Raw genomic sequence first — 112,554 nt, 5'->3', positions numbered from 1 at the left:
CCAGCAGCGTGACTTCGCGCACGCCGTTTTCGGCCAGGTGAATGATTTCCGCCAGCACGTCGTCAAACGGTCGGCTGATTTCTTCACCACGGGTGTAGGGCACCACGCAGAAGGTGCAGTACTTGCTGCAGCCTTCCATCACCGACACATAAGCGCTCGGCCCGTCGATGCGTGGCTCGGGCAAATGGTCGAATTTTTCGATTTCGGGGAACGACACGTCGACCTGCGGCAGCTTGGTGGCGCGCGCAGCGTCGATCATTTCCGGCAGGCGGTGCAGGGTTTGCGGGCCGAAGACCACATCGACATAGGGCGCGCGGTCGCGGATCGCGGCACCTTCCTGGCTGGCCACGCAACCGCCGACGGCGATCACCATGTCCGGGTTGGCCAGCTTCAGTTCACGCCAGCGGCCCAGCTGCGAGTACACACGGTCCTGGGCCCGCTCACGAATCGAGCAGGTATTGAGCAGGATTACGTCGGCATCTTCGGCGCGGGCGGTGACTTCCAGGGCCTGGTGTTCGCCCAGCAGGTCGACCATGCGCGAGCTGTCGTACTCGTTCATCTGGCAACCGTGGGTTTCGATGTAAAGCTTCTTGGCCATGGGAATCATCAACTGGTGGTAAAGAACCGCGCATTATAGGGGGCATGCCCATTGGTTCCTAGCGTTGTGCATCGGGTGCCATGCTATAGTTCGCGCCCTCTTTTATATCCCCGATGTTATCCGCCCACCATGACCAAACGTGAAGCTCCAATCTATAAGGTGATTTTCCTCAACCAGGGCCAGGTGTTCGAAATGTACGCCAAGCAGATCTATCAAAGTGATCTGTGGGGCTTCCTGGAAGTGGAAGAGTTCGTCTTTGGCGAGCGCACCCAGTTGGTCGTCGACCCGGGCGAAGAAAAGCTCAAGGCGCAGTTCGAAGGCGTGGTGCGCAGCTTTGTGCCGATGCATTCGATTGTGCGCATCGATGAAGTTGAGCGCCTGGGCACACCGAAGATCAGTGAAGCGCGTGGCACCAGCAATGTGATGCCGTTTCCGATGCCGATGCCTGAGAAGTAGGGCGTTAGACCCAAGTGTGCCCATCGCAGGCAAGCCAGCTCACACATTCGACCCGTTGGAATGCCGTTCAGTGTGGGAGCCGGGCTTGCCCGCGACAGCGGTAGAAGGGTTTAGCAGAATTTAAGGCAGCGGCGAGAACGGCGAACGCCCATCCGCACTCTGCAATTCCTGCAAGTAATTGCGGAAGATCTGACCCAGCACCTGGGTTGCCACTTCCAACTCATCGCGCTGCATGTGCTCGGCGACTTCGTCGGCGGTGTCCAGTGCATCTTCGGCACCGTTGACCGCGGCCATCTTCAGCACGATATACGCCTGGACGTTATTGGCCGGCACGCCTTCGCCTTTGAAGAACATGGTGCCCAGCTGGAATTGCGCCTGGGCATGGCCCTGCAACGAAGCTTTCTCGAAGTAGCTCAAGGCTTTGTTGAGGTCTTGGGCAGGGTTTTTGTCGTCGTGGTAGTACTCGCCCAACTCGTATTGCGCCTGCGCATCCCCGCCGTCGGCCTGTTTCTGGCACGCGCTCAGGGCTTCGGCCTGGCTGTCTGGCTGGGTATTGAGGGTGCAACGACCCATCGCTGGGATTAACAACGAGTTGCCGCCTGCTTGGGCATGTGCCAACAGCGGCTGAAGGAGCAACAGGCAGCCCAGAACCAGGGTGCGGCCGGTGCGTTTCATGGGAATCGACTTACCTCTGACGGGGCGCGCGGACCCTCGGGGGTCCAATAAGCGCGCATTATGAAATAAGCAGGCCCCTGCTTACAAAGTCTTTACTCGTTTTTCTGCTGCTTAGGCAAGTTATCTGCCGGATTGCAGGCGATTTCTCGAAAAATGCAGGAAATCTCTGTAAGCAAAGTAGCAAATTCTGACGCCACCAAGGGCAACGTCAGATTTTTATGTCGCTTATTTCAGGGCGGCGAAGGCGCGCTCGGCAGCATCCAGGGTCAGTTTCAACTCTGCATCGCCATGGGCGATCGAGGTGAAGCCGGCTTCGAAGGCGCTCGGCGCCAGGTAAACGCCGCCTTCCAGCATCAAGTGGAAGAAGCGTTTGAACATGTCCGCGTCGCTGCCCATCACGTCATCAAAGGTGACGATATCGTCGGCGTCACTGAAGTACAGGCCGAACATACCGCCGGCCTGGGTGGTGACAAACGGGATGCCGGCAGCATCGGCGCGCTGTTGCAGGCCATCGAGCAGGCGAGTGGTGTAGTCGGTCAGCTCGGCGTGGAAGCCCGGGCGGCTGATCAGGCGCAGGGTGGTCAGGCCGGCGGCCATGGCCAGTGGGTTACCCGACAAGGTGCCTGCCTGGTACACCGGGCCCAGTGGCGCGATGTGCTGCATGATTTCGCGCTTGCCGCCGAAGCAGCCCACTGGCATGCCGCCACCGATGATCTTGCCGAAGGTGCTCAGGTCTGGCGTGACGCCGTAGTAAGCTTGGGCGCCACCGAGGGCGACACGGAAACCGGTCATCACTTCGTCGAAAATCAACACCACACCATGCTTGTCGCACTGTTCGCGCAGGGCTTCGAGGAAGCCCGGTGCAGGCGGTACGCAGTTCATGTTGCCGGCCACCGGCTCGACGATGATGCACGCCACCTCTTGGCCGACTTCGCTGAGCATCTGCTCGACGGCGGCGCTGTCGTTGAACGGCAGGGTCAGGGTGTGCTTGGCGAAGGCCGCCGGTACGCCGGCCGAGCTTGGCACGCCCTGGGTCAGTGCGCCGGAACCGGCTTTCACCAGCAGGCTGTCGGAGTGGCCGTGGTAGCAGCCTTCGAACTTGATGATGCTGTCGCGGCCGGTAAAACCACGGGCCAAGCGAATTGCACTCATGGTCGCTTCGGTGCCGGAGCTGACCATGCGCACCATTTCCATCGACGGCACGATCGAGCACACCAAATCGGCCATCTCGGTTTCCATGGCGGTCGGTGCGCCGTAGGACAGGCCGTGTTGCAACTGCTGACGCACCGCGTCGAGCACGTCCGGGTGGCTGTGGCCGAGGATCATCGGGCCCCAGGAACCGACATAGTCAACGTAGCGCTTGTCATCCTCGTCGGTGACGTAGGCGCCTTCGGCATGCTTGAAGAACAGCGGCGTGCCGCCCACGCTCTTGAACGCACGCACGGGGGAATTCACACCGCCGGGGATGTGTTTCTGGGCATTGGCAAACAGGGTTTCGGAACGGGACATGGTCGGGCTCTCTAAACTGAAATTTTAAGAAGATCGTTGAATGCGCGGGCGCGGCGCGTGACTTCCTGGGTGCTGTCGGCACCAAACAGGCCGTGCACCACGGCGAGCAGGTCGGCACCGTGGGCCACCAGTGGTTCGGCGTTCTCCAGGGTGACGCCGCCGATCACGCAGATCGGCAAGTGCAAGCGCGCGCGGGCCTGGGCCAGCATCTCAACGGTGGCGGCAGGTGCGCCGGGCTTAGTGTTGGAATTAAAGAAGCGACCAAAGGCAACGTAGCTGGCGCCTTCTTTGGCGGCTTGTTCGGCCAGTTCGATCTGGCTGTGGCAGGTGGCGCCGATGATCGCTTTGGAACCGAGCAAAGCGCGGGCCGGGGTCAGCGGGCCGTCGGTTTGGCCCAGGTGCACGCCGACGCCCAGGCGCGCGGCCAGTTCGGCGTCGTCATTGATAATAAGCTGAGTTTTGTAGCGCGAGCACAGCTCGCGCAGTTTTTCCGCTTCACGCAGGCGGCGGGCTTCGTCGCTGCTTTTATCGCGGTACTGCAGCAAGGTCACGCCGCCGTCCAATGCCGCTTCGACATAGGCGAGGAATTTGCCGGCCAACAGTTGGCTGTCGGTAATGGCGTACAGGCCACGTAGTTTCATCGGGCAGGCCTCTTTTGCTGTTTAAGAGCAGAAATCCAGCGGCAAACGGCGCGGCACGAATTGGCCCTGGCCGAGTTGTTCGGCGTCACGCAGGGTGCGCCACGTGTAGTTGAGCGCGGATTGCACGGCGCTGACCAGGCCTTCGCCCTGGGCGATGCGCCCGGCCAGTGCACTGGCAAGTGTGCAGCCCGAGCCGTGATAGCTGCCGGGCAGGCGCTGGCAGGTAAAGGTCTGGCGCGTGCCGTCGCGGCTGTACAGGCGGTTGTGCACTTGATGCTCGTCGCCGTGGCCGCCAGTGATCAGCAGGTGTTTGATGAACGGCAGCAGCTTCTCGGCGCATTCGTCCGCAGTGCCTTCAGGCAACTCGGCGAGGATGCGCGCTTCAGGCAGGTTTGGTGTGGCGATCAACGACAACGGCAACAGCCGCTCGCGCATGGCATAGCCGACTTCGTCCTTGCCCAGGCTGCCACCGCCGCCGGCCCGCAGCACCGGGTCGCATACCACCGGCAGGTGCGGGTGCGCCTGCAGCAGTTCGACCACGGTGTCGACCATCGCGGTGGAGCCGAGCATGCCGAGCTTGACCGCCGCGACTTCGGAGTCGCTGAGCACGGCATTGGCCTGGGCCATTACCCACTCGCGGTCGAGCACGCGGAAATCGCTGACATTGACGGTGTTCTGCACAGTCAAGGCAGTGACGGCCGCGGCCGCATGACAACCTTGGGCGAGCAGGGCTTCGATATCTGCCTGCAAGCCGGCGCCACCACTGGGATCATGGCCGGAGAGACAGAGAACAACAGGGCGAGAGCTGTAGATATTCATGGTGCGCGAGCTTACCACCAAACGCTTTTGGCGTGGCCGTCTGGCGAAGGCTGAATTTCGCCGCTATTCAGGCGCGATTATGGCTGTTGGCTAGTATCGAGTATTGCTTCATAAACGTGCTGAAAGCCTTGTTCTAGAGCCTTTCAAAAAATTATTTCAATGGTGTCCAATGGCCTCCAACGGCTATGCTAGAGTGGATCCAAATAACTTACTGTATCGCCGGTATACGTCTTCTCAAAAGGAATGGGGGCATTTGACATAACCGGACAGGCCACGCTGGGGCTCTATGCGCTATTTGCTGATTTTATTATTGTGCGGGCTGCCGATGCTCGCCGGCGCCGTCGAGTTCAACCAGAGCACTCGAAGCCTGCCGCTGGGCCGGGTCATGCAAGTGCTCGAAGACCCCTCCGACGCCCTCACCATCGCCCAAGTCAGTTCCCCCGCTTACGCCGCCCAATTCAGGACCCATGACAAAGCCACCCTTAATGCCGGCTATTCGCGCTCGGTGTTCTGGCTCAAGGTCGACCTGCATTACACCGCCACTGAGGCCCGCGCCCCGCGCACCTGGTTCCTGGAACTGGCGTACCCACCGCTGAACCGGCTGGACCTGTACCAGAACGATGGCACCGGCAACTTCCGGCTGACCACCCGCACCGGCAGCGCGTTGCCGTTTGCCAGCCGTGAAGTGCGCCAGAGCAACTACCTGTTCAAGCTCAACTTTGTGCCCGACCAGCATCAAACGGTGTACCTGCGCCTGCAAAGCCAAGGCTCGATTCAGGCTCCATTGACGCTCTGGTCTGCCACGGCCTACATGGAAGAGCAGCCGCTGCGCCTGTATGTGCTGGGCGCAATCTACGGTGTGTTGCTGGGGATGCTGGTCTACAACCTGTTCATCTACCTGAGCGTGCGTGACACCAGCTACCTGTATTACATCCTCTATATCGCCTCGTTCGGCCTGTACCAACTGTCGGTCAATGGCGTGGCCGTGGAGTACTTCTGGCCCAACAACCCCTGGTGGGCGAATGCGGCGGTGCCGTTCCTGATCGGGTCGGCGGCGCTGTTTGGCAGCCTGTTTGCGCGCAGCTTCCTGCACACCGCGCAGCACAGCCGCTGGCTCGACCGGATATTGCTGGCGCTGGCGGCCGGCGGCGCGGCGGTGATGGTGTTGGCGCTGCTGACCAGCTACGCCGTGGCCCTGCGCCTGGCCACCGGTTTGGCGCTGGTGTTTACCGTGACCATCTTCGTCGCCGCCATCAAGGCCTGGTATTGCGGCCAGCGTATGGCGCGCTACTTCATCATCGCCTGGTCGGCGTTCCTGCTCGGTGGGGTGGTCAACACCCTGATGGTGTTGGGCTACTTGCCCAATATGTTCCTCACCATGTACGCCAGCCAGCTTGGCTCGGCGATTGAAGTGGCGCTGCTGTCCCTGGCCCTGGCCGACCGCATCAACGGCATGCGCGAGCAGCAGGCGCAGATCCTGTTCGACGCCAGCCAGAAGCTCGAAGTGCTCAACCAGCAATTGGCCCGCAGTAACCGTCTCAAGGACGAATTCCTCGCCACCCTGACCCACGAATTGCGCACCCCGATGAACGGCGTGATCGGCTCCTTGGAGCTGATGCAAACCGTGCCGCTGGACGATGACCTGGCGCAGTACCAGCAAACCGCCGCCGGCTCGGCGCGGGACATGATGCGCATGGTCAACGGGATTCTCACCCTGACCGAACTGCAAGCCGGGCGCCTGAGCGCCCAACCCCAAGTGTTCAGCCTGCGTGGCGCCCTCGACACCTTGCGACAGCAGTTCAGCGCCAGTGCGCAGAGCAAAGGCTTGGAGTTTTCCATCGACGTGGCGGATGAACTGCCGGACCGGGTGATCGGCGACGCCGACAAGCTGATCCAGTGCCTGGACTGCCTGCTCGACAACGCCTTCAAATTTACCCACAAAGGCGCCGTGCGCGTGCGTGTGGTGGGTGTTCCACACAGTGATGGCAGCTTGCGCCTGAGCTTTATCGTGACCGACAGCGGGATCGGCTTTGCTTTCCTTGACGAGGCCACGCTGTACCAACGCTTCTTCCAGCTCGACGGCTCGACCACCCGCGAATATGGCGGCATGGGCATCGGCCTGGCGATTTGCCGGCAGCTGATCGAACTGCTCGGTGGGCGCCTGACCCATCATTCCGAACCGCGCAAGGGCAGCCGCTTCCAGTTGGAGGTGAGCGTGAACCCGGTGCCGCCCGAGCCCAAGGCGGCGACCCACGGGCCCTTCACGCAACGTGCGCCCCACGAGTGCACGGTGCTGTTGGTGGACGACAACAGCGTGGGCCAATTGGCAGTGCGCGGCATGTTGCTCAAGTTGGGCTACCGGGTGAAAGCGGTGGATAACGGCCCGTCCGCGCTGGCGATGTTGCAGAGTGAACCCTTCGATGCGGTGTTGTTGGATGTGCCTGAAGGCGGTTTCTCGTTGTGCTGTCAGATACGAGCGTTGCCGGGCTGTGGCGAACTGCCGGTGATCGCCCTGAGTACGTCACTGAATGTGTCGGAGCGTGAGCGCTGCCATGGCATCGGCATCACTGATCGGCTGGCCAAACCCGTGCGTTTCGACGCGTTGCAAGCCGTGCTGGAGCGGCGCTTGCTGTGCCCGCTCGAGGGCGAAAGCGCCGAGCTTTAGGCGGCTATGCCACTTTTTTAACGCCGATGACGGTGCTTAACTGAAATTCAGGCCTCAACTGCACGCGGCCTTTTTTCAGGAGCCCCGTCATGAACCTGCACCCGTTCGCCGAAACCCACGACGTCACCAATCAGCCGCCGTCCTTGGACGGCACTAACCTGTACCGCATCGACTTGCCCTTGCAAGACTGGTCGCGCCGCTTCGGCGCCGGCTGGGCCGAAGCGCGTATCGAGGCTTATGGGGCGCTGGCGGGTGGGCCGCTGATGGAGGCCGGGTTCCTGGCGAACCAGAATAAACCGGTGTTCAACAGCCATGACCGTTATGGTCATCGCATCGATCGGGTGGAGTTTCACCCGGCTTACCACGACCTGATGCGCACCGCCGTTGAGCATGGTCTGCCGTCGTTGCCGTGGGCGCATCCGCAGTCCGGTGCCCACGTGGCCCGCGCCGCCATGACTTACCTGCACAGCCAGGCCGAAGCCGGCACCGGCTGCCCGCTGACCATGACTTTCGCCTGCGTACCGGCCCTGCGCCTGCAACCGGATCTGGCGCAGACTTGGCTGCCGAAAATCCTCACTACCGAATACGACCCGCGCAATGTCGGCATCGCCCACAAGGCTGGCGCCACCATCGGCATGGCCATGACCGAGAAACAGGGCGGCACCGACGTGCGCGCCAACACCACCCGTGCTTATCCCGTGGGCACGGGCGGCCCCGGGCAAGCCTATGAACTGGTGGGGCACAAGTGGTTCTGCTCGGCGCCGATGTGCGATGCGTTCCTCACGCTGGCGCAGACCGACAAAGGCCTGACCTGTTTCTTACTGCCACGGCACCGCCCGGATGACACGCGCAACGAGTTCTACATCCAGCGCCTGAAAAACAAACTCGGCAATTGCTCCAACGCCTCCAGCGAAGTGGAGTTTCGCGGCGCGCTGGCCTGGATGATCGGCGAAGAAGGCCGTGGCGTGCCGACCATTATCGAAATGGTCGCCATGACCCGCTTTGACTGCATGGTCGGCTCCAGCGCCTTGATGCGCCAGGCGCTGACCCAGGCCAGCCATCATTGTGCGCATCGCCTGGTCGGCGGGCGCATTCTCAACGAACAGCCGCTGATGCAAAACGTACTGGCCGACCTGGCTCTGGAAAGCGAGGCGTCCCTGGCCTTGAGCATGCGCATGGGCCGTGCGCTGGATCACCTCGATAACGAGCAGGAAGCCAAATTCGCCCGGCTGGTGACGGCGGTGGGCAAGTATTGGATCTGCAAACGCGCGCCGGCAATGATCAACGAAGCCGCCGAGTGCATGGGCGGTGCCGGGTATGTAGAGGACAGCATCCTGCCGCGCCTGTACCGTGAGGCGCCGGTGAATTCGACGTGGGAAGGCTCCGGCAATGTGCAGTGCCTGGACGTGCTGCGGGCGCTGTCCAAAGAGCCGGGTGTGCTGGAGGCGTTGTTTGTCGAACTGGGCGATGGGCAGGGCGACAAGCAACTGGCGCGGCATATCGAGCAGCTTAAGTCGGCGTTTATGGATACCCAGGATATTCAATACCGCGCGCGGCAACTGACCGAGGATATTGCCGTGGCGTTGCAGGCCAAGTTGTTGCTGGAGGCCGGGAACGCGGCGGTCAGTGATGGGTTTATTGCCAGCCGCTTGGGTGAGTCGTCCGGCCGGGTGTATGGCACCTTGCCGCGTGGTGTGGATGTGGAGGCGATCGTCGCCCGTTCCACGCCCCATATTTCTGAATAAACACGGTTCAAAATGTGGGAGCTGGTTTGCCTGCGATAGCGGTGTGCCAGCCCCCAGATGTATCAATGACCCACCGCCATCGCGGGCAAGCCCGGCTCCCACAGGGATTGCACGCCTCTTGAGATAAGTACTCCAATTCAAAGTTTGCGTCTGGCCGGGATACAGGCAAGATAAAGGCCTGCAAGTCAGAACACAGGATGCTTACCGTGACCGAAGCTTTTGTTGTCGTTCAAACCGCCGAAGAAGCCGTGGACCGGCTGGCGGCTCTTCATGAGCGTGCTACCGGCGCGCTCAATCAAGCCCTCAAGCAATACCTCAAGGACCGCGTCGAACCTGATGCCGCACAACGCGCACTGTTTCGCTACCCGGAGCTGCGCCTGACCTACCACTGCCACGGCGAAGTCCCACAGACCACTCGGGCGTATGCCAAGGTCCAATTGCCGGGCACCTACAGCGTCACCGTCACTCATCCGGCCGCGTTCCGTAAGTATCTGCTGGAGCAACTGGTGCCGCTGATGCACGACTTCACCGTGACGGTGGAAGTCGGCGTGAGCCAACAGAATATCCCGTACCCGTACGTGGTGGAGCAGGGCGACGAACTGGCCGGTTCCGGCGTGACCGCCGCGACCCTGGCCCGCGTGTTCCCCAGCACCGACCTGTCCGCCGCCACCGACGGCATTGCCGATGGCCTCTACGACTGGGAAAACACCGACCCGCTGCCGCTCGCGCTGTTCGATGCGGCCCGCGTGGACTTTTCCCTGCGCCGCCTGGTGCACTACACCGGCAGCGACTGGCGCCATGTGCAGCCTTGGATTTTGCTGACCAACTACCACCGCTATGTCGACCAGTTCATCTTGCATGGCCTGGAGCAGTTGCGCAGTGACCCACGGTTTATCCGCATGGTGCTGCCGGGCAACGTGATCATCGACAAAAGCATGGACCACGGCGAAGCCTCGGCGATTGCTGCCGGTGTGGTCTGGCACCGTTACCAGATGCCGGCCTACCACCTGCAGGCCACCGACGGCCACGGCGTGACACTGGTGAATATTGGCGTCGGCCCGTCCAACGCCAAGAACATCACCGACCACCTGGCCGTGCTGCGCCCGCATTGCTGGCTGATGATCGGCCACTGTGGCGGCCTGCGCCAATCCCAGACCATCGGCGACTATGTATTGGCCCACGCCTACATGCGCCGCGACGGGATTCTCGACCGCGTAGTGCCGCCGAACATCCCGATCCCGGCCCTGGCCGAAGTGCAGATGGCCTTGCAGCAAGCGGCGGCCAACGTCACCGGCGAAAAAGGCGAAGAGCTGAAAAAGCGCCTGCGCACCGGCACTGTGTTGACCTACGACGACCGTAACTGGGAACTGCGTTGGGCCCAGGAACGCCCGCTGATCAACCTGTCCCGTGCCGTGGCCGTGGACATGGAAAGCGGCACCATCGCCGCCCAGGGTTACCGCCTGCGCGTGCCGTACGGCACCTTGTTGTGCGTATCGGACAAACCGCTGCACAGCGAGATCAAGCTGCCGGGTTCGGCCAACGCGTTCTATGAGCGTGCGGTCAGCCAGCACTTGAAGATCGGCATCGAGGCGGTGGATTTGTTGCGCACCGAACTCAACTCGCTGCACTCGCGCAAACTGCGCAGCTTCGACGAGCCGCCGTTCCGCTAAGCGGTTGGGATGGTTATTTAGCGGTCAGGCCACTAGCATTGTCGGTCCTGACCGTTAGATGTTCCTTTGCCATGTCCCGTCCCACCCGTCCCGATTCGCGCCGCCCTGGCGTGAAACCTCCGCATTCTGCCGCGCGTCGCGTTGCCAAGGCGCCTCCGGCCGAGCCGAAATTGGTCCTGTTCAATAAACCCTTCGACGTGCTGACCCAGTTCAGCGACGAAGGCGGGCGCGCGACCCTCAAGGACTTTATCGACATCCCCGGCATTTACCCGGCCGGCCGCCTGGACCGTGACAGCGAAGGCTTGTTGCTGCTGACCAACGACGGCCAGCTACAGGCGCGGATTGCCGACCCCAAGCACAAACTGGCGAAAACCTACTGGGTGCAAGTCGAAGGCGAGCCGAGCGAAGAGCAACTGCAACGCCTGCGTGACGGCGTGGAGCTTAACGACGGCATGACCTTGCCCGCGCAAGCCCGGCAGTTGGATGAGCCTGAGTTGTGGCCGCGCAACCCGCCGGTGCGCTTTCGCAAAAGTGTGCCGACGCATTGGCTGGAGTTGGTGATTCGTGAGGGGCGTAACCGCCAAGTACGGCGCATGACGGCGGCGGTGGGTTTACCGACCTTGCGTCTGGTGCGCGTGCGAATTGGTGACTGGTCGATTGATGGCCTGGACCAAGGCCAATGGAAGGAAGTGCCGGCGCGGTTATAGGGCGCCGGACTCGATCAGGCCGATCACCACGCTCTTGATGATGAACGCGGCCACGCCCAGGCCCAGCACGAAGAACAGGATGAACGAGCCAAAGCGCCCGGCTTTGGATTTCTTCGCCAGGTCCCAGACGATAAAGCCCATGAAAATGATCAGGAGGGTGACCAGGCCGGTCATCATCCATTCTTCAAACAGGGCGGGGTCGATGTTGTTCATGGGTTTTTTCCGACAAAGGCAGGCGGGCAAGTATACGGCAGCGTCACAGACGCAACATTGACCTGGGTCTTGACGCGGTCAATGTGGGAGCTGGCTTGTCGGATCGCCGCACCGCTGCGATGGCATCAACTGGGGCTGGCTGACACCCCGAGTTGTCTACATCGCAGGCAAGCCAGCTCCCACAGTTGATCTTCAGTGCTCTTGAGATCAGGTCCGCAGGTGCGTCAGCGGCAGCTCGGTGCTGTTGAGCACCTGGTTGAGCACAAAGCTCGAGCGCACGCTGGTCACGCCTTCAATACGGGTCAAATGCCCCAGCAGCAGTTTCTGGTAGTGGTCCATGTCCGGCACCACCACTTTCAACTGATAGTCAGCATCCATCCCGGTCACCAAACTGCACTCCAGCACTTGCGGCAGGGTGCGGATGGCGGCCTCGAAGTTCTCGAAACGCTCGGGTGTGTGGCGGTCCATGCCGATCAGCACATAAGCCGTGAGGCTCAGGCCGAGCATCTTGCGGTCGAGCAAGGCGACCTGGCGCGCGATGTAGCCGTCGTCTTCCAACTGCTTGACCCGGCGTGAGCAGGGCGACGGCGACAGGCCGATGCGCTCGGCCAACTCCTGGTTGGAGATCCTCGCGTCGCGCTGCAATTCCGCCAAAATACTCAGATCGTATCGGTCAAGCTTGCTCATTGGGTTGGCCTTTGTCGTAACTATTGCGGTGAATTATCTATGAAGGGTTAAAAATTGCGCAAGCACTGTTTATTGACGCAATCTTCGCAATCATCTGCCGGCACGCCGAGCCTATGATTACCAACAGAATCACCGCCTGGACAACAGTCCACTTACAGCGAGCCCAATCAGGCCCGCTGCGGCCGCCGCCCCAACAGGGTTGAGCCGGCCTCCAGGCTGCACATTGTCCACAAGACGGCGTGAGGTGAGCCAACGTCAAAAGCGTTGAGCACGGACGAAATTCTCAAGGGGTGGCCGACGGGTCACCCCTTTTCTTTTGTGTGCGTTTTTTACCTACGAAAATAACGCTCGTGACTGATAACCTCTCTCAGAACCGGGCGGGGCTTTTCCAGTCTCATCTATGAGGCCGGACGTTCTAGGCCCTTATCCGCAGTGAGGAATAGCATGAAGCGCATCTGGCGTATGGCAGGTGTAGGTTTGCTGATGATGAGCGTCGGCACGCAAGTATTGGCCGACGACCCGCGCTCTGAAGGGGGCGGTCAGCATGAAAGAGGTCCCGAAGGCGGACGGCAAGGTAGCGAACAGCCGCGCCCGCAAAATAACCAATCACGGCCGCAGAACAATCAACCGCGCCCGGAAAACAACCCGCCGCGCCCGCAGAACCAGCACGTTGATCGCGCCGAGCAACAGCCGCACGGCGGCGGGCAGTGGCAAGGCCGCCCGCAAGGTGCCGAGCAGACTCGGCCAGCGCCTGCGCCTGCGAATAACCTGCCGATCCAAGGGCGCCCGGACACCGTGCGCCAGACCCAAGAACCGCGCCAGGGTTACTACCGCGACATCCCGCGACGCAACGACGGCAACCCGCATTGGGAGGCCGGCGGCCCAGGTTCGCGCCCGGGTAATAACGGTGGCGGCTTCAACAATGGCCACCCCAATGACAACCACTGGCCAGGTCGCCCGAATGGGCATGGCAATGGCTGGGGCCCTGGCCCGCAATACCGTCCGGGCTACATGGTCGACCGTTTCCCCGACCGCAATTACCGCGTGCCTTACCGTGGCCAGGATTATTTCTTTTCCGGCGGCTACTGGTATCGCCCGCAAGGCCCGCGCTATGAGGTGGTGACGCCGCCATACGGCATCCGCGTGCAATACCTGCCCGACTACGCGCGGGAAGTGTGGGTGGGCAGCGCGCTGTTCTTCCTCGCGGCCGGTTCGTATTACACCTATGAAAACGCCACTCAGCAGTACGTAGTGGTGCAACCACCAACAGAAGTGCCGACGCCCCAGCCCGCGCCGCAAGGCAACGGTTATGACGTAGTGGCCTACCCGGCCAACGGCCAATCACCGGCTCAAGTGCAGCAGGACGGCTACGATTGTTATCGCTGGGCGGTGCAACAAAGTGGTTTCGACCCACGCACCGTCACCTACGCCCCGGACCCTGCGGTGGTGCAAACCTACCGTCAGGCCCAGGGCAACTGCCTCACCAGTCGTGGGTATCAGGTGCAATAGGGCAGCGGCTGGCCTCAAGCTCTCAGCTTCATGCTTGAGGCTTATCGCTTGCCCCTTGTGGCTGATCCGCAGGATCCGCATGCACCAGCACTTCGGCGCGCGGGTAGGCCTTGTGAATGGCATCGGCGGCCTGATCGCTGATGCCGTGGGCCACTGACAGCGACAATTCCCCCGGCAATTCCAGGTGCAACTGCACAAACCAGTGGCTGCCGGAAATGCGCGTGCGCAAATCATGCGCACCCAACACGCCCGGCACACTCTGCGCCAGTTCGAGCATGTGCTGGCTCACGTCCGGCGGCAGCTCCTCATCCATCAACACCGCAAAGCTTTCCCGGGCGATCTGGATGGCGCTCCATAGGATGTAGGCGGCAATCCCCAGGCCGAACCATGGGTCCACCTGATGGAAACCAAACGCTGCCAACACCAGCGCTATCAGGATGCTGCCGTTGAGCAGCAAATCCGAGCGGTAATGCAGCGAGTCCGCGCGCACCGCGTTGGAGCCGGTTTCGCGGATCACCCGGTGTTGCAGCATCAGCAGCGCCACGGTCATCACCAGCGAAAACACAATCACACCGATGCTCAGCCACGGCGCGCCGACCGGTTCCGGATGCTGCAAACGTTGGTACGCCTGGTACGCGATCAACGCCGCACTGCCGGCGATAAACAGCGCCTGGGCCATGCCTGCCAGTGATTCAGCCTTGCCATGCCCATAGCGGTGGTCATCATCAGCCGGGCGCAGCGCGTAATGCACCGCGAGCAAATTCAGCAGCGAGGTCACGCCGTCGAGCAGCGAGTCGGTCAACCCGGCGAGCATGCTCACCGAGCCACTGAGCCACCAGGCGATGGCCTTGGTGACAATCAGCGCAGAGGCCACGCCCACGGAGGCGCGGGTGGCCAGGCGCAAGAGCCTGGCGTGTTCGGGACTGGTCATAAACGGTCCTTAAGCGGCAGGTTGCAGGCCCAGGGACGCGAGTTGTTGCACGCTGCCCTTGAACTGGATCATGCGCGGGTCGTCCAGCGGCAGGGTGCGGCCGGTTTCCTTCTGGATGATGGTTTGCAGCTTGGCGTTGTCGACTTTGCCGTCGGCGCCGATGGCTTCGCGCAGTTTCTCGGGGGCGACTTGGGCGGTCTTGCCCGGCTCGAAATAGATGGCGCCGGTGGCGAAGTCCACGCCAAACGCGATCAGGCCCGGGATCACATAGAACAGCAGGCCCACGGCGTCGAGCACGGCAATGGTCGGGTCGATCTTGCCGTCGATCTGGCCCCGGCGGTCCGGGTAGAAAATCGAACCGCAGGCGGTCAGTTGGCTCAGCAGGCTGACGGCGAGGACACCGCCGATGACACGGGAAGCGATACGCATGAAAATCTCCTGAACACGGTTGATACGGGACTATATGACAATTCTGTGGAGCGTCGCCGCTCTAATGTGGGAGCTGGCTTGCCTGCGATAGCGGTGTATCAGTGCCACATTGGCTGGCTGACCCACCGCTATCGCAGGCATGCCAGCTCCCACCGTTGACTGCATTCACAGCCCAAGCCGGTGCAGGTGTTGAGACCAACACCGGCATCCGGCAGTTCGCCGTTATACTCGCCGCTCTGCTTTGGAGCCAGTATGAATTCGTTGCCAATCGATGATGTTTTACCCGCCTTGCGTGACGCCTTGGCGATTCGCCATGAAGCCGTGCTGGAAGCGCCGCCTGGCGCCGGTAAAACCACCCGCGTGCCCTTGGCCTTATTAAACGAGCCGTGGCTGGCCGGGCAGACCATCCTGATGCTCGAACCTCGCCGCCTGGCCGCACGCGCCGCCGCCGAACGCCTGGCCAGTGAGCTGGGTGAAAAGGTCGGTGAAACCGTCGGTTATCGCATCCGCCTCGACAGCAAGGTCGGCCCCAACACGCGCATCGAAGTGGTCACCGAAGGCATCCTCACCCGCCGCTTGCAGGACGACCCGGCGTTGGACGGCGTGGGCCTGTTGATCTTCGACGAGTTCCACGAGCGCAGCCTCGACGCCGACCTGGCGCTGGCCCTGAGCCTCAACGGCCGCGACCTGTTTCGCGATGAACAACCGCTGAAAATCCTGCTGATGTCCGCCACCCTCGAAGGCGAGCGCCTGTCCGGCCTGCTGGATGACGCGCCGATTTTGCGCAGCGAAGGGCGCATGTTCCCGGTGCAGATGCGCTGGGGCCGGCCGTATCAGGCCGGTGAATTTATCGAGCCGCGCGTAGTGCAAACTATCCTCGACGCCGTGCATGACGAGACCGGCAGCATTCTGGTGTTTCTGCCCGGGCAGGCGGAGATTCGCCGCGTTAACCAGCAGTTGGTCGACGCCTTGGGTGATCGCCCCGATGTGCTGCTGTGCCCGTTGCATGGCGAGTTGGACCTCAATGCGCAACGCGCCGCCATCGACCCGGCACCGGCCGGCAAACGCAAAGTGGTGCTGGCCACCAACATCGCCGAGACCAGCCTGACCATCAATGGCGTGCGCGTGGTCATCGACGCCGGGTTAGCGCGGGTGCCGCGTTTCGACCCCGGCAGCGGCATGACCCGCCTCGACACTCAGCGTATCTCTCGCGCCAGCGCCACCCAGCGCGCCGGTCGGGCAGGGCGCCTGGAGCCCGGCGTGTGTTATCGGTTGTGGTCCGAGGACCAACATGAAGGCTTGGCGGCCTACGGCAGCGCGGAAATCCTCGCCGCCGACCTCGCTGGGTTGGCCTTGCAACTGGCGCGCTGGGGCGTCACGCCCACGCAGCTGGTGTGGCTGGACGTGCCGCCGACTGCCGCGTATGCCCAGGCCCAGGATTTGCTGGTGCGCCTCGGCGCTTTGAATGACGACAAACTCACAGCCCATGGCCAGAAGATGGCCGAGTTGCCAGCGCATCCGCGTATTGCCCACCTGTTGCTGCGCGGGCAGGACTTGGGGCTGGCGGCGACTGCCTGTGATGTCGCCGCGTTGTTGGGTGAGCGCGACATCATGCGTGGCGGCGGCGCGGATTTGCACAGCCGCTTGGCGCTGATGTCCGGCGAAGAACGCGCGCGTGGCACCCAAGGTGGCGTGCAACGAGCCAAGCAACTGGCTCGGCAATACCGTGGCTATTTAAGAGGTCACGCGACTCAGTCCGTCGCCGACCCGGACCACCCACGCTGGCTCGGCGCCTTGCTGGCGCTGGCCTACCCGGACCGCGTCGCCCAGCAACGTCGCCCCGGTGGCGCCGAATACCGCCTGGCCAACGGCCGCGCCGCGCTGTTCGCCGAGGCCGACAGCCTGATGAAACAACCCTGGTTGGTCATCGCCGACCTCGGCAGCCGCCAGGGCCAGCGCGAAGAACGCATCTACCTCGCGGCTGATTTTGATCCAGCGTTGTTCGATAACGTACTCGCCGAGCAGGTGCGCAATGTCGACCAATTGGACTGGGATGAGCGTGAAGGCGTACTGCGCGCTGAACGCCAGCGCAAAGTCGGCGAACTGGTGCTGAGCCGTGAACCATTGACTGGGCTGGACGAGTCCGCACGCAGCCAGGCGCTGGTGAACCTGGTGCGCCGCAAAGGCCTGGAGCTGCTGCCGTGGACGCCTGAACTGCGCCAATGGCAGGCCCGCGTCATGCTGCTGCGCCAGCTGGACGCCGGCAAAACCAGCGAATGGCCAGATATCAGCGACAAAGCCTTGCTCGCCAGCCTGGAGCACTGGCTGATGCCCTACTTGGGCAAAGTCTCGCGCCTGAGCCATTTCGCCAACCTGGATATCTCCAGTTTCCTGCACAACCTGCTGCCGTGGCCGCTGCCCCAGCGCCTTGATGAGCTGGCGCCGCAGCATGTGAAAGTGCCGTCTGGCTCCTCGGTGCGCCTGGACTACAGCGAGCAGCCGCCGATTCTGGCGGTGCGCTTGCAGGAATTGTTCGGGCTGGCGGACACGCCGCGTATTGCCGGTGGGCGTCAGGTGGTGAAGTTGCACCTGCTGTCCCCGGCGCGACGGCCGGTGCAGGTGACGCAGGATCTGGCAAACTTCTGGCGCAGCACGTATGCCGAGGTGAAGAAGGATTTGAAGGGGCGGTATCCGAAGCATTATTGGCCGGATGACCCGTTGGTGGCGGAGGCGACGGCGAGGATCAAACCCCGCAAATAGCCACGACAAAGAACAACTGTGGGAGCTGGCTTGCCTGCGATGCAGACGATGCGGTTTTTCAGTTACACCGCGGCGATGCTATCGCAGGCAAGCCAGCTCCCACACAAGCCAGCTCCTACATAGATTTTGTGGTGTTGGTTATTGCGCAGCCGGCAGCAGAAACCGCGCAATCACCGGCAAATGATTGGAGATACGCAACGTATCCGCCTGCCGCACCTTCGCCTCCACCCGCTTGATCCGTGGGCTGTAAAACAGGTAATCCAACGTACGATCCGGGCCTTCCAGGCTCGGGTCATTCGGGAAGTTCGTCAGCCATTTCTCACGGTCAATCCCGCTGGACTCACTGTTACTCGGGATCATCGGGTATTTATCCCACAACAAATGCAGCTCACTGTCCGGCGAATACTGCCCGCGCTTACTGGCATCCAGGCGCAGGAACTGCCCCAGTGGCAGCAAGTTGAAACTCCCGCCGATCAGCCAGGGCGTGCCACGGCCTTCGAACTTGTCCAGCAACTTCACCGTGGCCTTCGCTTGCTCCTGCACTGCTGAGCGCCCCGGCACGTCGCCATCCAGGCGGGTATTGAGCACGGCCAGTTGGCCGCCATCGCTCAGTGGCAGGTAGGTCAGCAACAAGGCAGGCTTGGGTTGGAACTGGCGGCTGATGAAGTTGGCCGGGGACGAGGGCAGTTGCAGGCGTTCGGCGTGTTCGATCTGGTAGCGGCTGAGGGTCACCAATTTGCGGCCGACGCTGCCGAAGATATGCAGGTCTGGCACAAAGTCGGCTTTCCAGTCGAAGGCCTGGGCGCTGCACGGGTAGAGGTCGACCAGGCGTTCCTGCAGCAGTGCGATTTGGTCCTGGTAATGCGACGGTTTGGCGTTTTCGTCGAGCTCCTGCAACAGCAGGATGTCGGGTTGTTCGTCGCGGATCACCCGCGCCACTTCGTCCAGGCTTGAGGCCATGTCTTCCACGGTGGGGCGGTCGTCCGGGCCGCTGCCGTTGGCGGTGTCGTACCAGAACACGTAGTTCTTGCCGGCCAGGTATTGCACGTTCCAGGTCATGACCTTGAGCGCCTGCCCGGGCAGCAAGGTCGGCGCACGGGGCGCGACGCAGCTCACGGGCAGGGTTTCTTTGTCGGCGGGGCGCCAGGTCAGGCTGTAGATCAGGGCCGTGAGCAGGGCCGCGATGATCAACAGGCTAAACAGGGTGATGCGCAATAAACGGGTCATCGGCTCGGCTTATGGCGTTTCAGGAGTGGCAGGAGCATATCACCGCGCGTCGGCATCGCCACCGATCAGCATGAATAAACGGAATAGCACCACGCTGGTAAACAGTTGCAGGAAGCTGTGGGCGCTGTCGATCAGTACGCCCAGCAGCGGCGCAGGATCAGGGTAGGCCGCTACGCTGGCGCCTTTGAGCAGCCACAGTGGCGTCATCACGCACAGCAGGCACACCAGGATTCGCCAGAAATGCCCACGGGTCAGGCGAAAGCTTTCCTTCATTGCCTCCAGCGCCGGCATGCCGCGCAGCACCAATAGGTATTCGGCAAACGCCAGCACCACCATCAGCCACAGGCCCGGCAGGAAATACAGCGACAGGCCCAACAGGATCAGCAACGTGCTGAGTGCCGTCAGCAGGGCGTAACGTGGCCACAGGGCCAAGGCCATGGCCCACACAGCTTTAGTGCTTGGCGACTCGCCACGGGTACGTGCATCGAGAAACAGGATCAGCGCGCCGGTGTACAGTGGGTACACCAACAACCCCACGATGACGCTGTAACCGGGGAAGGCATCCGGGCCCAGCGTGTGGTCGAGCACTTGCTGCAGCAGGGCTTCGAGGATCACCAACGGCAGGCACAGCTGGACGATGGCGCCCAGGTTGCGTTGGGTGAAACGGAAGGAGTCGCGCAATACGTCTAACGGATTCATCAGGTTCATCACAGGCCTAAAAGCAAGGCCCACACTTTAACCGATCATGACTAGCCGTAAGCAAACGTAAACCTTGCGTAAAGACCATTGAAACGTCTGGTAACAGCCCCATAACTAGCGCGTAGCTCGCTTGAGTACAGGCGGGCCCATGATTTTTACCGGCAATCTAACGAGGTCGCCATGAACAGCGAAGAGCAAACCCTGATCGACGGACTGTTTTCACGGTTGCAGCAAGCCGAAACGGACTCAGCCCCCCGCGACGCCCTGGCCGAAGCGCGGATCAAGGAGCACATGACTCGCCAACCGGCCGCCGGGTATTACATGACCCAGTCGATCCTGGTGCAAGAGCACGCGATCAAAAGCCTCGACGCGCAGAATAAGCAACAGGCGCAGCAGATCCAGCAGTTGCAGGACGAGTTGCAGCAGGCCAAATCACAAACTGCGCAGCCTGCACCGAGCAGCGGCGGGTTTCTGTCGAGCATCTTTGGCGGCGGCGGTTCTCGCGATTCGCAGCCCGCACAAAGCGCTCCGCCTTCATCGGGTGGCTGGCGTGAACCGGCGCGGCCTCAGTTTGGCCAGCCTGCGCCGCAGCAGCAGAACTACGGCGCCCCGCAGCAGAATTACCAGCAACCACCCGCAGCGCCCATTGGCAGCGGCTTCCTCGGTGGCGCGCTGAAAACCGCCGCTGGCGTGGCCGGTGGTGTGATGCTAGCCGAAGGCATCAGCAGCTTGTTCAACCACAACTCGCAACAGCCGCAAGTGGTGGAAGAAATCATCCGCGAAGAGCCGGCGCCCGCCAGTGACAACAGCAGCGGCGGCAACGATGACCAGCAGTTTGCCGGCAATGACAATTGGGGCAGCGACAACTCCGACAGCTTCGCCGACAACGACTATGCCGACGATTCCTCCTCTTTTGGCGACGACGATTCCTTCGTCTGACCCGCACTCAACCGGGGCGCTTCGTCGCCCCGGGCTGATTTTTCGCTGAAACTTTCCCATGGCTGGCATACTGGCGCCTTTCCGGGCGCTGGCGCCTGGCTGTCATGAGGAAGTGCGGTGAAGAAAATTGCGGTGTTCGCCGATGTACAAAACCTCTACTACACCGTGCGCCAGGCCTACGGCTGCCACTTCAACTATGCGGCCCTGTGGGCTGACATCAGTTCGCGCGGCCAGATCGTCGAGGCCTATGCCTATGCCATCGACCGTGGCGACAGCAAGCAGCAGCAATTCCAGCAGATCCTGCGCAACCTGGGCTTTACGGTAAAACTCAAACCGTACATTCAGCGCGCCGACGGCTCGGCCAAGGGCGACTGGGACGTGGGCATCACCCTCGACATCATGGACGCCGCCGACCACGTCGACGAAGTGGTGCTGGCCTCCGGCGACGGTGATTTCGACATGCTGCTCGACCGCATCATCCAAAAGCATGGCGTCGAAGCCGTGGCCTACGGCGTGCCGGGGCTAACGGCCAACTCACTGATACGCGCGGCCAGCCGCTACGTGCCGATCGAAGGCGCGCTGCTGCTCAAATAAGCGCGGTGGCTCAATAAATTGTTAGACGGAGTTGGAACAGGTTTGGAACGTATAGCGGTCATCGACTTTGAAACCACCGGCATCACCCCGAGCAACCACTGCCGGGCCACGGAAATCGCGGTGGTTATCCTCGAGCGTGGCCAAATCGTGGACCGCTACCAGAGCCTGATGAATGCAGGCGTGCGCGTGCCGGGCTTTATCGAGCAACTCACCGGCATCAGCAACGCCATGTTGCGCAGCGCGCCACCGGCCGAGCGGGTGATGAACGAAGTCAACGAATTCGTCGGCACCACGCCACTGCTGGCGCACAACGCCGCGTTCGACCAGAAGTTCTGGGACTTCGAACTGGGCCTGATCCGCCGCACCCGTCTGCAAAAATTCGCCTGCTCTCTGTTATTGGCCCGTCGCCTGATGCCGGCGGCGCCGAACCACAAGCTCGGCACCCTCAACAGCTACGCCCAACTGCCCCACACCGGCAAGGCTCACCGGGCGATGGCGGATGCGGAAATGGCGGCCAACCTCACGGCGCACCTGGCCGAGCAATTGCGCGGTACGCATGGGTTGCGCGAACTGTCCCACGACCTGCTGTGCACCTTGCAGAAAGTGCCGGCGGCGAAGATCAATGAACACCTGAAGAAGCATCGCGGGTTCTAAACCTTGCGATGATCGTTCCCACGCTCTGCGTGGGAACGCCTCCTGTGACGCTCCGCGTCACGACTTCAAGAGCGTCCAGGGCGGCATTCCCACGCAGAGCGTGGGAACGATCGTTCAGCCACCATTTTTCCCGTTCCCCTCCAACTGCCCCAACGGCACCCGTCGCTCTATCGCGCTTGAGAGGATGATCGAGGTCTTGCTGAACCCAAACTTCGCGATCCGATTAATCAAATTCTCCAATTCCGGCATCGAGCCCACCGCCGCCTGCATGATCACGCATGGGTCGCCCGTCACCCGGTGGCACTCGGTCAGCTCGGGGATTTCAGCCAGGGCGTCGTACACCTTCTGGCTGCCATGGTTGGTCAGCCTCAGTTCGATGACGCACTGGATCGGCAAGCCGATTTTGGACAGGTCCACCTTGGCCTGATACCCGGTGATCACGCCGCTGGCCTCAAGCTTGGCCACGCGTTCAGCCACGGCGGGGGCGGAGAGGTTTACGGTGCGAGCCAGTTCGGCGTAGGACGCGCGGCCATCCTTGAGCAGGGCGCTGAGGAGCATGCGGTCGTATTTGTCCATGATAAGGCTCCATTTGCGCGTGGCTTTCGAATACACGGGTTATAGCGTTCATAACCATGTTTTGAAAAGTGTATGGGCGCTTTAAACAGGTTTTGTAACTTAAGTTTATCGGGCTGCCTTTCTAGAATAAGCCTCCAATTTCCTGCCGCAGAGCTACCCAATGCCTGGCCCACGTCGCTTTCCCTTGCCGTTGATCGCCGCTTTTTTTGCGCTGTATGTGATCTGGGGTTCTACCTACCTGGTGATTCGAATCGGTGTTGAGTACTGGCCGCCGCTGATGCTGGGCGGGATTCGATTCCTGGTGGCGGGGTTGGCCATGTATGGCTTTTTGCGCTGGCGCGGCGCACCTGCGCCGACGTGGGTGCAGTGGAAGGCCGCCGCCAAGATCGGCGTTTTGCTGCTGACCTTTGGTAATGGCGCGGTGACGGTGGCCGAGCACACGGGCGTTGCCTCGGGTGTGGCCGCACTGGCGGTGGCGACGGTGCCGTTGTTCACCTTGTTGTGCGGCTATTTCTGGGGCGCGCGCAATACCCGCCTGGAGTGGGCCGGGGTGGTGCTGGGGATTATCGGCATTGCCATGCTCAACATGGGCTCAAACCTGCAATCGAGCCCAACCGGTGCGATGTTGTTGCTGTTTGCCGCGGCCTCCTGGGCCTTCGGCTCGGTGTGGAGCCGGCATTTGCCGCTGCCGCCGGGCGCCATGGCCAGCGCGGCCGAGATGATCATTGCCGGTGTCTTGTTGCTGGTGGGCAGTGCGCTGACCGGTGAGCGACTGCATTCCATCCCGCCGATTGAGGGCTGGCTCGCTTTGGCGTATCTGGCCGTGTTCGGCTCGATCATCGCCTTCAATGCTTATATGTATTTGCTCAAGCATGTGCGCCCGGCGGCAGCGACCAGTTATGCCTATGTGAACCCTGCGGTGGCGGTGTTGTTGGGGATTGTGTTCGTCGGCGAGACCATCGGCATGGAAGAAGCCTTGGCCATGCTGGTGATCATCAGCGCGGTGCTATTGATCAGCCTGCCTCAGTGGCGCAAGCCCAAGCCCAAGCCGGAAATAAGGTAAACTGCGGCGCAATTGCGACTTGCGCTGAATTTTTCCTACGGTAAACACATGACTTTCGCCACCCTTGGCCTGATCGAACCCTTGCTGCGCGCCCTTGAGACGCTTGGCTACCAGACCCCGACGCCGGTGCAGGCGCAAGCCATTCCGGCGGTGCTGGCCGGTCGCGACCTGATGGCCGCGGCCCAGACCGGCACCGGCAAGACCGCAGGTTTCGCCCTGCCGCTCCTGCAATTGCTGACGATGGAAGGGCCGAAAGTCGCCGCCAACTCGGCGCGTGCGCTGATCCTGTGCCCGACCCGCGAGCTGGCCGAGCAGGTTCACGCCAGCGTCGCCGAATACGCCCAACACCTGCCGCTGACCACTTACGCCGTGTACGGCGGCGTGAGCATCAACCCGCAGATGATGAAGCTGCGCAAGGGCGTCGACATTCTGGTCGCCACGCCTGGCCGCCTGATCGACCTGTTCCGCCAGAACGCGCTGAAACTCAACCAGCTGCAAACCCTGGTGCTGGACGAAGCCGACCGCATGCTCGACCTGGGCTTCTCGGAAGAACTGGCGAACATCTACCGCATGCTGCCGAAAAAGCGCCAGACCTTGCTGTTCTCCGCGACCTTCTCCGATGAAATCCGCCTGCTGGCCGGGCAGATGCTCAACGACCCGCTGACCGTCGAAGTCAGCCCGCGCAACGTCGCCGCCAACACCGTGAAGCAGTGGGTGGTGCCGGTGGACAAGAAGCGCAAGGCGGAGCTGTTTGTGCACCTGATGCGCAAAGGCCGCTGGAAGCAGGTGCTGGTGTTCGCCAAGACCCGTAACGGCGTGGATGCGCTGGTGGATAAGTTGCAGGGCCTGGGCATCAATGCTGACGGCATCCACGGCGACAAACCCCAAGCGACCCGCCAGCGCGCACTGGACCGTTTCAAATCCAGCGACGTGCAGATTCTGGTGGCCACCGACGTGGCGGCCCGTGGTTTGGACATTGAAGACTTGCCGATGGTGGTCAACTTTGACTTGCCGATCGTGGCTGAGGACTACATCCACCGTATCGGCCGTACTGGCCGCGCGGGCAACACCGGCGAGGCAATTTCGCTGGTGTGCGCCGATGAGGTGAACATGCTGTCGGCCATCGAGATGCTCACGCGTCAGACACTGACCCGCAAGATGGAGCCGGACTTTGAGCCTGAGCACCGCGTGCCGGACACCGATGCCAGTGGGCAAGTGGTGAAGAAGCCGAAAAAACCGAAGAAACCTAAGGCGTCCGGTGGCGGCGGTAAGCGCAATTTGGGTAAGTGGGTGGACAGTGGCGAAGTGGCGCCGTCGGAACCGTCGATTAAACCGGTGCGTAAAGTGCCTGTTTTTAATACGGGGCCACGTAAGAAGAAGTAAGTTTTCGTTAATTAACGAAGGCTTGGTGAGCTAAGTGAGCGGTGCAATGCCGCTCACTCGACCCGATAGAAAGTGTCGCGGCGATAGGTTTGTAACTGTTTAAGTTTATTGATTTGTTTCTTTGCGTGTAGAAATTTTTAGTCATGGTTCACCCTGTAAGTATTCGGAACTTTGAGCTTTCGCAGGCCACTGATGTCGTAGGCTTAAAACTAACGATGTGCTTACGGCGAGGATTTTTATATGGCTCTTATTCCTGTTGCGGCTGCGCTTACGGGGTTGTTTATATGGGGGGAAGTTGAGGCCGGTAAGAAAAATACAGCGGAAAATAAGGCAAAGGAGTGGAAGTCGTTTGAACCTCGTTTGGACCATGCCTTCAACAAGTATAAGCGGCATTTTGCGAAAGGGGAGTTTGCGCAAGCGATCAATGCGCTCAAAGAGTATATTGATTTGAATAGGCTGCGTGGGTCGGTAGCGCCTGAGGACGAGAAGATGTTAGGCAGGATGCTTGATAATCTAACTTTTAAAGCCCAGGCCAAAGGGCTGGCCCTGAGTCGTGAGTTCAAAGCCAAAGAAGAGGACTTGAAGGACGAACCTTTTGAACGCTCCAATGCCCACTACGAATACATAGAGAAATTGAAGGCTGTTCTACCTAAAGAAGATACTTTCTTACGCAAGGAAGTGGAACATTATGAACGGTTGAATCCCAAGGTCTCGCTGTACGATTGATGTCAGGTGCCTCGTGAGTGATGGCTCAATGAGCTTTGCCCAAGCGCTTCCCTGTCTGCCGCGTAAAAAGAAGTCACTGTTTATTGTCGATAAATAGGCCGTCAGTCATTAGGGTGCCTGGTATACGCCATTCATTTTTTTGTCGAAGTGCTGTGTGGCCAGTGATGGGCGCCTGGCCAGTAACGTGAGCGTCTTATTGTCGCTCGGTAATATTTTGTTGGGTTATAGATTTCAGAGAGTTAGAGCGCTTGGCGTTACTGATCACTTTGAGTGGCGCCATGAAATGGATTGTAAGTATTGAATTAAATGGAGAGGTGAGTATGGCTGTATTTCTAGTTCCTTTTTTGGCCGTTGTAATCGGTGGCGCACTGGTTGCAGGCGCCGGCGTAGGTGTTATTGAAGCGAGAAGAAGTAAAGCGGCGAATGCCGCCGAACTTGAAAGCGCAGAAAAAAAAGCCAGTGAGCTGTTCGTCGGAGTGAAAGCGCATTTGGCGTCGGGGGCTCTTTATCCCGCTTTTCGCGAATACAGGAAGTACATAGACCATGTGGAAAGTTATTTTGATATCTCGCCCGAACAGAAGCGGACTAATCAAGAAACGTATAATGACTTGAGAGGCGCTGCGTTAAGCGAGTACCGAAAACTGCACAGTGACTATCAGAAAGAAGCCGCCGTAGCCTACGACGACGGTGAAGAACCCTTCAAGGCACAGGCTGACTATATCGCTAAGTTGGAAAAGCTACTGGGGCCGGGTGCGCCCAAGCTTAAAGCGCTGGAAACCTCGTTTGGTGCGAGTTACACGGTTTATAAATACGGTCTCACACCCAATTGATCATGTGGGTGAAAGTGTTCTTTCTCCTCAGTCAGGTGGGTAGAATCCCGTAATAGTGGAAGGTGTACAGGGTGAGATTAGGTAGCGAATGTGATGATTTAGAGCGTGAAGCGTTAGAGGAAGTCTACCGGCCACCCCCTCAACGGTCTGCGGCGGGGGAAGTACAACGATTTCCTGTGGATGAGCATTTGCTCAACGCTTTGCAGGAGGTTGAGCAGAGGGTGCGCACGGTCGTTATAGATGCGCGTAGGGACGGGAACTCAGGTGTGCGGTTTTTCCGTGGTGGCCTGAAGCAACCCTTGCGATGAAATCAAGTGTGGGTGCGCTCCGGAGATTGAGCGTTATCAACAAACGGCGGAACATTTACCGGGGTTGATAACGCCTTAAAGGCGTTCTATTGCTGAGTGGGTCGAGGCCAGCCACTCTAGAACGCTTCGCCCGGCCGCCCGCCCGCTGGCAAAACACCCCGTCAGCAAATACCCGCCTGTCGGCGCTTCCCAATCCAGCATCTCCCCGGCACAAAACACGCCGGGCAATTGCTTGAGCATCAACCGCTCATCCAGTGCCTCAAATGGCACACCACCCGCCGTGCTGATTGCCTCATCCATCGGCCGTGTCTTCACCAGTGTCAGCGGCAGCGCCTTGATGTCCACCGCCAACTGCGCCGGATCATTGAAGTGCTCGGCGGGCGCCAGTTCACGCAACAGCGCCGCCTTCACCCCATCCAACCCCAACTGACTGTGCAAGTGCTTGCTCATTGAGCGTGAGCCACGCGCCTTGGCCAATGCTGCCTGGACTTTATCCAGCGGCTTGCTCGGCAGCAGGTCGATATGCACCGTGGCCGAGCCGTTGCGGTTGATCGTTTCACGAATCGGCGCCGACAGTGCGTAGATCAAACTGCCCTCGATCCCGGTGACCGTGACCACACATTCCCCCAGCCGAGGTTTGTCATCCGCCAGGCCAATGGCGACGTTTTTCAACGGCGCCCCGGCGAATTTGCTCACCATCAATTCGCTCCAGGCCGACACCTCGAAGCCGCAATTGCTCGGTTGCAGTGGGGTGTAGGGCACGCCTTTGTCTTCCAGCACTTTGAGCCAGGCGCCGTCGGAGCCCAGACGCGACCAGCTGCCGCCGCCCAACGCCAGCAACACGGCATCGCTGTGCACAGTTTTTTCGCCGTCCGGGCTGTGGATAAGTAAACCGCCGTCCGCTGTCCAGCCCAGCCAGCGATGCCGGGTGTGGATAACCACGCCTTGATCGCGCAGGCGCTTGAGCCAGGCGCGCAGCAGCGGGGCGGCTTTCATGTCGGTAGGAAAGACGCGCCCAGAGGTGCCGACAAAGGTTTGAATGCCCAAACCATGAATCCACTCGCACAACGCTTCGGCGCCGAACGCGCGCAGCAACGGCGCCATCTGCGGTGCGCGTTCGGCGTAGCGCGACAGAAAGGCCGGGTACGCTTCGGAGTGGGTAATGTTCATGCCGCCCACGCCCGCCAGCAGGAATTTGCGCCCCACTGACGGCATGCCGTCATACAGCTCCACCCGCACGCCCGCCTGGCTCAAGACTTCAGCGGCCATCAGCCCGGCGGGGCCGCCGCCGATGATAGTGACGTGATGAGCAGGGTGCTGAGGCATGGGCAAGGCTACGGTCGCTGAATAGGCCGAGCATTCTACCCGACGACGGCGGAGCTGCCTGATCAAAAAACGTACACTTTCCTACAGGCCATATGGCTACTCGCTTTCAGGCCCTTACGCTCAAGTTATCCACAGGCCGTTCCACAGGCATTGTGGGTAACGCGCACAGTTCAATGACAACCTGATGACGTCCATACCCGTTGTGCGCTGTGGTGCAGGATGCCGTGGCGGCGGGCCAGGGCAGGGCGGTCTTTGCTGTAGCCGCCGCCGATCACGCCCATCACCGGAATGTCGCGACCCAGGCAGTGGCGCATCACGCTTTCATCACGGGCGGCGACGCCTGCGTCTGTCAGCTTGAGGTAACCGAGGGCGTCATCTTTATGCACATCAACGCCGGCGTCGTACAGCACCAGGTCGGGTTGGTAGAGCGGCAGTAGGTAGTTGAGCGCATCGTCCACGACTTTAAGGTAATCGGCATCGCCCATGCCCATGGGCAGCGGGATGTCCCAGTCGCTCTGGGCTTTGCGCGCGGGGAAGTTCTTTTCGCAATGCAGCGACACGGTGATGGCATCCGGCGTGTCGTGGAGGATGCGTGCGGTGCCATCGCCCTGGTGCACGTCGCAGTCGAAGATCAACACGCGGTTGACCCGCCCGCTGGCCAGCAGGTAATGGCTGATCACCGCCAAGTCATTGAAGATGCAAAAGCCGGCGGGGTAGTCGTAGTGGGCGTGGTGGGTGCCGCCGGCCAAGTGGCAGGCTAAGCCGTGTTCCAGCGCTTGTTCGGCGGCCAGTATCGAGCCGCCGACCGCGCGCACGGTGCGCCGGGCCAGGGCCTCGTTCCAGGGTAGACCGAGGCGCCGCTGGTCTTCACGGGACAACGCGCCGCTCATGTAGCGTTCGATATACCCAGGTTCATGCGCCAGGGCCAGAATCTCTGCCGGGCACAGCTCGGGGCGCAGCAATTGGCCGTCCTCGGTCAGGCCGCTGTCCACCAAGTGGTCGCGCAACAGGCGAAACTTGTCCATCGGGAACCGGTGGTCCGCCGGGAACTCGGGGCTGTAGTCATCGTGGTAGATCAAGGGCAAGGGCATGGGATTTTCTGACGGGAACCTGCGAAGGATCTTACCAGCGCTGTACACTCACGCACATGGCAAGGGAGGGGACCCATGGAGCCGATACTGGAATTGGAAAGCGCACGCTTGCTGATGCGCCAATGGCGCGACAGCGACTTGCCGGAATTTGCACGCATGTGCGCCGACCCGCAGGTGATGCGTTATTTCCCGGCCAAGCTCAACCACCTGGAAAGCGCCGCGCTGATCGGCCGGATTCGCGGGCATTTCGCCGAATACGGCTTTGGCCTGTGGGCCTTGCAGCGCAAGGACACCGGCGAATTTATTGGCCTGACCGGGCTGCTGAATGTGAGCTTTGAAGCAGACTTTACCCCGGCGGTAGAAATTGGCTGGCGCCTGGCCCGCGAGCATTGGGGCCTGGGTTACGCCAGTGAAGCGGCCTGGACTGCGCTGCGCTGTGGTTTCGACCGGTTGCAATTGGATGAGATCCTCGCCTTTACCACCGAAACCAATCTGCCATCACAAAAAGTCATGCAGGCCATCGGTATGCATTACGATCCGCAGGCAGATTTTGAACACCCCAAGGTCGCAGCCGATGACCCGCTGCGCCATCATGTTTTGTACCGCATCACCCGCGCCCAATGGTTGGACACGCTGCACGGATAAGCAGCCCGGAATGCCCTATCGATTGTTGTAGGAGTTGCTCTATGAGCCAAGTATTGGAAGATCTGGTGGACTTGCTGACCCTGGAGCCGATCGAGGAAAACCTCTTTCGCGGCCGCAGCCAGGACCTGGGCTTTCGCCAACTGTTCGGCGGCCAGGTGCTCGGCCAGTCGCTGTCGGCCGCCAGCCAGACCGTAGAAGCAGCGCGGCATGTTCACTCCCTGCATGGCTATTTCCTACGTCCGGGCGACGCTTCGTTGCCGGTGGTGTATTCGGTGGACCGCGTGCGCGATGGCGGCAGTTTCAGCACGCGCCGCGTCACGGCGATACAGAAGGGCAACCCGATTTTTACCTGCACCACCTCGTTCCAGTACGACGAACAAGGCTTTGAGCACCAGACCACCATGCCCGTGGTGGTCGGCCCGGAAAACCTGCCGTCGGAGCTGGAGCTGACCAAGCAGCGTGCGCACCTGATCCCGGAGCACATGCGTGAAAAACTGCTGTGCCCCAAGCCGATCGAAGTGCGCCCGGTCACCGAGAAAGACCCGTACAACCCGCAGCCGTCCGACCCGGTGAAGTACGTGTGGTTTCGTGCCGACGGCGCCCTGGCCGACTCACCGGCGCTGCATAAATACCTGCTGGCCTACGCCTCGGACTTCGGCTTGTTGACCACCTCGCTGCTGCCCCATGGCAAGACCGTGTGGCAGAAAGACATGCAGGTCGCCAGCCTCGACCACGCGCTGTGGTTCCACGCCGACCTGCGCGCCGACGACTGGTTGCTGTACGCCATGGACAGCCCGTGGGCCGGTAACTCGCGCGGTTTCTCGCGCGGCAGCGTGTACAACCGCGCCGGGCAACTGGTGGCGTCGGTGACCCAGGAAGGGTTGATTCGCCATCGCAAGGATTGGGCATGAGCCTGTCGGACGTAACGCATTGGGTATTTGATATGGACGGCACCCTCACGGTGGCCGTGCATGACTTTGCAGCGATCCGCGTGGCCTTGGAGATCCCACCCGAGGACGAGATTCTCACCCATTTGGCAGCGTTGCCGGCTGAGGTGGCGGCGGCCAAGCATGCCTGGCTGCTTGAGCATGAGCGCGAGCTGGCGCTCGGTTCGGTTGCCGCTGTGGGTGCGGTGGAGTTGGTGCGCGAGCTGGCTGGGCGCGGTTATCGCCTGGGCATCCTGACCCGCAATGCGCGGGAGTTGGCGCATATCACCCTGGAAGCGATTGGCCTGGCGGATTGCTTTGCCATCGAAGACGTATTGGGCCGCGATGATGCGCCGCCCAAGCCGGATCCGGATGGATTGTTGAAATTGGCGGAAGCTTGGGATGTTTCTCCCGATGCGATGGTGATGGTCGGGGATTACCGCTTTGACCTGGATTGTGGCCGGGCGGCAGGGGCCAAGACGGTATTGGTTAACTTGCCGGAGAACCCGTGGCCCGAGTTGGCGGATTGGCATGCGGCGGATTGCGCGGTGCTGCGCCAGATGATTTAAACCAAACACCACAAAACCAATGTGGGAGCGAGCAAGCCCTCTCCCACATTTTGCTCCGGTTTCGTCAGCTATTTTTACTTCGGGAACAACGCTTTCTCGCCCTCAGACGAAGTAAACATCCCATCCCCGTCATGCCCAACCCTCGGCACTTCCACCAGCTTCTGGGTCAGTTGCGGATGGCGCGCTTTGAGGTAGTCAAAATAGTTGTGCCCACGAATCAACCGATACGCGCCCTGGGTTTCGGCTTCGCAGCTTTTATCCAGGGCCGGGTGGTTGGGGTCGGTGTCTTGCTGGCCGAGCAGGTAGGTGATGTCGCGTGACACGTAAGCCCGCTCAAGCTGCTGGGCACTCTGGCCCTTGGCGTAGTCCGGCAGGTTTTGCATGCCGTACTTCCAGTCGTTGAAGCCTGGGCAACTGGCCGCGTCGAATTTCACCGGGCGCTGTGGGCTGAAGTAGGCGTAGGACGATGGATTGGCCACCACGTAACGCAGGCTGATGCCTTCGGTTTGCAGCATCGGGTGGTCGTGGCCGGTGAGGGCGAAACGCTGCACCACTTGGCCGCCGCCGGAGTGGCCGGCGACTACGATTTGTTTCAGCGCCGGGAACAGTTTGCGGTTGCCCAGGTGCTTGATGATCTGGTCGAGCGCGCCGTAGGAACTGACCTGGCCTGGGCCGGTGGACGGCTCGCCGGCCATCCAGCCATTGCCATTCCAGCGCAGCACCTGATTGCCCAGGTGGTTGCGCTTTATGTCTGACTCATTGAGAAACTGCGGCGCGATCACCAGGGTATTGGCAGCAACCCCGGCGTGTTCGGCTGCATCTTCGCCGCTTTGCAGGTAGGTCTGTGCGTTACGCAGGCGGCCGTGCACGATGATCAGCGCGCGGGTGACGTTGGGCAGTGGCTGGTTCCAGTCTTGGCTCAAACCCAGGCTGAGGTCGCCGGCATCCAGGTGAAAACGATCGGGGCTGACCACCTTGACGCCATGCTCTTTCTCGGCGGCCCAGGTGGAGGAGGAACAGGCAATCATCAAGCCGAACAGCAATCCCAATCGTTTATTCATCTAAAGACTCTTCGCTGTAAACGTGTCGCATTGAGTGATCTGGCCCTGGGCGAAGCCGGTCTTGAACCAGCGAACCCGCTGTGCCGAGGTACCGTGGGTAAACGAATCCGGCACTACGCGGCCCTGACCCTGTTGCTGCAAACGGTCATCACCGATGGCGTTGGCAGCATTCAGTGCTTCTTCAATATCGCCGGGCTCCAGCCAGTTCAGGCGTTTTTGCGCACGGTTGGCCCACACCCCGGCGAAGCAGTCGGCTTGCAGTTCCTGGCGCACCAGCAGGCCGCCGTCGCCTTGCATCTGCCGGCCCTGTTGGCGCGCGGCTTGAATCTTGGCCGAGATGCCCAGCAGCGTTTGCACGTGGTGCCCGACTTCGTGGGCGATCACGTAGGCCTGGGCGAAATCGCCGGCGGCCTGGAAGCGTTGCGACATTTCCCGGAAGAAATCCAGGTCCAAATACACTTGTTGGTCAGCCGGGCAGTAAAACGGGCCGCTGGCCGAGGTGGCGCCACCGCAGGCGGAATTCACCCGGCCACGGAACAAAATCAGTTTCGGGTTCTTGTAGGCCAACCCGTTTTCCTTGAACACCTGGCCCCAGGTGTCCTCGGTATCGCCCAGTACCGCGCGTACAAAATCGGCCTGCTCATCGTTGGCCGGTGGGGCCTGGCGCGATTGCGTGCTTACCGAGGGCGCTTGCTCCACCTGGCCGGTCAACTGGCCGAGGATCTGCAACGGGTCCTGCCCGGTCAGCCAGCCAATCCCGACGATCAGCACGATGGCCGTGAGGCTCAGGCCCTTGCCGCCGCCAAACCGCATGCCGCCACCACCACCGCCGCCACTGTCATCGCGGGCATCTACCACGTTGTCGCTGCGTCGGCCTTTTTTCCATAGCATGGGGCAATCCTCTCGTTGATCCTGTGCTCACTTTTCTAAGAGCAGTGTTGTTGGTGCGTTTGAATGGCGCCAGCCCGGCTGTCCGACAAGAGACGAGAGTTACCTAGTATCGCTGCTGTCAGGCCGTGCAGGCAGGGGCGCCAGATGAACGTTGTGTCAGCAACGCCTAGTCAGTCGCGGCAGTAACCTTCGCCGGTGTCGACGATCAGGCAATCCTTTTTATCCGCCAGCCATTTCAGGCCGGTGGCTTCACCGTCGCCGGCGCTCAACTGCTGCGGGCCGTCCGGGCGGGTAAAGGCGATGCCGTCTTCGTTGGCTTCACCCTTGAAGGCGCCGGAGTCGTCGGCGTCGAGGCCGTATTGCATGGTTAAAAGGTAATGGCCACGGCCGATGCTGTCGTCTTTGGCGATGGTCAGGTTCAGGCCTTCGACACCGATCCACTTGCCGACCCATTTGTCGGTGGGCGGGGTGGCCGGTACCAGGGTGGCTTGCACCGAGGCCGGAGCGGGTTTGGGCGCTTCCTTGGGCTCTTGGTTACAAGCGGTGAGCAGGGCGAGGGCAGAAAGCACAAAGAGTGTTTTTTTCATAGCAGCAAGGCCTTGGTTAAAAAGTGTGCAACGCACGGGTGAACGTGCAGCGTTGGACTCAAATCCCGTGATTTAGTGCGCTGTTCGCACGGTGTTTGGTTATGCTCTTGGGGCGCACGTAGGCCCGGCTGCTAGATTACCGGGTTGAGCGCCGCCGCGTTCAGTGCTCTGGGTTCAACCCGCCATGCAAGAGAATTCAATGACTGTCAGCACACCTCTTTCCGGCGTCAACCATCCCTTCAAAGGCATTCTGCTGATTGTGGTGGCGACATTCCTTTTTTCCAGCCATGACGCCTTGTCCAAATACTTAGCCGGGTTCTACCCGATTGTGATGGTGGTGTGGGCGCGTTACCTGGTGCACACCCTGTTGATGGCCGGCATTTTCCTGCCGCAATCAGGCTTGCGCGTGCTGCGCAGCAAGCGGCCGGGCATGCAGGTGGTGCGGGCGTTGTGCCTGCTGGGCACCAGCCTGTTTTTTACCGCGGCGCTGCATTTCATCCCGTTGGCGGAAGCCACGGCGGTGAACTTCCTGGCGCCGATCCTGGTGACGGCGCTGTCGGTGCCCTTGCTCGGTGAACACGTGACGCGTGGCCAATGGCTGGCGGTGATCTGCGGGTTTGTCGGGGTGCTGATCATCATCCACCCCGGCGGTGAGCTGTTCACGCCTGCGGTGCTGCTGCCGCTGTGTTCGGCGCTGTTCTTCTGCTTCTACCAGTTACTCACGCGCATCCTCAGCCAATACGACACGCCCACCACCAGCAACTTTTTCGCCGGCCTGTGCAATACCTTGGTGATGAGTGCGATGGTGCCGTTCTTCTGGCAGTTGCCCACGGTGTGGCATGGCGTGCTGATGCTGGCGCTGGGCACGTGCGGGATGACCGCCCACTTGATGTTGACCCAGGCCTTCCGCTTCGCGGCGCCGGCTTTGCTGGCGCCGTTCGGCTACTGCCAGATCGTGTTTGCGGGGTTGTTGGGCTGGCTGGTGTTCAACCATACCCCCGACTTGACCACGGTGGTCGGCATCGGGGTGATCTGCATGAGCGGGTTGGCCGCTGCCTGGCAGCAGCGGCGGCGTTGAATCACAGGTCGACGGTAGGAATCTTGCGCGGCGCCATGAAGTACATCCAGATCAGCGCAGTGAAGTACATCGCCGGGATCAGGGTGAACAGCACGGTGTAATTGTTGTTCGTGACCGTGAGGATATGGCCGACGATCTGGGTCATGAACATGCCGCCGATGGCCGCACACATGCCGCCGAAACCGAACACCGTGCTCATCATGTGTTTGGGCGTGTAGTCCATCACCAGGCTCCAGATATTGGCGGTCCAGGCCTGGTGTGCGCCGATGGCCAGGGAGATGGCAAACACCGCGACCCACAGTTGGCTGGAACCGGCCGCCATGATCACGCCGACGATGCAGCAGGCGAACAGCAGCATCGACAACAGCCGCGCCTTGATCGGATTCATCCCACGGCCGATCAGGAACGACGACAGAATCCCCCCACCCACGCTGCCGAAGTCGGCTGTCAGGTAAATGATGATCAGTGGGATGCCCATCTGGGTCACGTTAATGCCCAGGTTGTATTGCTGGTTCAGAAACGGTGGCAGCCAGTACAGGTAGAACCAGAACACCGGCGCGGTCAGAGAGTAGGCGATGGCGAAGGCCCAGGTGCCGCGCATGCGTAGGATTCGGCTGAAGGGGACGCTCGGTTGTTCCGGTTCGACTTCCTGTTGCAGATACTCCAGTTCGCTTTGTTTGACCGTGGGATGGTCTTCCGGGTTGTAGTATTTCAAGCCCCAGAAGATTAGCCAGATCCCGCCCAGCGATGCCATGCCCAGGAACGCCGCCTGCCAGCCCCACACGTGGAGGATCAGCGGCAGCAGCATCGGCGTCATCATCGCGCCCACATTGGTGCCGGCGTTGAAGATACCGGTGGCCACTGCACGCTCACCGGCCGGGAACCACAGCCGCGTGGTCTTGACGCAGGCCGGGTAGTTGGCGGCTTCCGTCAGCCCGAGGATAAAGCGGCACACCATAAAGCCTACGGCCGACGTGGCCAGGCCGTGGGCGCCGGTGGCCAGGCTCCACAGCAGCACCGCGCAGAAGAACACGCGCTTTACGCCGACTCGATCAATCAGCCGGCCTTGCAGCACAAAGCCGATGGCGTAGCCGACCTGGAACCAGAAGTTGATGTTGGCGTAGTCCATCGCCGTCCAGCTCATTTCCTTGGCCAGGATCGGTTGCATCACGCCCAGGGCGGCGCGGTCGATGTAGTTCAGGGTGGTGGCGAAGAACACCAAGGCCAGCATGCCCCAGCGCGTCTTGCCCACGGCCATGGCGCCGCGGATTTTGTCGCCGATGCCGGCGTGCGGATTGCTGTGGCGCCCGGCCACGTTGGGAGTTTGCGAAGGCATGAGGTTGTACCCGTTTTTTGAAATTTTTATGGTGTGTTCTGGGTCTTTTTTTCTATGAGGCTGCGTAGTCGATGGTGCGCAGTGGTTAAAAACTCGTCAATTCACTGGGGGTCATTTTGTTCGATAATCGCCCATAAAACTAACCGGTTCGTACATTTCAATTGCTGTGAACAATTTAGCGGCGAATAATTTGCCGTAAATAAGACGAGCTTCATATGCCGGGAGTCGCCCCATGCAACGCTCCATTGCCACCGTTTCTTTGAGTGGAACCCTGCCGGAAAAACTCGAAGCCATCGCCGCCGCCGGGTTTGATGGCGTGGAAATCTTCGAAAACGATCTGCTGTATTACGACGGCAGCCCCCGGGAAGTTAGGCAAATGTGCGCCGACCTCGGCATCGCCATCACCTTGTTCCAACCGTTTCGCGACTTTGAAGGCTGCCGCCGCGACCGCCTGGCGCGCAACCTGGAGCGCGCCGAGCGCAAGTTTGACCTGATGCAGGAACTGGGCACCGACCTGGTGCTGGTGTGCAGCAACGCCTCGGCTGATTGCGTCGGCGATGAGCGCATTTTGCTCGATGATCTTAGCCTGTTGGCCGAACACGCCGGCCGCCGTGGCCTGCGAATTGGCTATGAAGCGCTGGCCTGGGGCAAGCATGTGAACACCTGGCAACAGGTGTGGAACCTGGTTCGTCAGATCGACCACCCGAGCCTGGGTGTGTTGCTCGACAGCTTCCACACGCTGTCGCTCAAGGGCGACCCAAGTGGGATCGCACAGATTCCCGGCGACAAAATCTTCTTTGTGCAAATGGCCGATGCGCCGATCCTGGCCATGGATGTGCTGGAGTGGAGCCGGCATTTCCGCTGCTTCCCGGGGCAGGGCGAATTCGACCTGGCGGGGTTCCTGGCGCCGATCATCCAGAGTGGTTACACCGGGCCGTTGTCCCTGGAAATTTTCAATGATGGCTTCCGCGCGGCACCGACGCGGGCGAATGCAGCCGATGGCTTGCGTTCGCTGTTGTACCTGGAAGAGAAAACCCGCCAGCGCTTGAAGCAGGAAGCGCCCGCTCACCCCGTCGACATCCTGTTTGATACGCCCGCCGCCAGCGAATACGACGGCATCGAATTCCTTGAGTTTGCCGTGGATGAAAACCTTGGCGCCAAGCTCACGCAATGGCTGGAGCGCCTGGGTTTCGTCAAGGCTGGGCAGCACCGCTCCAAGAGCGTGAGCCTGTTGCGCCAGGGCGATATCAACCTGATCCTTAACTGTGAACCCTATTCCTTTGCCCACAACTTCTTCGAAGCCCACGGGCCGTCGTTGTGCGCCACCGCGATTCGGGTCAAGGACAGCGCCAAGGCGTTGCAGCGGGCGGTGGCCTACAAAGGTCAGCCTTATCGCGGCCTGGTCGGGCCCAATGAGCTGGAACTGGCCGCCGTGCGTGCGCCGGACGGCAGCCTGATTTACCTGGTAGACCAAAGCGAAGGCGGGCTGTACGACACCGACTTCAACTTGCAACCGGCCAACGCCTCAAGCGGCGGGCTGCTACGCATCGACCACATGGCCATGGCGCTGCCGGCCGACAGCCTCGACAGCTGGGTGCTGTTCTACAAGAGCCTGTTGGATTTCGAAGCGGATGACGAAGTGGTGCTGCCCGACCCTTACGGCCTGGTCAAAAGCCGTGCGCTGCGCAGCCGTTGCAGCTCGATCCGCCTGCCGCTGAATATTTCCGAGAACCGCAACACCGCCATTTCCCACGCGCTGTCGAGCTATCGCGGCTCGGGCGTGCACCACATTGCCTTCGACTGCGCGGATATTTTTGCCGAAGTCAGCCGGGCCAAAGCGGCGGGCGTGCCGTTGCTGGATATCCCGCTCAATTACTACGACGACCTGGCGGCTCGGTTCGATTTCGACGACGCATTCCTCAGCGAGCTGGCGTACTACAACGTGCTGTACGACCGTGATGCCCAGGGCGGTGAGTTGTTTCACGTGTACACCGAGCCATTTGAGGGGCGGTTTTTCTTCGAGATCATCCAGCGTAAAAACGGCTATGCCGGGTACGGCGCGGCCAACGTGGCGGTGCGCCTGGCGGCGATGGCCAAATCACGCAGTGGCGCGGTGCGCCAGGCGCGGTTATGACGACGCGGCGAGGTGCTTCCTTCGGGGAGCGCCTCGGCCCATAATCGCGGCCTGCACAACAAAAATGGCCGTGAGCGCACCATGACCCTGACCCCCGACCTCTCCGCTGTGTCAGACGCACCGCGCAAGAGTCGTAAGAACAACCCGGAAAAGACCCGCGAAAACATCCTCCAGGAAGCCATCGTCGAGTTTGTCCAGCAGGGCTTGGCCGGCGCTCGCGTGGATGCGATCGCCGAGCGCATCCACACCTCCAAACGCATGATCTATTACTACTTCGGCAGCAAGGAGCAGTTGTACGTCGAGGTGCTGGAGAAGCTCTACGGCGACATTCGTAACACCGAAACCCGCATGAACCTTACCGCCCTGGAGCCGCGCGAAGCGATTCGTCGGCTGGTGGAATTCACCTTTGATCACCATGACCAGAATGTGGATTTCGTGCGCATCGTCAGCATCGAAAACATCAACAACGCCGAGTACGTAAAGCGCTCGGATTCGATCAAAGCGATGAACAGCAATATTCTCGAAGGGCTCGGCGCCACGTTGCGTCGGGGGGCTGAGATGGGGTTGTTTCGCCAAGGGTTGAACCCTTTGGACGTGCATCTGTTGATCAACTCCTTCAGCTTTTACCGGGTGTCCAATCGCCATACGTTCAGTGAGATCTTTCAGATCGAGCTGTCGGATGAGGTGGTTAAACAGCGGCATCGGGAGATGATTTGTGAGTCGGTGATGCGTTACCTGCAGGCCTAATCCTGTGGGAGCCGGCTTGCCCGTGATAACGCTGTGTCAGTCAGATCAATATTGACTGCTCAACCGCTATCGCAGGCAAGCCAGCTCCCACATTTCTTGGATCGGTTTTCTAGAGTTAAGTATTCATGCTCTGGAAGTGCGCCAGCATTCTTTGCGCATCCGGCGCTTGCCCACTGAACAACTCAAACGCCTTCACCGCTTGAAACACCGCCATATTGCCGCCATCCAGCGTGCGGCAACCCAAGGCGCGGGCGTTACGCAGCAGCTCTGTTTCCAGCGGGAAATACACGATTTCCGCCACCCATAACTCAGCCCGCAACAGGGCCGGCGGCACCGGTGTGCCAGGCAGCTTGGCCATGCCCATCGGCGTGGTGTTGACCAGCCCATCCGCCTCGGCCATGGCGTTTTCTAGGTGGTTGCCGACTTGTGCGCGACCGGCGCCGAAACGTTGGGCGAGGTTGTCCACAAGGTCACGGGCGCGGGCCACGTCCACGTCAAAAATGCTCAAGTGTTCCACGCCCTCCGCCAGCAGCGCGTGGGCCACCGCCGCCCCCGCACCGCCTGCGCCCATTTGCACGACACGTTGGCGGGGGACGTCATTCAAATTGCGCCGGAACCCTTCGGCGAAGCCCAGGCAATCGGTGTTGTGGCCGATGCGTTTGCCGCCCTTGAACACCACGGTATTGACCGCGCCAATGCCTTGGGCTTCGTCGGACAACTCATCGAGCAACGGTAGGATGGCCTGCTTGCACGGGTAGGTAATGTTCAACCCGGTGAACTGCATCATCTCGGCGGCGTCCAGCAGGTCGGGCAGGGCGTTGATGTTCAGTTGCAGCGGTTCCAGATCGATCAGGCGATACAAATAACGCAGGCCCTGAGCGTCACCTTCCTGTTCATGCAGGGCGGGAGTACGGGAGGCTTGGATGCCCGAGCCGATCAGGCCGGCGAGGATGCGCGGTTTCATCGGGCTCATCCCTTGAAAGTGTGGCTGAAGTGTTCCAGGGCCAGGTGGTAGCCGTGGCTACCGAACCCGGCGAGCACCGCCTTGGCGATGGGCGACACAAAGGAGTGATGCCTGAATGCCTCACGTGCGTGCACGTTGGATAAATGCACTTCGATCACCGGCACTTCACTGGCTACCAGCGCGTCGCGAATCGCTACCGAGGTGTGGGTCCAGGCCGCTGGGTTGATCACGATACCGGCGCAACGGGCGCGGGCGCCGTGGATCCAGTCGAGCAATTCGCCTTCGTGGTTGGTCTGGCGGAATTCGATTTTCAGCCCGAGCTTTTCGGCGCTGCGGCCACACAGGGCGGCAATGTCGGCCAGGGTTTCATGGCCGTAGGTGGCGGGCTCGCGGGTGCCGAGCAGGTTGAGGTTGGGGCCATTGAGCACCAGCACGATGGGCGGCATTTTGGGGTATCTCCACACTTATTATTGGTTGTGCGGATAAAATGTACTGGTTGGTTAATTTGGTCAATTGATGGCGGCGGATGTGTTCGATTATCGAACCGATATTCGCAACCGCTGAACAGCAGAATCAGATTAGATATCAATTGAAAGTCATTCTCGACAACGCTTAAGATGCCCGCCTGTTTCCTTAACATTCCAGGGAGTCGGTTTGTCGGACGTGGATCTCAAAGGCCTGTTTCTCAAGCATGCCGATACTCTGCGTGGGTATCTGGCGCGCAAGGTGCGGGACCCGCAGTTGGCCGCCGACCTGGTGCAGGAGAGTTTCCTGCGCCTGGCGGAAAAACCGGCCGGCGAGCGCATCGACAACTCCCAGGGCTATCTCTATCGAACGGCGAGCAATCTGCTGATCGACCATATTCGCCAGGAAGCGCGGCGCAAGACAGACACCGTGCCCCATGAGGCGCTGGCCGAGATTGAAGATGACGTGGCCGGGTTGGAGGCTCAGGCAATGGCGCAGCAGCAGCGACAGGCATTGAAGCAGGCACTGGCGCAATTGCCGGAACGCACGCAGCAGATTTTCCGTCTAAACCGTATCGAAGGTATGACCCACGCCCAGGTTGCCCGGCACTTGGACATCTCTGACAGCTCTGTGCAAAAGCATCTGGCCAAGGCCTTGGCCTATGTGATGCAACGTTTGCAGGACGGCGAGGTGCAGCCATCCGACGAATGAATTACCGAAAAACTTTGCGTCAGACGTCACAGCGTTTACATAACGAAAATTCGAGATTCACACGTGAATAGCCAGGGTCCGCAACAGCACAGCATTACCGAGGCGGCCGCCGAATGGGCGGTGCGCCTGCACGCCGGTGCCCTGACCGAACAGGAGCAGGCCGAGCTGCGCCATTGGATCGCTTGCGACAGCCGCCATGAAGCCGCACTGCGTTTTGCCGAGCAGACGTGGGCCGCCTTGGGCGAGGTACATAAGGATGAGCCGGTGCATCGCCAGCGTCCGGCGTCGCCGCCAGCGCCAGCGCGTCGGCCTAAGCGGCGCCGGCCATGGCAACGCGCGGCGGCGGTCGCGCTGGTCGTAGTGGTGGCAGGTGTTGGCTGGTTGCGTGGGCCGGATGTTTTGCTGCACATGCAGGCCGACTACGTTACCCAGAAGGGCGAAATACGCACAGTGCTGTTGGCTGATGGCAGCAAGGTCGAGCTGGATTCCGCCAGTGCCATCCGCCTGGACTACGACGGCGTACAACGGCGCATCAGCCTGATCCAGGGCTCGGCGATTTTCGATGTGGCGCCGATGACGGGGCAGGAAACGCGACCGTTCGTGGTGCAAAGTGCGGCTGGGCAAACCCGCGCGTTGGGCACGCGGTTTGTGGTCGAACGCGAAGGTGATCGCCAGGCCTGGGTCGGCGTGTTGCAGCACAGCGTTGAAGTTGCGCTGCAAGCCACGCCAAAAAAAGGCCCGAGCGAGCGCGTGCTCAAGCAGGGCCAAGCCGCGCGTTACAGCCCTCAGGACGGCGTGAAGACGCTGGATCAATTTGATGTGGAGCGCGCCACCAGTTGGCGTCGTGGTGTGTTGATCTTTGATCGGCTGCCGTTGGCCAACGTCATCGAGCAACTTAACCGCTATCGCCCTGGGCGTGTGGTGTTAGCCAACTCGGCGTTGGCCGATCGTGAAGTCAGCGGCGTATTCCGTCTCGACATGCTCGACACCGCGCTCGGCACCTTGACCCAGGAACTTCAAGTGCAACGCTTGGACCTGGCGGGCCTGAGCCTGATCTATTGACCAACCGGTGGGAAACCTCTTTCCCACCGCCTGCGACACACCCTCTGCAAAAAACTTTCAAAAAGTCTTACTGACTTCCTGCGCCTCGCACGTCTTGCTAGGTGAGAAGCATTCGCATAAACGAAAAGCTCAGCGCAGGGAACTAAGAAATGTCAGCACTCACCAAGGGGCGTGTCACCGGTAGCCGGTTAGCCCTGGCGATTCACTTGGGCTTGTTTGCCGTAACCGCGCCTGTGTACGCCGCGCAGCCTGCAGCGGGCGCGACCCAACCTGCCGTGCTGACGTTTGATATCCCTGCACAATCCTTGGGCAGCGCGGTGCTGGCCTTTGCCGACCAAGCCGGCCTGCAAGTGCTGTTCGACAGCCAGCGCCTGCAAGGCTTGAACAGCACGGCGCTAAAGGGCAGCTTCAGCGTGCAGGAAGGCCTGGGCCGTTTGCTCGGCGGCGCGCCGGTGGAATATCGCTTCACCGGCGAACGCCAGGTCACCCTCAACCGCGTCGCCGCCGAGCACGACAGCGCCGTGACCGTCGGCACCACCACCATCTCTGGCAACACCAACGGTCAGGCCAGCGACTGGGTGTACCAGAGCCCAAAGTCCGTGGCCGTCATCAGCCGTGACATGATCGACAAGCGCCCACCCCGTCACGCCGCCGACATGCTTGAGGAAACCGCTGGCGTTTATACCGCCGTCGACCAGCGCGACCCAGGCCTGTCAGTGAACATCCGTGGCGTGCAGGACTACGGCCGCGTGAACATGAACATCGACGGCATGCGCCAGAATTTCAACGTCAACGGCCACCAGCAGCGCAACGGCACGATGTTGATCGACCCGGAGTTCATCTCCAGCATCCAGATCGACAAGGGCAGCCAGTCCGGCCAAGGCGGGGCGGCGGTGTTGGGTGGGATCGCCTCGTTCAAGACCTTGGAGGCCAGCGAGTTTCTCAACGACGGTAAGGAGATCGGCGGGCGTTTTCGCGCCGGCAGCGGCATCGGTGAACTGGGTAATGGCACTTACTTCAACGGCAGCGGCGTGTTTGCCTTTGGGGATGAGCGCGGTGATGTGCTGTTGGGGTACAGCGAGCGGCATTTCGGTAATTACCGAGGTGGCACTCACAACGATAAAAACCTTGGCACCAACCTGCGCGCCCGAAAATATGCACCGGCCGCCTTTGATCATTGGCTGAACAGTGAAGTGGGCGATTCGGGCAGCGTCACGCGTTCCCAGATTCTCAAGTTCGGCCTCAATTTGCCCAATGATCAACGGGTGCAATTGAGTTATCTGGAAAGCGATACTGACAGCAACGATACCTGGAGCTACATCACCCAAGATCTGCAGAGTAACTATTATCTGCGCAACAGCAAAAACAACCTCAACGCGAAAAACGTTGCGCTGGATTATCGCTATACACCGGATAACCCGCTGATTGATTTCAAGGCCAAGGCGTATTTCGTCACTACCCAGGAAGACCGCGCCAATGCGCCGAATAGGGCGTCAGCGAGTTCAGGAAACTACACCCCCGGCTACACCGACCATTTTCAAACCGATACCTGGGGCCTGCAGGCTGATAACACCTCGCGCGTTGACCTTGATGCATTTGGCCAATTCAGTTGGAACTACGGTGTGGAGGTCTATCAGGACCGGTTCAAGCCACATAGCAACAAGGTCGAGTCGACTAACGGCACCAGTGGTGCGCTGCCATATGTTGAAGGTGCGAACCCGCTCGGCAAACGAACCATCGGTAGCCTTTTTAACAACCTGCAGTATGAATACGACGGTTGGCTGACGCTCGACGCTGGCCTGCGTTACGACCGTTATCGACTGGAGGGCGAAACCGGGATGACGCTCTACAAGCGCCCTGCGATTGCCAGCAGTGTTGAGGGCGCCCGGCGAGTCGATGAGGTGCTTGATATTGATCGGGAGGAGGGCCGGTTCTCCCCCACGTTTGGCATCGGCATAAAACCCGGGCTCGATTGGTTGCAACTCTATGCGCGCTGGGGGAAAGGCTGGCGCCCGCCAGCGGTCACGGAAACCTTCATGACCGGCCGGCCTCACGGCGGTGCGTCGGGGGAGCGCGTATTTCCCAATCCGTTCCTCAAACCCGAGGAGTCTCGCGACTGGGAAATGGGCGTCAATGTGTTCAAGGAGTCGCTGTTCTTCAACGATGACCGGCTGGGAATAAAAGTTGCCTATTTTGATACCCGGATAGAGAACTTCTCGTTTCTCAACCATAGCGTCACGTTGCCCGAGACTAACGTCGGCGGCTTCACCGGGATCATGGCGTATACCAACAACCTTAACCCGACGCGTTTTCGCGGTATGGAATACCAACTCAACTACGACATGGGCCGCGCCTATACCAACTTGAGTTACACGCACATGATCGGCAGTAATGAGTTCTGCTCGAAGAACTATTACATGGGCGGCGCCAAGAAACGCGGGCGCACGCTCAGTTCCAAATATGAGCGTTATACCCGCCCCAATGGTACGACCGGCACACGACTGGTCAGCACTTATGAGTGGCTGGATGACGCCGCTGCGAACGACAAGGAAAGTTGCGGCCGCATCATGGGCAATGCCACCTACATGCCCGCTGACCGTGGCGCCTTGACCGTAGGCGCGCGGTTCCTGGACAAACGCCTGGATACGGGCATGCGGGTGCGTTACAGCTCTGGCAATGGTGAGAACCTGAACAATCAGGGCTACGACTTTATCGACCAGGCGATGTGGCCCAAATACACCGTGTATGACCTCTACGCCAGTTACTGGATGACCGACCATCTGAACATCGCACTGGCGTTGGAAAACGCCACTGACGAAGCCTATTTCGTTGCCATGGGCGACGCCAACAACCTGAGCCTGGCCCGTGGCCGCACCTTGAGTGGAATGCTCGAATACAAGTTCTGATTGGGTGCGCAAGGGCGCAGTCAATAAAAGGTTTTGCCCAAGGGTGGGCAAAAAGTGCGCCGGAGTGCGTGCTGATCAATAGCGTTGTTTATAACGAGGTTCAGTGATGACTATTTCTGTTAATTACGAGTCGGCTCTCGGTTCTATCTCGCTTTCGGACTACCTGACGGATTGGGCGATAGGCTTTGCGACCGCAGGCCACGGCACCGGTAATACCGGCGGCTTCAGCAACGGCACGTTTAGCGGCGACCAATACTCGACTCACGGTGCCCAGGGCTCCGAGTACGCTTTTATTGCCGACAGCAATACCAGCAATGGCCTGCACTATGTGTTCAACCCGACGCTGCCTGCCTCTGCCAACCAGAACCACTACCTGTGGGGCAACCTGGATAACGTCCAGTTGGGCACCGGCCTGAGCGGTGGCAGCGGCAGCGATTTCGACCTGAGCGGCTACAAAGCCGCCTTCAACGGCCTCGACCTGTCTGCCGCTGAAGGCGCGGGTCGTGTGGGTAACGAAGTGCAGAGCGTGATCTACGGCCTGATGCAAGGCAACACCACCGCCCTGGAAAGCGTGCTCAACAACCTGCTGGACGACTTCGGCCTGTCCACCGCATCGACCTTCGACCAACTGGCCGCCGCCGGCCTGGGTCACGCCACGCCATCGGCCGACGTTGCGCTGGTCGGCGTGCAGGACGTGGCGCAGGACTGGGCATTCGCTGCCTGAACGGCTGCTGCATGAAAAAAGCGAAGGGGAGATTGCTCTCCCGTTCGCCGCATGACACACCGCCGTCGCCAAGCCTTCTAATTCTTTATCGACGGCGGTGCCAAATTCTGCGCAGCGCCGTATCGCCTGTCAACGCGCCGGCGCTGCCCGCTTACCCCACGAGAATCCCAGATGCGCCACGCCGGCAACGAAACCCTGGCCGCCCTTACGGCCTATAAAAGTGGCTTCTTCAATATCGGCCTGTTCTCGGCGGTGATCAACCTGCTGATGCTCGCCCCGGCGCTGTACATGCTGCAGGTGTACGACCGGGTGCTGGCCTCGGGCAATCAGATGACCCTGCTGATGTTGACGCTGATGATCCTCGGCCTGTTCGGCCTGATGGGCGCATTGGAGTGGGTGCGCAGCCAAGTGGTGATCCGCCTCGGCACGCAAATGGACATGCGCCTGAACCAGCGGGTGTACGACGCCGCGTTCGAAGCGCAACTCAAGGGCGGCACCCAGGCGGCAGGCCAGGCCTTGAACGACCTGACCACGCTGCGCCAATTCGCCACCGGCCAGGCGCTGTTCGCGTTTTTTGATGCGCCGTGGTTTCCGGTGTACTTGCTGGTGATCTTCCTGTTCCACCCCTGGCTCGGCTTTTTGGCCCTGGGCGGCGCGGTGATTTTAATCGCGCTGGCGTGGGTCAACCATTATGTCAGCCAGGCCCCTATGGCTCAGGCCAGCCTGCTGTCTATCAGCGCCAGCCAGCAGGCCACGGCCAACCTGCGCAATGCTGAAGCCATCGAGGCCATGGGGATGCTCGCCACCTTGCGCGGGCGTTGGTTCAGCCAGCATCAAGAGTTTCTCGCCCAGCAGAACCTGGCCAGCGAAAAGACCGCCGCTGTCACCGCCTGGTCCAAGGGCGTACGCCTGGCGTTGCAGTCGCTGGTGCTTGGTTTGGGCGCCTTGCTGGCCGTGCAGGGCGATATCACGCCGGGGATGATGATTGCCGGCTCGATCCTGATGGGCCGGGTGCTCAGCCCCATCGACCAGTTGATCGGCGTGTGGAAACACTGGAGCTCGGCGCGCATGGCCTATGGGCGGTTGTCGCAGATGCTGGCGGATAATCCGGCGCGACCGGCGCGTATGAGCTTGCCGGTGCCCAAGGGCCAATTGACCGTCGAGCACGTCAGCGCCTGCGCGCCGGGCAGCCGTCGGCCGGCGTTGGCCAACCTCGGTTTCAACCTGCCGGCCGGTGACGTACTCGGCGTGATCGGCCCATCGGGTTGCGGCAAATCCACCCTGGCCCGCGTGCTGGTCGGCGCTTGGGCGCCGCTGGCCGGCAAGGTTCGCCTGGACGGCGCCGACCTGACTCAATGGGACAAGCAGCAACTCGGCCCGCACATCGGCTACTTGCCCCAGGACATCCAATTGTTCGCCGGCAGCATCGCGCAAAACATCGCACGGTTTGCCGAGGTGGAGGCCGACAAGGTCCTCGCCGCCGCACAACTGGCGGGCGTGCATGAGCTGATCCTGCAACTGCCCCAGGGCTACGACACGCAACTGGGGGAGGGCGGTGCCGGTTTGTCCGGTGGCCAGAAACAACGTGTGGCCCTGGCGCGTGCGCTGTACGGCCTGCCCGCGCTGATCGTGCTGGATGAACCCAACGCCAACCTCGATGAGGCGGGCGAGCAAGCCCTGCTCCAGGCTATCGCTCAACTCAAGCAGCAGCGTCGCAGCGTGATTTTGATTACCCACAAAGCCAACGTGCTGACCCTGACTGACCAACTGCTGATCCTCAAGGACGGCCAATTGCAGGCCTTCGGCCCGACCGCGCGGGTGTTGGAGGCGCGGCAGAAACCCACGACGACCAAACCGGTGTCGACCATGAGCATGAGCTACCGCCTCGGTGAAGGAAAACAGGCATGAGTCAGAGCAAGCCGGTGTGGGTCAGTGACCCGCCGAATAATGTGTTAGCGCTGGATGATAAAAAATACTCGCGCCTGGGCTGGCTGCTGGTACTCGGCGGCTTTGCCGGGTTTCTTGGCTGGGCGGCGCTGGCGCCGTTGGACAAGGGCGTGGCGGTGTCCGGCAAAGTGATGGTCTCGGGCCATCGCAAAACCGTGCAGCACCCCACGGGTGGCATCGTCGAACGCATCGAGGTGCGCGACGGTGAGGTGGTCAAGGCAGGCCAAGTGTTATTGCGCTTGAAGGAAACGCCGCTGCGCGGGCAGATGCAATCGCTGCGCAGCCAGTACCTGGCGTCACTGGCCAGCGAAGCGCGCTTGAGTGCCGAAAGCGAAGGGCTGCCGGCCATCGCTTTTGATCCCGAACTGCTCAATGAGCCGGATGCCGCCAGCGTCCTGAGTTTGCAGCGGCAGTTGTTCACCAGCCGCGCCCAGGCGCTGGCCACCGAGCAGCAAGGCCTGCGCGAAACCATCGCCGGGGCCGAGGCGCAGTTGCGCGGCACGCGGGATTCGCAAGCGAGCAAAGTCCAGCAACGCGCGGCGCTGAATGAACAGCTGCAAGGCCTGCGCGAGTTGGCGCGCGACGGTTATATCCCACGCAATCGCCTGCTCGACAGCGAGCGGCTGTACGCGCAGATCGACGGCACCATCGCCGAGGACTTCGGCCGCATCGGGCAGTTGCAGCGCCAGGTTCTCGAACTGCGTCTGCGCATCCGCCAGCTCGGCGAAGACTTCCAGAAAGACCTGCGCAGCCAGTTGGCTGATACCCGCACCCGCAGCGACGACCTGCGCAATCGCCTGGCTTCGGCGCAGTTCGAGCTGGCCAACAGCCTAGTACGCGCGCCCGCTTCCGGCGTGGTAGTGGGCTTGGATGTATACACCGAAGGCGGCGTGATCAAACCCGGCCAGGCGCTGATGGACATCGTGCCCCAGGGCGAACCGCTGCTGGTGGAAGCGCGCGTGCCAGTGCAGATGATCGACAAAGTGCACCCGGGCTTGCCGGTGGAGTTGTTGTTCTCGGCGTTCAACCAAGCCACCACGCCACGGGTAGCCGGTGAGGTGACGTTGGTGTCGGCAGACCGCCAAGTCGATGAGCGCACCGATGAGCCCTATTACACGCTGCGCGCCCAAGTCAGCGCTGCCGGCATGCAGCAACTGGACGGCGTGCAGGTTCGCCCGGGCATGCCGGTGGAAACCTTCGTCAAAACCGGTGAGCGTTCGATGCTCAACTACCTGTTCAAACCGCTGATGGATCGCACTCACATGGCCTTGGTGGAAGAATGAAGGCGCTGTTGTTTGCGTTGTGTGTGAGCTGTGCGCCGGCGGCGAACGCCTTGGGTTTGTTGGACGCTTATGACTTTGCCCTACGCAACGATCCGGTATTTCAGGCAGCCATTCAGGAGCGTGAAGCCGGTGAAGAGAACCGCGTAATCGGCCGGGCGGCGTTGTTGCCGAATTTGTCGTGGAGCTACAACAACGCGCGCAACGAATCCGAAGTGACGGCAGGTGATGTCACCCGCGACCGCGACTACCGCAGCTACGCCTCCACCCTGACGCTGCAACAACCGCTGCTGGATTACGAAGCCTACGCGCGCTTTCGCCAGGGCACCGCCCAGGCGCTGATGGCCGATGAGCGCTTTCGAGGTAAGAGCCAGGAATTGGCCGTGCGTGTGCTCAGTGCGTACAGCCAGGCGTTGCTGGCCCAAGAGCAAATCGAGTTGAGCCGTGCGCAGAAACGCGCGTTTGCCGAACGCCTGCAACTCAATGACCGCCTGCTCAAAGGCGGTGAAGGTACGCGCACCGATGTGCTGGAAACCCAGGCGCGGTTGAGCCTGGCCCAGGCTGAAGAGATCGAATCCCTGGATGCCCAGGACAGCGCTTTGCGTGAGCTGGAAGCCATCGTCGGCCTACCGTTGCAGATCGAAGAGCTGGCGCCGCTCACCCGCCAATTCGAGATCCCGCCGCTGGAGCCGAACCGTTTCGACACGTGGCGCGAATTGGCCATGGCCAACAATCCGGAACTCAAATCCCAGCATCACGCGCTGGACGTGGCCGCTTATGAAGTGGAGCGCAAGCGCGCCGGGCATTTGCCCAAAGTCAGCCTGTACGCCAGCAGCCGCCAGACCCGCTCCGACTCGGAAAGCAGTTACAACCAGAAATACGACACCAATAGCGTCGGTATCCAGGTCAGCCTGCCGCTGTTTGCGGGTGGCTCGGTGTCGGCTTCCACGCGCCAGGCGGCTAATCAGCTGTCCCAGGCTCAGTACGCGCTGGATGCGCAAACCAGCACCACGCTGGTGGAGCTGCGAAAACAATTCAACCTCAACACCAGCGGCGCGGCGAAAGTGCGCGCCTATGAGATGGCCGTCAGTTCCGCCGCCGCCTTGGTCACCGCGACGAAAAAAAGCGTCGGCGGCGGCGAGCGGGTCAACCTCGACGTGCTCGACGCTGAACAACAACTCTTCACCGCCCGCCGTGATTTGGCGAATGCGCGGCATGCGTATTTGCTGGCCAGGATTCAGTTGAAGTATTACGCGGGGTTGCTGAGCGAGCAGGACTTGCAGGCGTTGGCCGGTTATTTCCAGCCGTCGGCATGAGTGGTTACAACCCGGCATTCGCCGGGTTGTTCGTCGTTACTAATCTGTGAAACAGCTTCGGGATTTCGAAGCCGGTTGTCGGGCTGCACGGGGAAAAGTGTAACTTGACGGAAAATAACCTAACGGATGGGTTACGATGAAAGTAGGTGCTTACAAAGGATATGTAATCTCGGTGTTTCTCAGGGATGAGCATTGCCCGCCTCACGTGCATGTCAGGGGCAAGGAATGGGATGCACGGTTTCGTTTCAGTTTTCTGAATGGGGACGTGGAGTTGTGGGATATAGAGCCTGAACGGAGGCAGCCACCCACGGCGGTCCTGAGGGAAATACGCGAGGTAATAATGCAGCGGCACTACTTGGCGCGGGCACGCAGGATTTGGTGGGAGAAACTGCAAACGGTTTGTCTGGAGAATCATTCCTGGGATTGGGACGCTGGTGAGTTGGTTCAAGGGTTGGTCATTCGACGTGGTGTCTATGTCATCGCAAGCGCCCGGCACGACGTCGTAGAGCAACGGACAATTTTGAATCTGGTAAGAGCGCCAGATTGCGTGGGGATTAATGTATGAAAATCGTAAAAGCCAAAACTGTGCCCTATAAACCGCTCACTGAGGCGGATGTCGACAAGGCAATAGCCCGTGGGCGCAAATTGAAGCGTCTGTACGCCAACGCCAGCAATGTGCGTTACGAAGACAACTGCATTTCCATCGGCTTCAGCGACGGCAGCCGCATCGTGTTGCCGGTGGCTGGCCTGCCGGAGTTCGACGGGTTTTCCTTGGAGGATTTCCAGCAGTTGGAAGTCGGTTTTGGCGGCAAGGCACTTTGCTGTGAGGCCCGGGATCTGGATGTTTCGATCACGGGCCTGATCGCCACGAGCCAACCGTTGATGGATTTGGCGGCGAGCCTGGTAGCATCGCGCAACGGCCGCAAAAGCAGCGCCGCCAAGTCGGCGGCCGCCCGAGCTAACGGCAAGAAGGGCGGTCGACCACGCAAGAAGGAAGAAGAGGGCGTTGAATTACCGCCGGGTCAATAACACCCCGGATTCCATATGGTGCGTCCACGGGAACTGGTCAAACATCGCACACTGGGTAATCTGGTGCGTGTCATGCAGTTGCGCAATGTTCGCCGCCAACGTCTCCGGGTTGCAGGAGATGTACAGGATGTTATCGAAACGCCGGGTCAGCTCGCAGGTGTCCGGGTCCATGCCAGCACGCGGTGGGTCGACGAAGACGCTACCGAACGCGTAGCTTTTCAGGTCGATGCCGTGCAGGCGGCGGAACGGGCGCACTTCGTTGAGCGCCTCGGTGAGTTCTTCGGCAGACAGGCGCACCAGGGTGACGTTATCCACAGCGTTCTCATCAAGGTTGCTCAGGGCCGCATTCACTGAGGTCTTGCTGATCTCGGTGGCCAGCACGTTGCGCACACGGGTCGCCAGCGGCAGGGTGAAGTTGCCGTTGCCGCAGTACAGCTCCAGCAAATCATCCGGGCGATCGCCCAAGGCTTCATATGCCCAGTTGAGCATCTTCTGGTTTACCGTGCCGTTGGGCTGGGTAAATGCGCCTTCGGGTTGGCGATAGCTGAACGTACGACCGCCCACCTCGAGTTTTTCTACCACGTAGTCGCGGCCGATCACATCGCGCTTGCCCTTGGAGCGGCCGATGATGCTGACATTCAAGTCGGCAGCGAGCTTGTTGGCGGCCGTGTGCCAATGCTCGTCCAGCGGGCGGTGGTAGCACAGGGTGATCATCGCGTCGCCAGCCAAGGTGGTGAGGAACTCCACCTGGAACAGCTTGTGGCTCAGGGCGGCGCTGGCTTGCCAGGCGGCCTTGAGTGGCGGCATCAACTGGTTGATGCGTGCACTGGCGATGGGGAATTCTTCGATCAGGATCGGCGTGCGCTTGTCGTCCTGGGAAAACATCGCGTAGTGGCGCTCGCCGCCTTCGCGCCACAGGCGGAACTCCGCCCGCAGGCGGAAGTTCTGCAGCGGCGAATCGAAGACCTGTGGCTCGTCGGGTGCGTCGAACGGTGCCAGCAGGTCACGCAAGCGCGTGACCTTGTCTTGCAGTTGAGCGGTGTAGCTTGCGGCGTCAAAAGTCATGCGTTGAACCAGCCCAGCTTGATCACAAACAGAATCGACAGGATCACCAGTGCCGGGTTCAGCTCACGGTAGCGGCCCGAAAGCAGCTTGATGGCGGTCCAGGCGATGAAACCGAAGGCGATGCCGTTGGCGATGGAATAAGTGAAGGGCATCGCCAGGGCGGTGATCACCACCGGCGCTGCAACAGTAATGTCGTCCCAGTCGATTTCGGCCAAGCCGGAGGTCATCAGCACGGCGACGAACAGCAAGGCTGGCGCGGTGGCGAAGGCCGGAACGCTGGCCGCCAGTGGCGAGAAGAACAGCGCCAGCAGGAACAGGATAGCGACCACGATGGCGGTTAAACCGGTACGGCCACCGGCGCTCACACCCGCAGCGGACTCGATGTAGCTGGTGGTGGTCGAGGTGCCCAGCAGGGAGCCGGCCATGGCCGCGGTGCTGTCGGCGATCAGGGCACGGCCCATTTTTGGCATGTGGCCGTCTTTGCCCATCAGGCCGGCGCGCTTGGCGACGCCGATCAGGGTGCCGGAGTTGTCGAACAGGTCAACGAACAGGAACGCGAAGATCACGCTGATCAGGCCGATATCCAGGGCGCCTTTGATGTCCAGCTGCAGGAAGGTCGGGGCCAGGGACGGTGGCACCGAGATCACGCCGCCGAACGGGGTGACATTCAACAGGATCGAGACAATGGTCACGGCCAGAATGCCGATCAGCACTGCGCCGCGAACGGCCAGTGCTTCCAGCGCAACAATGAGCATAAAGCCCAGCGTGGCCAGGATAGGCGCCGGCTTCTTCAGGTCGCCCAGGCCAACCAGCGTGTTCGGGTTGCCGACCACGATCCCGGCGTTGTGCAGGGCGATCAGCGCCAGGAACAGGCCGATACCGGCGGCAATCGCCGAGCGCAGGGGCAAGGGGATGCTGTTGATGATCCACTCACGGATGCGGAAGATCGACAGCAGGAAGAACAACACCGCCGAAATGAACACCGCGCCCAGCGCCACTTGCCAGGTGTGGCCCATGTGCAGCACCACGGTGTAGGTAAAGAAGGCGTTGAGGCCCATGCCCGGTGCCAGCGCGATCGGGTAGTTGGCGATCAGGCCCATCACGGTCGAACCGATGGCGGCCGCCAGGCACGTCGCGACAAACACCGCGCCCTTGTCCATCCCGGTCTCGCCGAGGATGCTCGGGTTCACGAACAGAATGTAGGCCATGGCCAGAAAGGTCGTGATCCCCGCGAGAATCTCGGTGCGCACATTGGTGTTGTGTGCCTTGAGTTGAAACAGCTTTTCCAGCATGCCGGCTCCCTGTGACGCTATTTTGCGTCGTTATTTGTTGACCTCTAAGTCAAAGCACAAACTGCGCCAAGCGCCTGTGGTTTCAGAGAGGATCGGAAAAAGCGGCGCATCATACCAGCAGCCGACGGCCAGTGGCGCATAGGCTTGGTTTTGATGGTGCATGGCCTTGAGGCATACTGCGCCGACGTTTAATTCAGGGTCGTTAACAGCATGAAAAAAGCCAACGCCAGCAGTCTAGCTCTGTTCGCCGTTATCGGCCTGGGGCTGGTGGCACCGGCTTGGGGCGCGACTGCACCGCCCTTGAGCGAGGTGCGCGTATTCAAGGTTGAATCGGCCGGTTGCACTGAGACCATCCCTGAGCGGGCGAGCAGTACCCAGATGTGCACGCACCGTGGGCCAACCCAGGTTTCAGTGATGGAGGTCGGCCTGGGCAAAAGCCCGATGGGCCGTTTCGATGGCGCGCAGTTGAACGGGCAGCGCACGCCGGTGTGCCAGGTCGGCACCATCAGCGAAGTGTGCAATGGCGCCGGCACCGTGATGGGCTACATCTATGTGTTCGACGTGAATGTCCAAGCGCCTGGCTGGTTCGAATACAGCAATGCCTCGATCAACGGCCCGCAAAACACCCTGAAGACGCTGCTCAATATCCGCTGATCAATTGCCTTGAACGCTCAATACCCCGGGAAGTCGTACCCCTTGAGACGGCGACTTTCCTGAACGCCGCGGATGGATACCAACCCGTGAGGTGTTTATGAGCGCAACCCCCAATGGCGCGGCGGCCAAGTCGTTCGCCAGTCACCCGATACGCTTGACCCTGAACGGGCAAGACCGCCACCTCGATGTGTTGCCCTGGACCACCCTGCTCGACCTTTTGCGCGAGCAGCTTGATCTGGTCGGCAGCAAAAAAGGCTGCGACCACGGCCAATGCGGCGCCTGCACCGTGTTGCGCGATGGTAAACGCGTGAATGCCTGCCTGACGCTGGCGGTGATGTGCGACGGCGCCGAGCTGACCACCATCGAAGGCCTGGCCGACGGCGACGTGTTGCACCCGATGCAGCAGGCCTTCATCAAGCATGACGCCTTCCAGTGCGGCTACTGCACCCCCGGCCAGATCTGCTCCGCCGTCGGCCTGGCTAATGAGGGCCGTGCCCACGACACCGCACAGATCCAGGAATTGATGAGCGGCAACCTGTGCCGCTGCGGCGCCTACACCAACATCCGCGATGCCATCGAAGACGCCTTGCCCGCCTGCCGCGTGCGCGGAGGTGAGCAATGAATCCCTTCCAGTACAGCAAGCCGGCCGATGTGCACGAGGCCGTGCACCTGAGCAGCGCGGCGTCACGCTTTATCGCCGGTGGCACCAACCTGCTGGACCTGATGAAAGAAAACATCAGCCGCCCCGAACACTTGATCGATATCACTGGCCTGCCGCTGCAAGGCGTTGAACAAACCGCCAGTGGCGGCGTGATGATCGGCGCCTTAGTGAGCAATGCCGACCTGGCCTGGCACCCGCTGATCGAGGCGCGTTACCCATTGCTGTCCCAAGCAATCCTGGCCGGCGCCTCACCGCAACTGCGCAATATGGCCAGTACCGGCGGCAACTTGTTACAGCGCACCCGTTGCTACTACTTCTACGACGCCAGCGTGCCCTGCAACAAGCGCGAACCCGGCAGCGGCTGCCCGGCGCGCACCGGCTTGAACCGCATTCACGCGATCCTCGGCGCCAGCGAACACTGCGTGGCCACGCACCCTTCGGACATGTGCGTAGCCTTGGCGGCGCTGGAGGCGCGGGTGCATGTAGAGGGCCGTGGCGGCGCGCGGGTCATCGAGTTTGCCGACTTCCACCGACTGCCCGGCGACACACCGCAGCGCGACAACCTGCTGGCTGATGATGAATTGATCACCGCCATCGAACTGCCCGCCGACCAGTTGGCCAGTCATAGCCATTACCTGAAAATCCGCGACCGTGCGTCCTACGCCTTCGCCTTGGTCTCCGTCGCGGCCGCCCTCGAACTGGACGGCGACCAGATCATCGACGCCCGCCTGGCCCTTGGCGGCGTGGCGCACAAACCCTGGCGTGACCGTGCAGTGGAAGCCTCGCTGATTGGCCAGACGGTGAGCCGCGAAACCTTCAGCAACGCTGCCGACGCCTTGCTGCATGACGCCGAACCGCTGGAACACAACGGCTTCAAGATCAAACTCGCGCGGCGCGCGATTATCCGCGCCCTGAGCGATGCCGCGACTGCAGGAGAACGCCCATGACCGTTATCGGCAAACCCCTGGACCGCGTCGACGGTCTGCTCAAGGTGACCGGCCAAGCGCGCTATGCCGGTGAATTCCCAGATAAAGACTTGCTGCATGGCAGCGTGGTCTCCAGCACCATCGCCAAAGGCCGTGTCGTAAAAATCGATGCCTCCAAAGCCCTGGCCCTGCCGGGCGTGGTGAGGGTGCTCGACCACCTCAACCGGCCCCAACTTGCCAGCTACGACGATGCCTTTGCCGACGCCGATGCGGCCGACGGTTCCCCGTTCCGCCCGCTTTATAACGACCGCGTCCTTTATAGCGGCCAACCCTTGGCCTTGGTGATCGCCGACAACCTGGAACTGGCGCGGTATGCCGGTTCTCTGGTCGAGATCGAGTACGCAAGCGAAGCCTTTGAAACCGACCTGGTGGCCATGCAGGAACAGGCGTACCCATCGCCGCAAACGCCCCCCAAGCCACGCGGTAACTTCCAGGCCGAGTGGGCCACTGCGGCCGTCAGCCTCGACGTGCACTACAGCACGCCCATTGAGCACCACAACCCGATGGAACCCCACGCCAGCACCGTGCTGTATCAGCCGGACGGCACCCTGCACATCCACGACAAGACCCAAGGCCCGCAGAACTGCCAGGCCTATGTGCAAAAAGTCTTCGGGCTGGATAAAAGCCAGGTGCGGATTTTTGCCGCGTTCGTTGGTGGCGCCTTCGGCTCGGGCCTGCGCCCGCAGTACCAATTGCCCCTGGCAGTGATGGCCGCGCTGGCGCTCAAGCGTTCGGTGCGCGTAACCCTGACGCGCCAACAGATGTTCACCTTCGGCTACCGCCCGCGCACTTTGCAGCGCTTGCAGATGGGCGCCGCTGCCAATGGCCGCCTGCTGGCATTGGGGCACACCGCGATTGGCCAGACCTCACGCTTCGAAGAATTCAGCGAACACGTGGTGGAATGGAGCGGCATGCTTTACCACTGCGACAACGTGCAGTTGACCTACAACCTGGTGCCGCTGGACGTGTTCACCCCGCTGGATATGCGCGCGCCAGGCGCCGCGTTGGGCGTGATCGGCCTGGAATGCGCCATGGACGAACTGGCCTGTGCGCTGGGCATGGACCCGGTGCAACTGCGCCTGATCAACTACGCCGAGCGTAACCAGAACGAAGACAAGCCCTGGTCGAGCAAAGCCCTGCGCGAGTGTTACAGCGAAGGCGCCGAACGCTTCGGCTGGAGCCAGCGCAACCCGGAGCCGCGCAGCATGCGTGACGGCAACCAGTTGATCGGCTGGGGCATGGCCGGTGGCGTGTGGGAAGCCTTGCAGATGAAGGCCAGCGCCAAGGCGCGGATCGACGCCGAGGGCAAATTGACGGTGAGCAGCGCCACCACCGATATCGGCACCGGCACTTACACGGTGATGACCCAGATTGCCGCCCAAGCCAGTGGCGTGCCAATGGCCGATATCAGCTTTTTGCTGGGGGACTCGTCATTGCCCACGGCGCCGTTGCAGGGTGGCTCGTTTACCGTGTCGTCGGTCGGCACCGCCGTGCAGCAGGCCTGTGAAGCGCTGAATGCCAAACTGCTGAAAGTCGCCCGCCAGACTTACCCGGTATTCAAGGATGCTGAAGCGGTGCGCTTTGAAGACGGCCAACTGCATACCGGTGACGTGCGTGTATCGCTGGCGCAACTGGTTAAAGACAGCGGCGACGATGCCTTGCAAGTGCAGGTCGACAGCGAGCCGGGCAAGCAACGCGAGGGTTACGCCTCGGCGACGCACTCGGCGGTGTTTGTGGAAGTTCGGGTCGACGAAGACCTGGGCATCATCAAGGTCAGCCGAGTCGTCAGCGCGATTGCGGCCGGGCGCGTGGTCAACCCGAAGATGGCCCGCAGCCAGATTCTCGGCGGCGTGGTCTGGGGGATTGGCATGGCGCTGCATGAAGAAACCCAGATCGACCATCAACTGGGGCGCTACATGAACCACAGCCTGGCTGAGTACCACATCCCGGTAAATGCCGACATCGGCGACATTGAGGTGATTTTTGTCGAAGAACATGACGCGATCGTCAACGCCTTGGGTTCCAAGGGCGTAGGCGAGATCGGCATAGTCGGCGTGGCGGCGGCGGTGGCGAACGCGATTTATCACGCCACCGGCAAGCGGGTACGGGACTTTCCCATCACCCTGGATAAGGTGCTGTAGCGCACACCTTCAAACCACTGAAGAACCCATGTGGGAGCCGGGCTTGCCTGCGATAGCGGTGGGGCAGCCATCAATCCGGTGCTGACCCACCGCTATCGCAGGCAAGCCAGCGCCCACATTTACTGTATTCCAACATCAGACCAGGTGGCGGGGCTTATTGCTTTGCCTCTTCCACCGGCACATGCATACGGTCGCGATTGGCCAGGGTCGGGAACAGTTTTATCCACACCCCAGTCACCAGCAGCGTGCCGATCCCACCCATGACCACGGCGGGCACGGTGCCGAACCAGTGGGCAGTGATGCCCGATTCGAACTCGCCCAGTTGATTGGATGCGCCGATAAATAGGCCGTTTACCGCGCTGACGCGGCCACGCATTTCATCCGGGGTTTCCAGCTGCACGAACGACGCGCGGATGACCATGCTGATCATGTCCGCTGCACCCAGCACTACCAGCACCGCCAGCGAGAACCAGAACGATGTCGACAGGCCGAAGGCGATGGTCGCTACGCCGAACACCCCCACGGCGGTGAACATCACGCGGCCGACCTTGCGGTCCACCGAGAACCGCGCCAGCCACAACGACATCAGCAAAGCGCCCACCGCCGGCGCCGAGCGCAGCAGGCCCAGGCCCCAGGCGCCGGTCAGCAGGATGTCCTTGGCGAACACCGGCAGCAACGCGGTGGCGCCGCCCAGCAGCACGGCGAACAGGTCCAGGGAGATCGCGCCGAGAATGTCCGGGCGGCTGCGGATAAAGCGAATCCCGGCCAACAGCGAATCCATAGTTGCCTTGGCTTTGTTCAGCGGGGTCTGGCGGGCGGGCAGATTAAGGGTCAGCACGCAGGCGATCAGGTACAGCGCCACTGTTGGGCCATACACCCACACGCTGCCAAATGCATACAGCAAGCCGCCGAGTGCCGGCGCGACGATGGTCGCCAGTTGCTGCGCCGATTGTGACGAGGCCACGGCCCGTGGGAACAGCGCGCTGGGCACGATGCTCGGCAGCATCGCCTGGGTGGTGGGCATTTCAAACGAGCGCGCGGCGCCAAGCAAGAAGGCGAGGATAAAGATCATCTCGCGGGTCACGTTGCCGGTCAGGCCGCCGATGGCCAGGGACAGGGCAATCAACGCCTGTACGGTCTGGCAGAGGGCGGCGACTTTGCGCCGCTCATAGCGGTCGGCCACATGCCCGGTGTGCAGCATGAACAGCACGCGCGGTATGAATTCCACCAGGCCGACCAAGCCCAGGTCCAGCACATTGCCGGTCAGTTGGTAGAGGTTCCAGCCGATCGCCACGGTGAGCATCTGGAAGCCGCTGGCCGTAAAGATCCGCGCCAGCCAGAACGCGATGAAAGGGCGGTGGTGACGCAACAGCAACGCAGGTTCACTAGGCATCGGCAATGGAGATCAGGAGCGGAGGGAATGGCGAGATTAGCATTAAGTTGTAACAAACAGTTGCCAGCTTTTGAATAAGGGCGCGCAGCTGAGACAAGCTGTCACGCGGCAAAACACCACACAGTTCGATCCTGAAAATAGGACTACTCTTTCAGCAATGCTTGATCCAGATCAAAACCAGCCCCGGGATTGTTCTGGCGGCCGAAAGGCCAGATTCCCTGCGTGGTTGGTTAAAAAAAGAAACGAATTGAAATTCGCCACACTCCATATCCGTGGGGGCAGTGGGTGCAGGCTCCCAGCCAGCAGCCGGTATTACCTGACAGAGGAAGACTTATGTTCGGTTTGGAGGCGCTAGATCTCGCCCGAATTCAATTCGCGTTCACCATTTCGTTCCACATCCTGTTCCCGGCGATCACCATCGGCCTGGCCAGTTACCTTGCGGTGCTGGAAGGCTTGTGGCTCAAGACCCATAACGACACCTACCGTGACCTCTACCATTTCTGGTCGAAGATCTTTGCCGTCAACTTCGGCATGGGTGTGGTCTCAGGCTTGGTCATGGCCTACCAGTTCGGCACTAACTGGAGCCGCTTCTCGGACTTCGCTGGCGCCGTTACCGGGCCGTTGCTGACGTACGAAGTGCTCACGGCCTTCTTCCTCGAGGCGGGTTTCCTCGGGGTGATGCTGTTCGGCTGGAACAAGGTGGGGCGCAAGCTGCACTTCTTTTCCACGGTGATGGTGGCCGTCGGCACGTTGATCTCAACCTTTTGGATTCTTGCCTCCAACAGCTGGATGCAGACGCCGCAAGGCTTTGAAATCATCGACGGTCGCGTGATTCCTACCGACTGGCTGGCGGTGATCTTCAACCCGTCGTTCCCCTACCGCCTGATGCACATGGCCACGGCGGCCTTTGTCGCCACCGCGTTCTTCGTCGGTTCTTCGGCGGCCTGGCATTTACTGCGTGGCAAGGACACCCCGGCGATCCGCACCATGCTGTCGATGGCGATGTGGATGGCCCTGATCGTGGCGCCTATCCAGGCGGTGATCGGCGACTTCCATGGCCTCAACACCCTCAAGCACCAACCGGCGAAAATCGCCGCGATTGAAGGCCACTGGGAAAATATCGGCAACGAGCCGACGCCGCTGATCCTGTTCGGCTGGCCCGACATGAAAGCCGAGAAAACCAAATACGCGGTTGAGATCCCGTACCTGGGCAGCCTGATCCTGACGCACTCCCTGGACAAACAGGTGCCGGCGCTCAAGGATTTCCCGCCTGAAGACCGCCCCAACTCGACCATTGTGTTCTGGTCGTTCCGGGTCATGGTGGGCCTGGGCTTCCTGATGATCTTCACCGGTTTGTTCAGCCTGTGGCTGCGCCGTGGCGGCAAGATGTACACGTCCAGGCCGTTCCTGTACCTGGCGTTGTGGATGGGCCCGTCCGGCCTGATCGCGATTCTCGCCGGTTGGTTTACCACCGAAATCGGCCGCCAACCGTGGGTGGTCTACGGGCTGATGCGCACGGCGGACGCTTCGTCCGGGCATAGCCTGGCGCAGATGACGATCACCCTGGTGCTGTTCGTGGTGGTGTACTTCGCGCTGTTTGGTGCAGGGTTGGGCTACATGATGCGCCTGGTGCGCAAAGGGCCGCAGACCCACGAAGGCAGCGAGCCGACCCACGGTGGGCCTGGCCAGAAACGCACACCGGCGCGTCCGTTGTCCGCCGCCGATGATGGCAGCGATGACGAGCACACCCACATCCAGCACAAGGGGAATTGAGATGGGTATTGATCTTCCGCTGATCTGGGCTGTGATCATCATCTTCGGCATCATGATGTACGTGGTCATGGACGGCTTCGACCTGGGTATCGGCATTCTCTTTCCGTTTATTCCGGGCAAAGTCGACCGTGACGTGATGATGAACACCGTCGCCCCGGTCTGGGACGGTAACGAAACCTGGCTGGTACTGGGTGGCGCGGCGTTGTTCGGCGCGTTCCCACTGGCCTATTCGGTGGTGTTGTCGGCGCTGTACCTGCCGTTGATCCTGATGCTGATCGGGCTGATCTTCCGGGGCGTGGCCTTCGAGTTTCGCTTCAAGGCCAAGGACGATAAACGTCACCTGTGGGACAAGGCGTTTATCGGCGGCTCTATCGCGGCGACGTTCTTTCAGGGCGTGGCGCTGGGGGCGTTTATCGACGGCATTCCGGTGGTGAACCGTCAGTTTGCCGGTGGTTCGCTCGACTGGGCCACGCCGTTCACGATGTTCTGCGGCGTTGCGCTGGTCGTCGCGTATGCCTTGCTCGGTTGCACCTGGCTGATCATGAAGACCGAAGGCAAGTTGCAGGAGCAGATGCATAACCTGGCGCGGCCGTTGGCCTTCGTGGTGTTGGCGGTGATCGGTATCGTCAGCCTGTGGACGCCGCTGGCGCACCCGGAAATCGCTTCGCGCTGGTTCACCCTGCCAAACCTGTTCTGGTTCCTGCCGGTGCCGATCCTGGTGCTGGTGACCATGTACGGTTTGATCCGTGCGGTGGCGCGTAATGCGCACTACACGCCGTTCCTGCTGACGTTGGTACTGATCTTCCTCGGCTACAGCGGCCTGGGCATCAGCCTGTGGCCGAACATCATCCCGCCGTCGGTTTCCATCTGGGACGCCGCTGCGCCGCCGCAAAGCCAGGGCTTCATGCTGGTGGGTACCTTGTTCATCATCCCGTTCATCCTGGGCTACACCTTCTGGAGCTACTACGTGTTCCGCGGCAAGGTCACCCACGAAGACGGTTATCACTAGGAGGGTTGTTTCATGTCCGGCAAACCGTCGTTGCACGAGATCGAACAGGCCGAGAAACAGCCGTTGTGGCGGCGCCTTGGGTGGCTGGCGATGATCTGGACCGGCAGCGTGCTGGCCCTGTTTGTCGTGGCCAGCCTGATGCGCATGTTCATGAATGCGGCCGGCTTGACCACTCACTGACATCCCAATCCGGGCCTTGCGGCCCGGCTTTTCAGCCCTGCCTTTTGCAAGAATGGCAGGGTTTTTTTATTTGCGCGCTTTGAGAATCACGAACTTCGGCGTGGCCGCGACCTGTTCGACGCCACGGAATAAACGCGCCAATTTGCTGTGATAGCCCAAATGGCGGTTGCCGACGATATACAGCGCACCGCCCACCACCAAAGCTTCGCGAGCTTGTTGGAACATGCGCCAGGCGAGGAAGTCGCCGACCACTTGCTGCTGGTGAAACGGCGGGTTGCACAGCACCACGTCCAAGGAGTCGGGGGCCTGGCCGGCCAAGCCATCGTCGGCGCGCACGAGCACATCGCGTGCACCGAGGGCCGCCTGCCAGTTCTCGGCCGCTGACTGCACGGCCATGTAAGACTCATCCACCAGCGTGTACTGCGCATCGGGGTTTTGCAGCGCACTGGCGATCGCCAATACGCCATTGCCGCAGCCCAGGTCCGCCACGCGTGCGTTGCCGAGGTTTTTGGGCAGGTGTGGGAGGAAAGCGCGGGTGCCGATGTCCAGGCCTTCGCGGCAGAACACGTTGGCGTGATTGAGCAATTCGATGGCCGCAGTGTCCAGGGTGTAACGGGTCGGGTAGGGCGACACGGCGGTTGGGCGGTCTGCAACCGTCGCAATCAGCAGCCGGGCTTTTTTCACCGCCAACGAGGCGTGCATCGGGCCGATATAGCGCTCCAGCAATTCGCCTGCCGCCCGTGGCAGGTGCTTGACCATCGCCCCAGCGATCACTTCGGCTCCCGGCGCCAAGTGCCCCTGCAGGCGGATCAGCTGTTCTTCCAGTAAGGCGAGGGTTTTCGGCACGCGGATCAGCACGCGATCGAATGGACCTGTCGGCACCTGGCTGGCAGGGATAAACGCCACCGCATCAAACGCCTTGCCGTTGCGCACCAGGTTTTTCTCAAGGCCCTGGGCTGCGAGAAACGAGTCGCCACTGGACGTTACCTGCACTTGGCCTGCGAGGCTGGCCGCCAGGGCGCCAAAGCTGTCATTGAGCACCAGCACACGGGTTGCCGCGTTTGGCTGCTGCTCGGCCAAGTAGCTGAGCAAGTACTCGTCGGCGGCGTCGAAGGCCTGCAGCGGGTCATTGTGTTGCTCAGGCTGGCGGATCAAATCGAGTTGGGCGAAGGGGCTGTCAAGCAGGGGCATGGCGGGGCAGGCTCTGGGTCATCGATGGGCGTTGGGCGGGTGCGGGCATCCGGCGCAACCATCTGAGTGAACAGCGAGGCACTCCCGATGGGGCTGCATCAACACTCAGAATTGGGCGTAAATGTTACTTTTTTTTAGGCGGGATTACATGCGGTGATTCAACGCGGGCTAAAACAAGCCTGCTTTAGAGGCACAGAGCACAGCGGCGATCTTATTATTGACCCCCAGTTTCTTGAGGCAACTGCTGATATGAAAGCCCACGGTACGCTCTGACAGGCAGAGGATCGTGGCGATGTCCGAAGCCGTCTTACCCATGGCCGACCATCTGAGAATTTCTGTTTCCCGTGGGGTCAGCGTGCAAGGCGGCGTGAGGCTCGGCGTGTCGGCATATTTCTGTGCCACCACGGCGTGCATGGCGTGACACAGCCACAGCACCTGGCCGGCTTTTTCGTAAAGCTCATCAGGGGTGACTTCGCCGCTACTTCGGCCCAACGTCAGCATGCTGAACACGCCCTGGAAGTCGTGTACGGATTGGGTCCAGCCCAGATGCACCCCAAATGACTGGGCCAGCTCCCATAAGCTGGGCGTGGTGCTGAAGGCTTTTTCATCCCACACAATCGGCATTACGCTGCGTTTGCAGTGGGCGACTACTGGGTCTACATCGAAGAACTGCGCTTGGCTATAAAGAGTGTTCCATTCATTTGGATAGTTATTCAAATGAATAGGTTTAGTTGGATTGTTGGCTTGTTGTGAGCTCATCGTGAAAGAGCAGTATTCAAATCCGAGTTGGTAGGTGTGATTGATGAGCATCTCATAAACAGTGGTGATTTTGTTCTCACCCTCCAGTTTGGGGAGTCTTGTATTGCGCCAGTTAACCATCGGGAACTCTCCATGAGTGTGATGCGGATTGGGGACGTCCTGACTCCCAATGTGATTCGGAAAGAATTGTAGGATAAATCCTACGTGCAAAGTGTGAAATAAATTTGCCAGTCGTTCGTATTTCATTTGCCTAAAGTTGTGCAGGTAATCGTATGTTGTATAAGTGATGTCAGCGGTTGGAAAATCTTATTGATTTGAATGTTTTGATGGTGATGTTAATTTGATGGCGCCTGTCTGCACTGCACCCTCTAATAGCTGCCTGAAAGGTGCGAAATAGCTAAATGATTAGTTGGAAAGTGTTATGCCAAGCTTCGATGTAAAGGCCTCGAAACACTGACCCTTTCGCGTTCGATACGGTCTGTCAGCACCCGGGCAGCGGCATACCAGTACAAACCAGCGGTGTTTCCCTGAACGACTTTGAGGGACACTAGGGCACCTGTTCAACGGAGCCCCCCATGACGGCCAGTGCTGAGAAATTTACCCGCCAGACCTTGCTCGACGTGCAATCGCTGACCCCCAGCCTGTTTACCCTGCGTACCACGCGAGACCCAGGCTTTCGGTTTACTGCAGGCCAGTTCGTGCGCCTGGGCGTGGCAAAGGCGGACGGCAGTACCGTATGGCGGGCCTACTCCATTGTGTCCTCACCGTTTGACGAACACTTGGACTTCTTCTCTATCGTCGTTCCGGGGGGCGAATTCACCAGTGAGTTGAGCCGCCTGCAGGTGGGCGATACGTTGCTGGTTGAGCGCCAAGCCACTGGCTTCCTGACCCTGAACCGCTTTGTGGACGGGCGTGATTTGTGGTTGTTGGGCACCGGAACCGGGGTGGCACCGTTCCTGTCGATCCTGCAGGACTTCGAAGTGTGGGAGAAATTTGAGCGCATCGTGCTGGTGTACAGCGCCCGTGAGGCCAAAGAGCTTGCGTATCAGGCGCTCATCCGCGAGTTGGGCGAGCGTGAGTACCTGGCGGAGTACGCCCATAAGCTCACGTACATCCCCACCGTTACCCGTGAGCAGCACCCCGGCGCGCTGAATGGGCGAATCACTGCGCTGATCGAGAATGGCGAACTGGAGCGCGCTGCCGGCGTACCACTGACTGCAGAACACTCCCGTGTGCTGATTTGCGGCAACCCACAGATGGTCGATGACACACGCCAACTGCTCAAGCAACGCGACATGCAACTGAGCCTGAGCCGTCGCCCTGGCCAAGTGGCCGTGGAAAATTACTGGTAGCGGCTAATAAAAAAGGCGCCTGTCATAGGCGCCTTTTTTGCCAAGCCCTTGCTGGTTAAAGCGGCTTGTCGTTCTGCGCCTTGAGCAGATCGCGGATCTCGCCCAGCAGCAGTTCTTCCTTGGTCGGTGTCGGCGGCAAGCTTGGGGCCACAGCCTCTTCGCGCTTCAGGCGGTTGATAGCTTTTACGCCCATGAAGATGGCGAAGGCGACAATCACGAAATCAATCACGCTCTGGATGAACTTGCCATACGCCAAGACAACGGCCGGCACATCACCCTGCGCTGCCTTGAGTGTTATCGCCAGGTCCGCAAAGTCCACGCCGCCGATCAGCAGACCGATGGGTGGCATCACCACGTCGCCTACAAACGAGGAAACAATCTTGCCGAAGGCGGCGCCGATGATGATACCGACGGCCATATCGACCACATTGCCTTTGACCGCGAAGGCCTTGAACTCACTGATCACGCCCATAGGTTATTCCTTGTTACAGATTAGAAGGGTGGAGGTCAGTGTAAGTCAGTCGTAGAAGGCTTGCGCGACACAACCGTTAACACTGTCGATTTTTATCGACACATTAAATCGCAAATAGTTTGCACATTGCCACCAGTCGCGCGCGGATTACTCGCCATTTCAGTGGGTTACCACACTATTTTCTTAATCGACCTGGTGGTGTTTTTCTATTTATCTTCTGACTCGCGGGTCACTAGCCTCTGGCAAGCACGACTGAATGTGCACTAAAAAAACCAGAGGAACCCTCGATGAAGAATCCAATGAAGCGCGGCCCGATTATCGCGCGACATGCGCTGATACTGGCGAGCGCCAGCCTGCTTTCGCTGTCCGTACACGCTGCCAACCTGACCCGCGATAACGGCGCCGCCGTTGGCGACAACCAGAATTCGCAAACCGCCGGCGCCAATGGCCCGGTGCTGCTGCAAGACGTGCAGTTGATTCAGAAGTTGCAGCGCTTCGACCGTGAACGCATCCCCGAGCGTGTGGTACACGCCCGCGGCACCGGCGCCCACGGTACCTTCACCGTCACTGACAACCTCAGTGACCTGACCAAGGCCAAGGTCTTCGCCGCTGGCGAGGCGACCCCAGTGTTCGTGCGCTTCTCGGCCGTTGTCCACGGTAACCATTCCCCGGAAACCCTGCGTGACCCACGCGGCTTTGCCACCAAGTTCTATACCGCCGAAGGCAATTGGGACTTAGTGGGCAATAACTTCCCGACGTTCTTTATCCGCGATGCCATCAAGTTTCCGGACATGGTTCACGCGTTCAAGCCTGACCCGCGCACCAACCTGGACGACGACTCTCGTCGTTTCGACTTCTTCTCCCATGTTCCTGAGTCCACTCGTACGCTGACCGAGTTGTACTCCGACTCCGGCACGCCGGCCAGTTACCGGGAAATGGACGGCAACGGCGTGCACGCTTACAAGTTGATCAACGCCAAGGGCGAAGTGCACTACGTCAAGTTCCACTGGAAGAGCCTGCAAGGCATCAAGAACCTCGACCCCAAGCAAGTCACCGAAGTGCAAGGGCGTGACTACAGCCACATGACCAATGACTTGGTTACCCACATCAACAAGGGCGACTTCCCCAAGTGGGACCTGTACGTGCAAGTGCTCAAGCCTGAAGACTTGGCCAAGTTCGATTTCGACCCGTTGGACGCCACCAAAATCTGGCCGAACGTGCCGGAGCGTAAAGTCGGGCAGATGGTGCTGAACCGCAACCCGGCGAATGTCTTCCAGGAAACCGAACAAGTGGCCATGGCCCCGGCCAACTTAGTGCCGGGCATCGAGCCGTCGGAAGACCGCCTGCTGCAAGGCCGGGTGTTCTCCTACGCCGACACGCAGATGTATCGCCTGGGGGCGAATGCCCTGCAATTGCCGATCAACGCACCCCGTGTGACCGTCAACAACGGTAACCAGGATGGCGCGATGAACTTCGGCAAAACCAGCACCGGCGTGAACTACCAGCCAAGCCGCCTGTTGCCACGCGAAGAGCCACAAACTGCGCGTTACAGCCAGTCGGTACTGTCGGGCAGCACCCAGCAGGCGAAGATCCAGCGTGAGCAGAACTTCAAGCAGGCCGGTGACTTGTACCGCTCTTACAGCAAGAAAGAGCGCCAGGACCTGATCGACAACTTCGGCGGCTCGCTGGCCACCACCGATGACGAGAGCAAGCACATCATCCTGTCGTTCCTCTACAAGGCGGACCCGGAGTACGGCACCGGCGTGACCAAGGTCGCCAAGGGTGATTTGGCGCGCGTGAAAGCGCTGGCAGACAAACTGACTGACTGACGTTGGTTCCGGTCGGCGCCCTTGCACGGGCGTCGACCCCTGGCAGGAGACACCCCATGCGTATTTCGATTGGTTTACTGATGGCGATGCTGGCCTTTGTCGCCCGTGCCGAGTCGCCCGACCCCGTCGCGCTCAAGGCGCAGTTGCAGGATTACTATTTCGACGCCGCCCGCCGTGGCGATATCGACATGCTCAACACCTTCATCGAGTCCGGCTACAGCCTCAACACCCAGGACGAGAAGGGCTACACCGCGCTGATCCTCGCCGCCTACCACGGCCAGGGCTCCTTTGTAGAACGCTTGCTCAACGCGGGCGCCGACGCCTGTGTGCAGGACAAACGCGGCAACACCGCGCTGATGGGCGCGATCTTCAAGGGCGAACTGAAAATTGCCCAGCGCCTGCTCGCCACTGACTGCAACCCCGACCAGCGCAACGGCGCCGGGCAGACGGCGGCCATGTACGCCGGGCTGTTCAAACGTGTCGAACTGCTCGATGAACTCAAAGCCAAAGGCGCCGACCTCAATGCCGAAGACCCGATCGGCAACAGCGCTTCACGATTAGCCAGTGGTGAAATTCGGACCCCGGCACCGCGCTGAGCTATCATCGCGGTTTTTCGGTTGGAGGTTCTCAAATGGCAAAGGCCAAGCGCATGTACGGCTGCACCGAGTGCGGCGCGACCTTTCCCAAGTGGGCCGGGCAATGCACCGAGTGCGGCGCATGGAACACCCTGACTGAAACCATGATCGAAAGCGGCGGCGCTTCGGCCCCCACCGGCCGCGCCGGCTGGACCGGGCAACAGGCGCAGATCAAGACCCTGGCCGAAGTCAGCGTCGAAGAAATCCCGCGTTTCTCCACCGCGTCCGGTGAGCTGGACCGCGTGCTCGGCGGCGGCCTGGTGGACGGCTCGGTGGTGCTGATCGGCGGTGACCCGGGCATCGGTAAATCGACCATCCTGCTGCAAACCCTATGCAGCATTGCCAGCCGCATGCCGGCGCTGTACGTCACTGGCGAAGAATCCCAGCAGCAAGTGGCAATGCGCGCCCGCCGCCTGGGCTTGCCCCAGGACCAACTGCGGGTGATGACCGAAACCTGCATCGAAAGCATCATCGCCACGGCGCGCATCGAAAAGCCCAAGGTCATGGTGATCGACTCGATCCAGACGATTTTCACCGAGCAATTGCAATCGGCACCGGGCGGCGTGTCCCAGGTGCGCGAAAGTGCGGCGTTGCTGGTGCGGTATGCCAAGCAGAGCGGCACGGCGATCTTTCTGGTCGGCCACGTGACCAAAGAGGGCGCGCTGGCCGGGCCACGGGTGCTCGAGCACATGGTCGACACCGTGCTGTATTTCGAAGGCGAATCCGATGGCCGACTGCGCTTGCTGCGGGCGGTGAAGAACCGCTTCGGCGCGGTCAACGAACTGGGTGTGTTCGCCATGACCGACCGCGGGCTGAAAGAAGTCTCCAACCCGTCCGCGATCTTTCTGACGCGCGCCCAGGAAGAAGTCCCAGGCAGTGTGGTGATGGCAACGTGGGAAGGCACCCGGCCAATGCTGGTGGAAGTGCAGGCGTTGGTGGATGACAGTCACTTAGCCAACCCGCGCCGGGTCACCCTCGGCCTGGACCAGAACCGCCTGGCGATGCTGCTTGCCGTGCTGCACCGTCACGGTGGCATTCCTACCCACGACCAGGACGTGTTCCTCAACGTGGTCGGCGGGGTCAAGGTGCTGGAAACCGCGTCTGACCTGGCGCTGATGGCGGCGGTGATGTCCAGCTTGCGCAATAAACCGCTGCCCCACGACCTGTTGGTGTTCGGCGAAGTTGGCCTGTCAGGCGAAGTGCGCCCGGTGCCCAGTGGCCAGGAGCGCTTGAAGGAAGCCGCCAAGCACGGCTTCAAACGCGCGATTGTGCCCAAGGGCAATGCGCCGAAGGAAATGCCGGCGGGGTTGAAGGTGATTGGCGTGACGCGCCTGGAACAGGCGTTGGATGCACTTTTCGAATAATTTATGGATCAGTCAGGGATGAGTGCAATGCATAACGCCAATCGCTGGGCAGCCATTGCCCTGTTCATGGCCTTGGCGGGATTGCCGGGGATCGCCTTGGCCGAGTCGGCCAAGCTGCCGATCGGTTACCGATCGGCGCAGAAATTGGCGACGCAGTACGGCAGCGTGTTGCAGGTGCTGGAAGACCAACGCATCAGCGCCCAGTTGCACAAAGACAGCTGGGGCAGTGGCCTGGATGAGGACTCGTTTGACGAGCCCGGTGATCTGGTTGAAAACCCGCTGCTCAAAGCCCAGCTGCGCTTGCTGTCGGCGTCCGGCGAGGTACTGGCGAGCAAAGATCTCGGCTACCCCTTGGCCAAGGTCGAAAAGGCCCCAATCAAAGGGCTGCCGGAACCTGTGTATTTTTTGACCATCGATCAGACGGCGCCAATGGGCAGCTATAGCGGCCCCGCGACGCAACTGCTGCTGCCGACCAAGCAGCAACTCAACCCGGTGAATTACAAGGGCGCCGGCGGTAAGGTCGAGCCATTGACCCTGGCCCAAACCGGCAAAGCCGCGTGGCAGATTGCAACACCCGCCGAGGGTGGCGCAGATGAATTGTTGCAAGTCTCTTCATTTATGGACGGTGACGGCGATGATGATTTCGCCACGCGCTTTGAAACCTACCGTTTTGTCGACGGGCAATGGCAGGCCACGTCGAGCCAGAAGGCGGGCTACTGGGACGCGGAAAACGAATTCCCTGCGCGTACGGCGTTTCCCTGAATCGTCACACCTGCAGCAGCGCGCCGAGTTCCCGTTCAAGTTCTTCCTGATCGCCGAGGTTCAACTCGATCAACCGCCGCAAATGGCTGATCGACTCCAGGTCGATGTACTCGCACACAAAACCCAACTGCCCATGGTCGTCATGGGCCAGCGTCCCCTTCATCTTTATATGCGCCTGTGGGTCCAGGCGGATATCCACGTCGAACGACTCTGCGCGATTGCCCTGCCAGTCATCCGGCCGTTGCACCAACAAGCCTTTGAGCGATAAATCCACCAATTGCACCGGCCAATTCCAGCCGTTTTGCGCAATGGTCGTTCGTGCATCGAAGGCGATACGCCGAAAACGGCGTCGATCAGACGGCTGTTCGCTCATGCTCAAATCCTCTGTGGGTAGAAGGATTGTAGCCGCGTGCCATCAACGGGCCTTTATTTCTGCTTTTTTTACGCTTGCAAGGCTCTAGACCAACGTAGGGGGGTGGCCTTTAAGGCCAGTAGCGCTAAACTCGGGCTGGCTGTCCTTTCTGTCCACCCTGGCTGGAATATAAAAATGAAAAATAATAATAGCCTGCTACGCCACTTACCCTGGCTGGTGCTGGCAATCGTAGGCGCGTGCGCCCTGGGCGTAGTGGCCTTGCGCCGCGGCGAGGCGATCAACGCCTTGTGGATTGTGGTCGCTGCTGTGGCCATCTACCTGGTTGCGTACCGTTACTACAGTCTGTTCATCGCTAACAACGTGATGCAGCTCGATCCACGACGGGCCACCCCCGCAGTGCTCAACAATGACGGTCTGGACTATGTGCCGACCAACAAACACATCCTTTTTGGTCACCACTTTGCGGCGATTGCCGGTGCAGGTCCGCTGGTCGGCCCGGTACTGGCGGCGCAAATGGGCTACCTGCCCGGCACCCTGTGGCTGATTGCCGGGGTGGTGTTGGCGGGCGCGGTGCAGGATTTCATGATCCTGTTCCTGTCCACCCGTCGCAACGGCCGCTCCCTCGGGGACATGGTCCGCGAAGAAATGGGCCGCATTCCCGGGACCATCGCGCTGTTTGGCTGCTTCCTGATCATGATCATCATCCTCGCGGTGCTGTCGCTGATCGTGGTCAAGGCCCTGGCCGAAAGCCCGTGGGGCATCTTCACGGTGATGGCGACCATCCCGATCGCGATGTTCATGGGCGTCTACATGCGCTACATCCGCCCGGGCCGCATCGGTGAAATCTCGATTATTGGTGTGTTGTTGCTGCTGGGTTCGATCTGGCTGGGCGGGCAGATTGCCGCTGATCCAGTGTGGGCAAAAGCGTTCACCTTCACCGGGATCCAGATCACTTGGATGCTGGTCGGTTACGGCTTCGTGGCTGCGGTATTGCCGGTGTGGCTCATCCTCGCCCCGCGTGACTACCTGTCTACGTTCCTGAAGATCGGCACCATCATTGCCCTGGCAATCGGCATCCTGGTCACCATGCCCGACCTGAAAATGCCAGCATTGACTCAGTTTATCGATGGCACTGGCCCAGTGTGGAAGGGCGGTCTGTTCCCGTTCCTGTTCATCACCATCGCCTGTGGCGCGGTATCGGGTTTCCACGCACTGATTTCCTCGGGCACCACGCCCAAGCTGTTGGCCAATGAAGCCCACTCGCGCTACATCGGGTATGGCGGCATGTTGATGGAGTCGTTCGTGGCCATCATGGCCATGGTTGCCGCTTCGGTGATCGAGCCAGGCGTGTACTTCGCCATGAACAGCCCGGCTGCCGTGGTAGGTTCGGACGTGGTGACCGTTGCGCAAACCGTCAGCAGTTGGGGTTTCGCAATCACCCCTGAAGCGCTGCAAGCGGTGGCTAACGATATTGGTGAAACCACGATCCTGGCCCGTGCCGGCGGTGCGCCGACCCTAGCGGTTGGTATCGCGCAGATCCTGCACAGTGTGCTGCCGGGTGAAAACACCATGGCGTTCTGGTACCACTTTGCGATCCTGTTCGAAGCGCTGTTCATCCTGACTGCAGTGGACGCCGGCACCCGCGCCGGTCGCTTCATGCTCCAGGATCTGCTCGGCTCCTTCGTCCCGGCGCTCAAGCGAACCGAGTCCTGGACCGCCAACCTGATCGCCACCGCAGGCTGCGTGGCGATGTGGGGCTACTTGCTGTACCAAGGCGTGATCGACCCATTGGGCGGCATCAACACCTTGTGGCCGCTGTTCGGTATCTCCAACCAGATGCTGGCCGGTATCGCGCTGATGCTCGCCACGGTTGTGCTGATAAAAATGAAACGCCAGCGCTACATCTGGGTGACCATGCTGCCGGCGGTCTGGTTGCTGATCTGCACCGTGACCGCAGGCTTCATCAAGCTGTTCGATGCGAACCCGGCGATTGGCTTCCTGTCGCTGGCCAAGAAGTACAGCGATGCGTTGGCCAACGGGCAGATACTTGCCCCGGCGAAGAGCATCGACCAGATGCAGCATGTGATCTGGAACGCCTACACGAACGCGACATTGACGGTACTGTTCCTGTTCGTGGTCTTCAGCATCCTGTTCTATGCGATCAAAGTCGGCGTGGCCGCCTGGGGTAACAAAGAACGTACGGATAAAGAATCCCCGTTCCAGGCCGTACCGGACGCTTAATCGAGGGTTGCAACCATGTTCAATGACATCAGTCGCCTCGGTAAATACCTCGGTCAGGCCGCACGCCTGATGGTCGGCATGCCCGACTACGATACGTACGTCGAGCATATGCAGACCAAACACCCGGACAAACCGATGATGGACTACAAGGCGTTCTTCCGGGAACGCCAGGAAGCCCGTTACGGTGGCAAGGGTGGGCCTAAGTGCTGCTAGCCCGATAAGTTGGGCGTGTGGCGATCCCCTGTGGGAGCGGGCTTGTGTGGGAGCTGGCTTGCCTGCGATAGCATCAGCTCGGTCTAACTGGAAGACCGAGGTGTCTGCATCGCAGGCAAGCCAGCCCCCATATAGGTCTGCTCCCACATTTGTTTCTGTGTTTCTTCAAGGAGAATATTTTGTCCTCTCCCATCCCCGTCACCATCCTCAGCGGCTTCCTCGGCGCCGGCAAAACCACCTTGCTGCGCCACCTGCTCAAAGCCGAACACGGCCTGAAAATCGCCGTGATCGAAAACGAATTCAGTGACGCCGGTATCGACACCCAGCTGTTAGGCGCCGAGCCGGTGCAGGTCATGACCCTGTCCAACGGCTGCGTGTGTTGCACCATCCACACCGACCTGACCAAAGCTCTGTACCTGCTGCTTGAGCGCCTGGACAGCGGCGAGATCGCCTTCGACCGCCTGGTGATCGAGTGCACCGGCTTGGCCGATCCTGCGCCCGTGGCCCAGACCTTTTTCATCGACGAAGAACTGCGCGAGCGCTACATCCTCGATGGCATCATTACCTTGGTGGACGCGGCCCATGCCGAACATCACCTGACCCAAACCATCGCCCAGGCCCAGATTGGTTTCGCCGACCGCCTGCTGGTGAGCAAGCGCGACCTGGTGGACGAAGCGACCTTCGATGCCCTCAGCCAGCGCCTGACCCGCATCAACCGCCGCGCGCCGATTCGGGTGGTCGACCACGGCGCCATCGACTTGGCCGAATTGCTTGATGTGCGCGGCTTTAACCTCAACGCCGGCATGAGCCTGCGCCCGGTCAGCGCTGCGCCGTCTATCGACCGCATTTCCAGCTTGGTATTACGCACTGACCAGCCGCTGGATATCGACCGCCTCAGCGCGTTCATGAACGAGCTGTTGGAAGACCACGGCAAGCAACTGCTGCGCTACAAAGGCGTGCTGAACATTGCCGGTGAAGACCGGCGCATGGTGTTCCAGGGCGTGCTCAAGCTTTACGGGTTCGATTGGGACACCGAATGGGCCGAGGGCGAGGCGCGCGAAAGTGTGATTGTGTTTATTGCTGACGAACTGCCAGAAGACAAGATTCGCGAGGGCTTTGCGAAGGTCTACCAATCCTGATTTGAAATGCGATCAAACTGTGGGAGCTGGCTTGCCTGCGATAGCGGTTTTTCAGCTGATACAGCTGTGACTGATACACCGCCATCGCAGGCAAGCCAGCTCCCACATGGAAGTGCATTTCAAGTTGGGAACGCAGTGATTTCAGGCATAAAAAAGCCCGGCTCTAAAGCCGGGCTTTTTGTTCAAGCAACTGCAATCAAGCGCCGTATACCGGCAGCTTTTTGCAGATGGCCTTGACCTTCTCACGTACCGCGTCGATCACGGCTTCGTTGTTCAGGTCCGCCAGGATGTCGCAGATCCAGCCGGCCAGTTCCTTGCACTCTGCTTCCTTGAAGCCACGCGTGGTCACAGCCGGAGTACCGAAGCGCAGGCCGGAGGTGACGAACGGCGAACGTGGGTCGTTCGGCACGGAGTTTTTGTTCACGGTGATGAAGGCTTTGCCCAGGGCAGCGTCAGCATCTTTACCGGAAATGTCCTGCTTGATCAGCGACAGCAGGAACAGGTGGTTTTCAGTACCGCCGGACACCACGTCGTAGCCGCGTTCGATGAACACACCGGCCATGGCCTTGGCGTTCTTCACCACTTGTTGCTGGTAAGTCTTGAACTCAGGCTGCAGGGCTTCTTTGAAGCAGATTGCTTTAGCCGCGATCACGTGCTCCAGCGGGCCGCCTTGGGCGCCTGGGAATACAGCGGAGTTCAGCTTCTTCTCGATCTCGGCGTTGGCGCGCGCCAGGATCAGGCCGCCACGTGGGCCGCGCAGGGTTTTGTGAGTCGTGGTGGTGACCACGTCAGCGTAAGGCACCGGGTTCGGGTAGACGCCAGCGGCGACCAGACCGGCCACGTGAGCCATGTCCACGAACAGGTACGCGCCGACTTTGTCAGCGATCTCGCGAAAGCGTGGGAAATCCAGGATCTGCGAGTAGGCAGAGAAACCGGCCACGATCATTTTTGGCTTGTGCTCAACTGCCAGGCGCTCGACTTCGTCGTAGTCGATCAGGCCGTTGGCGTCGATACCGTATTGAACGGCGTTGTACAGCTTGCCGGAGGAGGAAACGCTGGCGCCGTGGGTCAGGTGACCGCCGTGGGCCAGGCTCATGCCCAGGATGGTGTCGCCGCCTTGCAGCAGGGCCAGGTACACGGCGCTGTTGGCTTGGGAGCCGGCGTGTGGCTGGACGTTGGCGTAATCGGCGCCGAACAGTTCCTTGGCACGGTCGATGGCCAACTGCTCAACCACGTCGACGTACTCGCAACCGCCGTAGTAGCGCTTGCCTGGGTAGCCTTCGGCGTACTTGTTGGTCAGAACCGAACCTTGAGCCTCCATCACCGCAGGGCTGGTGTAGTTTTCCGAAGCGATCAGCTCAATGTGCTCTTCCTGGCGCACGGCTTCTTGCTCCATGGCGGCGAAGAGATCGGCGTCGTACTTGGCAATAGTCAAATCACGGCTGAACATGGCGGTCCTCAAGGATCGGGGGCAGAAAAGGAGGGCATTCTAACCCAATGGGTTTTAGATGGCATATGAAAGGACATCATGTCGCGGACAAGTGGGGCTCATCTGGGGATAGGCGGTGCCTGTACTGGCCTCATCGCAGGCAAGCCAGCTCCCACATTTGAAATGCATTCCCCTGTGGGCGCCGGGCTTGCCCGCGATGGGGCCATCAGCACCCCTGCAAGGTTTCAGTCGAACAGAAAAAGCGCCTCGTTACTGAACTGCGCCTCAAACCGGTTCGCCGGCATCGGCCGCCCAAACAGATAACCCTGCACCTCATCGCAACCATGCTCCCGCAGGAAATCCAGCTGCTCATGGGTTTCCACACCCTCGGCGATCACCGCCAGGTTGAGGCTGTGGGCCATGGCGATAATCGCCCGGGCGATCTGCGCGTCCTGCTCACCGGACGGCAGGCCATCGACAAAGGTGCGGTCGATCTTCAACACGTCGATGGGGAATTGCTTGAGGTAGTTCAGCGACGAATAACCCGTGCCGAAGTCGTCCACCGCGATGCTCAGGCCGAGGTTTTTCAGGCTGGCGAGGATCTGCATGGCTTCGTTGACTTCGCGCATGAGGATACTTTCGGTCAGCTCCAACTCCAGGCACGCCGGCGGCAGGCCCGTGTCCCTGAGAATGGTGGCGATGCGCTCGCCTAGCTGGCCATCCGAGAATTGCCGCGCCGAGATGTTCACCGAGACTTTCGGCACGCGCACCTTGTTCTGGTGCCAGGTCTTGAGCTGGCGGCAGGCTTCGGCCAGCACCCAATCGCCCACGTCCACCACCAGCCCCAACTCTTCCAGCACCGGAATAAAGTCACCCGGCGGCACCAGCCCACGGCGTGGGTGGCGCCAGCGCAGCAGGGCTTCGGCGCCGGTCAAACGTTTGCCATCGCCGCTGAACTGCGGTTGGTAATACAGCACGAATTCGTTCTGATCCAGCGCGTGGCGCAGGTCGCTTTCCAGTTCCAGACGCTCAAGCGCACTGGCGTTCATGTCGGCCTGGTAGAACTGGAAGTTGTTCTTGCCGCGCTCCTTGGCGTGGTACATCGCGGTGTCGGCGTTTTTCATCAGCTGGCTCAGCTCGTTGCCGTCCTGCGGGCTTAAAGCGATGCCGATACTGGCGGTCACGAAGAACTCGCGGCCCTCCAGCACAAACGGCTTCACCAGGCTCGCCAGAATCTGCTCGGCCACGGTGATTGCGCGGTTCAGCGCCATCTCGCGGCTGGCCCGCGGTTGCAGGAGCAAGGTGAACTCGTCGCCGCCCATGCGCGCCACGGTGTCGTCTTCGGCCACGCAACCGAGCAGGCGCGTGGCCATTTCCTTGAGCATGCGGTCGCCGGCGGCGTGGCCCAGGGAATCGTTGATCGGCTTGAAGCGGTCGAGGTCGAGGAACATCAGCACCACCCACGACTTCTGCCGCTCGGCCGACTGCAGTGCGGTGTGCAAGCGGTCCTGGAATAGCGTGCGGTTGGGCAGGTGGGTCAAGGCGTCGTAATACGCCAGGCGGTGGATGCGCTGTTCGCTGGCCTTGCGCTCGCTGATGTCGCTGAAGAAACACACGTAGCTGGCCAGGTCGCCTTCGTCATCGAACACGGCTGTAATGCCGACCCACGCCGGGTAATGTTCGCCATTGCGCCGCTTGAGCCACACTTCACCTTCCCAGGTGCTGTGCTGGTGCAGTTGCTTGAGCACATAACGCAGGTGGGCTTCCTGCTGTTCGTCGACGGTGAGCATGTTCGGCAACTGGTCGAGCACATCCGCCACGGCATAGCCGCTGACGCGGCTGAACGCCTCGTTGGCCTGCACGATGTAACCGGCCGGGTCGGTGATCAGGATCGCTGAGGTTGAGTGTTCGAACACCGTGGCCGCCATGCGCAGGTCTTTCTCGGCGCGGCGTTGCTGGCTGATATCGCGGCCTACACCGAGGATGCCTTCAAACGCGCCGTGTTCGTCCCACACCAGCACCAGGCGCAGCTCGATCGGCACCTTGCGCCCATCGGCGCGCAGGCAGTCGAACAAGAACAGCTGGGTTTGCACGTCATCGCGCAGTTTATTCAACGCCGCAACGTCGCCCAGCGAACGGCTGACCTGTTCCACCAGGCTGTAAATGCCGGTCAGTTGTTGCGGGTTGGCAATGATCGACTGCCAGCCATTCTTGAACACCCAATCCACGTCATAACCCAGCACGGCGTTGACCGACGGGCTGATGTAGTTGAGGGCCAGCTGGCTGTCGGTGGAGCAGATCACGTCGCTGATGCTTTCGGCCAGCATGCGGTAGCGCTGCTCGCTGTCACGCAGGGATTCGCTGGCTTCGATCTGGTCGGTAATGTCTTTGGCCACGCCGATGATCCGCGTGACCGCCGCGCTCTTGTCGCGGGCCAGGGCTTGCTCGCGGATATCGAAGCGCCGCCATTGGTTATCGCGGTGACGAAAGCGCAGTTGGCATTGCAGTTGGGTGGTGTAGCCGACTTCGCGTTGCTGCTGGCGCAAGTCGTGGTAATGCTCGGCGTCGTCCGGGTGCAGCAGGATTTCCCAGAAGTACTCGCCCATTTGCTGCAATTCGGCCTTGTTGTAGCCCAGGGTGTGGCCCAAATGGTGGTTGCTGAAAATCATTCGCTGGCTGATCACGTCCTGCACATACAGGTGATCCGGCACGGTGCGCACCACGTCCGACCAGAAGCTTTCGCGCTCCACCAGCGACAGCTCGATCAGCTTGCGGCTGGTGATGTCGCTGATGCTGAGGATCACCGCCTTGAAGTCGTCTTGCTGCTCTGGCAGGCGCATCACCAGCCACAGGTATTGATCATTGCCGGCGACGTCATTGAACTGGATTTCCAGCTCCAGCTGTTTTTGCTGGGTCAGTACAGCTTCAAGCACCTGATGACCGATGGCCGTGGCGTTGCGCGGGCAGTCATCGATCAGGCGCTCCCAGGCTTGCTCGCAAGAACTGACGTTCAACAGGCGCACAGCCACCTGGTTGACTTCGGTAACGCGCAATTCCTTGAGCAGTTGCTGGCGTTCTTCGGCGTTGTTGTGCAGCCATGCCTGCAATTGCTCGCGGGTTTGCCCATGGGCTTTGTCGAAGAACGCCTTCAAACCCGACAGGTCGAGCACGCACAGCGCCACGCCGGTGCCTTCGAAAATATCCTGATAACGGCGGCGGCCCTCATGCACCTGGCGCTGGCGGCGGCGCATGTTCAGCAGCACGATCACCGGGATCAGCGAGAGGGCCAAGCCCAGCAGGCATTTGCCGATAAACGCCGGCAGCAGTTGCTCCAGCACGGCGCCGCGGTCGAACAGCCCGCGCAACTGCCAGTCGCTTTTGCTTAGCGGCGTGACCAGCACGCTTTTATTCAGTTCGTCCGGCGTGAGTGCAGAGGCCCATTGCGCCGGCATGCCGGTGTCACGGCCGACCACGCGGTGGTTCAGACGGTTTTCGATGGTCCACATCGGCCGCTGGCCCTGGCCGTCCTGGCGGGAAAGGTTGCTCAGGTAGCTGGGCGCCAGGCGCAAGGCCCAGTACATTTTTGAGCTGCCACTGGGCTGTTGCAGCAACAGGTAGATAAGCGTGCCGTCAGGGTTGTTGCTCAGGTAATAAGGCTGCGATTGGCTGCGCTGCACCAGTTCTTCCAGATAGGCGCTGTCCTGGCTGTCTTTGGCGGTGTCGCGGATCATCGCGCCGCTGGGGGCGAGCAGGGCGACACTGCGCAGCTCTGGCAACGAGCGTTGCAAGGTGCGCATCAAGGCCTGTTGCTGTTCGTCGTTGCGCGGCGGCTCGACCATCGGTAGCAAATTCAGGGCGATTTTTGCGCTCAGGGCCATGTTCAGGCTGATCTGTTCTGCCAAGTCGGCGCTGTAGTCGATGGTGTATTGCTGCTGGTTTTTTTGGTTCTGCTGCAATTGGTCCAGCAGTTGCCAGAACAACAACGCGAGCAGCATCAGGACAAGCGTCGCCAATGCGCCTTTGAGGGTGCCGTGCAGGGGCGCTCCCGGCGCTATATGAGCGGCGCGCAGGGGAGTGGGCGGCGTGACTTTGGACAAGCTATGATCCTGCGGTTTGGCTGGGTTGGCGCGCGACGTGCACTATAAGCCGGACGCCCGGAGGGCGGCTAGCATGCCTTGACTTGTGGCAAAGTGCCAGTCCCGGCTGGCTGGACTGACCAAGCGCATTGAGGTAGCTTTGCCGGTTACGCGGGGGCGTTCCAGCCCCAGACATTCAGGCTTTTTGCGCACGAAGGCATTGATTACCGTCAACGGCCCGTGCGGCGCATGGCCTGCACGGGCTTCGCCCGCTCAATTCATCAGTCACTGACGCTAGGTTCACCATGGCTCAATACGTCTTCACCATGCATCGGCTGGGAAAAGTTGTTCCGCCGAAGCGGGAAATCCTGAAAAACATTTCGCTGTCCTTCTTCCCTGGCGCCAAGATCGGCGTGCTTGGCCTCAACGGTTCGGGTAAATCCACGCTGCTGAAAATCATGGCCGGCGTCGACACCGAGTTCGAAGGCGAAGCCCGCCCGATGCCCGAACTGAACATCGGCTACCTGCCGCAAGAGCCGATCCTGGACCCGACCAAGACCGTGCGTGAAGTGGTCGAAGAGGCCGTGGCCGTGATCAAGAACGCCCAGGCGCGCCTGGACGAGGTCTACGCCGCCTACGCCGAAGAAGATGCCGACTTCGACAAGCTCGCCGCCGAACAGGCCAAGCTCGAAGCCATCTTGCAGGCCAGCGACGGTCACAACCTGGAGCGCCAACTGGAAGTCGCCGCCGATGCGCTGCGCCTGCCGGCGTGGGACGCCAAGGTCGAATTCCTGTCGGGTGGTGAAAAACGTCGTGTGGCCCTGTGCCGCCTGCTGCTGTCGGCCCCCGACATGCTGCTGCTCGACGAACCGACTAACCACTTGGACGCCGATTCCGTCGCCTGGCTGGAACACTTCCTTCACGATTTCCCGGGCACCGTGGTTGCGATCACGCACGACCGGTACTTCCTGGACAACGTTGCCGGCTGGATCCTCGAGCTCGACCGTGGCGCCGGTATCCCTTACGAGGGCAACTACTCCGGTTGGCTGGAAGCCAAGTCCGACCGTCTGGCCGCCGAATCCAAGCAGCAATCGGCCCACGAAAAAGCCATGAAGGAAGAACTGGAGTGGGTGCGCAAAGGCGCCAAGGCCCGCCAGTCCAAATCCAAGGCACGTCTGCAACGCTTTGAAGAAATGCAGTCGCAGGAATTCCAGAAGCGCAGCGAAACCAACGAGATCTACATCCCGGCCGGCCCACGCCTGGGTGACAAGGTCATCGAGTTCAAGAACGTCAGCAAAGGCTATGGCGACCGCGTGCTGATCGATAACCTGTCGTTCTCGATGCCAAAAGGCGCGATCGTCGGCGTTATCGGTGGTAACGGTGCGGGTAAGTCCACGCTGTTCCGCATGCTGATGGGCAAGGAAACCCCGGATTCTGGCACCATTGAAGTCGGCGAAACCGTGCAACTGGCTTGCGTCGACCAGAGCCGCGAAGACCTGGATGGCAGCAAGACTGTGTTCCAGCAGATTTCCGACGGTTCCGACCAGATCCGCATCGGCAACTATGAAATCCCGTCGCGCACCTACGTCGGCCGTTTCAACTTCAAGGGCGGCGACCAGCAGAAGTTCGTCAAGGACCTGTCCGGTGGTGAGCGCGGTCGCTTGCACCTGGCCCTGACCTTGAAGGAGGGCGGCAACGTGTTGCTGCTCGACGAACCGTCCAACGACCTCGACGTTGAAACCCTGCGTTCCCTGGAAGAGGCCCTGCTGGACTTCCCGGGCGCCGCCATTGTGATCTCTCACGATCGGTGGTTCCTTGACCGCGTCGCGACCCACATCCTGGCGTACGAAGACGACTCCCAAGCGGTGTTCTTCGAAGGTAACTACACCGAGTACGAAGCGGACCGTAAAAAGCGTTTGGGCGAAGCGGCTGCCCAGCCGCACCGAGTACGCCACAAAAAACTGGCCTGATTTGGCGGGTTGTTTAAGAGAGCGGAGCCTTCGGGCTCCGTTTTTTTTGCGTGTTATTCAGGTGGCCCGCGGCGTCTGCATCGCAGGCAAGCCAGCGCCCACATTTTGATTTGTGAACACATGTCAAAAGTGGGAGCTGGCTTGCCTGCGATAGCAGTTTAACTGCTGGTGCATTCTCTAGAGTTGAATCCCTTTCTTGGTGCAAATAAACCGATTTATTTATATCCAATGCACCATTTAAATTCACAAAGGCGACATTTTGCGCTTTTCAGGTGCAGCATGAATTGCTAAGGTCCGGCTCAATCTCCTTTAAAAACAATCAATTTGCCGAGACGTTTCCATGATCGAATCTGTCGAATCCTTCCTCGCCCGCCTCAAGAAACGCGACCCCGACCAGCCGGAATTCCACCAAGCTGTAGAGGAGGTCTTACGCAGCTTGTGGCCGTTTCTAGAAGCCAACCCCCACTACCTGACCTCGGGCATCCTGGAGCGCATCTGCGAGCCGGAACGCGCGATTACTTTCCGGGTGTCGTGGGTGGATGATCACGGCAAGGTCCAGGTCAATCGCGGCTTCCGTATCCAGATGAACAGCGCCATAGGCCCCTACAAAGGCGGCCTGCGCTTCCACCCGTCGGTGAACTTGGGCGTGTTGAAATTCCTCGCCTTCGAGCAGACCTTCAAGAACTCCTTGACCTCGCTGCCCATGGGCGGCGGCAAAGGCGGCTCGGACTTCGACCCCAAGGGCAAGAGCGACGCCGAAGTGATGCGCTTCTGCCAGTCATTCATGAGCGAGCTGTACCGCCACATCGGCGCAGACGTGGACGTGCCCGCCGGCGATATCGGCGTGGGCGCGCGCGAAATCGGCTTTCTGTTTGGCCAGTACAAACGCCTCAGCAACCAGTTCACCTCGGTGCTGACCGGCAAAGGCATGGCCTACGGCGGTAGCTTGATCCGCCCCGAGGCCACCGGTTTCGGCTGCGTGTACTTCGCCGAAGCCATGCTCAAGCGCGACGGCCAGCGGGTTGAAGGCAAGCGCGTGGCCGTCTCCGGCTCCGGCAACGTCGCGCAATACGCGGCGCGCAAGGTCATGGACCTGGGCGGTAAGGTGATTTCCCTGTCCGACTCCGAAGGCACCTTGTACGCCGAAAGCGGGTTGACCGAGGAGCAATGGTCGGCCCTGCTGGAGTTGAAAAACGTGCAGCGCGGGCGCATCAGCGGACTCGCTGAGCGCTTTGGCCTGGAGTTCCGCAAAGGCAAAACCCCTTGGGAGCTGGCTTGCGACATCGCCCTGCCATGCGCCACCCAAAACGAACTCGACGCCGAGGCCGCCCGCACGCTGCTGCGCAATGGCTGCCTGTGCGTGGCCGAAGGCGCCAACATGCCGACCACCTTGGAGGCTGTGGATATCTTTATCGAGGCGGGGATCTTGTTCGCGCCGGGCAAGGCCTCCAACGCCGGCGGTGTGGCCGTGAGTGGCCTGGAAATGTCGCAAAACGCCATGCGCCTGCTGTGGACCGCAGGCGAAGTCGACAGCAAATTGCACAACATCATGCAGTCGATCCACCACGCTTGCGTGCATTACGGCGAAGAAAACGGCCGGGTCAACTACGTGAAAGGCGCGAACATCGCCGGCTTCGTGAAAGTCGCCGACGCGATGCTGGCCCAAGGCATCGTCTAAGCCTCGGGCTCGATGCGCAGCACTTCGATCACCTGATCACCGACGGGGCGCTTCCACAGCATCTCCTCGCCCACCTCGGCGCCCAGCAACGCACGGCCCAGGGGCGAGCCCCAGTTGATCAGGTTGGCCTGGGCGTCGGCCTGGTCTTCACCGACCAACTGAATGCGCTGCTGCTCGTTGTGTTCGTTGGCGAAGGTGACCCAGCTGCCGATCTGCACCTTTGCAGTGGAAGTGGCCGGCGCCACGACTTGGGCGCTTTGCACCCGCTGGTTGAAGTAGCGCAAATCGCGCTCCAGATCCGCCTGGCGCTGTTTATCGTCCTTGGCGGACTCGAGGCTGTAGGCCTGCTGCAACTGCGCGACCTTGGCCTGCAACTGCGCCAACCCTTGCGCGGTCAGGCGGTTGGGTTGCTCACTGATCAGGCGCTCCACCGGCGGGTCAGCCTGGGCGGCGGCGTTGTCTTCGTTAACAAAAGCTCGGCTCATGACATTCTCCCTCTATGGCGTTTGGGCCATGGTCGCCGCGCGATCGTTCCCACGCTCTGCGTGGGCATGCAGTCCTGGACGCTCTGCGTGCGCTTTTCAGGAAAGCGACCTATTGCGAGCGATAAGCCCTGGCGGCGTCGCGGTCTTTCTCCTGCTGCCAGGCACGCTCACGGTCGTCCCAGTGATTGTCCTTGTAGTCGCGCAACTCCTCGCTTTCACGCATGGCCTTGCACTGGCGAAAGCCATCTTCCCAGCCTTCGGCGTACTCGCTGTCTTTCAGATAACGCGGCACGTTCTTGCGAAACTCCCCGCTGATCACGCCGGCGGCCTGGCGACCGCTGCTGCAACCGTCATCAAAGCCATCGGCGAAGGCCGGTGGATAACCTTTGGCGAGTAAATCTTGATGGGTTGACTGGCAACCCGACAGCCCCACTACCGCGCACAGCATTAACGCGTACCGCCACATTACGTACTCCCTGGCCGTTTCACGGCTGATAGGGGAAGTCTAGTCAGGGATTTGTCGGGGCGGCGTGAAAGGGAGGTGAGAAAGGTGTTGGGTTAAAGGGCCATCAACGACGATTCTCTTTAAATTGCAGGACGTTTCCTAGAGAATCCTTGGCCTATTGTGCCTTAGGGTTTGGGCCACTAGTCTCCTGGCTTCGCTGTAAAAACAGCGACCGGGTTTAGCGACCCGAACCATCGAGACTCATCCTCTTTACACACTAGGCAGGCGTTTTTTACACCTGTCATACCGTGTTATGGCGGCTGTGCGCGGGAGATCTTCGGATCTGCCGGGTGTCTAGGTGACCGGTTCGCTAACCTGCGTACAGCTGCCACCCCTTTATGTTTAGCGACGTGCTGTGGTGGTCCTTTATCTCACTTAGTAGGTACACCATGTCTAAAGTCGTCCCCGATCCACCCCTTTCCTCAATCACCACCCTCGGCGTCGTCACCTTCGGCGACTACGGTGAAAACGAAAAACCGCTGTTCCGCGTCAATTCTGGCATGCCGATCGACGAAGCCTTGGAACACGCCTCCACTTTGCTTTTTTACTCCAAGAAACTCGCCATGGAAGCCGCCATGGATGTGCGCGGCGAACAATACGCCTGGGCGGCGCATTATCTGTGTGAGATGGGCAAGGCCGTCGTGGACGACCTGACCCAAGCGATGACACCCGCCACCTAAAAGGCTGACACCGCTCTTGTGGCGAGGGAGCTTGCTCCCGCTGTACTGCGCAGCGGTCCTAATCTTTTGGGGCCGCTTCGCGCCCCAGCGGGAGCAAGCTCCCTCGCCACAGGGGTTATGTCGCCTGGTGGTTCTTCAGCGAAGCATGCTCGGCCAATTCCTGCTCAATAAACGCCGCAATCATTGCGCGATACACCTGCTCAGTGACCTCAGGGTTGGCGCCCACCGCCTCTGATAAACCCCGCACCTTGGCGATCACCTGTTCAACCCGCTGCGGTGCCTTCACACCATCGGCGTCTTTTTTAAAGCGCGCCGCTTGGGAGACGTAGTGGCCGCGTTCGGCCAGCAGGGTGACGATTTGTTGGTCGAGGCGGTCGATGTTTGCGCGGACTTCTTCAAGGGTGGTGCAGTTAACGGCCATGTTGATGAAACTCCTGATGGGGTGGGCAATGCGATGTGTCTGAATATACGCGAGGCAAATGTGGGAGCGGGCTTGCTCGCGAATGCGGTGGGTCGATCAATACATCATTGCCTGAAGGACCGCCATCGCGGGCGAGCCCGTCTCCCACCTTTGAACTGCGGCGGGCGCAGAGTTTAGGCCGGGCACAAACACGTGTGGGAGCTGGCTTGCCTGCGATGGCGGTGGGTCAGTCAGCTTGGCCGATACTGACACACCGCCTTCGCGAGCAAGCCCGCTCCCACATTTTGATCTTTGTCTGGCTTTGGTTAGTAGTGATACCACTTCACTTCGAGCATCACTTCATTGACTGGCGTGGACAGGTGGCTGTACTCGCGCTGGGCGCTCAAGCGTAGGCCCAGGTTGCGCGACAATTCCCACTGCTGGTTCAGGCTGATACTGCGGCGCACTTCACCATTGGTGAAGAAATCACCCTTGGCTTCCAGGCTTAAATTGCCCAGCGGGTTTTTCCACAGCACACCGGTATTGAACCCGGCAGCCGGGGAGATGGCTTCGCTGAAGTCGTTGTTGTGCTCCACGCGCACGGTGCCGAGGGCGAAGCCGAGCATGTCGTCGGTGAGTTGCCAGGTGCCGCCAGCACCGCCGTTGACGTGGGCCACCAAGGTTTCGTCGTCGTGTTTGCCCGGTACGCGTTCCAGGCCGCCGGTCACTTGCCATGACCAAGGTTGCAACAGGGCGTTGCGTGGGGTCAGGGAACGGATGGTCGCCAGGTCCAGTTGCTGCAGCTGCCAGTGGTTGCCTTCGTACTGGCGCAGTTTCATCTGCAGGATTTCGATCTGCGCACCCAGCGGGAAGCCTTCGGCATTGTCGTTGAGGTCGTGATAGGCCATGCGCAGGCCGTATTCGCCAAAGGCCTTGTCGCCACGGGTGCCGATGCCGGCTTGCCAGGTGCGTGACTCATGACCGTTCTCAGGCAGGCCGGGACGTTCGACGTTGAGGTCGGGCGCAGGGTTCTGGTTGATCGCGCGCAGCAGTTCGAAGCTGCGTTGTGAGCGTTCGGTGTCGCGCTCCAGGCCATTGGCGCGGTAGCGGCCCAGGCGATAAGCGGCGTCGATGATCAAGGCTTGGCGGTCGCGGGGCAGGGCTTTAAACGTCGGCGCCTGCAATTGCTTCTGGTCATCGCTGATTTTCAGCACCCATTGTTGCTCGTCGCTATCCAGCGGCTTGGCGCGTTCCAGCAGTTCGCGCTCACGAGACGGGCGATAATCGATCTTCTCGACCAAGCCTGCCTCTTTCACCGCTTTGACCGTGTCGGTGGGGATCGCGGTCAGCGGGAACTGCTCGGTCAGGCGCAGGCTCGGGCGGGCCACTTGCAGCAGTTCCAGCAGGCGGTAGGAGCAGTTTTCGTCGAAGAAGAAGTAGTCAAACTGGATCTGCTTGAGTTCCCACACGTGCTCGACCATGCGCTCGGTCTCGACTTGGGTGAGGTTCAGGCGGTATTCCCACAGGTCGCGGTTCTCGAGGCTACGGTATTCCGAGAGTTTTTCTTGGTACGGCACCAGCGCGAACAGGCCGGGATAGCCGCCCATCAGGCCTTTCCAGGCGTAGAGAATGCTGTTGTCGGAGCCTTCGATGTAGGCGCCGAAGTTGATCGCGTAGCTGAGCAGGGCGGTGTTGTTGCTCTGCACGTCGGCCTGGTCGATACGCAGCAGGGTGTGGCCGAACATTGACGACGGGCTGTTGAGGTAGGCCGCCGGGAAGATCATCACCGCGCTGTGCGGCGCGACGTCCTTGAACCATTGGGTGAATTCTTTGCAGTCCAAGGCGGGCAGGTCGGTCAGGTGCAACTGATCCTTGAGCCAACGGGTGCGTGCGGGGTAAACGCATTGGACGTGCTTTTCGCCGAGGCTGGCCGGGGCATACAACGCCGCTACGGTCGCCTGCAGTTCCTGGTCCGGATGGTGCGCGCCATCGGGGGCGAGGAAGAATTTTTTGTCGCTGACATAGCTGCGCCAGCCACTGATCTTGCCGGCTTCGTAATGGCCCAAAGACAGCCAGAACGGATCGTTGGCCAATTGCTGCAAACGTTGATCATCAATATGCGGGGCCGCGTACAGCGGGGCGCAGGCGAAGAGTGCCAACCAGGCAAAGCGTTTGAGCATAGGGGCAACTTAAGTCGGAATTAGTGAGACCCAAAGGGGAGGCGGGTCCAAAATAGAGCCCGCGCCTCGAAAGGCGCGGACGGTCGAGCTTAAGCCTGGGTAGCGTATTTGGCCAGGCGGGTGTCGCTTTTCAGTACAGCCAGGGTGTTGTTGTGCACGTCGTCAGCGGTCACGTCAGCTTTGCTGAAGATCTGCTGGAAGTGCTCGTGAGTCACGGCAGCGAAGTGCTCGCGATCTTCAGGGGCAACGCCCAGAACCACGGCATAGGTGGTCAGTGCTTCGCCGTTGCCTTTGGCCATGTCTTCGGACAGCTCGTTCATCATGCCATTCATGGCAATCCAGGACTTGCCGCCGTAGGTCAGGGCGCTGTTGGTGTTACAGCCGTTGGTGCCGGAGGTCATGCCGAAGGTGGCGTTACCCGAGGTACCGTTGGTGGTGGAAGCCAGGAAGTGCGCTGGAGTACCGCGCTGGCCTTCGAACAACATGTTGCCCCAACCGCAGTTCGGGCCACCTGGTGCTTCAGCCATTGCATTGAGGGAGACGACGGTGAAGAGAGTACCAAGAAGGATCCGTTTCATAGCTTTGTTCTCTTTGTGTGCAAACCAATGGACAAGGGTTCAGGCACTTCATAGCGCCCTAGGGGCCAGTTATTAGTCTAACCCGCGCAGTTTGGAGTTTAGGCACGTTCCAGGGGTTCCGTGATTTTTATAAAACAATCAGTGTTTTTGTGCAGAGCTGCCGCGATTATTTTGTAAGACCCGTCCCCTGGCTATGCTTTCCCAAAGTCGCGCCTTGCCAGAGCGCGTAACCGGGAGCCAGAATGCCGTCATCTGCCCCGCCTGATGTAAGGAAGCCCGATGCCTGATCCTGTTGCTGCCAGCTTGCGTCTAGCGCCCGAAGCGCTGACTCGCCCTTTCTCCGCTGAACAGTTCAGCTTCTCGACCACCAATGATTTGGAGCCCTTTCGCGGTGTGCTTGGCCAGGAACGTGCGGTTGAAGCCTTGCAGTTCGGTGTGGCCATGCCACGCCCTGGTTACAACGTGTTTGTCATGGGCGAGCCGGGTACCGGCCGCTTTTCGTTCGTCAAACGCTACCTGAAAGCCGAAGGCAAGCGCCTGCAGACCCCGGCGGACTGGGTCTATGTGAATAATTTTGATGAGCCACGCGAACCGCGTGCCCTGGAATTGCCGGGCGGCGGCGCGGCGGCCTTCATCGCCGATATCAACGGTTTGGTCGACAACCTCGTCGCCACCTTCCCGGCGGTGTTCGAACACCCGACTTATCAACAGCGCAAAAGCGCCATCGACCGCGCCTTCAACCAGCGTTACGACAAGGCCTTGGACGTGATCGAACGCCTGGCCCTGGAAAAGGACGTGGCGCTGTACCGCGACAGCTCCAACATCGCGTTCACGCCGATGCTCGATGGCAAGGCGCTGGACGAGGCGGAGTTCTCGCAACTGCCGGAGGCTGACCGCGAGCGTTTCCACACGGATATTTCCGAACTGGAAGAGCGCCTCAACGAAGAATTGGCCAGCCTGCCGCAGTGGAAGCGCGAGTCGAATAACCAACTGCGTCAGTTCAACGAAGAAACCATTACCCTGGCTCTGCAGCCTTTGCTGGCGCCGCTGTCGGAAAAGTACGCGGAAAACGCGGCGGTCTGCGGTTACCTGCAGGCCATGCAGGTGTACTTGCTCAAATCCGTGGTCGAGCAGTTTGTCGACGACGCCAAGACCGACGCCCAGGCGCGCAAGCTGCTCGAAGAGCAATACTGCCCGAGCCTGGTGGTGGGCCACTCGGTCAACGGCGGCGCGCCGGTGGTGTTTGAGCCGCACCCGACGTACGACAACTTGTTCGGCCGTATCGAGTACAGCACCGACCAAGGCGCGCTGTACACCACGTATCGCCAGCTGCGCCCGGGCGCGTTGCACCGTGCCAATGGCGGTTTCCTGATTCTGGAAGCCGAAAAAATGCTCAGCGAGCCGTTTGTGTGGGACGCGCTCAAGCGTTCCTTGCAGTCGCGCAAGCTGAAGATGGAATCGCCGCTGGGCGAGCTCGGCCGCCTGGCCACCGTGACCCTCAACCCGCAAATGATCCCGTTGCAGGTCAAGGTCATCATCATCGGTTCGCGCCAGCTATACTACGCGTTGCAGGATGCCGATCCAGACTTCCAGGAGATGTTTCGCGTCCTGGTGGACTTCGACGAAGACATCCCGATGGTCGACGAGAGCCTGGAGCAGTTCGCCCAGTTGCTCAAAACCCGTACGTCGGAAGAAGGGATGGCGCCGCTGACGTCGGACGCGGTGGCGCGCCTGGCGACGTACAGCGCACGCCTGGCCGAACATCAGGGGCGTTTGTCGGCACGCATTGGCGACCTGTTCCAACTGGTCAGCGAAGCGGACTTCATCCGCCACCTGGCGGGCGATGAGATGACCGATGCCGGCCATATCGAACGCGCGCTCAAGGCCAAGGCCACGCGCACCGGGCGGGTGTCGGCGCGGATTCTCGACGACATGCTCGCCGGGGTGATCCTGATCGACACCGCCGGTGCGGCGGTCGGCAAGTGCAACGGGCTGACAGTGCTGGAGGTCGGCGATTCGGCCTTCGGTGTGCCGGCGCGGATTTCCGCCACGGTGTACCCGGGCGGCAGCGGTATTGTCGACATCGAGCGCGAGGTTAACCTCGGCCAGCCGATTCACTCCAAGGGCGTGATGATCCTCACCGGTTACCTGGGCAGCCGTTATGCCCAGGAATTCCCGCTGGCGATTTCGGCGAGCATCGCGCTGGAGCAGTCCTACGGTTATGTGGACGGCGACAGTGCGTCCCTGGGCGAGGCGTGCACCTTGATCTCGGCGCTGTCGAAAACGCCGCTCAAGCAGTGCTTTGCCATCACCGGCTCCATCAACCAGTTTGGTGAAGTGCAGGCGGTGGGCGGGGTTAACGAGAAGATCGAAGGCTTCTTCCGCCTCTGCGAAGCACGCGGCTTGACCGGCGAGCAGGGGGCGATCATTCCGCAAGCCAACGTCGCCACGTTGATGCTCGATGAGAAGGTGCTGAAAGCCGTGCGCGACGGGCAGTTCCACATTTACGCCGTGCGTCAGGCGGATGAGGCGTTGAGCTTGTTGGTGGGAGAGCCTGCCGGTGAGCCGGACGAGGAAGGGCAATTCCCCGAAGGCAGCGTGAACGCGCGCGTGGTCGAGCGTTTGCGCGCGATTGCCGAGATGATCAGCGAGGATGATTTGAAAGAGGCGGAGAAGGAGCTGGCGCAGCAGGCGTTGGCGGAAGCCAAACCGAGCTGATTTTTTGTGGTGGCGCAGTAAGTACGGGAGCTGGCTTGTTGGGCTAGCGAGCTTGTTGTGGCGAGCCTACTCGCCACAATTTTGACTCGGGTGTAGGAGACCAACGCCCGTTGGTCCCTATAACCTTGGTTTGTACCGGTTTTCTTCTATTCTGAGTGCTAGGGATATCCACAGGAGTCGCAGGATAGAGACAGCCTTGCCCTGCGCGAGGTTGAACACCGATCTACCGAGGGTCGCCGCCATGTCGCGCAACCTTTGCCTTACCCGCCAATGCCTGGGCCTGGTCACCCGTATCGAATGCTCCATTCGCCCTCTCGCGGGGGATAACGGGATGTGGACGTTGTTGTTTGCCGCCGGAATGACCGGCGAACAGCCCGCCACCATCAAGTCCGAAGGCCCGTTTCATGGGCCCTTTGTGGCAGAAACCGTTCTGGGATCAATCGTCGAAAGCCTGACGCTGCACGGCTATGAGGTGGCGGCCGATCCGCAGATATGGTGCCTGCATATGCAGGCCCATCTGCGACAACTCAATGGCGGGCATGAGCTTCTGGCCTTGTGACTGATCGTTCCCACGCTCTGCGTGGTAACGCCGCCCCGGACGCTCTGCGTCCCGCTGTCGCCACACGGCTCAAGCCCTGCGCCGGGTGACGCTACGCGTCTGGGGATGCATTCCTGTGCTGCGCGTAGGAACGATCGGCCGTAGGCGGCTATTTTGTCTCGGGCTTGTCCAGCTTTACCTCGAAACCGTATTGCACGGTGTCGAGGTCGGTGCGCTGGTAGCTTTCCAGGCTGGTCGGCTGGCCGTAGAAGTAATGCACATCAAACAGCGCCGTGCCGTACTCCTCGGCACGGTGGCTCACGCCGAGGATCTCCTTGAGGTAGTTGCCGCTCGCGTCCTTGGCGTAGAAGCGCCAGCTGTCGGCGGGAAAGTCTGTTTGATCGACGATCAGCGCGTTGTCCTTGAGTGACAGGCCTTTGGGCAGCTTGGCCACGTCAATCGTGGCTTTCTCGATGGTGGCCAGGAACAGCGGCACCGAGCCCACCACAAACGCTGGGGTTTCCGGGAACAGGTTGAGGTCGTACGTGAGCGTGCCGCTGCCCGCATTCAACTCAAAGGCCTCGGCTGGCAGCTCGATGGGCTCGCCGCGCTCGCCCTTGTCGTCCGCCGTGAAGAAGGTGATTGGGGCATCGCTGTTGTTGCGCTCGGCGCCAACCAGGTCGTCATTGAAGGTGAACGGGTGGTCAAACACGATCTTCGCGGCGCTGGAGTCTTCGGTCGATTGGCTTATGGTGACGCTTTTTTTCAGCTGCTCCTCAGTCATTGACGCATCTTTAAGCCAGCTGGCGGCGCCGTCGTCATACACGGTGACCGGCATCGGCAAGGCTTGCACGGTCTTTTGCAGGCTGTTCTTGTCGAAGCGCATCACCGGCAGGTCGAGGTCCTTGCGGGTGAGCGTGGCTTTGGAGAAGTCCAGCACGTTGACCTGCAGGTTTTCGATCAAACCATTGAAATACACCTTGGCGTAATGGCTGCTCTGTTTGTGTTCGAAGGCTTTCTGCTCGTCGGTCAGTTGTTTTTCAAAGGCGTCTGACCAAGCCGTCTGCTTTTGCATCTCGGCCAGTTGCTTCTTGTAGAACGCCACCTGCTCGGCGTTTTCGTTGATCGAGCCCGAGCGGGTGAGAAATTGCCCCGTGCTGTCGCGTGCCTGCACCAGCAATGGGTTCGGCGAGTCGTCGCCGACTTCCGGCGCCAGCGGCTCGCTGTTGGTCAGTTCGATTTCGGCGTAGTTTTTCTCAAGCAGCAGCAGGTTGAGCGTGATATTGCCCTCGGTGCGTTTGTGGCCCACGTCTTTTTTCGACAAGTCGAACGTCAGCACCTTGCCGGGCGCAACCACCTCAACCGCGCCCTTGAGGCTGACGGGCTGTGGCTGGCTCTTGTTCTCGGTCTCCAAGCCCTCGATGAACGGGTAGGTTACCGTCAGGTCATCGGGGTTGGTCAGGTTGGAGCTGCTCGGGCTCAGTTGGATGCCCGGGTCGGTTTCCGACCATTCTGGCTGGAAGGGGATGACTTTGTTGTTGCTCAGGGTCACCGACTGCCATTCCAGGCCGTGGGGAAAGGGGAACTGGTCCGGGGTGTTGAAGTTGAACGGGGAGACCGGTTGCAAATCCGTCAGGTAGTCGGAATGCGAGGCTTTGCGCAGCACGAACAGGCCATTGATGTAGGTATCCACTAAGGCTTGGGGCGTGGGGTAGTGCTTGAGCAGCGCCAGGGTGTCTTCACCGTATTCGGCGTCGATTGGCTTAACGGCGAGCTTGGTCTGCGCGCGTTCCAGCAACAGTAGCGAGCCACCGAGGTCGGCGATGGCGTCGCGCAGTTTGGGGTCTTCAATGGCGTCCAGCGATTGTTCGAACTTCGCGGTTTTCTCTTCGAGGGTGGCCTGCTTCTGCTCTTCTTTGGGGGAGCAGCCGCTGGCCATCAGCAACACCGCACACAGGCCGACAGTGGCCAAAGGGGATCGCACATCCATCATCTGAGTTTTCCTGTTCCACAGCATCGAGCTGATTTGATGGGCTCGACACTAGCAGAAAAATTCTCTCACAGATGCCGTCCGGGTCAGTTTTCTCACGGATACAGGTGTTTGGTAGCGGCTGATATACTCGCGGCCATTTTTAGCCTAGCTGTGTGAGATCCAATGGAACGCTTTATCGAAAATACTATGTACGCCTCACGCTGGCTGCTGGCGCCGATCTATTTGGGGCTTTCCCTGGGCCTGCTGATTCTGGCGCTGAAGTTCTTCCAGGAAATCATCCACGTTATTCCGAATATTTTTACCATGCTGGAAGCTGACGTCATCCTGCTGCTGTTGTCGTTAATCGACATGGCGCTGGTCGGCGGCTTGCTGGTGATGGTGATGATTTCCGGCTACGAGAACTTCGTCTCGCAGCTGGATATTGACGATAACAAAGAAAAGCTCAACTGGCTGGGCACCATGGACTCTTCATCGCTGAAGATGAAAGTGGCCGCCTCCATCGTGGCGATTTCGTCCATTCACCTGCTGCGCATCTTCATGGACGCCAAGAACGTCGATCCGCAGCATTTGATGTGGTACGTGATCATCCACATGACCTTCGTGATCTCGGCGTTCGCCATGGGTTACCTGGACAAGCTCACCAAGCACTGATGCTTTGCACCGGCCTTACTGCTCGACGAAGTAGTAAGGCTGGCGACCGATTGCCATCTGCTTGATCACGTTGACCTTCTCCGCCAAGTCGTCGGGGCGGTCCAGCAGCGCGATGTTGCCGGGCTTGGCGGCAAGAAAACTGCGCAGCTCCTCTTCGCTTTGCAGGATCGGCAAGTAGGCCTGCAGGTAGAACACACTGGCCCCGGCGATGCGCTCGTTGGGCTGAAACAACACCACCGCTTTGCCTTCGGTCTGAAAGGCCTTGGCCTGGCTGATTACCGGTACGAAGGACTCACGTTTGTCGGCCTTGGGGGCAAACCAGAAGGCGGCTGTCATGTAGCTGACGATCAGCAGCGCGAACACGCCGCTGATCACGCCGCGGTGATACCGGAACAGCGCCGGTTTGTTCGCTTTGAGCCACGTCAACAACACCCCTGCGTATTCTGCTGCGAGTACGGCGGCAGCGGGGGTGAGTGCCATCAGGTAGACGGTACGCTTGCTCGAAGCCAGGGTCAGTAACGTGAACTGCGCCACCAGCCACACGCTGAAAAACAGTCGGTAGCGGTTACGCACCAGGCTTTTGCGGAAGTGCCAAAGGCCCAGGTACACCAGAATGTTCCAAGGCAGGAACGCCTCGGGCAGCTTCGCGATGTAGTAATAGAACGGTTCGTAATGCCCAGCCTCGACAAACGAGCCGCTGAAGCGCCCGACACTGTTGGTCCACAACACTTCGGCCACCGCTTGCATGCCACCGCGCTGGAACAGAAAGCCCAGCCAGATCAGCAGCGGCACCAGTGCCAGCAGGGTGAACAGCGCTGGCTTGAGCCAGTCGCCGATGCGCAGGCGTTTATCCATCAGGCTGGTGCTGAGCAGGTACACAAAGATCACAATGCCCGGCATCGCCAAGCCCAGTACGCCTTTGCTCAGGGTGGCGATGACCATGCCGACGGTAAACAACGCCCAGGCCCAAACGCTGGAACCTTCGCGATCGGGTCGCACGGCCTGGTAAAACCCGAGCAGCGCGGCGGTCACGCCGAGGCTGAGCAACGAATCCTCACCCACGCCGCGCACGTTGCCCCAGTAACTGGCCATGGTCGCCAGGATCAACGCCGCGCAGAACGCCATCGTCTGCGGTCGCCCGAACTTGCGCAGCATCCCGTAAAACAGCATCACGCTGAACAACCCGGCAAACGCCGACGCCAGGCGCACGGCCCAGGTGGTGCCGCCAAACAGCCGAATCGCACCGGCGTCCAGCCATAGGCTCAGGGGCGGCTTTTCCAGGAAAGGTTCACGAAACAGACGTGGGATCACCCAGTCATTGTCCAGGTGCATGGCCATGGCGATCCCGGCGACGCGGGCTTCGGTGGAGCCTTGCAGCTCATGGCTGCCCAAGGCAAAGAAGAACAACACAGCAACGAGAAGGAGCAGCAGAGGAACGGGGCGCGTCATGGGTTCTGGCTACCGAGCAGGGGACCGCTCGGGGGAGCGGCCATGTTGATCGGTCAGTATATGTATCCGTTTCTTAACATTTCGTGAACGAGTGTGGGGTTTTTGTAAGGCGGCCAAACCCGCTGTTCAGGGCAGTTTCAAGCTGGGTAACGCCGCTTTGCCTTGCTCGGTCAGTACCGGCTCCAATTGCTCCCAGGTGAAGCTCAAGTCGTTGTCGCAGCCATCTCCCGTGGCGCGGGTGGAGAGTTGCAGGCCTTGGGTGTTGAAGCTCAAGTCAAAGGAGGAATAGCTGGTGATCGCCGGGCAGCCCTCATCGGTGGTGGTTTGCTTGGCCAGCCAGGCGCTGAATGTGGCCGGTAACTCCACGTGGCCGGAGTAAGCGGAGTACCACTCCTGGCGCCCGCCGAGCCACGTCCACGGGTCAACACTTTCGCCGGTTTGCAGGTTCCAGGAATGCAGGCCCCAACTGATACCCCTGGCGCCGGTGCCCGCCGCCCAGCGGTAGAACCTGACGGTAATAAATTGCGACGACCAATACGTGGGCTCAACGTCGATTTCGCTGGTATGCGCTGAGCCGTTTCGACCGAGGTATTCGCGGCGCTCGTGAAAATAGTCAGCCTGATCCTCATCGCTGACGGCCAAGGCGGCGAGTTGCCGGTTGATCTTCTGAATCGCCGGGCCGTCGCCTTCTAGCTTGACCGTGACCTGAGCGCCTTGGGTCTTGAGTAGATACGCGTGGTTTTCGAAACTTTTCTTCTCGGTCTTGACCGCCAGAGGCGCGGCTTCCATGGGCGCGTTGTAGGCGTCGCTGCCGCAGCCGTCCGTGCTGATGCGTTGCAAGGTGAGTGGCAGCGGCTTGCCGCCCTTGGTTTTGCGCCAGCCGCCGGAGAGTGTATCGCCCTGGGGTTTTTGCAATGCCCAGAAACCGGTGTTGTCTTCCTCCACCCACGGCGCGTTATCGCTGGCTTGGGTCAGTTGAATCGGCGTGAGGATGCGTTGGTAGTAATAGCTGCCGTGTTCCCCATCGGCGCCGTTGAAACAGGCGGTGACAGCGGACTTGCCCAGCGTGCCCTGCCAGACGCCCGCGAGATCGGCGGCGGAGGCGAGCAAGGGCGTGACGGCGAGGGTAATGAAAGCGAGGGGCTTGAACACGGGTATCTGACTTCCGGTTGTCTGATAAAGGCCGTCAGGGTAATGGGAAGTGTGGGGGGATTCCAGGGGGCGAGGCGTTGTGAGGCGGCTCGCCCTATTTCGTTTCTTAAGACTGAGGCGGTTCGCTGTGGAAGGGCTGCGTATTCAATACGCGGTTGATTAACAGCTCGCCGAGTACGATTAACTGCTGCGCCGCGAGCAGCTTGTGGCGGTGCGAGCCTTCAAGCTCGAAGGCCAGGTCGGTGGTCATGGCGTTCAGTGAGGCGAGGGTTTCGCTGGCTTGGATCAGCAGGGTTTCAGCGGGAATGTCTGAGGCGAGGGTGAAGAGGGTTGTTGGTGGATTAGGGGTGATTTTTTTCATGATGAAGCTCCCACACTGTTTAAGGAGCTAGCGCCCCCTGCTGTCAAACAGGATTGGGTGGCAGCTGTACGCGGGTTGACAGACCGGAAGTGTAGGAACCCGGCGCACCCGGAGATGCCCCACGCACAGCCGCCATGAACGAGACGGGATGCGTGAAGCATGCCGTTAAATCAAGGGGTGTGAAAGGTTACACTTTTCGGCCTGTCAAAGCCGCTCGCTGATGAGCAGCGACGGGGGGAAGTCAGCGTTGTTGATGGGGTTTCGCCAGTTCACCAACAACGCGACATGTTGAAGGAAAATTCCGAAGGCCCACCGGCCGGGCTTTCCAAACCCCAGAAACAACAAAACCCGCACTAGGCGGGTTCTGTCGATGCTTCGAATTGGTGGAGCCGGGGGGATTTGAACCCGCATCCGATGCCGTATTTACAGGGTGCGCAGAGTAGAGGCTGTCATTTCGCTGTCATTTTATCTGAATTGGCAGAGGAAAAATCTGGCCATCTAGCTTGCTTTTACAGTTGGAAATAGTTGTGAGAGTGGTGGCGTTCTGAGATTATTCGAAGATTGGATAACTCTGAAAGGGACGATCACGTGAAGATTGATAGCTTGAGAGTAAAAAATTTCCGCACAATATCCTCAGAGCAAATTCTGAACATCTCAGGCGGCTTGACGCTTGTTGGCCCCAATAATGCTGGAAAGACAAACGCGTTAATGGCGCTGTACATGTTCTTTACTGGCTATGAAAATAATCACTCTTATAATTATTTGTCAGACTTATCATTCGCTGATAAGACGGTTAAAACTAGCTTAACATGCCACTTTACCAGCGAGGAGGGCGACGATGAGGTACTCGAGAGGCTGGCTAAGCTGCGCGCTTTTTTAGGCCAAGATGATGATGATGGCGAGTTCTCGATAAACGTTTACTTCAATGGCAATAATCCGGTATATCAAGTTTATCCTGGAGTTAAGAGGCCGGAGGGGAAGTCGCCTCAATACTCCATGGCTCAAAAGGCGTTTGTCCAGTCGGTTCTTGATTGTTTTAAATGTTATTATATACCTTCAAAAAAATCAATTGATGAGTTATATAATGAATTTGTATCCCCATTTATTCGTTTGAAAGTAGGGCAGGCCTTAGAGGAACACCTCCCTAAGATTAGGCAAAGTGTTGCCATGATTGCAAAAAGTATGAATGGCGTATTAAGTCGAAATGGATTGGAAAATATTACTGTTGGGTTTGGAGTTCCAAATGGAGCAATTAGTGACCTTATCACTGGATTCGATCTCCATGTGTCAGATCCCGATAAAAGTTCGATTTATTCCAAAGGGATGGGTGTGCAAGCGGCGGTTTTGCTTTCTTCATTCAAATGGATAACTGAACAGCAAAAAAACTTAACTGTTATATGGCTTGTTGAAGAGCCCGAAAGTTATATGCATCCGGCCCTCGCTTCACAAGCGTCTAAGATTTTAGACGGGCTCTCAAGTATATCTATTCTAGTGAAAACAACTCATGCAATAAACTTCGTCCCTTCTGATATAAATCTTGTTCAGGGCGTTGCTCGTGTAGGCAAAACTAAAAATACAGTCGTGAAAGCTTTCAATACCCACAGAGAAGCAACTGAGGCTATTAGGAAATCGCTTGGTGTTAAATTTTCTGATTATTTCGCTCTCTCAAGATATAGTTTGTTCGTAGAGGGGGAAACTGATAAGACCTATATTGAGCACATATGGGGTCAAATGCGAGAAGAGCAGAAGGCGAAATATCCATACCTAAATTCAAGTGAATTTTTCATTAAAGACTTTACAGGGGTTTCAGATCTTCTTGGTTTTTTAAAGTCTAATTTCGGTTTGTTTCATGAGGAGATTTGCGCCGTTTCGCTTTTCGATGGCGACAAAGCAGGAGTTGATGCCGCTAGAGCGATGTCAGGCTTTTGCGCAAACAAAGAGTATAGTTTTAACCCAAATCGGGAGTATGTACTTATTCCAGGCGGTCACCCTATAGAGGGGATGTTTCCCGATCAGTGGATTCTGGATGCTTATGAACATGAGGCTGCGTGGTTTGACGGAGGTGCTCCGATTGTAGATGCAGATGATAAACTGATTTCCTTTAAGATTCGCGACTCATCAAAAAAAGCATTTATGAGTTTTGTATTGGAACTCTATGATGAAGATGGTACCTATGATTCGAGTCAAAGATTTTTTTCATTATTCAAAGCGATCAATGCCTCGTTCGAGCGACAAGATCTTTTGTCATTACTTTAATTCGCTAACCATTTTTAATTATGGAGTGGTCGTCTTTGGGTCATATCGAACAACGTCGTTGCCGATCACCCATAGAGTTTCGGCTCGCGATCCTGCATCGGCATCAGCTGCAGGCATCCATCGTCCATAAACCCTTGCGATCATAGTCCAGTCTGTATGCCCCATTTGCTTGGCCACCCACATCGGATGCTCGCCAGCCGACAGCATCATTGATGCGTACGTGTGTCGCGTCTGGTATGGCCGACGGTATCGGACGCCTGCCTTCTTCATCGCCGGCACCCACATCGTTTTCCGGATCGGTCCGTCGCCAGCCCAGCGCTCAAGGGTGCGTGGGTTCTGGAAGACTTCAGCGTCAGCCAGGAACGTGTGTGCCTTTTGCGCTTTCAACGCTTCCAGTGCGGGCCTGAGTAGCTTTACGCTTCGGCGTCCAGCGGCGGTCTTCGTCGTCTCCGCCTTCCCCTTGCCTGCCTGGGTCATCGCTCGGCTCACCACCACCTCCTCGCGCAACCAGTCGACGTCCGCCCAATCCAGCGCCACCAACTCGCTGGTACGAAGGCCCGTCCAGAGCGCGAACTGCATCATGTTGCAGGCCTGGCCGGAGAGGGCGCCCAGAACGGCCTGCTGCTCCTCGGGACTGAATGGGTCGACATCATCCTCTTTCGGCGGCGCGGCCTTGCGCGAATAGGTCCAGCCCGCCAGCGGGTTCAGCTCGATCAACTCTTCCTCGGCGGCATCGTTCAGCGCAGAGCGCAGGCAGCTCTGAATATTGCTGAGCGTCTTGTTGCTCACCTCCAGAGTGTCGAGCCAGTCGCGCACGGCCTTCCGTTTCAGTTCTACCAGCATCGTGTCGCCCAGGGCCGGGATCAGGCGAAGCGTGACCAGCTTCCGGTATCCATCGAAGGTACTGCTAGCGACATGCTTCTCCTTGGCAGCCAGCCACCGGGTCAAGAAACCATTGACCGTCTCGCGGGATGCCTCGGGCGCAAACTTTGCCGCACGGGCAGATCCTGGAAAGGTCACCGAGTAGTCGAAGGTTCCGATCGATATCGCGTGCTCGATAGCGGCCTTGTGCTGCTCAGCCTTCTTCAGATTAGTGGCGGTGGGCTTGAGCGTGATCCGCTCGCGGCACCTGACGCCCCGATACATGAACGTGATTTCGATACTCGAATCGGAGACTGCCCGAACTCCCCTCCCGCCTCTACCCATGATTCGTATCCCTCTACATCAAGTAGCGTCCGGCCATCCGGCGCTTTGATCCATATCTCACCGAGCCGCCAGATCCCGTCACGGATCTTTGAGCGGATCGCGTCTTCTGTGTAGCCAGACTCGCTGGCAAATTTCCTGACGGTCACATAGCGCATAGCTTTACCGCTCTTCGTGTCGCGACACGTTTTCGCTATCCGTGGATGGTGTCGCGACCCACGCACGCATCTCATTGATCATTGCTAGGTCCGGGTGTCGGTAATTGATCAGCCAGCCCGGCGTCTTTACCATCTTCCCGTCAACTGTCACGCGTACGGTCGTGCCGTAGTCCGGTTGATTTGGGTAGGTGTCGTCGTACCGGTGCAGCAGCGCTGCCATATTGTGCTTCCATTCTTCTGGCATAGCCTCCATCAGCACGCGTGGCAGGGTCAGCCAGCTTGAGTAGGAAAGCCCGAAGTAGGCCCCTAGGTCGGCGCGGTAATCGCAGTCATCGATCGCCTTGTTTCGTTCAACAGCCAACGCTCGCAAAGCCTCGTCCGGCACCAAGGTATGCCCCGGCAGGTCACCGCCCAGGTATGCCAGCAAGGTCTGCGCCTCGTCGTGGTACATGTGGCGCTCGGCCTGGTTCTCGTCTTGGTCATGCTCGCCGTCAACGAAGCGCTTGAGTAGGACGGCCAGTGTGTTGCGCTCAGCCAGCAGAACGCGGAATGCAGACGCCGTTTCAGGCGCTTGGCAACCGCCGTGTGGCGAACACATACCCGGCGTCAGGCAGCGCGTCATGGATTTACGACAGATCAAGTCACTCATGGCCCGCACCCCGCTGAAAGTGGTCAGCCAGCACTCGGCGCGCGTCGATGCCGCACGATGCCGACATTGCATAGATCTGGCCGAAGGTGGTCTCCCGGCGCTGCAGGGCGTTGAACAGCTCGATCAGGCGCTGGCCCTTGGTTCCGTTGCGGCGGCTCATAGCTGGAACCCCCTTTGCTGTGGGAGCGGGGTGGCGGTCAATTGCTCGGTTTGGCACATGGAAGTTGCCAGAGAAGCCCGTGCCGCCAGGCTTTCGTCGGTGGTGCTGCTGGCGGGCGTCTGTAGGAGCGAACTGTCCGGCAAGCAACTGATCCCTGTGCCGGCGATGATCCAGCAGGTGACGCCGCGCACTTTGTCGTGCTGAACATCGATCAACTGCTGGTCGGCACTGGCCTGGCCAACCACGACCACCAGGATGATGAGTATCAATTTGCGCACGTGAATGCCTCCCAGATCTTGCCGTTGAATATTTCGCAGGTCAGCTCCGAGAGCGGGATAGGTGTTGCTGTGGCCAGCCAATCGGAGGACGTGCCGCCACGCTTCTTGCCACTGCGCTCCATGACTCGACGTTCATCGCGGCCAATTCCGGCGTGCTGGCAGGCTTCCCGCCATTCCATGAGGCGTATATCGTCAGCAGGAAGGCTAAAGCGAGCGCAACCGAAGCTATCGTGCTGTTGGCGCATGCTCAGCAGTTTGAGCTTCCCGCGATGCATCACGGCCTTACCTGCTGTTGCCTCCCAAGAGCGATTGCGGGAAAACCACAGCAGTGCTGGCTCGCCTTCCCGGCCCCCAGCATTTGAAGGTCGCAGCACGCCGGAGTCGAGGATCAAGGGCAGGTGCTGGGACACACTGGTGTAGTGATATACGAGGGTCATGCGCGCTCCTCCCAGTCCCAGTTCAGTTTCGGGTTGACCGGTGGGTAACACTCCAGCGTGGCCAGGTCGATCAGTGTGAAGTGGCCGCCCATCCAGGCGCCGGTGTCGATGTGGTAGACGTTGCCGAGGATTGCCGGCTGGCGCACTGGGGTGTGGCCGACGATTACGGCACGCACGTCGCTGATGCCCTCGCAGTTCTCGTCCGTGATGCGGCTTCGTGACCACTGGCAAACCGCGTCGACGTTCAGCAGGCCGGGCATCAGACCGGTAAGCGCGTCACGGAGCATCGACCAGACAGGGAAGGGGCAGTCTGCGTGCACGATCCCGACCAAGCCTTCGGGCGTTTCCACCTCGATCGCCACGGGCAGGTCGGCCAGTAGGTTTGCATAGGCGTCCTGATCTAAAGAGCTCAAGCCATAAAACCACACGCCACCATTTGCAAGATGAACCCCGAAACCATTGCTGCTGTTGACCCTATGCGCTTCGTAGACCATTGCCTCATGGTTTCCCTGGACGGCGAAGAACCACGGCTTGGCCAGCCAGGTGTTCACGTCGGCAGATTCCGGCCCGCGGTCAACCAGATCGCCCACGCTGAACAGCCGGTCAACAACAGGGTTGAACCCGATAGCGTCCAGAGCGGCCTGAAGCTTGGTGAAGTGACCGTGCACATCGCCGACGGCGAAGTCGCGCCCGGCGGTGTTGATCTCGAATCGCTTGAACTTGTTCATGGTCGAGCCTCCCCGGCGATCATCGCCAGCTGGGCCAACAGGTCATCGGTGCGCCCGTAGAAGCGGCCGGTGTCCTCGTTGATGAATTGGCCCAGCACCTCGGCCACGGCCGGGCTGGCGGTGAGCCCCTGCAGGTCGACCTGGGCGGCGATGCGCTCCACGATGCGTGCGTCACTGACTGGATCGTGCAAGAAAGCGTCAGCTTTGATCTTCAGCACCTTCACCGGGCGGATTCCTTTTTCCTGGCTGACCCAGTTGCTGTCGGGATAGCTCCACGGAAGCATGTGCATGCACCAGGCCGTGGCTGATCCTTCCTTCTGCGTGCTGGACCAGTAGGTATGGGTGCAGGCGAATGCGTTGGGCGCATCCCTGTCGTTGCCGAACCCACCTTGGCGGCCCCAGTCCTCGAGCTGGAGCAGGTTGGAGCGCAAGAGGTTCAGCTCCTCAATTGATGGAATATGCCAGCCCCAGGAGCCACGCACATTCATGCCCAGCACCTTTCTCGCAACGGTGCTGCCTTCCTCCGCCATAGCCTTGGTGTTGGCCATGCCGTCATAACGATGCTGGCTGCCACGGATGCGTGGGCGCGGGCCTTCTTGATTCCACCAGTGGGCGGTGCACTCGAAATCTCGACCGGCGTCGATCAGCGCGAACTCGGAGCCCTCGAAGTAGATCCGGCCTGCGTAGAAGCCGCCGGCGAACGGTTGGCCGATGGCTGGTAGGGCTGCGGGTGAGATCTGACGGCGCTTCATGCCTGCATGTCCGCGCCGGCGGCGAACGATCGCATTACGCGATCGAGCTCGTTGTCGAGGTCGTCTTTCACCAGCAGATTGCCGTAGAAGTCACGAACCTTGATCGGCAGCGTGAGATTGAATGCGACTTCGCGCAGGAACTCGTAGCGCCGTGAGTTTGCGGCCATTTTTACGCGATCGTCGATGTGCATCGATTCTGTAGTCGCGCCAAATTCAACGGCAGCTTGGTCACCATGAACTGGATCGGCGAGTTTGATCATGGCGAAGATGCCGTACATGCCGACGGACAGTGCGATGAACAGAAATGCAAACATCGCATTTTCGCCGCACGATGGGCTGACCACGTCTGGCGCTGTCATCATCAGCACTGCGCTGATTACGGCAGCAGCAACTGCGCCAATGGTCACATTCCGGAGCAGCCTCCAGAGGTTGAATTTTTTACGTTCCATGTCCAGCTCCTACAGTTGATTTACGTATTGGTGGTTCGGGTGATCAGTCGCGCGATCGTCTTTTTCAGGCCGAGCGAATCCCGGCCGCGGTTTTGGCATTCGCGAAAAAATTGAAATTGGTTGAGCTTTGGTGCTGCGACTGTCAGGCCAGGAAAATTCCTTCGTGCTCGTTGTCTTGCTGCTCGGGGCCCGTTGGACACGCCCGGATTAACCCGCGCTTGAAAGCTTCCATCACCAGGCCGCGCATGCTGCGAACGCCGAGTTTGAACTTCGCGTCGTCAAGGCGCTTTGAGACGGTTCCTGGCGAGATCCCCATCAACCGGGCGATCTCTTTTGCCGTGAGGTCATTGGCGGCATAGAGAGTGGCTTCCAGTTCACGCGGGGCAAGACCTTGGCCCAACGAACCTGTCCAGTTACCAGCGGTGATGGTTGCGATGTTCATTTGTAGGCTCCATGCGGGTTGCGATGACTGAACATTACTTGCGGTTTTATTATGTGTCAACACCAGCGGTTTTATTTATTTTCTCTGCGCAGCTGTTTTTACGTACCTGCGGTGTTTTTTTTGGCCAAAAAAAAAGCCGCTCGGGGCGGCTTGGGTTTTGCAATTACAGCTATCTGGCGAACATCCCCCACCAGAATACGTGCCCTATGAGCGATATTTGTTGGTCCTGAATGTCCTGATAGGTGTAGTCCTCATCGGGATACTCGTCGCGGTTGAAGCTGCGTAATCGCAATCCGGTAGGAAGCCTGTAGAGCTGCTTCACGCGCAGCTGCCCGTTGTGGTTGATGGCGTACAGATCGCCATCGATCACGTCTCCGAGGGAGGTTTTTCCAGTGTTAACACCGACTGTTGCTCCGTCGCGAAGCACTGGAAACATGCTGTTTCCGCGCACAGTTACACAGCGCGCGTCGGAAAACTGTACGTTGTTATTTCGCAAATCACGTTTGGCGAAACGCAGAAGTGAGGAGTCATGATCCTCAATGGAGTATCGACCAGACCCGGCGTCCAGTTCGACCTCTCTGAGAAATGGGACGTAAACCTCATCGTCGTTGAGGGGGGTGGCGTCGTCCCAAACCTTGATAGGGCTTAGAGATATGCCCTCATCAGTATCCTCAGGCGTTGCCTCGGTCGTTATGTTCAGTTTCGCCAATCGATCAATGGTGCCGGCGATTCTTGGACTGAACGAAGATACCGGCTCTTTCAGCAGGCTAGAGAATCGGGCGGCACTCATAACATTCAAGGCGTTCAAGCCATTTAAGTACATGCTGATCGCCGTTTGGGACATACCAAACGCCTCAGCGACCTTCTCCTGGCTTAGGCCCAGCTCTTTTTTCTTCGCGTTATAGATCCGCTTGAGTGCATTGCACTCCGCGAGTTCGGTATCTGTGAGCAGTCTTTTCTTCATCCCGCAAGCCTATAACCATCGGTGTTGAAAAACAAAAAACCTGCGGTGTTTACATTAAAAACACCGCAGGTTATCTTTCGCGGCATGTGCCAATTTTAGGTGAGCCCATGACGCCCATCCTCCTCAGTGACTTTGTGTCTGATCGCGGTCAGGACGAAGCAGCAAGAATCTTAGGTTCCAGCCAGACCACGATAAGTAAGGCCCTCAAGTCCGGTCGTTTAATTTTGGTCTCTGAGCGCGCTCCAGGTGTTTTTTCTGCCCTGGAGTTCAAAGGGTTCCCGTCCGGTGGAAGCCGGGAAAAGGCTCGCCTCGACCTTGAAGACATTGTGGGTCAGGTAAGCGCTGTTGGGCAGCCTGCTACCACTGCTGTCAATTCATCCAGTACTCAACCTGGTGCTGCTCAGTGACAGCGGCTCCCCCTGATAGCCCCAAGGATACGTTTCCAATGGGGGGAGGTTTTCGCATGCGAAAACTCCCTATCCGCGCATGCGCGGGCGCCATATGCGCCAATTTAAACGGCGTATCTGACAGATTTTGTATTTCCAACGAGCCTATGAGCTGGTGGAGGGCAGTCGCCCAGCACTACTTAGATATGAGTTGCATTTTTGGAGGACGTGATATGCGCGCAAAGACATTTATTCCCGCCCGATCAGGGTAGGCAGCAGTCCCCTCAGGGGAGGGGTTGCATATTTTTGTGCCGTGTAACGATGGGTTGGACCTGAAAGACACGCACAAAAAAGCCCGCTGTTGGAGGCGGGCTTCGTAACCATCGCTTGGTTGGACAAGCGTTTCAGTACTTCTTCGTCTGTTGGAGGACGAGTTCATGCACCCGAAAAATAGCACTGCCCAACAAACTGCGCAAGACACCCTGACAACTGAAGTCGGTTTTTGCGAAACCCCTATCGATAACAAAGGGGAGTACATGCTCCAGGTTGTTCCCGGGATCGGTTCCCGTGATGCAATTCAACAGGCGCGCACACTCGCTTCTGGCCTGGGCCAGATCTGCCAGCACATGCACGACAGCTTGAATTACGGCGAGATGGTGTACTGCGACGGCATGGCCACATTGAAGTTCGTGGCCGATAGCGTCAGTGCACTTCTCTGGTCCGTACAGAAAGGTCTTCCCTCGGAAGTGGAAGCCTCGGGAGGTGCCCAATGAAGCCTCCAATGTGGAACCAACTTCTTATCGATGTCGAGCGTGAGTTTCCTGCCTGCTCAACCAGAGGGGCGAAGCTCACCACCGTCCAGGTTGAGCAACTCCAAGCAGTGGAAAACGCCAACGATAACTTCCAGATCAGCACGCTGCACGGGGTTGCAGCCATCGGCGAGCTCATCGCGCAAGCAGCGAATCACGGCGAGCTCAGCGACGAGCTCGCAATGAGTACCGGCTGGCTTATCAATTCGCTGGCACTTCTCTCGATGTCCATGGCAGAAGCCGGCGCCGCGGCCGCATACAAGCTGCAAAACATCCCGCACCAGGGAGCCGCCAAATGACCAATCCATTGCCAACCATGCAGCAGGCGGCACAAGAAGCTGAGTTTCAGCTCACTGCTGCCAGAGATGTGCTCGAGTGGCAGCACGCACTGATCAAGGCTATCCACCTTGACCACCTGCACGACGGCGGAAAAGGCATTGCCACCTTGTTTGAGGTGGCGAAGTACTTCAGCGACACAGGCTTCGGCGGAGTTTATAGCGCGATCGACGAGTTCAAGTCGCTTGGCGAATCCGCGCCACAAAACGAGCAACGGGGAAACGTGGCGCGGGAAATTGGGGGTGGTCAGTGAATACAATCACCATCCACCAGACCGAACTGCCAGTCGTGGAGTTTCGCGGCAACCGGGTAGTGACTCTCGCCATGATCGATCAGGTGCATGAGCGTCCAGAGGGAACCGCCAAGCGCAACTTCAACGAGCACCGCGCCCGTTTAATTGATGGTGAGGACTTCCATCTCATCACCGCAGGGCAAAAGGACGAATTTCGTTCCTTTGCCATTGATCTGCCAAACCGCGGCTTAATCGTCCTAACCGAGCAAGGCTACCTGATGCTGGTCAAGTCATTGACCGACGATTTGGCATGGACTGTTCAGCGGCAGCTGGTGAACAGCTACTTCCGGCCTCAACCATTCGCCGTGCCACAAACCCGGGCCGAGGCCATGCGCCTTGCTGCCGATCTGGAGGAGCAGAACGAAGTTTTGCTGCTGGAGAACAAGCAGCAGGCCGACACGATCGCCAGCCTGGAAAGCCTGTTCATGACCGGAGAGACCCCGACGCAGTTCTGCAAACGGCTGAACGGCGTCAATTGCTCCCAGGTGAACAGCTCACTGTTGCGCCTGGGCTGGATCTACAACGCTGCTAACGATGAGAACAGCAAGCCTCGCTACAGGGTGGCCAGCCGCGTACGTGACCGGTTCCTGACGGAGCGACCTCGGAAGATCAGCGCCGAAGGCGTTGAATCATTCATCAAATATGACCTGATTCTGCTGCTCGACGGCGCTTGCCGCTTGCATCAGCTCTACATGAAAGGCGATCTCACCATGAAATCGAAATGGGATGGCCGGCACACCCTGGCCAAGTACGACGGGGGCGATGCTCAATGACCAAAATTACCGAATCTCCATCGACTCAGACCGTGGAAATTATCAACGAGGCCCACTTCGAAAAGTTCGAAGACGCGGCACTGTTGTTGATGTCTTTCGAAAAACTGGCTGATGCCGTCGAGGTTGTTTCTGAGGGTGGCGAGATCTACGAACGTGACGACACCCATGTCGGACTGATGGAGGCATGCATGGCTATCGCGGTCATGTTTCGGCGCAGAACCGGGCATGACGCGCAGAAGGTCTCGGCGGATCACCTGGATCAGGAGAGGCAATGCCTGATGGGCGGCGTTGAGATCAAGTCGCTGCCGATCCCATTGAGGCCAACCCCGTGCGGTCCTCTGCCGAAAACAGCGTTCCACGGCATTCCTGACCTCAGCTTGGCTTGGGCTGGTTTCAACTATGTCAGCCGTGTGCTTGAGCACATCAGGGGTAATTCCCCTCACCTGGTGGAGCTTGATATGGCGCGCGCACATTCGCTCGACGCAATGAATGCGCTCAGCTTGCTGATCGAAAGTCTGACCGGCGCCACTCCCGGCGGTACTCCCGATGACATGACCAAGGCAAATGCCCCGAGCCCGGAGACTCTGCAATGACCAACCTCAAACCATCTGACCTGCTGGAACTGGTCGACGTGAAGCCCGAACCGGAATTACCGCCGAACTGGTTGAACGTAGTTGCTCGCAAGAAGCTTGGCCAGACGCCCGAATGGCGCTGGTGCAAGTTCGAGATGATCGGCGACACCCACGACTGTGTGGTCGAGGGCGGCATTCCGCGACGGCTCAAGAGCGGAGAGCGTAAGGGTCAACTGACCTGGCGCGACTGCACAATCACAAAGTGCGTGGTTACCCAAGCTGAGCACGATCAGGCCAAAGCTGACTACGAGAGCGAGACCGGAAAGTGCCACGATTGCGCGGGCTCCGGCATGTGGCTTGCCGGCTGGGGCTGCGATACCGGTAATCGGTTTAAGCCGTGCCCGCGCTGCAATGCCACCGGCAAAGCCCCGGAGGTGCGCCCATGACCACTCCAATGGAGTCAACCACTGCGGTCGCGACGGTTCAGTCCGGTACCGGCAAGGTATTAGCCGGCCCATGGCCGAACTATTCAAATTGCCGCCATCTGTCTGAGCGCGACCGCTGGGAGGTCTACGCCATGGCAAAGGCCTCACGAGGCGCGCTGGAGGATCGCGGCGTGGTCATGACCGAGGGCTATGACGCGTTCATTGCCCGGGTAACACGGGAGCTGGATATATGAGCGTCCAAGCCATGTCGTGGGCGCTGACCCAGCAGCTGGTCACCGATTCGCATACGCGGCACGTGCTGCTGTGCCTGGCCAACTACGCCGATCAGTCAGGGCGCGCTGCATTCCCTGCCGTTTCGAGTCTTGCACTTGATACCGGTCTGGCCCCGCGCACCGTCCAATACCGACTTCGTGAACTGGAGGCGATTGGGCTGATCAAGCGTGGAAATCAGGCCGTTGCAGCCGCTTATATCTCCCAGCGCGATCGTGTTCCTGTCTGCTACGACATTGACCTTTCACGGGGTGCACAGGATGCACCCCGCTCTGAACGGGGCGCACCTGACGACGCAACGGGGTGCATGCCAGAACAGAACGGGGTGCACGCCACGACAGAACGGGGTGCACCGTGTGCACCCAATCCACCCATTAACCACCCATTAACCATCCTTAACCAAAAAGAAAGCGCCAAGGCACCGGAGAGGGGTGGGAAGGGCAAAGCTCAGAAGTTCGACCCATTGACTGCAAAGCCGGCCAACGCATCGGACCAAGCCTGGGCTGACTTCTGTGAAATGCGGAAGGCCAAGCGTGCACCGCTGACCCTGCGTGCTTGCGAACTGATCGCAAAGAAGCTGGCCAACCACCCGGAACCCGATGCGGTGCTGGATAAGTCCACTACCAGCAGTTGGTCGGACATTTACCCGGAATCGGTGCTGCCTGGTGCTGGCGCCAAGAACGGCAAGCCATCCGCATTCAACAACCTTCCAAATCACACCCCGGATATGTACCAAGGAGACGGCAATGGCCCAGCGTTCTAATTTCCGCCGCCAGCCTGAGCAGCGCGTCTTCGCAGGTGAGTGCCCGGTTCACGGTTCGATTGATCGTTCCGAGGTTGAACAGTTCGACGGTTCGATGGCTGTCCGTCCGTGCAAGCAGTGTCAGTTCCACGACCTGCGCGTAGCGCCGCAGGGCAGTGAAGAGCATTCGCAGGCGCTGGCCAACCTGCAAGCCGAAAGCGTCAACAGCGCGCTTGTAGGCTCTGGTATCACGCCTCGGTTTGCCGATAGCACTTTCGCGAGCTACCGCGGTACCACCCCGGCAATGGCCCAGGCGCTGGAAACCTGCCAGGCCTACGCCGACAACTTCGGCGAGCACTTCCAAGCCGGCCGCAATCTGCTGCTGTGCGGAAACGTCGGCAACGGCAAGACGCACCTGGCCAGCAGCATCGTTCAGCACGTCATTCGCCAGCACCGGGCCGTGGCGGTGATCACCACCGCCGCCGAGATCATTCGCGTGTTCAAGCGCTCGATGGTCAGAGATGCCGGTTACACCGAGGGTGACGTAATCAACGAACTGGCCAGCTTTGACCTGCTGTTGATTGACGAGGTCGGCGCCCAGGCGGGCACCCACTACGAACTGTCGGTCCTGCATGAGGTTCTTGATCGCCGGTACAACCTGATCCGCCCGACGGTGGTGGTGTCTAACCTCAACGCCCAAGGCCTTAGCCAGTACATCGGTGAGCGCGCCCTTGACCGGCTGCGCGAGAACAAGGCGCTGCTGGTCGGCTTCACCTGGGAATCGGCGAGGGGACGCGTATGAACGACTACCGCGAGCTGTACAGCGATGAGGCTGAACACGCGCTGCTTGGGTCGCTGATGCTGGACGGCGAACTGTTCGACTCAATCACCGCGGCTGTAACCACGGCAGACTTTCACGATCCGGAAAACGCGGCGCTGTTCCAGGTGATGCTTGACCTGCACGCCACCGGTGTCCCCGTAGACCCCGTCACCCTTCACGACTTCAAACCGGTCTTGCCGAGTGGCGGCACAACCATTGCTTACGCTGCGGAACTGGCGAAGAACACGCCCAGCACCGCCAACTGGAAGGCATATGCTCGGACAGTGACCGAGCGGGCAGTACTTCGGCGCTTGGTTGACGCCGCCGACGCCGTGCGCGATTCGGCGAACGAAAACCGGCCAGTGGCTGAGATTATCGCCAGCGCCCAGCAGGCCATGGCCGATCTACGCGACCTAGATACCGGAGAGCCCGATTACAAGCGAATCGATGAGGTCGTTAGCCGCAACATTGACATCATCGACGCCAAGTACAACGGG

Annotated in this window: 109 protein-coding genes and 1 pseudogene (2 of these 110 running past the window's edge); 62 read left to right on the top strand and 48 right to left on the bottom strand. The window is 60.0% G+C overall.

The window, feature by feature from the left end; genetic code table 11:
* Positions 1-598, bottom strand: partial view of a tRNA (N6-isopentenyl adenosine(37)-C2)-methylthiotransferase MiaB gene (miaB, locus tag K0P33_RS28370; protein ID WP_242152856.1) — the start only. The gene continues 731 nt to the left of window position 1, outside the view; only the first 598 of its 1,329 coding nucleotides appear in the window; its start codon is at positions 596-598; its stop codon lies off the left edge, out of view.
* A gap of 129 nt (positions 599-727) precedes the next feature.
* Between miaB and K0P33_RS28365 the strand changes: the two genes are divergently transcribed.
* A complete protein-coding gene (locus K0P33_RS28365; RefSeq protein ID WP_003194436.1) occupies positions 728-1,054 on the top strand; it encodes a DUF1820 family protein in 327 nt (108 codons plus the stop codon).
* Positions 1,055-1,174: 120 nt separating this feature from the next.
* Here K0P33_RS28365 and K0P33_RS28360 read toward each other — a convergent pair whose 3' ends face one another.
* The 4 genes from K0P33_RS28360 to K0P33_RS28345 all read right to left on the bottom strand — a co-directional run bounded on the left by K0P33_RS28360 (position 1,175) and on the right by K0P33_RS28345 (position 4,698).
* The gene (locus K0P33_RS28360) at positions 1,175-1,729 is read right to left on the bottom strand and encodes a tetratricopeptide repeat protein (protein ID WP_094951266.1); all 555 of its coding nucleotides are present in this window, start codon (positions 1,727-1,729) and stop codon (positions 1,175-1,177) included.
* A gap of 225 nt (positions 1,730-1,954) precedes the next feature.
* Positions 1,955-3,238, bottom strand: coding sequence for a glutamate-1-semialdehyde 2,1-aminomutase (gene hemL / locus K0P33_RS28355; RefSeq protein ID WP_094951267.1), 1,284 nt, complete (start codon positions 3,236-3,238; stop codon positions 1,955-1,957).
* An 11-nt stretch (positions 3,239-3,249) separates the two neighbouring features.
* Positions 3,250-3,879 carry a thiamine phosphate synthase gene (gene thiE / locus K0P33_RS28350; RefSeq protein WP_242152853.1) on the bottom strand — a complete coding sequence of 210 codons (630 nt, stop codon included), beginning with the start codon at positions 3,877-3,879 and terminating at the stop codon, positions 3,250-3,252.
* A gap of 21 nt (positions 3,880-3,900) precedes the next feature.
* A complete protein-coding gene (locus K0P33_RS28345) occupies positions 3,901-4,698 on the bottom strand; it encodes a hydroxymethylpyrimidine/phosphomethylpyrimidine kinase (protein ID WP_242152850.1) in 798 nt (265 codons plus the stop codon).
* A gap of 286 nt (positions 4,699-4,984) precedes the next feature.
* Here K0P33_RS28345 and K0P33_RS28340 point away from each other — a divergent pair, with 286 nt between their 5' ends.
* From K0P33_RS28340 to K0P33_RS28325, 4 genes are all read left to right on the top strand, one after another.
* Positions 4,985-7,363 (top strand): hybrid sensor histidine kinase/response regulator, encoded by a 2,379-nt coding sequence (locus K0P33_RS28340; protein WP_094951270.1) that lies wholly within the window; start codon positions 4,985-4,987, stop codon positions 7,361-7,363.
* Between the two features lie 89 nt (positions 7,364-7,452).
* Positions 7,453-9,108, top strand: a complete 1,656-nt coding sequence (locus tag K0P33_RS28335) for an acyl-CoA dehydrogenase family protein (RefSeq protein WP_094951271.1) — start codon at positions 7,453-7,455, stop codon at positions 9,106-9,108.
* A 197-nt stretch (positions 9,109-9,305) separates the two neighbouring features.
* Positions 9,306-10,778 (top strand): AMP nucleosidase, encoded by a 1,473-nt coding sequence (amn, locus tag K0P33_RS28330; protein ID WP_164487962.1) that lies wholly within the window; start codon positions 9,306-9,308, stop codon positions 10,776-10,778.
* A 71-nt stretch (positions 10,779-10,849) separates the two neighbouring features.
* Positions 10,850-11,485, top strand: a complete 636-nt coding sequence (locus K0P33_RS28325; protein WP_242152848.1) for a pseudouridine synthase — start codon at positions 10,850-10,852, stop codon at positions 11,483-11,485.
* On the opposite strand, the gene K0P33_RS28320 is transcribed toward K0P33_RS28325, so the two are convergent.
* Positions 11,480-11,689, bottom strand: a complete 210-nt coding sequence (locus K0P33_RS28320) for a DUF2788 domain-containing protein (RefSeq protein ID WP_025858220.1) — start codon at positions 11,687-11,689, stop codon at positions 11,480-11,482. The genes K0P33_RS28325 and K0P33_RS28320 overlap by 6 nt on opposite strands.
* 216 nt (positions 11,690-11,905) lie before the next feature.
* Positions 11,906-12,385: an Lrp/AsnC family transcriptional regulator gene (locus tag K0P33_RS28315; protein WP_003194418.1), complete on the bottom strand. Its 480-nt coding sequence runs from the start codon at positions 12,383-12,385 to the stop codon at positions 11,906-11,908.
* A gap of 444 nt (positions 12,386-12,829) precedes the next feature.
* Here K0P33_RS28315 and K0P33_RS28310 point away from each other — a divergent pair, with 444 nt between their 5' ends.
* On the top strand, positions 12,830-13,894 hold the full coding sequence (locus tag K0P33_RS28310) for a DUF6515 family protein (RefSeq protein WP_242152844.1): 1,065 nt from the start codon (positions 12,830-12,832) through the stop codon (positions 13,892-13,894).
* 28 nt (positions 13,895-13,922) lie between these two features.
* Here K0P33_RS28310 and K0P33_RS28305 read toward each other — a convergent pair whose 3' ends face one another.
* On the bottom strand, positions 13,923-14,825 hold the full coding sequence (locus K0P33_RS28305; protein ID WP_242152842.1) for a cation diffusion facilitator family transporter: 903 nt from the start codon (positions 14,823-14,825) through the stop codon (positions 13,923-13,925).
* A gap of 9 nt (positions 14,826-14,834) precedes the next feature.
* Positions 14,835-15,254, bottom strand: a complete 420-nt coding sequence (locus tag K0P33_RS28300) for a polyribonucleotide nucleotidyltransferase (protein WP_094951276.1) — start codon at positions 15,252-15,254, stop codon at positions 14,835-14,837.
* Positions 15,255-15,506: 252 nt separating this feature from the next.
* Between K0P33_RS28300 and hrpB the strand changes: the two genes are divergently transcribed.
* Entirely contained in the window at positions 15,507-18,014 is a 2,508-nt protein-coding gene (hrpB, locus tag K0P33_RS28295; RefSeq protein ID WP_094953630.1) for an ATP-dependent helicase HrpB, read from the top strand.
* A 138-nt stretch (positions 18,015-18,152) separates the two neighbouring features.
* Here the strand turns inward: hrpB and K0P33_RS28290 are convergent, their stop codons facing one another.
* Positions 18,153-19,241 (bottom strand): endonuclease/exonuclease/phosphatase family protein, encoded by a 1,089-nt coding sequence (locus tag K0P33_RS28290; RefSeq protein WP_242152839.1) that lies wholly within the window; start codon positions 19,239-19,241, stop codon positions 18,153-18,155.
* Positions 19,242-19,280: 39 nt separating this feature from the next.
* Positions 19,281-19,940, bottom strand: coding sequence for a YciC family protein (locus K0P33_RS28285; RefSeq protein WP_094953638.1), 660 nt, complete (start codon positions 19,938-19,940; stop codon positions 19,281-19,283).
* Between the two features lie 180 nt (positions 19,941-20,120).
* Between K0P33_RS28285 and K0P33_RS28280 the strand changes: the two genes are divergently transcribed.
* The 3 genes from K0P33_RS28280 (at position 20,121) to K0P33_RS28270 (ending at position 22,127) form a co-directional block, all read left to right on the top strand.
* Entirely contained in the window at positions 20,121-20,879 is a 759-nt protein-coding gene (locus tag K0P33_RS28280) for a DUF2076 domain-containing protein (protein WP_094953632.1), read from the top strand.
* A 117-nt stretch (positions 20,880-20,996) separates the two neighbouring features.
* Positions 20,997-21,473, top strand: coding sequence for an NYN domain-containing protein (locus K0P33_RS28275; protein WP_083356641.1), 477 nt, complete (start codon positions 20,997-20,999; stop codon positions 21,471-21,473).
* Positions 21,474-21,515: 42 nt separating this feature from the next.
* Positions 21,516-22,127, top strand: coding sequence for a 3'-5' exonuclease (locus K0P33_RS28270; protein WP_094953633.1), 612 nt, complete (start codon positions 21,516-21,518; stop codon positions 22,125-22,127).
* Between the two features lie 114 nt (positions 22,128-22,241).
* Here K0P33_RS28270 and K0P33_RS28265 read toward each other — a convergent pair whose 3' ends face one another.
* Positions 22,242-22,703 carry an Lrp/AsnC family transcriptional regulator gene (locus K0P33_RS28265; RefSeq protein WP_094953634.1) on the bottom strand — a complete coding sequence of 154 codons (462 nt, stop codon included), beginning with the start codon at positions 22,701-22,703 and terminating at the stop codon, positions 22,242-22,244.
* A gap of 160 nt (positions 22,704-22,863) precedes the next feature.
* Here K0P33_RS28265 and yedA point away from each other — a divergent pair, with 160 nt between their 5' ends.
* From yedA to K0P33_RS28245, 4 genes are all read left to right on the top strand, one after another.
* Positions 22,864-23,766: a drug/metabolite exporter YedA gene (gene yedA, locus K0P33_RS28260; RefSeq protein ID WP_094953635.1), complete on the top strand. Its 903-nt coding sequence runs from the start codon at positions 22,864-22,866 to the stop codon at positions 23,764-23,766.
* Positions 23,767-23,814: 48 nt separating this feature from the next.
* Positions 23,815-25,149: a DEAD/DEAH box helicase gene (locus K0P33_RS28255; protein ID WP_094953636.1), complete on the top strand. Its 1,335-nt coding sequence runs from the start codon at positions 23,815-23,817 to the stop codon at positions 25,147-25,149.
* A gap of 240 nt (positions 25,150-25,389) precedes the next feature.
* The gene (locus K0P33_RS28250; protein ID WP_242152836.1) at positions 25,390-25,875 is read left to right on the top strand and encodes a hypothetical protein; all 486 of its coding nucleotides are present in this window, start codon (positions 25,390-25,392) and stop codon (positions 25,873-25,875) included.
* Between the two features lie 248 nt (positions 25,876-26,123).
* On the top strand, positions 26,124-26,705 hold the full coding sequence (locus tag K0P33_RS28245) for a hypothetical protein (protein WP_242152833.1): 582 nt from the start codon (positions 26,124-26,126) through the stop codon (positions 26,703-26,705).
* 383 nt (positions 26,706-27,088) lie between these two features.
* Here the strand turns inward: K0P33_RS28245 and K0P33_RS28240 are convergent, their stop codons facing one another.
* Both K0P33_RS28240 and K0P33_RS28235 read right to left on the bottom strand, forming a co-directional pair.
* On the bottom strand, positions 27,089-28,339 hold the full coding sequence (locus K0P33_RS28240; RefSeq protein ID WP_242152830.1) for a TIGR03862 family flavoprotein: 1,251 nt from the start codon (positions 28,337-28,339) through the stop codon (positions 27,089-27,091).
* Between the two features lie 170 nt (positions 28,340-28,509).
* Positions 28,510-29,430, bottom strand: coding sequence for a histone deacetylase (locus K0P33_RS28235; protein WP_094951659.1), 921 nt, complete (start codon positions 29,428-29,430; stop codon positions 28,510-28,512).
* Between the two features lie 75 nt (positions 29,431-29,505).
* Between K0P33_RS28235 and K0P33_RS28230 the strand changes: the two genes are divergently transcribed.
* From K0P33_RS28230 to K0P33_RS28220, 3 genes are read left to right on the top strand one after another with little or no spacing between them, the layout of a single operon-like run.
* On the top strand, positions 29,506-30,075 hold the full coding sequence (locus K0P33_RS28230; RefSeq protein ID WP_094951660.1) for a GNAT family N-acetyltransferase: 570 nt from the start codon (positions 29,506-29,508) through the stop codon (positions 30,073-30,075).
* Positions 30,076-30,116: 41 nt separating this feature from the next.
* Positions 30,117-30,986, top strand: a complete 870-nt coding sequence (gene tesB / locus K0P33_RS28225) for an acyl-CoA thioesterase II (RefSeq protein ID WP_094951661.1) — start codon at positions 30,117-30,119, stop codon at positions 30,984-30,986.
* The gene (locus tag K0P33_RS28220; protein ID WP_242152827.1) at positions 30,983-31,570 is read left to right on the top strand and encodes an HAD-IA family hydrolase; all 588 of its coding nucleotides are present in this window, start codon (positions 30,983-30,985) and stop codon (positions 31,568-31,570) included. Before tesB ends, K0P33_RS28220 begins: the two co-directional genes overlap by 4 nt.
* Before the next feature lie 74 nt (positions 31,571-31,644).
* On the opposite strand, the gene K0P33_RS28215 is transcribed toward K0P33_RS28220, so the two are convergent.
* The 3 genes from K0P33_RS28215 to K0P33_RS28205 all read right to left on the bottom strand — a co-directional run bounded on the left by K0P33_RS28215 (position 31,645) and on the right by K0P33_RS28205 (position 34,109).
* A complete protein-coding gene (locus K0P33_RS28215) occupies positions 31,645-32,631 on the bottom strand; it encodes an alpha/beta hydrolase (RefSeq protein ID WP_242152824.1) in 987 nt (328 codons plus the stop codon).
* Positions 32,632-33,522, bottom strand: a complete 891-nt coding sequence (locus K0P33_RS28210; protein WP_094951664.1) for a neutral zinc metallopeptidase — start codon at positions 33,520-33,522, stop codon at positions 32,632-32,634.
* Positions 33,523-33,692: 170 nt separating this feature from the next.
* Entirely contained in the window at positions 33,693-34,109 is a 417-nt protein-coding gene (locus K0P33_RS28205) for a membrane lipoprotein lipid attachment site-containing protein (RefSeq protein ID WP_242152821.1), read from the bottom strand.
* Positions 34,110-34,308: 199 nt separating this feature from the next.
* On the opposite strand from K0P33_RS28205, the gene K0P33_RS28200 reads away from it, so the two are divergent.
* A complete protein-coding gene (locus K0P33_RS28200; RefSeq protein ID WP_094951665.1) occupies positions 34,309-35,187 on the top strand; it encodes a DMT family transporter in 879 nt (292 codons plus the stop codon).
* A 1-nt stretch (position 35,188) separates the two neighbouring features.
* Here K0P33_RS28200 and K0P33_RS28195 read toward each other — a convergent pair whose 3' ends face one another.
* Positions 35,189-36,523 (bottom strand): MFS transporter, encoded by a 1,335-nt coding sequence (locus tag K0P33_RS28195; protein WP_094951666.1) that lies wholly within the window; start codon positions 36,521-36,523, stop codon positions 35,189-35,191.
* 232 nt (positions 36,524-36,755) lie between these two features.
* Between K0P33_RS28195 and quiC the strand changes: the two genes are divergently transcribed.
* The gene (gene quiC, locus K0P33_RS28190) at positions 36,756-38,657 is read left to right on the top strand and encodes a 3-dehydroshikimate dehydratase QuiC (RefSeq protein WP_094951667.1); all 1,902 of its coding nucleotides are present in this window, start codon (positions 36,756-36,758) and stop codon (positions 38,655-38,657) included.
* Between the two features lie 81 nt (positions 38,658-38,738).
* Entirely contained in the window at positions 38,739-39,404 is a 666-nt protein-coding gene (locus K0P33_RS28185) for a TetR/AcrR family transcriptional regulator (protein ID WP_094951690.1), read from the top strand.
* Between the two features lie 115 nt (positions 39,405-39,519).
* On the opposite strand, the gene K0P33_RS28180 is transcribed toward K0P33_RS28185, so the two are convergent.
* Both K0P33_RS28180 and aroQ read right to left on the bottom strand, forming a co-directional pair.
* Complete coding sequence (locus K0P33_RS28180; RefSeq protein ID WP_094951691.1) at positions 39,520-40,368, bottom strand: shikimate dehydrogenase; 849 nt, start codon at positions 40,366-40,368, stop codon at positions 39,520-39,522.
* Positions 40,369-40,373: 5 nt separating this feature from the next.
* Positions 40,374-40,814, bottom strand: coding sequence for a type II 3-dehydroquinate dehydratase (gene aroQ, locus K0P33_RS28175; RefSeq protein ID WP_242152818.1), 441 nt, complete (start codon positions 40,812-40,814; stop codon positions 40,374-40,376).
* Positions 40,815-41,022: 208 nt separating this feature from the next.
* Between aroQ and K0P33_RS28170 the strand changes: the two genes are divergently transcribed.
* The 9 genes from K0P33_RS28170 to K0P33_RS28130 all read left to right on the top strand — a co-directional run bounded on the left by K0P33_RS28170 (position 41,023) and on the right by K0P33_RS28130 (position 51,808).
* Positions 41,023-41,544, top strand: a complete 522-nt coding sequence (locus tag K0P33_RS28170; protein ID WP_094951669.1) for an RNA polymerase sigma factor — start codon at positions 41,023-41,025, stop codon at positions 41,542-41,544.
* Between the two features lie 63 nt (positions 41,545-41,607).
* Positions 41,608-42,606, top strand: a complete 999-nt coding sequence (locus tag K0P33_RS28165; RefSeq protein ID WP_094951670.1) for a FecR family protein — start codon at positions 41,608-41,610, stop codon at positions 42,604-42,606.
* A gap of 149 nt (positions 42,607-42,755) precedes the next feature.
* Positions 42,756-45,512 (top strand): TonB-dependent receptor, encoded by a 2,757-nt coding sequence (locus K0P33_RS28160; RefSeq protein ID WP_242152815.1) that lies wholly within the window; start codon positions 42,756-42,758, stop codon positions 45,510-45,512.
* A 106-nt stretch (positions 45,513-45,618) separates the two neighbouring features.
* On the top strand, positions 45,619-46,236 hold the full coding sequence (locus K0P33_RS28155; protein WP_242152812.1) for a heme acquisition protein HasA: 618 nt from the start codon (positions 45,619-45,621) through the stop codon (positions 46,234-46,236).
* Between the two features lie 171 nt (positions 46,237-46,407).
* Positions 46,408-48,144: a type I secretion system permease/ATPase gene (locus K0P33_RS28150; protein ID WP_242152809.1), complete on the top strand. Its 1,737-nt coding sequence runs from the start codon at positions 46,408-46,410 to the stop codon at positions 48,142-48,144.
* On the top strand, positions 48,141-49,466 hold the full coding sequence (locus K0P33_RS28145) for an HlyD family type I secretion periplasmic adaptor subunit (RefSeq protein WP_242152806.1): 1,326 nt from the start codon (positions 48,141-48,143) through the stop codon (positions 49,464-49,466). Before K0P33_RS28150 ends, K0P33_RS28145 begins: the two co-directional genes overlap by 4 nt.
* Positions 49,463-50,779 (top strand): TolC family outer membrane protein, encoded by a 1,317-nt coding sequence (locus tag K0P33_RS28140; protein ID WP_242152803.1) that lies wholly within the window; start codon positions 49,463-49,465, stop codon positions 50,777-50,779. The genes K0P33_RS28145 and K0P33_RS28140 overlap by 4 nt, the downstream gene beginning before the upstream one ends.
* A 136-nt stretch (positions 50,780-50,915) precedes the next feature.
* Entirely contained in the window at positions 50,916-51,344 is a 429-nt protein-coding gene (locus tag K0P33_RS28135) for a DUF4160 domain-containing protein (RefSeq protein ID WP_242152800.1), read from the top strand.
* Entirely contained in the window at positions 51,341-51,808 is a 468-nt protein-coding gene (locus K0P33_RS28130) for a DUF2442 domain-containing protein (protein ID WP_094951677.1), read from the top strand. The genes K0P33_RS28135 and K0P33_RS28130 overlap by 4 nt, the downstream gene beginning before the upstream one ends.
* Here K0P33_RS28130 and trmA read toward each other — a convergent pair.
* Entirely contained in the window at positions 51,791-52,873 is a 1,083-nt protein-coding gene (trmA, locus tag K0P33_RS28125) for a tRNA (uridine(54)-C5)-methyltransferase TrmA (RefSeq protein WP_242152797.1), read from the bottom strand. The two genes, K0P33_RS28130 and trmA, sit on opposite strands and share 18 nt — an antisense overlap.
* Positions 52,870-54,165: an NCS2 family permease gene (locus K0P33_RS28120; RefSeq protein WP_242152794.1), complete on the bottom strand. Its 1,296-nt coding sequence runs from the start codon at positions 54,163-54,165 to the stop codon at positions 52,870-52,872. The genes trmA and K0P33_RS28120 overlap by 4 nt, the downstream gene beginning before the upstream one ends.
* 210 nt (positions 54,166-54,375) lie before the next feature.
* Between K0P33_RS28120 and K0P33_RS28115 the strand changes: the two genes are divergently transcribed.
* The 4 genes from K0P33_RS28115 to K0P33_RS28100 all read left to right on the top strand — a co-directional run bounded on the left by K0P33_RS28115 (position 54,376) and on the right by K0P33_RS28100 (position 58,607).
* The gene (locus K0P33_RS28115) at positions 54,376-54,819 is read left to right on the top strand and encodes a DUF4879 domain-containing protein (protein WP_094951680.1); all 444 of its coding nucleotides are present in this window, start codon (positions 54,376-54,378) and stop codon (positions 54,817-54,819) included.
* Between the two features lie 97 nt (positions 54,820-54,916).
* Positions 54,917-55,441 (top strand): (2Fe-2S)-binding protein, encoded by a 525-nt coding sequence (locus tag K0P33_RS28110; RefSeq protein ID WP_094951681.1) that lies wholly within the window; start codon positions 54,917-54,919, stop codon positions 55,439-55,441.
* Complete coding sequence (locus K0P33_RS28105) at positions 55,438-56,427, top strand: xanthine dehydrogenase family protein subunit M (RefSeq protein WP_242152790.1); 990 nt, start codon at positions 55,438-55,440, stop codon at positions 56,425-56,427. The genes K0P33_RS28110 and K0P33_RS28105 overlap by 4 nt, the downstream gene beginning before the upstream one ends.
* Complete coding sequence (locus K0P33_RS28100) at positions 56,424-58,607, top strand: xanthine dehydrogenase family protein molybdopterin-binding subunit (protein WP_242152787.1); 2,184 nt, start codon at positions 56,424-56,426, stop codon at positions 58,605-58,607. The genes K0P33_RS28105 and K0P33_RS28100 overlap by 4 nt, the downstream gene beginning before the upstream one ends.
* A 154-nt stretch (positions 58,608-58,761) precedes the next feature.
* Here K0P33_RS28100 and K0P33_RS28095 read toward each other — a convergent pair whose 3' ends face one another.
* Positions 58,762-60,000, bottom strand: a complete 1,239-nt coding sequence (locus K0P33_RS28095; protein ID WP_094951684.1) for an MFS transporter — start codon at positions 59,998-60,000, stop codon at positions 58,762-58,764.
* 333 nt (positions 60,001-60,333) lie between these two features.
* On the opposite strand from K0P33_RS28095, the gene K0P33_RS28090 reads away from it, so the two are divergent.
* From K0P33_RS28090 to K0P33_RS28080, 3 genes are read left to right on the top strand one after another with little or no spacing between them, the layout of a single operon-like run.
* Positions 60,334-61,773, top strand: coding sequence for a cytochrome ubiquinol oxidase subunit I (locus tag K0P33_RS28090; protein ID WP_094951685.1), 1,440 nt, complete (start codon positions 60,334-60,336; stop codon positions 61,771-61,773).
* 1 nt (position 61,774) lies between these two features.
* Positions 61,775-62,782, top strand: coding sequence for a cytochrome d ubiquinol oxidase subunit II (gene cydB / locus K0P33_RS28085; RefSeq protein WP_053258117.1), 1,008 nt, complete (start codon positions 61,775-61,777; stop codon positions 62,780-62,782).
* Between the two features lie 12 nt (positions 62,783-62,794).
* The gene (locus K0P33_RS28080) at positions 62,795-62,962 is read left to right on the top strand and encodes a DUF2474 domain-containing protein (protein WP_010206690.1); all 168 of its coding nucleotides are present in this window, start codon (positions 62,795-62,797) and stop codon (positions 62,960-62,962) included.
* 66 nt (positions 62,963-63,028) lie between these two features.
* Here K0P33_RS28080 and K0P33_RS28075 read toward each other — a convergent pair whose 3' ends face one another.
* Positions 63,029-64,153, bottom strand: coding sequence for a methyltransferase (locus tag K0P33_RS28075; RefSeq protein WP_094951686.1), 1,125 nt, complete (start codon positions 64,151-64,153; stop codon positions 63,029-63,031).
* Between the two features lie 168 nt (positions 64,154-64,321).
* Positions 64,322-65,032 (bottom strand): LuxR family transcriptional regulator, encoded by a 711-nt coding sequence (locus K0P33_RS28070; protein WP_242152784.1) that lies wholly within the window; start codon positions 65,030-65,032, stop codon positions 64,322-64,324.
* Between the two features lie 455 nt (positions 65,033-65,487).
* Between K0P33_RS28070 and K0P33_RS28065 the strand changes: the two genes are divergently transcribed.
* Positions 65,488-66,264, top strand: coding sequence for a ferredoxin--NADP reductase (locus K0P33_RS28065; protein ID WP_094951688.1), 777 nt, complete (start codon positions 65,488-65,490; stop codon positions 66,262-66,264).
* Between the two features lie 55 nt (positions 66,265-66,319).
* On the opposite strand, the gene mscL is transcribed toward K0P33_RS28065, so the two are convergent.
* The gene (mscL, locus tag K0P33_RS28060; protein ID WP_094951689.1) at positions 66,320-66,736 is read right to left on the bottom strand and encodes a large-conductance mechanosensitive channel protein MscL; all 417 of its coding nucleotides are present in this window, start codon (positions 66,734-66,736) and stop codon (positions 66,320-66,322) included.
* Between the two features lie 299 nt (positions 66,737-67,035).
* Between mscL and katB the strand changes: the two genes are divergently transcribed.
* From katB to K0P33_RS28040, 4 genes are read left to right on the top strand one after another with little or no spacing between them, the layout of a single operon-like run.
* Entirely contained in the window at positions 67,036-68,565 is a 1,530-nt protein-coding gene (gene katB, locus K0P33_RS28055) for a catalase KatB (protein WP_242156130.1), read from the top strand.
* A gap of 56 nt (positions 68,566-68,621) precedes the next feature.
* Positions 68,622-69,161, top strand: coding sequence for an ankyrin repeat domain-containing protein (locus tag K0P33_RS28050; RefSeq protein ID WP_094952949.1), 540 nt, complete (start codon positions 68,622-68,624; stop codon positions 69,159-69,161).
* Between the two features lie 35 nt (positions 69,162-69,196).
* Positions 69,197-70,564: a DNA repair protein RadA gene (radA, locus tag K0P33_RS28045; RefSeq protein ID WP_094952948.1), complete on the top strand. Its 1,368-nt coding sequence runs from the start codon at positions 69,197-69,199 to the stop codon at positions 70,562-70,564.
* Positions 70,565-70,591: 27 nt separating this feature from the next.
* A complete protein-coding gene (locus K0P33_RS28040; RefSeq protein ID WP_242152781.1) occupies positions 70,592-71,326 on the top strand; it encodes a hypothetical protein in 735 nt (244 codons plus the stop codon).
* 4 nt (positions 71,327-71,330) lie between these two features.
* Here K0P33_RS28040 and K0P33_RS28035 read toward each other — a convergent pair whose 3' ends face one another.
* Positions 71,331-71,699, bottom strand: coding sequence for a PilZ domain-containing protein (locus K0P33_RS28035; RefSeq protein ID WP_094952947.1), 369 nt, complete (start codon positions 71,697-71,699; stop codon positions 71,331-71,333).
* A 174-nt stretch (positions 71,700-71,873) separates the two neighbouring features.
* Here K0P33_RS28035 and K0P33_RS28030 point away from each other — a divergent pair, with 174 nt between their 5' ends.
* From K0P33_RS28030 to yjiA, 3 genes are all read left to right on the top strand, one after another.
* Complete coding sequence (locus tag K0P33_RS28030; protein WP_094952946.1) at positions 71,874-73,940, top strand: carbon starvation CstA family protein; 2,067 nt, start codon at positions 71,874-71,876, stop codon at positions 73,938-73,940.
* Between the two features lie 15 nt (positions 73,941-73,955).
* Positions 73,956-74,153: a YbdD/YjiX family protein gene (locus tag K0P33_RS28025; RefSeq protein WP_003176208.1), complete on the top strand. Its 198-nt coding sequence runs from the start codon at positions 73,956-73,958 to the stop codon at positions 74,151-74,153.
* Between the two features lie 179 nt (positions 74,154-74,332).
* Positions 74,333-75,292 carry a GTPase gene (gene yjiA, locus K0P33_RS28020; protein ID WP_094952945.1) on the top strand — a complete coding sequence of 320 codons (960 nt, stop codon included), beginning with the start codon at positions 74,333-74,335 and terminating at the stop codon, positions 75,290-75,292.
* Positions 75,293-75,488: 196 nt separating this feature from the next.
* On the opposite strand, the gene glyA is transcribed toward yjiA, so the two are convergent.
* Positions 75,489-76,742 (bottom strand): serine hydroxymethyltransferase, encoded by a 1,254-nt coding sequence (gene glyA, locus K0P33_RS28015; RefSeq protein WP_119740983.1) that lies wholly within the window; start codon positions 76,740-76,742, stop codon positions 75,489-75,491.
* Between the two features lie 224 nt (positions 76,743-76,966).
* Complete coding sequence (locus K0P33_RS28010; protein ID WP_277933785.1) at positions 76,967-80,818, bottom strand: bifunctional diguanylate cyclase/phosphodiesterase; 3,852 nt, start codon at positions 80,816-80,818, stop codon at positions 76,967-76,969.
* Positions 80,819-81,102: 284 nt separating this feature from the next.
* On the opposite strand from K0P33_RS28010, the gene ettA reads away from it, so the two are divergent.
* Positions 81,103-82,767 carry an energy-dependent translational throttle protein EttA gene (gene ettA, locus K0P33_RS28005; RefSeq protein ID WP_094952942.1) on the top strand — a complete coding sequence of 555 codons (1,665 nt, stop codon included), beginning with the start codon at positions 81,103-81,105 and terminating at the stop codon, positions 82,765-82,767.
* Positions 82,768-83,107: 340 nt separating this feature from the next.
* The gene (gdhA, locus tag K0P33_RS28000) at positions 83,108-84,445 is read left to right on the top strand and encodes an NADP-specific glutamate dehydrogenase (RefSeq protein WP_242152778.1); all 1,338 of its coding nucleotides are present in this window, start codon (positions 83,108-83,110) and stop codon (positions 84,443-84,445) included.
* Here the strand turns inward: gdhA and K0P33_RS27995 are convergent.
* The gene (locus tag K0P33_RS27995; protein ID WP_242152775.1) at positions 84,442-84,930 is read right to left on the bottom strand and encodes a GreA/GreB family elongation factor; all 489 of its coding nucleotides are present in this window, start codon (positions 84,928-84,930) and stop codon (positions 84,442-84,444) included. The genes gdhA and K0P33_RS27995 overlap by 4 nt on opposite strands.
* Positions 84,931-85,039: 109 nt before the next feature.
* Entirely contained in the window at positions 85,040-85,396 is a 357-nt protein-coding gene (locus tag K0P33_RS27990) for a hypothetical protein (RefSeq protein ID WP_094952939.1), read from the bottom strand.
* Between the two features lie 428 nt (positions 85,397-85,824).
* On the opposite strand from K0P33_RS27990, the gene K0P33_RS27985 reads away from it, so the two are divergent.
* The gene (locus K0P33_RS27985; RefSeq protein WP_094952938.1) at positions 85,825-86,115 is read left to right on the top strand and encodes a DUF3077 domain-containing protein; all 291 of its coding nucleotides are present in this window, start codon (positions 85,825-85,827) and stop codon (positions 86,113-86,115) included.
* A gap of 115 nt (positions 86,116-86,230) precedes the next feature.
* On the opposite strand, the gene K0P33_RS27980 is transcribed toward K0P33_RS27985, so the two are convergent.
* The 3 genes from K0P33_RS27980 to K0P33_RS27970 all read right to left on the bottom strand — a co-directional run bounded on the left by K0P33_RS27980 (position 86,231) and on the right by K0P33_RS27970 (position 89,273).
* A complete protein-coding gene (locus tag K0P33_RS27980; protein ID WP_094952937.1) occupies positions 86,231-86,536 on the bottom strand; it encodes a chorismate mutase in 306 nt (101 codons plus the stop codon).
* Between the two features lie 305 nt (positions 86,537-86,841).
* Positions 86,842-88,695 carry a DUF4105 domain-containing protein gene (locus K0P33_RS27975; protein WP_242152771.1) on the bottom strand — a complete coding sequence of 618 codons (1,854 nt, stop codon included), beginning with the start codon at positions 88,693-88,695 and terminating at the stop codon, positions 86,842-86,844.
* 89 nt (positions 88,696-88,784) lie between these two features.
* Positions 88,785-89,273 carry a DUF3015 domain-containing protein gene (locus tag K0P33_RS27970; RefSeq protein ID WP_094952935.1) on the bottom strand — a complete coding sequence of 163 codons (489 nt, stop codon included), beginning with the start codon at positions 89,271-89,273 and terminating at the stop codon, positions 88,785-88,787.
* Positions 89,274-89,552: 279 nt separating this feature from the next.
* On the opposite strand from K0P33_RS27970, the gene K0P33_RS27965 reads away from it, so the two are divergent.
* Together K0P33_RS27965 and K0P33_RS27960 are read left to right on the top strand one after the other, a co-directional pair.
* Positions 89,553-91,991 (top strand): ATP-binding protein, encoded by a 2,439-nt coding sequence (locus tag K0P33_RS27965; RefSeq protein ID WP_094953661.1) that lies wholly within the window; start codon positions 89,553-89,555, stop codon positions 91,989-91,991.
* Between the two features lie 241 nt (positions 91,992-92,232).
* The gene (locus tag K0P33_RS27960) at positions 92,233-92,550 is read left to right on the top strand and encodes a hypothetical protein (RefSeq protein ID WP_094953662.1); all 318 of its coding nucleotides are present in this window, start codon (positions 92,233-92,235) and stop codon (positions 92,548-92,550) included.
* Positions 92,551-92,698: 148 nt separating this feature from the next.
* Here the strand turns inward: K0P33_RS27960 and K0P33_RS27955 are convergent, their stop codons facing one another.
* Positions 92,699-94,522, bottom strand: coding sequence for a hypothetical protein (locus K0P33_RS27955; RefSeq protein ID WP_242152768.1), 1,824 nt, complete (start codon positions 94,520-94,522; stop codon positions 92,699-92,701).
* A gap of 162 nt (positions 94,523-94,684) precedes the next feature.
* Here K0P33_RS27955 and K0P33_RS27950 point away from each other — a divergent pair, with 162 nt between their 5' ends.
* Positions 94,685-95,173 carry a TIGR00645 family protein gene (locus tag K0P33_RS27950; protein ID WP_094953664.1) on the top strand — a complete coding sequence of 163 codons (489 nt, stop codon included), beginning with the start codon at positions 94,685-94,687 and terminating at the stop codon, positions 95,171-95,173.
* Between the two features lie 15 nt (positions 95,174-95,188).
* On the opposite strand, the gene K0P33_RS27945 is transcribed toward K0P33_RS27950, so the two are convergent.
* The 3 genes from K0P33_RS27945 to K0P33_RS27935 form a co-directional block, all read right to left on the bottom strand.
* Positions 95,189-96,622, bottom strand: coding sequence for a glycosyltransferase family 39 protein (locus K0P33_RS27945; protein ID WP_242152765.1), 1,434 nt, complete (start codon positions 96,620-96,622; stop codon positions 95,189-95,191).
* 126 nt (positions 96,623-96,748) lie between these two features.
* A complete protein-coding gene (locus K0P33_RS27940) occupies positions 96,749-97,774 on the bottom strand; it encodes a hypothetical protein (RefSeq protein WP_242152762.1) in 1,026 nt (341 codons plus the stop codon).
* Positions 97,775-97,880: 106 nt separating this feature from the next.
* Positions 97,881-98,135 carry a DUF6124 family protein gene (locus tag K0P33_RS27935; protein WP_094953667.1) on the bottom strand — a complete coding sequence of 85 codons (255 nt, stop codon included), beginning with the start codon at positions 98,133-98,135 and terminating at the stop codon, positions 97,881-97,883.
* Positions 98,136-98,723: 588 nt separating this feature from the next.
* On the opposite strand from K0P33_RS27935, the gene K0P33_RS27930 reads away from it, so the two are divergent.
* Positions 98,724-100,391, top strand: coding sequence for an AAA family ATPase (locus K0P33_RS27930; RefSeq protein WP_242152760.1), 1,668 nt, complete (start codon positions 98,724-98,726; stop codon positions 100,389-100,391).
* Positions 100,392-100,409: 18 nt separating this feature from the next.
* Here K0P33_RS27930 and K0P33_RS27925 read toward each other — a convergent pair whose 3' ends face one another.
* The 10 genes and pseudogenes from K0P33_RS27925 to K0P33_RS27880 form a co-directional block, all read right to left on the bottom strand.
* A complete protein-coding gene (locus K0P33_RS27925) occupies positions 100,410-101,597 on the bottom strand; it encodes a DUF3596 domain-containing protein (protein ID WP_277933784.1) in 1,188 nt (395 codons plus the stop codon).
* A gap of 159 nt (positions 101,598-101,756) precedes the next feature.
* The gene (locus tag K0P33_RS27920) at positions 101,757-102,401 is read right to left on the bottom strand and encodes a hypothetical protein (RefSeq protein WP_242152754.1); all 645 of its coding nucleotides are present in this window, start codon (positions 102,399-102,401) and stop codon (positions 101,757-101,759) included.
* Entirely contained in the window at positions 102,394-102,561 is a 168-nt protein-coding gene (locus K0P33_RS27915; RefSeq protein ID WP_242152751.1) for a hypothetical protein, read from the bottom strand. Before K0P33_RS27915 ends, K0P33_RS27920 begins: the two co-directional genes overlap by 8 nt.
* Entirely contained in the window at positions 102,558-102,839 is a 282-nt protein-coding gene (locus K0P33_RS27910; RefSeq protein ID WP_242152747.1) for a hypothetical protein, read from the bottom strand. The genes K0P33_RS27915 and K0P33_RS27910 overlap by 4 nt, the downstream gene beginning before the upstream one ends.
* Positions 102,827-103,276, bottom strand: a complete 450-nt coding sequence (locus K0P33_RS27905; protein WP_242152745.1) for a hypothetical protein — start codon at positions 103,274-103,276, stop codon at positions 102,827-102,829. The genes K0P33_RS27910 and K0P33_RS27905 overlap by 13 nt, the downstream gene beginning before the upstream one ends.
* Positions 103,273-104,004: a metallophosphoesterase gene (locus tag K0P33_RS27900; protein WP_242152742.1), complete on the bottom strand. Its 732-nt coding sequence runs from the start codon at positions 104,002-104,004 to the stop codon at positions 103,273-103,275. The genes K0P33_RS27905 and K0P33_RS27900 overlap by 4 nt, the downstream gene beginning before the upstream one ends.
* Entirely contained in the window at positions 104,001-104,756 is a 756-nt protein-coding gene (locus K0P33_RS27895) for a DUF1566 domain-containing protein (protein ID WP_242152739.1), read from the bottom strand. The genes K0P33_RS27900 and K0P33_RS27895 overlap by 4 nt, the downstream gene beginning before the upstream one ends.
* The gene (locus K0P33_RS27890) at positions 104,753-105,205 is read right to left on the bottom strand and encodes a hypothetical protein (RefSeq protein ID WP_242152737.1); all 453 of its coding nucleotides are present in this window, start codon (positions 105,203-105,205) and stop codon (positions 104,753-104,755) included. Before K0P33_RS27890 ends, K0P33_RS27895 begins: the two co-directional genes overlap by 4 nt.
* A gap of 205 nt (positions 105,206-105,410) precedes the next feature.
* Positions 105,411-105,647 (bottom strand): annotated as a pseudogene (locus K0P33_RS27885) (helix-turn-helix transcriptional regulator); the annotation flags it as partial.
* Positions 105,648-105,816: 169 nt separating this feature from the next.
* Entirely contained in the window at positions 105,817-106,611 is a 795-nt protein-coding gene (locus tag K0P33_RS27880; RefSeq protein ID WP_242152734.1) for a S24 family peptidase, read from the bottom strand.
* 107 nt (positions 106,612-106,718) lie between these two features.
* Here K0P33_RS27880 and K0P33_RS27875 point away from each other — a divergent pair, with 107 nt between their 5' ends.
* The 11 genes from K0P33_RS27875 to K0P33_RS27825 all read left to right on the top strand — a co-directional run.
* On the top strand, positions 106,719-107,018 hold the full coding sequence (locus tag K0P33_RS27875) for a Cro/CI family transcriptional regulator (protein WP_242152730.1): 300 nt from the start codon (positions 106,719-106,721) through the stop codon (positions 107,016-107,018).
* Between the two features lie 416 nt (positions 107,019-107,434).
* A complete protein-coding gene (locus tag K0P33_RS27870) occupies positions 107,435-107,770 on the top strand; it encodes a hypothetical protein (RefSeq protein ID WP_242152727.1) in 336 nt (111 codons plus the stop codon).
* Positions 107,767-108,105, top strand: a complete 339-nt coding sequence (locus K0P33_RS27865) for a hypothetical protein (RefSeq protein WP_242152724.1) — start codon at positions 107,767-107,769, stop codon at positions 108,103-108,105. The genes K0P33_RS27870 and K0P33_RS27865 overlap by 4 nt, the downstream gene beginning before the upstream one ends.
* Positions 108,102-108,395, top strand: a complete 294-nt coding sequence (locus K0P33_RS27860; RefSeq protein ID WP_242152721.1) for a hypothetical protein — start codon at positions 108,102-108,104, stop codon at positions 108,393-108,395. Before K0P33_RS27865 ends, K0P33_RS27860 begins: the two co-directional genes overlap by 4 nt.
* Positions 108,392-109,207 (top strand): ORF6N domain-containing protein, encoded by an 816-nt coding sequence (locus tag K0P33_RS27855; RefSeq protein WP_242152718.1) that lies wholly within the window; start codon positions 108,392-108,394, stop codon positions 109,205-109,207. The genes K0P33_RS27860 and K0P33_RS27855 overlap by 4 nt, the downstream gene beginning before the upstream one ends.
* Positions 109,204-109,800 carry a hypothetical protein gene (locus K0P33_RS27850; protein WP_242152715.1) on the top strand — a complete coding sequence of 199 codons (597 nt, stop codon included), beginning with the start codon at positions 109,204-109,206 and terminating at the stop codon, positions 109,798-109,800. Before K0P33_RS27855 ends, K0P33_RS27850 begins: the two co-directional genes overlap by 4 nt.
* Positions 109,797-110,225 (top strand): hypothetical protein, encoded by a 429-nt coding sequence (locus K0P33_RS27845; RefSeq protein ID WP_242152712.1) that lies wholly within the window; start codon positions 109,797-109,799, stop codon positions 110,223-110,225. The genes K0P33_RS27850 and K0P33_RS27845 overlap by 4 nt, the downstream gene beginning before the upstream one ends.
* On the top strand, positions 110,222-110,458 hold the full coding sequence (locus tag K0P33_RS27840; protein ID WP_347341847.1) for a hypothetical protein: 237 nt from the start codon (positions 110,222-110,224) through the stop codon (positions 110,456-110,458). The genes K0P33_RS27845 and K0P33_RS27840 overlap by 4 nt, the downstream gene beginning before the upstream one ends.
* Positions 110,455-111,258, top strand: coding sequence for a helix-turn-helix domain-containing protein (locus tag K0P33_RS27835; RefSeq protein WP_242152709.1), 804 nt, complete (start codon positions 110,455-110,457; stop codon positions 111,256-111,258). The genes K0P33_RS27840 and K0P33_RS27835 overlap by 4 nt, the downstream gene beginning before the upstream one ends.
* The gene (locus tag K0P33_RS27830) at positions 111,242-112,039 is read left to right on the top strand and encodes an ATP-binding protein (RefSeq protein WP_242152705.1); all 798 of its coding nucleotides are present in this window, start codon (positions 111,242-111,244) and stop codon (positions 112,037-112,039) included. The genes K0P33_RS27835 and K0P33_RS27830 overlap by 17 nt, the downstream gene beginning before the upstream one ends.
* Positions 112,036-112,554, top strand: the start of a protein-coding gene (locus K0P33_RS27825; RefSeq protein WP_242152702.1) for a replicative DNA helicase. It continues 855 nt past the right edge of the window; the window shows 519 of its 1,374 coding nt (coding positions 1-519); the start codon lies at positions 112,036-112,038; the stop codon falls past the right edge of the window. The genes K0P33_RS27830 and K0P33_RS27825 overlap by 4 nt, the downstream gene beginning before the upstream one ends.

It is taken from the genome of Pseudomonas sp. ArH3a (assembly GCF_022648765.1).
GTDB lineage: Bacteria > Pseudomonadota > Gammaproteobacteria > Pseudomonadales > Pseudomonadaceae > Aquipseudomonas.
This window is presented reverse-complemented; position numbering and strand designations above follow the sequence as displayed.

What these genes read in the sequence shown, in the direction of transcription:
- K0P33_RS28365 (WP_003194436.1), top strand. Translation starts at nt 728, where the DNA reads ATGACCAAACGTGAAGCTCCAATCTATAAGGTGATTTTCCTCAACCAG.
- K0P33_RS28360 (WP_094951266.1), bottom strand. Translation starts at nt 1,729, where the DNA reads ATGAAACGCACCGGCCGCACCCTGGTTCTGGGCTGCCTGTTGCTCCTT.
- hemL (WP_094951267.1), bottom strand. Translation starts at nt 3,238, where the DNA reads ATGTCCCGTTCCGAAACCCTGTTTGCCAATGCCCAGAAACACATCCCC.
- thiE (WP_242152853.1), bottom strand. Translation starts at nt 3,879, where the DNA reads ATGAAACTACGTGGCCTGTACGCCATTACCGACAGCCAACTGTTGGCC.
- K0P33_RS28345 (WP_242152850.1), bottom strand. Translation starts at nt 4,698, where the DNA reads ATGAATATCTACAGCTCTCGCCCTGTTGTTCTCTGTCTCTCCGGCCAT.
- K0P33_RS28340 (WP_094951270.1), top strand. Translation starts at nt 4,985, where the DNA reads ATGCGCTATTTGCTGATTTTATTATTGTGCGGGCTGCCGATGCTCGCC.
- K0P33_RS28335 (WP_094951271.1), top strand. Translation starts at nt 7,453, where the DNA reads ATGAACCTGCACCCGTTCGCCGAAACCCACGACGTCACCAATCAGCCG.
- amn (WP_164487962.1), top strand. Translation starts at nt 9,306, where the DNA reads ATGCTTACCGTGACCGAAGCTTTTGTTGTCGTTCAAACCGCCGAAGAA.
- K0P33_RS28325 (WP_242152848.1), top strand. Translation starts at nt 10,850, where the DNA reads ATGTCCCGTCCCACCCGTCCCGATTCGCGCCGCCCTGGCGTGAAACCT.
- K0P33_RS28315 (WP_003194418.1), bottom strand. Translation starts at nt 12,385, where the DNA reads ATGAGCAAGCTTGACCGATACGATCTGAGTATTTTGGCGGAATTGCAG.
- K0P33_RS28310 (WP_242152844.1), top strand. Translation starts at nt 12,830, where the DNA reads ATGAAGCGCATCTGGCGTATGGCAGGTGTAGGTTTGCTGATGATGAGC.
- K0P33_RS28305 (WP_242152842.1), bottom strand. Translation starts at nt 14,825, where the DNA reads ATGACCAGTCCCGAACACGCCAGGCTCTTGCGCCTGGCCACCCGCGCC.
- K0P33_RS28300 (WP_094951276.1), bottom strand. Translation starts at nt 15,254, where the DNA reads ATGCGTATCGCTTCCCGTGTCATCGGCGGTGTCCTCGCCGTCAGCCTG.
- hrpB (WP_094953630.1), top strand. Translation starts at nt 15,507, where the DNA reads ATGAATTCGTTGCCAATCGATGATGTTTTACCCGCCTTGCGTGACGCC.
- K0P33_RS28290 (WP_242152839.1), bottom strand. Translation starts at nt 19,241, where the DNA reads ATGACCCGTTTATTGCGCATCACCCTGTTTAGCCTGTTGATCATCGCG.
- K0P33_RS28285 (WP_094953638.1), bottom strand. Translation starts at nt 19,940, where the DNA reads ATGAATCCGTTAGACGTATTGCGCGACTCCTTCCGTTTCACCCAACGC.
- K0P33_RS28280 (WP_094953632.1), top strand. Translation starts at nt 20,121, where the DNA reads ATGAACAGCGAAGAGCAAACCCTGATCGACGGACTGTTTTCACGGTTG.
- K0P33_RS28265 (WP_094953634.1), bottom strand. Translation starts at nt 22,703, where the DNA reads ATGGACAAATACGACCGCATGCTCCTCAGCGCCCTGCTCAAGGATGGC.
- yedA (WP_094953635.1), top strand. Translation starts at nt 22,864, where the DNA reads ATGCCTGGCCCACGTCGCTTTCCCTTGCCGTTGATCGCCGCTTTTTTT.
- K0P33_RS28255 (WP_094953636.1), top strand. Translation starts at nt 23,815, where the DNA reads ATGACTTTCGCCACCCTTGGCCTGATCGAACCCTTGCTGCGCGCCCTT.
- K0P33_RS28250 (WP_242152836.1), top strand. Translation starts at nt 25,390, where the DNA reads ATGGCTCTTATTCCTGTTGCGGCTGCGCTTACGGGGTTGTTTATATGG.
- K0P33_RS28240 (WP_242152830.1), bottom strand. Translation starts at nt 28,339, where the DNA reads ATGCCTCAGCACCCTGCTCATCACGTCACTATCATCGGCGGCGGCCCC.
- K0P33_RS28235 (WP_094951659.1), bottom strand. Translation starts at nt 29,430, where the DNA reads ATGCCCTTGCCCTTGATCTACCACGATGACTACAGCCCCGAGTTCCCG.
- K0P33_RS28230 (WP_094951660.1), top strand. Translation starts at nt 29,506, where the DNA reads ATGGAGCCGATACTGGAATTGGAAAGCGCACGCTTGCTGATGCGCCAA.
- tesB (WP_094951661.1), top strand. Translation starts at nt 30,117, where the DNA reads ATGAGCCAAGTATTGGAAGATCTGGTGGACTTGCTGACCCTGGAGCCG.
- K0P33_RS28220 (WP_242152827.1), top strand. Translation starts at nt 30,983, where the DNA reads ATGAGCCTGTCGGACGTAACGCATTGGGTATTTGATATGGACGGCACC.
- K0P33_RS28215 (WP_242152824.1), bottom strand. Translation starts at nt 32,631, where the DNA reads ATGAATAAACGATTGGGATTGCTGTTCGGCTTGATGATTGCCTGTTCC.
- K0P33_RS28210 (WP_094951664.1), bottom strand. Translation starts at nt 33,522, where the DNA reads ATGCTATGGAAAAAAGGCCGACGCAGCGACAACGTGGTAGATGCCCGC.
- K0P33_RS28205 (WP_242152821.1), bottom strand. Translation starts at nt 34,109, where the DNA reads ATGAAAAAAACACTCTTTGTGCTTTCTGCCCTCGCCCTGCTCACCGCT.
- K0P33_RS28200 (WP_094951665.1), top strand. Translation starts at nt 34,309, where the DNA reads ATGACTGTCAGCACACCTCTTTCCGGCGTCAACCATCCCTTCAAAGGC.
- K0P33_RS28195 (WP_094951666.1), bottom strand. Translation starts at nt 36,523, where the DNA reads ATGCCTTCGCAAACTCCCAACGTGGCCGGGCGCCACAGCAATCCGCAC.
- quiC (WP_094951667.1), top strand. Translation starts at nt 36,756, where the DNA reads ATGCAACGCTCCATTGCCACCGTTTCTTTGAGTGGAACCCTGCCGGAA.
- K0P33_RS28185 (WP_094951690.1), top strand. Translation starts at nt 38,739, where the DNA reads ATGACCCTGACCCCCGACCTCTCCGCTGTGTCAGACGCACCGCGCAAG.
- K0P33_RS28180 (WP_094951691.1), bottom strand. Translation starts at nt 40,368, where the DNA reads ATGAAACCGCGCATCCTCGCCGGCCTGATCGGCTCGGGCATCCAAGCC.
- aroQ (WP_242152818.1), bottom strand. Translation starts at nt 40,814, where the DNA reads ATGCCGCCCATCGTGCTGGTGCTCAATGGCCCCAACCTCAACCTGCTC.
- K0P33_RS28160 (WP_242152815.1), top strand. Translation starts at nt 42,756, where the DNA reads ATGTCAGCACTCACCAAGGGGCGTGTCACCGGTAGCCGGTTAGCCCTG.
- K0P33_RS28155 (WP_242152812.1), top strand. Translation starts at nt 45,619, where the DNA reads ATGACTATTTCTGTTAATTACGAGTCGGCTCTCGGTTCTATCTCGCTT.
- K0P33_RS28150 (WP_242152809.1), top strand. Translation starts at nt 46,408, where the DNA reads ATGCGCCACGCCGGCAACGAAACCCTGGCCGCCCTTACGGCCTATAAA.
- K0P33_RS28145 (WP_242152806.1), top strand. Translation starts at nt 48,141, where the DNA reads ATGAGTCAGAGCAAGCCGGTGTGGGTCAGTGACCCGCCGAATAATGTG.
- K0P33_RS28140 (WP_242152803.1), top strand. Translation starts at nt 49,463, where the DNA reads ATGAAGGCGCTGTTGTTTGCGTTGTGTGTGAGCTGTGCGCCGGCGGCG.
- K0P33_RS28135 (WP_242152800.1), top strand. Translation starts at nt 50,916, where the DNA reads ATGAAAGTAGGTGCTTACAAAGGATATGTAATCTCGGTGTTTCTCAGG.
- K0P33_RS28130 (WP_094951677.1), top strand. Translation starts at nt 51,341, where the DNA reads ATGAAAATCGTAAAAGCCAAAACTGTGCCCTATAAACCGCTCACTGAG.
- trmA (WP_242152797.1), bottom strand. Translation starts at nt 52,873, where the DNA reads ATGACTTTTGACGCCGCAAGCTACACCGCTCAACTGCAAGACAAGGTC.
- K0P33_RS28120 (WP_242152794.1), bottom strand. Translation starts at nt 54,165, where the DNA reads ATGCTGGAAAAGCTGTTTCAACTCAAGGCACACAACACCAATGTGCGC.
- K0P33_RS28115 (WP_094951680.1), top strand. Translation starts at nt 54,376, where the DNA reads ATGAAAAAAGCCAACGCCAGCAGTCTAGCTCTGTTCGCCGTTATCGGC.
- K0P33_RS28110 (WP_094951681.1), top strand. Translation starts at nt 54,917, where the DNA reads ATGAGCGCAACCCCCAATGGCGCGGCGGCCAAGTCGTTCGCCAGTCAC.
- K0P33_RS28105 (WP_242152790.1), top strand. Translation starts at nt 55,438, where the DNA reads ATGAATCCCTTCCAGTACAGCAAGCCGGCCGATGTGCACGAGGCCGTG.
- K0P33_RS28100 (WP_242152787.1), top strand. Translation starts at nt 56,424, where the DNA reads ATGACCGTTATCGGCAAACCCCTGGACCGCGTCGACGGTCTGCTCAAG.
- K0P33_RS28095 (WP_094951684.1), bottom strand. Translation starts at nt 60,000, where the DNA reads ATGCCTAGTGAACCTGCGTTGCTGTTGCGTCACCACCGCCCTTTCATC.
- K0P33_RS28090 (WP_094951685.1), top strand. Translation starts at nt 60,334, where the DNA reads ATGTTCGGTTTGGAGGCGCTAGATCTCGCCCGAATTCAATTCGCGTTC.
- cydB (WP_053258117.1), top strand. Translation starts at nt 61,775, where the DNA reads ATGGGTATTGATCTTCCGCTGATCTGGGCTGTGATCATCATCTTCGGC.
- K0P33_RS28080 (WP_010206690.1), top strand. Translation starts at nt 62,795, where the DNA reads ATGTCCGGCAAACCGTCGTTGCACGAGATCGAACAGGCCGAGAAACAG.
- K0P33_RS28075 (WP_094951686.1), bottom strand. Translation starts at nt 64,153, where the DNA reads ATGCCCCTGCTTGACAGCCCCTTCGCCCAACTCGATTTGATCCGCCAG.
- K0P33_RS28070 (WP_242152784.1), bottom strand. Translation starts at nt 65,032, where the DNA reads ATGGTTAACTGGCGCAATACAAGACTCCCCAAACTGGAGGGTGAGAAC.
- K0P33_RS28065 (WP_094951688.1), top strand. Translation starts at nt 65,488, where the DNA reads ATGACGGCCAGTGCTGAGAAATTTACCCGCCAGACCTTGCTCGACGTG.
- mscL (WP_094951689.1), bottom strand. Translation starts at nt 66,736, where the DNA reads ATGGGCGTGATCAGTGAGTTCAAGGCCTTCGCGGTCAAAGGCAATGTG.
- katB (WP_242156130.1), top strand. Translation starts at nt 67,036, where the DNA reads ATGAAGCGCGGCCCGATTATCGCGCGACATGCGCTGATACTGGCGAGC.
- K0P33_RS28050 (WP_094952949.1), top strand. Translation starts at nt 68,622, where the DNA reads ATGCGTATTTCGATTGGTTTACTGATGGCGATGCTGGCCTTTGTCGCC.
- radA (WP_094952948.1), top strand. Translation starts at nt 69,197, where the DNA reads ATGGCAAAGGCCAAGCGCATGTACGGCTGCACCGAGTGCGGCGCGACC.
- K0P33_RS28040 (WP_242152781.1), top strand. Translation starts at nt 70,592, where the DNA reads ATGCATAACGCCAATCGCTGGGCAGCCATTGCCCTGTTCATGGCCTTG.
- K0P33_RS28035 (WP_094952947.1), bottom strand. Translation starts at nt 71,699, where the DNA reads ATGAGCGAACAGCCGTCTGATCGACGCCGTTTTCGGCGTATCGCCTTC.
- K0P33_RS28030 (WP_094952946.1), top strand. Translation starts at nt 71,874, where the DNA reads ATGAAAAATAATAATAGCCTGCTACGCCACTTACCCTGGCTGGTGCTG.
- K0P33_RS28025 (WP_003176208.1), top strand. Translation starts at nt 73,956, where the DNA reads ATGTTCAATGACATCAGTCGCCTCGGTAAATACCTCGGTCAGGCCGCA.
- glyA (WP_119740983.1), bottom strand. Translation starts at nt 76,742, where the DNA reads ATGTTCAGCCGTGATTTGACTATTGCCAAGTACGACGCCGATCTCTTC.
- ettA (WP_094952942.1), top strand. Translation starts at nt 81,103, where the DNA reads ATGGCTCAATACGTCTTCACCATGCATCGGCTGGGAAAAGTTGTTCCG.
- gdhA (WP_242152778.1), top strand. Translation starts at nt 83,108, where the DNA reads ATGATCGAATCTGTCGAATCCTTCCTCGCCCGCCTCAAGAAACGCGAC.
- K0P33_RS27995 (WP_242152775.1), bottom strand. Translation starts at nt 84,930, where the DNA reads ATGAGCCGAGCTTTTGTTAACGAAGACAACGCCGCCGCCCAGGCTGAC.
- K0P33_RS27990 (WP_094952939.1), bottom strand. Translation starts at nt 85,396, where the DNA reads ATGTGGCGGTACGCGTTAATGCTGTGCGCGGTAGTGGGGCTGTCGGGT.
- K0P33_RS27985 (WP_094952938.1), top strand. Translation starts at nt 85,825, where the DNA reads ATGTCTAAAGTCGTCCCCGATCCACCCCTTTCCTCAATCACCACCCTC.
- K0P33_RS27980 (WP_094952937.1), bottom strand. Translation starts at nt 86,536, where the DNA reads ATGGCCGTTAACTGCACCACCCTTGAAGAAGTCCGCGCAAACATCGAC.
- K0P33_RS27975 (WP_242152771.1), bottom strand. Translation starts at nt 88,695, where the DNA reads ATGCTCAAACGCTTTGCCTGGTTGGCACTCTTCGCCTGCGCCCCGCTG.
- K0P33_RS27970 (WP_094952935.1), bottom strand. Translation starts at nt 89,273, where the DNA reads ATGAAACGGATCCTTCTTGGTACTCTCTTCACCGTCGTCTCCCTCAAT.
- K0P33_RS27965 (WP_094953661.1), top strand. Translation starts at nt 89,553, where the DNA reads ATGCCTGATCCTGTTGCTGCCAGCTTGCGTCTAGCGCCCGAAGCGCTG.
- K0P33_RS27960 (WP_094953662.1), top strand. Translation starts at nt 92,233, where the DNA reads ATGTCGCGCAACCTTTGCCTTACCCGCCAATGCCTGGGCCTGGTCACC.
- K0P33_RS27955 (WP_242152768.1), bottom strand. Translation starts at nt 94,522, where the DNA reads ATGATGGATGTGCGATCCCCTTTGGCCACTGTCGGCCTGTGTGCGGTG.
- K0P33_RS27950 (WP_094953664.1), top strand. Translation starts at nt 94,685, where the DNA reads ATGGAACGCTTTATCGAAAATACTATGTACGCCTCACGCTGGCTGCTG.
- K0P33_RS27945 (WP_242152765.1), bottom strand. Translation starts at nt 96,622, where the DNA reads ATGACGCGCCCCGTTCCTCTGCTGCTCCTTCTCGTTGCTGTGTTGTTC.
- K0P33_RS27935 (WP_094953667.1), bottom strand. Translation starts at nt 98,135, where the DNA reads ATGAAAAAAATCACCCCTAATCCACCAACAACCCTCTTCACCCTCGCC.
- K0P33_RS27925 (WP_277933784.1), bottom strand. Translation starts at nt 101,597, where the DNA reads ATGGGTAGAGGCGGGAGGGGAGTTCGGGCAGTCTCCGATTCGAGTATC.
- K0P33_RS27920 (WP_242152754.1), bottom strand. Translation starts at nt 102,401, where the DNA reads ATGAGTGACTTGATCTGTCGTAAATCCATGACGCGCTGCCTGACGCCG.
- K0P33_RS27915 (WP_242152751.1), bottom strand. Translation starts at nt 102,561, where the DNA reads ATGAGCCGCCGCAACGGAACCAAGGGCCAGCGCCTGATCGAGCTGTTC.
- K0P33_RS27905 (WP_242152745.1), bottom strand. Translation starts at nt 103,276, where the DNA reads ATGACCCTCGTATATCACTACACCAGTGTGTCCCAGCACCTGCCCTTG.
- K0P33_RS27900 (WP_242152742.1), bottom strand. Translation starts at nt 104,004, where the DNA reads ATGAACAAGTTCAAGCGATTCGAGATCAACACCGCCGGGCGCGACTTC.
- K0P33_RS27895 (WP_242152739.1), bottom strand. Translation starts at nt 104,756, where the DNA reads ATGAAGCGCCGTCAGATCTCACCCGCAGCCCTACCAGCCATCGGCCAA.
- K0P33_RS27890 (WP_242152737.1), bottom strand. Translation starts at nt 105,205, where the DNA reads ATGGAACGTAAAAAATTCAACCTCTGGAGGCTGCTCCGGAATGTGACC.
- K0P33_RS27880 (WP_242152734.1), bottom strand. Translation starts at nt 106,611, where the DNA reads ATGAAGAAAAGACTGCTCACAGATACCGAACTCGCGGAGTGCAATGCA.
- K0P33_RS27875 (WP_242152730.1), top strand. Translation starts at nt 106,719, where the DNA reads ATGACGCCCATCCTCCTCAGTGACTTTGTGTCTGATCGCGGTCAGGAC.
- K0P33_RS27870 (WP_242152727.1), top strand. Translation starts at nt 107,435, where the DNA reads ATGCACCCGAAAAATAGCACTGCCCAACAAACTGCGCAAGACACCCTG.
- K0P33_RS27865 (WP_242152724.1), top strand. Translation starts at nt 107,767, where the DNA reads ATGAAGCCTCCAATGTGGAACCAACTTCTTATCGATGTCGAGCGTGAG.
- K0P33_RS27860 (WP_242152721.1), top strand. Translation starts at nt 108,102, where the DNA reads ATGACCAATCCATTGCCAACCATGCAGCAGGCGGCACAAGAAGCTGAG.
- K0P33_RS27850 (WP_242152715.1), top strand. Translation starts at nt 109,204, where the DNA reads ATGACCAAAATTACCGAATCTCCATCGACTCAGACCGTGGAAATTATC.
- K0P33_RS27845 (WP_242152712.1), top strand. Translation starts at nt 109,797, where the DNA reads ATGACCAACCTCAAACCATCTGACCTGCTGGAACTGGTCGACGTGAAG.
- K0P33_RS27840 (WP_347341847.1), top strand. Translation starts at nt 110,222, where the DNA reads ATGACCACTCCAATGGAGTCAACCACTGCGGTCGCGACGGTTCAGTCC.
- K0P33_RS27835 (WP_242152709.1), top strand. Translation starts at nt 110,455, where the DNA reads ATGAGCGTCCAAGCCATGTCGTGGGCGCTGACCCAGCAGCTGGTCACC.
- K0P33_RS27830 (WP_242152705.1), top strand. Translation starts at nt 111,242, where the DNA reads ATGGCCCAGCGTTCTAATTTCCGCCGCCAGCCTGAGCAGCGCGTCTTC.